Origin of the sequence: Mesorhizobium sp. M2E.F.Ca.ET.209.01.1.1 (genome assembly GCF_004010375.2) — a bacterium.
Classification (GTDB): domain Bacteria; phylum Pseudomonadota; class Alphaproteobacteria; order Rhizobiales; family Rhizobiaceae; genus Mesorhizobium.
The window spans coordinates 1-111,877 of sequence record NZ_SADP02000001.1 but is presented as its reverse complement, the minus strand read 5'-3'; the positions used below and the strand labels follow the sequence as shown (position 1 = coordinate 111,877).

Sequence of the window (111,877 nt, the reverse complement as noted above, 5' to 3'; positions counted from 1 at the left end):
GGCCGACGCCTGGGGTAGGCGCGCGATGTTGCCGGTCGCGGATTTTGCGTCGCCGGGCAGGCGGATTGCGTTCAGTTCATAGGAAGGAACATAACCGCCGCGCGGGATCGCGATGCGAACCGGCTCGGCGACGCCTTCATTGGCGAAGTATTGGTCCAGAAGCTCGCGCAAGCGGCCGGCCTGGACCCTGACCACGGCATCGGTGGAGGCATCGAAATCGCCGTCCTTGCCGAAGACGTCCATGGCGATGGAAACGCCCTTCAGCCTGTCCGCCTCGCCGGCCTGCTCGCGTTCGACGAGATAGCGTAACAGCCTGCGTGCACGCTCGGAGCGTCCGAACGTCTCGCTGGCAAGCAGTCGCTCCAATGTCTCGCGCACTGCGGGGGCGGCAGGCGGGGCATGCTCCAAGTGTCGATCCTTTCGAACTCGGCACAGGTTAGGTCGTGATAATATAGCGCTCGCGCCGGCACACAAGGACGCTTGTGTTATGCTTTCGCGTAAGCCACCGGAAATTCCCCCGCCGGTTAACGAGCGACGGGGAAATTGCGTCTGTTTTGCAACACGGTTAGGGAGCCTGGCTGGTCAGCCGGCCTTCCCACCGATGATGCGGTTGGCGGCCGAAACGACGGCCTCCAGCGAGGCGGCGACGATGTTGGTGTTGATGCCGGCGCCGAACAGCTTGCCGCCCGGATATTCCATCTCGACATAGGAGATGGCCGACGCGTTGGAGCCGCGCTGCAAGGAATGCTCCGAATAGTCGAGCACCGACATGTCGACGCCGACATGGCGCGAGAGCGCATCGACGAAGCCGTCGATCGGGCCGGTGCCCGAGCCGGTGATCGTCAGTTCCTTGCCGTTGTCGGTTATATCCGCCTCCACGATGCGCCGCCCCTTCACCTCGGTGTCGGGGAAGGTGCGGTGGTCGAGGAACTTCAGCCGTGCGCCGGGCTGGTCGACATAGGTTTCGAGGAAGCGTTCATGGATGCGCTTGGCCGGCACCTCCTTGCCTTCCGCATCGGTGATCGCCTGGATCGCCTGGCTGAACTCGATCTGCAGATTGCGCGGCAGATTGAGGCCGTAATCGGCCTGCAGCACATAGGCGATGCCGCCTTTGCCCGACTGCGAGTTGATGCGGATGATCGCCTCATAGGTGCGGCCGACATCGGCCGGGTCGATTGGCAAATAAGGCACTTCCCAGAGCGGCGTGTTGGCCTTCTTCAGCGCCTTCATGCCCTTGTTGATGGCATCCTGATGCGAGCCGGAGAAAGCCGTGTAGACCAGTTCGCCGACATAAGGATGGCGTTCCGGGATCTTCAACTGGTTCGAATATTCATAGACATCCTTCATCCGGTTGATGTCGGAGCAGTCGAGTTCCGGATCGACGCCCTGGGTGAACATGTTGAGCGCCAGCGTCACGATATCGACATTGCCGGTGCGCTCGCCATTGCCAAACAGCGTGCCTTCGACGCGGTCGGCCCCGGCCATCAGGCCGAGCTCGGTGGTGGCGATGCCGGTGCCGCGGTCGTTATGCGGATGCAGCGAGATGATCAGGTTCTCGCGGTTGTCGAGATTGCGGCACATCCACTCGATGCGGTCGGCATAGACGTTGGGTGTCGACATCTCGACCGTCGAGGGCAGGTTGATGATCAGCTTGTTGTCGGCCGTCGGCTTCACGATCTCGGTGACGGCGTTGCAGATCTCCAGCGCGACCTCGAGCTCGGTGCCGGTGAAGCTTTCCGGCGAGTATTCGAAGCGATAGCCGCCGCCGGCCTTGGCCGCCATGTCGGTGATCATCTTGGCGGCGTCGGTGGCGATGCGCTTGATGCCCGCGACATCCTTTTCGAAGACGACGCGGCGCTGCAGCTCGCTGGTCGAATTGTAGAAATGCACGATCGGGCGGCGCGCGCCCTTCAGCGCCTCGAAAGTGCGCGTGATCAGTTCCGGCCGGCACTGCACCAGCACCTGGAGCGACACGTCGGCGGGCACGCCGCCTTCCTCGATGCACCAGCGGGCGAAGTCGAAATCCGTTTGCGAGGCCGAGGGAAAGCCGATCTCGATTTCCTTGAAGCCCATGTCGAGGAGCAGCCCGAACATGCGCGCCTTGCGTTCATGACCCATGGGGTCGATCAGCGCCTGGTTGCCGTCGCGCAGGTCGACCGAACACCAGATCGGCGCCTTGTCGATCACCTTGTTCGGCCAGGTTCGGTCGGTCAGGCCGACGGTGGGGTAAGACTGGTACTTGCGGGCTGCATCCGGCATGTGGCCGGCCGCGCGCGTTCCGGCTTCAGCCTCGCCGGCGCGGATTTCTTCTCGTGCGTTCATCGTCTCTTCTCCGGGCGGCTCGCATGTTCGCCTTGGGCGTATTGATGGCGAGCGTCGCCTCTACCAGAATTTCATTCGCTTGATTATGACTTTGCCAAGGAGCATGCGCCTGAGACGGCGGGTATCGACCGCCGGGCGCTCCTTCAGCGAACCCGGCGATCGCCGATAAGGCCGAGAAGAAGCAGGGTCGAAGCGAGCGCGCGCGCGGTCTCGCCGGCAAAGCCGGGGCGAGAAGAAGCGACGGAGCGAACGCGCGTGGTCATGGCGGTTCTCTTACAGGAGCGGCCCGTCAGAGGCAAGCGGGACGCAGGAACGAATGCGCCTCGCCCGGTCTCTTCGCGGCGCCGACGTCTTCCCCGCGCCTCGTAAATGCGCCAGACTTGGTTTCGAACGCTTGGCTACCGAGCGAAGCTCCGGGGAGGGGTCGCCCATGAATTTCGTGTTCTTCTCGCCACATTTTCCGGCCAACGGAGCCGATTTCTGCGACCGGCTGAAGAAGGCCGGCGCCACCGTGCTCGGCATTGGTGACGCGCCTTACGAGACCCTGAACGGCAAGCTGAAGGCCGCGCTTTCGGAATATTACCGCATCGCCGACATGGAGGATTACGACGCGGTGTTCCGGGCGATGGGCCATTTCATCCACAAATGGGGCCGCATCGACCGCTTTGAATCGCTCAACGAGCATTGGCTGGAGCTCGAGGCGAATATCCGCACCGATTTCAACATCTATGGCACTAAGCTCGACTTCGTGAAGAATTTGAAGCGCAAGAGCCGCATGCGCGCCTTCTTCCGCAAGAGCGGCGTCGAGACCATTCCGCAGCGCAAATGCTCCGACCGCGCTGGCGCCATGACCTTCATCCGGCGTGTCGGCTATCCGGTCGTGGTCAAGCCGGATTCAGGTTCCGGCGCCTCCAACACCTTCAAGATCTCCAATGCCAGGGAACTTGACCAGTTCTTCCGGGACAAGCCGGAGGACGTCACCTTCGTCATGGAGCAGTTCATCGAGGGGCTGGTGGTGACCTTCGACGGGCTGGTCAACCGCGACGGCGAGGTGGTGCTGGCAGCCAGCCACCGCTACGACCAGAGCATCATGGACGCGGTCAATAAGGACCGCCATATGAGCTACACCTGCTTTCCCGAGATCACGCCGGCGGTAGAGGAGGCGGGCCGCAAGATCCTGAAGGCGTTCGACGTGCGCGAACGCTTCTTCCACATCGAGCTGTTCGAAACGAAGGACAATCGCATCATCGCGCTCGAGGTCAACATGCGCCCGCCCGGCGCCTGGATGACCGACGCCATAAACTACACATTCGACATCGACGTCTATGCTGCATGGGCCGACATGGTGGTCAAGGATGCGGCCGACGGCCCTTACAAGGGCAAGTATTTCACCGCCTATGCCAGCCGCAAACGCCACATCGACTATTTGCACAGCCATGCGGACGTGCTAGCCGCCCATGGCGACAAGATCGTCCATCACCAGGCCATCGAAGAGGTCTTCAGCCGCGCCATGGGCAATTACGCCTACCAGATGCGTTCGAAGGATCCGAAGGCGCTGCGCCAGGCGGTCGACTATATCCACGCGGAAAAGGCCTGAGCCGATGGACGTCTCCTATCACAAGGGCCATGCCCGCAATCTCGGTCGCGACATGGAATACAAGCGCTACGGCCATGCCGGGCGCCCGGTGGTGGTGTTCCCGACCTCGCAGGGGCGCTTCTACCAGTTCGAGGATTCGGGCGGGGTCGCGGCGCTTGCCGAGTTCATCGATACCGGCCGCATTCAGCTCTTCACGCTCGACGGCATCGATTCAGAATCCTTCTTCAACAAGCATGCCGATGCGGCGCATCGCATCGCGCGGCACGAGGCCTATTTCCGCTATGTGCGCGAAGAGGCGCTGCCAGAGCTGCAGGCGGTCGCCGCCAAGTCCAATGGCGGCCGTGCCTTGAAGCCATTGTTCAGCGGCTGCTCGATGGGCGGCTACCACTCGTCGAATTTCGTGTTCCGCTTTCCGGAACTGGCAAGCGGCGTCATCTCGCTGTCCGGCGTCTATTCGGCCCGCGACTTTTTCGGCCGGGCGCTGGAAGGCAACATCTATTTCAATTCGCCGCTCGACTATCTGCCTGGCATCGTCGACCAGAAGCTGCTCGGGCGGCTCAGGGCACTCAGGCTGATCTTCTGCTGCGGCCAGGGCGCCTGGGAAGAGCGCATGCTGGTCGAGACGCGCGAGCTGGAACAGGTGCTGCGCGACAAGTCCATTCCCGCCTGGGTCGACTATTGGGGTGGCGACGTCAGCCATGACTGGCCGTGGTGGCACAAGCAACTGGTCTATTTCTTCGGCCGCTGGCTGGATGACGATCTGATGCACAGGCTGGATTGATGACCACGCCCGATCCGATCCGCCGCTTTGTCGAGGCCACCAATGCCGGCGATAGCGAAGCCTTTCTCGACACGTTCACCGAGAAGGCTTTCCTGAGCGACTGGGGCCGCGATTTCCACGGACGCGACGGGCTCGCGCGGTGGAACCAGTCGGACAATATCGGCGCGCAGTCCAATCTTCGCATCGTCCGCATCACGCGGCGCGACGGCGTCTACCATGCCCGCGTTGCGGTGACGGGCAATGGTTTCAACGGCGAGGGCGACATGGCCTTCACGCTGGACGGCGACCGGATCGCAAGCTTGGTCATCAGCTGAAGCATGACGCGTCAAGCAGGGCGTCCGGCGCAGAAGCCGGATGACCTGCCTTGGCTGGTGGCGTCAGCCTTCCTGGCATGCCGGGACAGGAGCGACGTCCTGCTCGGGCGCCGATCCGCGACGCAGGCCGACGAAGACGACGACGGCCGTCAGCACCGTGATGGTCGCCAGCACGACGAGCAGCCGGTCGAAAGCGGTCTCATAGGCCCGGATGAGGACTGTGACGCCAGCCATCGGCAGGTGTTGCGTCGTTCCGCCGAGGTTGCCGGTCACCAGCAGTTGCGCGGCCGATGCCGCATCGGCGGGCGAAGCCAGCCCTTGAGCGCCGAGCTGGGTGGCGGTGAAGCCCGACAGGACCGCCATGACGACCGCCAGGGCCACGCCCTCGCTGGCGACGCGGGTGGTGTTGAAGATGCCGACCGCCATGCCGGCGCGCTCCTTCGGCACGACGCTGACCGCAAGTCCGTCCATCAAACCCCAGGGCAGGGCGATGCCGATGCCGATCAGGACCAGCGGGGCCACCAGTGCGCTGTCCGCCGCGGGCACACGGCTGAGCCAGACAAGGCCGGCCGCGGCGATCAGCAGGCCAACGCCGCAGATCGTGGCCGGGGCAATCCAGCGTGCCGCCTGGCCCGCCAGCAGCGGCAAGATCAGCAGCGGCCCGGAGAGGCATATCATCAATTGCCCCGCCTTGATCTCGCTCATCCCCTCGATGCCGATGAAGCGGATCGGCAAGAGCACGAGCAGGACGACGAAAGCATAAGCGGGGGCCGCGGCCAGGAACTGGACACCGACGAAACGCGGGAAGCGGAACAGTGTCAGATCCAGCATCGGCCGGCCCACGCGCCGCTCGACTATGACGAAGGCGGCAAAGCAGACGGCAGCCACGCCAAGGAGCGCGAGAACGAAGGGATTGGCCCAGCCGCTCTGCGGCGCCTGCAGCACGCCATAAGTCAGCGCGGCAAGCGCGATGGTGAAGGTGCCGGCTCCCGCCCAATCGAGCCCGGTTGCATCCGGGTCGCGCGATTCGGCGACGGTGCCCAGGCCGAGCGCGCCTGCGGCAACGCCAAGCGCCGCCACGAGGAGAAAGATCGCGCGCCAGCCGAATGTATCGATGAGCAGGCCGGAGGCGACAGGGCCGAAGGCGAGCCCGATGCCGAAGCTGGTGCCGAGGAAACTGAAGGCGCGCAGCCGCGATTGCCCGTCGAATTCCTGGGCAAGTCCTGAGGCACCGCCGGCGAAGGCGGCAGCGCCGCCTATGCCTTGCAAGGCACGGAACATGTCGAACCAGACGATGTCCGGCGCCAGCATGCAGCCCAGCGCGGCAAGGATATAGGTGGCGAGGCCGGTGAGGAAGACCCGCTTGCGGCCATGGTTGTCGGCCAGCGCTCCGGCCGCCATCAGGCCGGCGCCGAAGGTCAGCATGAAGGCATTGGTCACCCAGTTGAGCGCGAGCGGACTGCCCTCGAGATCGGCGGCAATGCGGGACAGCGCCACGGCCGGCCCGGTGAAGCTCAACGGCATCGTCATGGCGGCGAGGCAGACCGACAGCAGCACAAGCCATCTGCCGGCGGGGCCGGTTCCGGTCATCAAAGTCATGGATTTTCCTATCCGAGGCGGGGTTGCCGGCGTGCCGCGGACTGGCGGCGCCGATCGCAACCGCAAGATAGGGCAGGGACATTTCCGGCAAAATAGTATCAAATCTCCATTCATACCGGAATGAAGCGCTCGAATGGATTCAAGCGATGGATCGTCTCAACGGCCTTCTTGCCTTTGCACGCACCGCCGAGTTCGGCAGTTTTGTCAGCGCGGGGCGAGCGCTCGGCATCTCCGCTTCCGCCGTCGGCAAGAGCGTCGCCCGGCTCGAGCAGGAACTCGGCGTGCGGCTCCTGCAGCGCAGCACGCGGCGCATCGGCCTGACCGAGGAAGGCAAGCTGTTCAACGAGCGGGTACGCCGCATTCTCGACGACATCGACGATGCCGAGGCGATGCTGTCGCGGACACGCGAGACGCCGCACGGGCGGCTGCGGATCTCCACCCCGATCGTCACCTATCACCTGCTGTTGCCGGTGCTGTCGGAATTCATGGCGCGATACCCGGAAATCGAGCTCGATATCGATTTCAACGATCGCGTCGTGGACGTCATCGAAGAGGGTATCGACGTCGCGGTCCGCAGCGGCGAGCTGCCCGATTCACGACTGGTGTCGAGGCCGGTCGCGCCCTTTCGCATGATCCTGTGCGCGGCCGCTTCCTACCTCGACCGCCATGGCACGCCCGGAACGCCGGCGGACCTTTCGGCGCATTTCGGCATACATTTCCGCTTTCTCAACAGCGGCAGGCTGCTCCATTGGCCGTTCATCACCGGGAGCGCCGCGCCGCAGATACGCTCGATGCTGACCTGCAACAACATGGAGGCATTGAAGGGCGCGACGCTTGCCGGGTTCGGCATCGCCTGCATGCCCGATTTCCTGGTGCGGGAGGCGCTGCACGACGGAAGGCTGCGCACCGTGCTCGACGACCATGTCGACGGCCGCGGCCAGTTTCGCATGCTGGGCCATCCAATCGCCACCTCTCGCCCAAGGTGCGCGTCTTCGTCGATTTCCTGCCCGAGCGGCTTGCTGTCGGGCGATAGATTCCGCCCCGGGCCGCCTGTGATCAATAGGTCGTGCGCCCGCCGGAGAGATCGAACGTCGCGCCGGTGGTGAAGGAGTTCTCGTCCGACAGCATGAAGGCGATCATGGCGGCCGCCTCCTCGACCTCGACGAAACGGCCGCGCGGCACCTTGCCCAGCATGTAGGCGACCTGGGCCTCGGTGAGCTGCTCCAGAATGCGGGTGCGGGCAGGCGAGGGCGTCAGCGCGTTGACGGCTATGTCGTATCCGGCGAGCTCCTTGCCGAGCGATTTGGTCAGCGCCAGCACGCCGGCCTTGGCGGCCGAATAGGCAGCGGCGTTGGGATTGCCCTCCTTGCCGGCCACCGAGGAGATGTTGACGATGCGGCCATAGTTGCGCGCGACCATGCCGGGCACCAGGCGCTTGCAGCAATAGAAGACGCCGTTGAGGTCGATATCGACGATCTGGCGCCAGGCGGCCGGGTCGTAATCCACTACGGTCGCCGCCGGCCCGGCAATGCCGGCATTGTTGACGAGGAGATCGACGGGGCCGAGCGTCCGCTCGGTCTGGGTGGCGGCGCGATCGACGGCCTCGATCTGCGACTGGTCGCAAAGGATGGCCTCGACGCGGCCGAACGAAGCGAGTTCGGCTACGGCCTTGGCCATTGCGGCCTGGTCAATGTCCCAGATGGCCACGCTAGCGCCCGACGACAACAAGCGTCGCGCTACCGCAAGGCCGATGCCTTGCGCGCCGCCGGTCACCACGGCGACGCGGCCGGAAAGATCGACGGCATTCACACGACGGTTCATGGGCATTTTCCTCGCTCCCACCTTGCAATAGCGCGCATCAGGCCCTGACGTTTCGCGCCACCAGCTTGGCTACGCTTGGCCCAATAAGCAGCACGACCAGGAAGCGTGCCGACTGCAAGGCCATGACGAAGGAGATGTCGACGTTGCGTGCCGCGGCGGCGATGATGGCGACACTGTCCATGCCGCCGGGGCTGGTCGCCAGATAGGCGGTCAGCGGATCGATGCCGAGCAGGCGGCTGATGACGAAGGCCATGCCGCCGCAAAAGGCGATCAGCGCGACGATCGAGCCGATGATCTGCGGCAGGGCGCGCGCCGCGTGGCGAAGGATCGGGCGGGTGAAGTTCAGTCCGATCGACCAGCCGACCATGGCGTAGCTGATCGCCAGCAGCCAGGGCGGCAACTGCATCGGCACGCCGAGGCCGAGATGGATCACCGCGCCGAAAATGAAGGTGCCGAGAAAGAACGGCGAGGGCAGCCTGACCAGCTTTCCGGCCAGGGCGCCCACGACCGCAATGCCGATGGTGGCGGCAAAGCCGAAGGCATCGATCGGCGGAAACCAGACGATCCGCGGCACCTTGACGCCGGATGTGTCGACCCACATCCTGGCGACGAGCGCTGCCGTCATCGAGACAAAGATGACGCGCAGATATTGCATGAAGGCGACGAGACGCTGGTCGGCGCCGAAAGCGCCGGCCATCAGCACCATGGCGGTGGCGGCACCCGGCGAGGAGCCCCAGACCGCCGTGGTGCCGGGCAGGATGCGCCAGCGACTGATCAGCCAGCCGAGCAGGCTGGAGGCGGCGACGGTCGCGACCACCACGCCGATGAAGAGCGGCCATTCCCTGTAGAAGGCCGGAAAGATGTCGGCGGAGATCGAATTCGCCACCAGGCAGCCGACGATCGCCTGGGCCGAGCCGAACAGGAGGCGCGGCACGCGCACCGTGGCGCCGTTGGTGCCGGCGAGGATCGCGGCAAGCATAGGGCCGATCAGCAGCGCCGCCGGCAAGGCGGCGAGTTCCAGCGCGCCGGCGAAGAGCAAGGAAAACACAAGCAGCACCAGCCATTGCCGCGGCTGGCGCAATCGCGCCATGCGTTCAATGGGCGCTTGGGTCGGGGCTGGTTGCTCTGGCGAAGAGTCCATGTTTGGCCTTAGCGAACCCCACGGCACCTTGTTGGCAGGGGAGCAGCGCCCTCACTTGTTCATGTCAAACAGCGCATCGATTTCTTCGCCGCCCATACGGTCGAAACCTTCGGGGACGGAAAACTGGCCAGCCATAAAGCCCAGACGGCGCATCTGTGCAGCGGTAGGTCGATCGATAGGCACGACCTTGACCAACGGCCTGCCTGCTTTTGTGATGACGAACGCCTCGCCTTGGGCGGCTTGGTCTACAAGACGTGACAAATTGGCCTTCGCATGCTGGATGCTTACGGTCCGCATTATTTGGTGCTCCAATCAAACGACAGAGCTCTGGTCAGCCGGCCTTTTCCGGCGCGGGCAGGCCGAAGCCGCCGACAGGATGGGTCTCGATCTGGAATTCGAAGCCGGCGATGAAGGGACGCGCCCTGGCGATCGCGGCCTGGACTTCCGGCAATTGCAACGAGGCCTTGTGGCTGGCCTGGTCGGTCCATACTTCGGTGACCCAGATGGCATCGGCGTCGGCCGGATCGGTGGCGATGATGTAGCTCAGGCAGCCGGGGAGCGCGGCGGTGCCTTCGCGCAGCACGTCCATGACCGCATCGCGCTGGCCGCGCGCCGCCCGCATCTTGCCGATCAGTCCGTACATGCGTTGATCTCCCTCCAGGTTGCACGCCGCATCAAGTATGCAATCGCCGGCTCACGGCATCAACTGGCCGCCGTTCACCTCGATCACCTGGCCGATGATGTAACCGCTCAACAGATCGGACGACAGGAACAGGTAGGCGCCGACGCAATCCTCGGCCGTTCCGGCGCGTCCCTGTGGAATGGTCGCGACCATCGCCTTGATCTGCTCGGCGCTCGAATAGCGTTCGTGGAACGGCGTCAGGATCGTGCCCGGCGCGACCGCGTTGACGCGGATGCCGAAGCCGATGAGTTCCTTCGCCATGCCGCGCGTCACATTGGAAACGAAGGCTTTCGACGAACCATAGAGGCCGGCGCCGCCGCCGGCGCCATTGCGCGCGGCGATCGAGGTGGTGTTGATGATGAAGCCGCCCTGGCGCTTCAGCCACGGGATCGCCTTGCGCGAGGCGGTCAGCACGGAGCGGGCGTTGAGGTCCATGACCGCGTCGTAAAGCGCTTCGTCCTGATCGGCATAGGCGACGCGGCCGAGCATGCCGCCGGCATTGTTGACCAGGCCGTCGAGCCGGCCGAAATGGTTTGCGCTCTCTTCGACCACACGCTCGACGTCGGCAGGTATCGAAAAATCGCCCTGAACCAGGAACACCTCGCCGCCATCATCGCGGATGGATTCGGCCACGGCTTCGGCGGGTGCGCGGCTCGCATTGTAATGCAGCGCGATGCGGCACTTCTGCGCCGCGTAGGCACGGGCAAGTGCCGCGCCGATGCCGGTCGAAGCGCCGGTGACCAGCACCGCCTTGCCGGCAAGATCAGGGATGGCAAGTGTCGTCATGTCGGCTAGCCTCCTGGTTGCCATCTTTCGTAGGCCATTGCGGGGCTTGCGTTCAAGTGTTGGCGTTCAAGTGCGGGCGCGTTCAGGGCCTTAGATAGACATAGCCCTGCCGCTGCAGTTCGGCGAGTTTCACGACGCCGCCCTTCTCGGCAAGCTGGAAGCCCGGCAGCAGGTCGGTCAGCGTGATCTCCATGCCGAGCAGGGTGTTGCCACAGGCTTGCGGGACGAGACCCTGCTGGACGAGGCCGGCAAAGCGGCTGGAAATCGCGCCGGAAGCGCTCTTGGATTTGAAGGCGGCCAGAGCCGGACCGTGCACCACAAGCACAATATCGACATTGCCGCCGGTGCCTTCATAGTGGTTCTTGATGTTGCCGAGGACGAAGTTGACCTTGTCCGTGTCGCTGAGATGATAGGCGACTTTCAGCCTTTCCTCATTGGTTGCCGCACTGACCCGACGCAGGCCGAAAAGGCCCGCAGCTCCCGCAAGGCCGGCACGGAAGATGTCACGGCGCAGCATCAAGTCCTCCTTTTGCCTGCACGATTTTGCCTCGCCTGGGCCTCGTGCCTGGACTAGCATATCGAAATCCTGTCGGTGCGAGGAGGGTGGCATGGCGTCAAGGATGGTCGGGATCGCAGCGTTCAGCGCGGCATTGTTGATTTCGGGCGCGGCCCTCGCCGAGGACGCTCTCAAACTCGCCGAATTGAGCCCGAGCGGCGCCGATGTGTGCTTCGGCCGCGTCTACGATGCCGCCCATCTCAAGGCCCACGTGCACCAGAAAGTGGCGCGCATTTTCTTCTATTATGGCCACGACCCGGTCAGCCGGCCGAACGAGGAGCCGGCCACGATGTCCGATGCTGCTTACAACGGCTTTCTCACCACGACTGTGCGCGGCGCCAAGAAGCCGGAATGGGCGGCAGGATGGTGCAACAAGGAGGACCCGGGCGACAAGGCGAGCGGCATCCGTTGCGGCATGGAATGCGACCGCACGCTGGCCATGCTGAAGGTCGACGACAAGGGCCGGCTGATCCTCTCCAACCTACAGCCTGACGTGTATCTCGACGCGGGCGCGGAGGAGGATCTCGGCAAGGCGAAATACAACGAGCAGGCGCTGGGCAGCGAGGATGACAATTTCAAGCTGGATCCGATGCCGGCGGAGACCTGCAAGGCGGAGTTCGCGCGCATCGACCCGATCGATCCGGCGCTGGGCGATCCGCTGCGCGTGCGGCTGAAGCCCGATCAGCCTTTCTGCTTCGGGCGTGACTATGACGATGCGCATCTGAAGTCGCACCCCAAGCAGCTGACGCAATCGATCCGCGTCTTCCGCGGGCCGGTCGAGCTTGCCTCCTTCGCCGCCGGCGGCGATGCCGCGAACTGGCCGGACGGGGCGGATATCGCAGTGTCGGTGACGACGCGGCAGAAAGGCAAAAAGGTCACCCAGACCTATTCCTGCCAGGGCGAGGCAGACCAGTGGCGCTGCTCGGCCAGCTCGAAGATGAGCGATTTCGCCTGCGACATCTCGCAAAAGGAGATTTTCCTCAAGCGCGGCGCCAACGGCACGATGATGCTGGCCAACCCCAACAACGCGGTCGCGGTGGTCGACCTCTGCTCGAAGGCGGCGGGTGGCAAGACTAAGTCCGACGACAAGGTGTATCGGCTGCAGCCAATGCCGCAGTCGGCCTGTGCGCCATAATCAGCGCCTCGTCATTCTATGGCGGAGCAAGGAGCGAAGCGACGCGGCGCAGACCATAGAATCCATGCCGTGACGCTAACGCGTCGAAACGGTGCAGAATTCTACTCCGTTGCACGCCTTGGCAAAGGTAACGGCATGGATTCTAGGGTCTTCGCGACGGAGCTTCGCTCCTGCTTCGCCCTAGAATGACGAAATTGGGAGGCCCGGCTAACTTCCAACGTGGTGACTCGCTTTAAGCGAAAGGCACCGCGGTCGTGCCTTTCGGCAGCTTGGCCTCGTCGTCCGGCTCGACATGGATGGTGACGCGCACCGAGGGGATCTCGGCCTTCAGCGCGTCCTCGATGCGGTCGCAGATGACATGGCTCGCGCCGACCGTCATGTCGGCGTCGACGACGAGGTGGAACTCGATGAAGGTGGCGCGTCCGGCGATGCGCGTCTTCAGGTCATGCACCTCGAGCGCGCCTTTCGAATTGGCCGAGATGATGTCGCGGATCTGCATGTTCTCCTGGCTGTCGACGGCGCGGTCCATCAGGCCGCTCATCGACGAGCCGATGACATGCCAGCCTTGCCACAGGATGTTGAGCGCGACGATCACGGCCAATGCTGGATCGAGGATCTGCCAGCCGGTCAGCACGGCGCCGACAAGGCCGCCGAGCACGCCGACGGACGTCACGACGTCGGTCATGATGTGCTGGCCATCGGCGGTCAGGGCTGGTGATTTCGCGTTCTGCCCGGCGCGGATCAACATCCAGGCCCAGATGGCGTTGATAACTGTCGCGACGCCGTTGACGGCAAGGCCCCGCCAAGGCTGCTCGAGCGGCGTCGGCTGCTGCCAGGATCGCCACACCTCGCTGATGATCAGGAGCGCCGCGACGACGATCAGCACCCCTTCGAGCACGGCCGAGAAGTATTCGGCCTTGTGATGGCCGAAGGGATGGTCCTGGTCGGCGGGCTTGTAACTGATCTGGATCGCCCAGAAAGCGGCGATTGAGGCAATCACGTTGACGATTGATTCCGCCGCGTCCGAATAGAGCGCGACCGAGCCGGTGATGTACCAGGCGACGACCTTGAGGACGAACACGACGCCGGCGACGACGATCGACCAGAACGCAAGGCTGGCGACCTTTTGCCTGGTCGCCGCCTTTGCTTGCGTCATCGTCATTGCCGCATTCATCCCGACGCGCCGCCTTCAGGCGGCCTTTTCCTTGGCCTTGCGCGGCAGATGCGCGACGATGTTCTCGATGATGCGCATGCCGGCATTATGGCCGAGCGTCATGATCGATTCCGGATGGAACTGCACCGCGGCGATCGGCTCCTTGCGGTGCTCGAAGGCCATGATGATGCCGTCCTCGGTCTCAGCCGTGACGACGAACCGGTCGGGCAGGCGCACCGGATCGGCGAAGATCGAATGATAGCGGCCGACGGTCACTTCCTTGGGAAGCCCGGAGAAGATGATGCCGGGCTTGGAGACGCGGATGCGCGACGGCTTGCCATGCATGGGGATGTGCAACTGCCGGAGTTCCCCGCCATAGGCTTCGGCCAGTGCCTGCAGGCCGAGGCAGACGCCGAAGATCGGCAGGTCGCGGGCGCGCGCCCTTTTGATTGTGGCGGCGCAATCGAAATCCTTCGGCGTGCCCGGTCCGGGCGACAGCACGACGAGGTCGGGCTTCAGCCGCTCAAAAACCTCCTCCGGCACTGGTGTGCGCACGGTGGAGACGTTGGCTCCGGTCTGGCGGAAGTAGTTGGCCAGCGTGTGGACGAAAGAGTCCTCATGGTCGACGAGCAGGATGTTGACGCCGTCGCCGACGCGCGCGGTGGCGCGCTCGGCGCCTGCGGCGTTGCCGGTCTTGGCGTCGCGGATGGCGGAGAGCATGGCGGATGCCTTTAGTTCGGTTTCGGCTTCTTCTTCCTCGGGCACGCTGTCGAAAAGCAGCGTGGCGCCAGCACGCACCTCTGCGATGCCGTCCTTGATGCGGATGGTGCGCAGCGTCAGCCCGGTGTTCATGTCGCCGTTGAAATTGACCATGCCGATCGCGCCACCATACCAGGCGCGCGGGCTCTTCTCGTTCTGCTCGATGAAGCGCATGGCCCAAAGCTTCGGCGCGCCGGTAACGGTGACCGCCCAGGCGTGCGAGAGGAAGGCGTCGAAGGCGTCCATGCCTTCGCGCAGCCGGCCCTCGATATGGTCGACGGTGTGGATCAGGCGCGAATACATCTCGATCTGGCGGCGGCCGATGACGCGCACCGAGCCCGGCTCGCAGACGCGCGACTTGTCGTTGCGGTCGACATCCGAGCACATGGTGAGCTCGGACTCGTCCTTCTTGGAATTGAGCAGCTTCAGGATCTGCTCGCTGTCGGAAATGGCGTCGTCGCCGCGCTTGATGGTGCCCGAGATCGGGCAGGTCTCGACGCGGCGGCCGTTGACGCGCACGAACATCTCCGGCGAGGCGCCGATCAGATATTCGTTCTCGCCGAGATTGATGAAGAAGGAATAGGGCGAGGGGTTGATCGACTTCAGCTTGCGCGAGATGTCGGAGGGCTGGGTCTCGCAGCGCTCGTAGAACATCTGTCCAGGCACGACCTCGAACAGGTCGCCGCGCTTGAAGCTCTCCATCGCCCGGCGCACCAGGTTGGCGTATTCGCCCGGCTCGTGGTCGCCGCGAGGCGGGATGCGGTCAGCGGTGCTGAACGGCTCGACATGGGCGTCGCGGGTGAGACCTTCGGTCGAAAAGCCGTCGCCGGAATAGTCGTAGCGGTCGGTCCAGGCCTTGGTCGAATAATGGTCGACCACGAGAATCTCGTCGGGCAGGAACAGCACCAGGTCGCGCTGGCTTTCCTTGCGCTCGAGCTTGTAGTCGACAGGGTCGAACTGGAAGGCGAGGTCGTAGCCGAAGGCGCCGTAGAGGCCGAGATTGGCGTCCTCGGCGGTCTTGAACAAAGCGGTGATGGCGCGCAGCACGGTGAAGACGGACGGGACGCGGCTGCGCTCCTCCTCGGTGAAGACACGGCCCGGTTTTGCCACATCGAGGCGGACGAGCGTCTTCGAAGTCTCGACGATCGTCACTTCGCTCAGCGCGCCAAGCGCCTTGCCGATCACCGGCAGCAAAACCGCGCCGCGCTTGTTCAGCGCTTCGATGCGCATCGCGCGGCCGCGCGCCGAAATCACCAGTGGCGGATCGATGATGGCGGTGTCCCAGCGCGTGTAACGGCCCGGGTACTCATAGTTCGAGGAAAACACCGCGCCGCGGCGTGAATTCAGGCCGTCGACATAGGCGTCGATCGCGCCTTCATAGGGCCTATCGTGCCGTTCGCGAGTGATCGTCACGCCGCCGGCGGTGACGAAGCGCTCGGCCCCGTTGTCCTGAACTTTAGTCGTCATTGCCGTCTCCATCAGCGTTTTGGGCAACGGACCCGGGAATGGCTTTAAAAAACAAATGGCCGCCCGGACATTCCGCTGCGGCCACCCTCTACTTTCACGCGCACACGCACGAACCGGCCGCTGTCAGCAGCCCCACCACCAAATGGTCTTGTTCGAACGCATGTTCATGCCGACTCCCATAGCGGCGAATGGAGGCCGGCGCAACTGGATTTCACGTGGATGGTGAAGGCCGGGCCGTCCTCAGTCCTCGAGCGTGCCCGAGCGCGCGTCGCTGCTCCTGCCGTAGCCGGCGAGCCTCAGGAGATCCTCGCCGGCGCGGATGATGCGGCGCGCGCGGCACGGCGAAGACGCCGAGCATTATTCAGCCGGCTGCGCCTGGAGGATGGCGCGGCGGTCGAGTGACTGCGACAGCACCGCCACCGCGACGGCCAGCAGCGCGAGCGCCGCGCCCACCAGCGGGAGGTTCGCGTAGGACACGCCCCAGGAGATGGCGAGGCCGCCGATCCAGGCGCCGCCGGCATTGCCGACATTGAAGGCGCCTTGGTTCAGCGTGGCCGCAAGGTTCGGGCCTTCGGCAGCCGCCTCGACGACGCGGATCTGCAAAGGCGGCACGACGATGAAGATCAGCATGCCCCACAGGAAGACGATCGTCACAGCGACGCTTGCGATGGCGCCGAGCCCGGTGAAGATCGCGAACAGCAGGGCCATGGCAAGCAGCGTGGCGATCACTGTCGGCATCAGCTTCCAGTCCGCCAGCCTGCCGCCGATGATGTTGCCGATGGTCATGCCGGCGCCGAACAAGAGCAGCACCCAGGTCACGGTCGCCGTCGGCAGTCCGGAGACGTCTGTCAAATATGGTTTGATGTAGGTGAAGACGGCGAACAGGCTGGCGGAGGCGAGCGAGGCGATCAGCATCGCCAGCCACACCTGAAGCTTGCCGAGCACGCGCAATTCGCCGAGCAGGCCGCCGCCGCTGGGCTCGGCGACATCCGACGGCACCAGCCAGGCGATCGCCGCGACCGAGATCAGGCCGATGCCGACCACTGCAAGGAACGTGGCGCGCCAGCCAAAGGCTTCGCCGAGCGCGGTGCCGGCGGGGACACCGAGGATGTTGGAGAGCGTCAGCCCGGCGAACATCAAAGCGATGGCGCTCGCCCGCTTGTTGCGCGGCACCAGGCTTGCGGCAACCACCGAGCCGATGCCGAAGAAGGCGCCGTGGCCGAAAGCGGTGAAGACGCGCGCCGCCATCAACAGCCAGTAGTTCGGAGCGATGGCGCAGAAGAGGTTGCCGATGACGAAGAGAGCAGCGAGGCCGACCAGCACCGGCTTGCGCGGCAGGCGCGCCGTTGCCATGGCCACGATCGGCGCGCCGAAGACGACGCCCAACGCATAGCCGGTGACCAGAAGGCCAGCCGAAGGGATCGAGACACCAAGGTCGGCCGCGACCTCCGGCAGCAGGCCCATGATGACGAATCGGTGGTGCCGATGCAGAAGGAGGCAATGGCAAGCGCTAGGATCGGCAGCGGCATGGAATGTCCAGACTGAATCGGTTCAAAATCGAGACTGACTTTGGATATGCTCAGCGCGCAACCGCCATTGTTGCAACGCAGCAATGCAGAAAGACGAGATCGGCTTTGCGGAGATCTTCTTTCTTGCGCGAATTCAGATGGGAGGCTACGGCGAAGGCGCCAAGCCTTAACCGGTCACACTTTTCCTGGAATGCTCTAAGCCAGCGGCTTCAGCTCCTGGGCGATCGTCGGCAGCAGTTCCGAGACGTTGGGGTGGATGTGCATGGCGCGCGCCAGCGTCGAGATCGGCGCCTTGGCGTACATGAGGTCGAGCACGCAATGGATCGCCTCGTCGCCGCCTGGCCCGAGCACGGTGCAGCCGAGGATCTCGCCGGTGTCAGCATCGGCGAGTATCTTCATGAAGCCTTGCGTTTCGCCCTTTTCGACGGCGCGGCCGACACGCGTCATTGGCCGCTGGCCGACAAGCGCGCGGCGGCCTGATTTCTTCACCGCGGCTTCCGTCATGCCGCAGCGCCCGAGCGGGGGGTCGATATAGAGCGCATAGGCTTCGATGCGGTCGCTGACCTTGCGCGGATCATTGTCGAGCAAGTTGGCGGCGACGATCTCGAAGTCGTTGTAGGAGGTGTGCGTGAAGGCGCCCTTGCCGTTGCAATCGCCCATCGCCCAGATGCCGGGAACATTGGTTCGCAACTGGTCGTCGACGACGATGAAGCCGCGCTGGTCGACCGCGACGCCGGCCTTGTCGAGGCCGAGATCGTCGGTGTTGGGCACCCGGCCGAGCGCCAGCAGCACATGCGAACCGACCGCCGGCGGCTTGCCGGCGGAAAAGGTGACGGCGATCCCGTTGCCTTCCCTCGCGAACGCGATGTCGTCGGCCCCGACATGGACCGCGATGCCTTCATTTTCGAGGATGGACTGGATGGCCGCGGAGGTTTCCTCGTCCTCGCGGCCGGTCAACCTCGGCGCCTTCTCGATCACAGTGACCTCGGAGCCGAAGCGGCGGAACATCTGCGCGAATTCGAGCGAGATATAGCTGCCGCCAACAACGATCAGATGGCTGGGCAGCACATCGAGATCCATCATCGAGGAATTGGTAAGATAGGAAATGTCGTGGACGCCGGGCAGGTCGGGCACGGAGGCGCGGCCGCCGGTGTTGAGGAAGATTTTTGGCGCGGTCAGCAGATCGTCACCGACACGCACCGTGTTGGCGGATTCAAAACGCGCATGGCCGCGATAGAGCGTGCACTTCTCCATGCCGGCGATCCAGGTCTCAAGCCCAGTGCGGGAAGCGCCCGACACCTTGTCCTTGCGCGCCTTGATCGCCTTGTAGTCGACGCCGACGGGACCGGACACCGTCACGCCATAGTCGGCTGCGCGGCGGGCGAGATGGGCGGCATAGGCGCTCGCCACCATCGTCTTGGTCGGGATGCAGCCGGTGTTGACGCAGGTGCCGCCGACGAGCTTGCGCTCGATCAGCGCCACGCTCATGCCGGCGGCATTCAGCCGGCCGGCGAGCGGCGTGCCGGCCTGGCCGGCGCCGATGATGATGGCGTCGAAGGCTCTCGCGCTCATGCGACGGCAGCCACGATCAGCAGACCGCCGATGATCGCAATAGCGTCCTCGATGAAGGCGGCGGGCGGATCCTTGCCGAAGGCCGCGGCCAGCCGGCCGCGCACCTCGGCGCCGCCCAGCGTGCCGATCACCGCGCCGATGGCGCCGGCGATCAGGCCGCCGATGGTGGCTCCGGCCGTGGCGCCGATCACCGCGCCAGTGAAGGCGCCCATGACGACGCGGGCGCCGAATTGCTGCGGCACCTTGCGGCTCGGCGTCGAGGGCAGCTGGTCGGTGACCAGCTCGACGATGGCCAGGATGGTGAAGATGCCGACGGCGATCCAGTGGCCCATGAAGCTCGCCCAGGTGCCGGCGACCGGCAGCCAGCCGAGATAGGAACCCCAGGCGACGGCGGCGGGCGCGGTCATGGCGCGCAGGCCGGCAACGACACCTATCAGCAGTGCAAGCAGGTAAAGCATGATCGACCCCCTCAAAATCGGAACCTCGCGCGGTTCCATGAAGGCAGGCTAGCATAGGCCGAGCCTTTGGCCACGGGCTTTTGAGTCGAAAGAGAGGAAGCATGATGTTGTCCGAAAACCGCTCCACACTTTTCGGCATCATGCTCTCGGGATGGATTGTGCTTTGGCAGCACACTGATCTGGAGGTGTCGCCATGACGGAAAGCGAGCGCGCGAAGATGGCGGCGGGAGAATGGTACACCTGCATCGACGATGAGCTCGAGGCGCTGCGCTTCGCAGCGCGCGATGCGGTGTTCGAGCACAACAGCCTGCCGCCACGGCAGCGCGGCAATATCGCTCCGGCCTTACGGACGCTGCTCGGCGGCGCGGGCGAGGGCGCGCGTATCGAGGCGCCGTTCCACTGCGCCTATGGCTTCAACCTGTTCCTCGGTGAGGGCGTCTTCCTCAATGCCGGCTGCACCATCCTCGACACCGCGCCGGTGCGCATCGGCAAGGGCACGCTGCTTGGCCCCAATGTGCAGATCTACTGCGCCGAGCATCATCGCGAAGCCACTGGACGGCTGGCCGGGCTGGAGATCGCAAAACCGGTGACGATCGGCGACAACGCCTGGATCGGCGGCGCCGCCATCATCCTCGGCGGCGTCAGCATAGGCGAGGGCGCCACCGTCGGCGCCGGCGCCGTGGTGACGCGCAACGTCTCGGCCAATGCGACCGTCGTCGGCAACCCGGCGCGGGTGGTCACGCCGCGCTGAGCGCGCCCGCGGTCTTGGAAAACTCCCGCCGATATTGCATCGGCGAGGTCTTCAGCCGCGCGGCAAAATGCTGGCGCAGCGAGGTGGCGCTACCGAAACCGGCTTCGAAGGCCACCATATCCATCGACTTGTCCGTCTGCTCCAGCAGCCTTTGCGCCAGGGCGACGCGCTGGTCAGCAAGCCAGTCGCCGAAACTGGTGCCGGTGGTTTTCTGGAAACGGCGCGTGAAGGTGCGGCGGGTAAGGCCGGCCGCGCCGGCGACGCTGTCGAGACTGTGCGCCTCGCCGAGCGTCGCGCGCACGTCATCGAGGGCCTTGGCGAACCGGTCGGCGTTCGGTGTCGGCGCAAGCGGCCGCTCGATGAACTGCGCCTGCCCGCCCTGCCGGTGCGGCGAGAGCACGACATGGCGGGCAAGCCGAAGGGCGGCCTCCGCGCCATAGCGCGCGCGCACGATGTGCAGGCAGCAGTCGAGCCCCGCAGCGACGCCGGCCGAGGTGATGATGTCGCCTTCGTCGACATAGAGCACGTCCGCGTTGATCGCGATGTCTGGATGAAGCGCCTGGAGCTGATCGGTATAAGCCCAGTGGGTCGTTGCCTTGCGCCCAGCCAGCAATCCGGCGCCGGCAATGGCGAAGGTGCCGAGGCACAAGCCCACGATCAGCGCGCCGCGTCGATGCGCGCCTTGCAGTGCCTCCTTGAACGGCGCGGCCAGAGGGGCATCGAGGTCCTTCCAGCTCGGGATGATGACGATATCGGCCTCGTCGAGCGCCGAAAGATCATGCGGCACGACGATGCTCAGCCCCGCATCGGTACGAATGGGTCCCTCCTCCATCGCGCAGACGCGGAAGTTGAAGCGTGGCAGTCCAAGCTTGGTTCGATCGGCGCCGAACACAAGGCAGGGCACGGAGAGATGAAACGGGCTGATGCCGTCGAAAGCGACAGCGGCGATGATCGGGTTCTTCATGGCTGACATCGTTGCGTTGGTTGGCGAATGTCCCAATTCTTTCGAATGATGTCAATCGGGCCACTTCCTGCGTGCGGATGTTCGGCCTAGCTTTGCGCCATCAACCCGGTCGAAAGGAAAATCGCCATGTCGGCACCAGCCACCCAGCCGCACCGCGCGCTTGTCGTCGTCGATGTCCAGAACGACTACAATGGCGGCAATCTAGCCATCCAGCATCCGCCCTTCGCCGAGACCGTCGTCAATGTGGCGCGCGCCATGGATGCCGCCGCAGCGGCCGGCATCAAGGTCGTCGTCATCAAGCAGATGGCGCCCGAGACCTCGCCGATCTTCGCCAAGGGCAGCCATGGCGGCGAGCTGCATCCCGAGATCGCCCGACGCGCCCGCGACCATTATGTCGAAAAGACGCTGCCATCGGCCTTCACCAGCACGGATATCGAGGGCTGGCTGCGCGCCAACGCCATCGATACGATCGCGGTCGTCGGCTACATGACCCACAATTGCGATCTGTCGACCATCATCCACGCGGTGCATATGGGTTTCGCCGTCGAGTTCCTCTCGGATGCCAGCGGCTCGGTGCCTTACGCCAACAGCGCCGGCTATGCCTCTGCCGAAGACATCCACCGGGTGGTGAGCGTGGTTCTGCAGTCGCGCTTCGCCGCGGTGCTGAAGACCGCCGAATGGATCGACTGCCTGAAGACCGGGAAGCTGCCCGAACGCGACACGATCTACGCATCGAACCAGCAGGCCTTGCAGCGGAACGCCGCCTAGTCCGGCAAGCAAAAAGGGCGCCGCAACAAAGCGACGCCCTCGATTCATTTCCGGTGTGAAGGCTGCTTAGAACAGGCCCTCGATCTGCCCCTGCTCGTTGAGGAAGATCTTTTCCGAGGACGGCGCCTTGGGCAGGCCGGGCATGGTCATGACCTCGCCGCAGATGATGACGACAAAGCCGGCGCCGGCCGAGAGCCTGACCTCGCGCACCGGCACGGTGTGGCCAGTCGGCGCGCCGCGCAGGTTCGGGTCGGTCGAGAAGGAGTACTGGGTCTTGGCCATGCAGACCGGCAGGTTGCCGTAGCCGGCCTGTTCCCAGGCATGCAGCTGGTCGCGGATCGACTTGTCGGCGATCGCCTCGTCGCCGCGGTAGATGCGCTTGACGATGGTGTTGACCTTCTCGAACAGCGGCATCTCGTCCGGATAGAGCGGCGAGAACTGCGAGGCGCCGGATTCGGCGATCTCGACGACCTTTTTCGCAAGGTCCTCGATGCCGGCAGAGCCCTGCGCCCAGTGCTTGCACAGGATCGCCTCGGCGCCCTGCGCCTTGACGAAGTCCTTCATGGCCTGGATCTCGGCCTCGGTGTCGGTGGTGAAGTGGTTGATCGCCACCACCGCCGGCACGCCGAACTGCTTCACGTTCTCGATGTGGCGGCCGAGGTTGAGGCAGCCCTTCTTGACCGCCTCGATGTTTTCCTTGCCGAGATCTTCCTTCTTGATGCCGCCGTTCATCTTCATCGCGCGCACGGTGGCGACGATGACGGCCGCCGACGGCTTCAAGCCGGCCTTGCGGCACTTGATGTCGAAGAATTTCTCAGCGCCGAGATCGGCGCCGAAGCCGGCTTCGGTGACGACATAGTTGGCGAGCTTGAGCGCCGTCGTGGTGGCGACGACCGAGTTGCAGCCATGCGCGATGTTGGCGAACGGGCCGCCATGGACGAAGGCCGGGTTGTTCTCCAGCGTCTGCACCAGGTTGGGCTGCATGGCGTCCTTGAGCAGAACCGCCATCGCGCCGTCGGCCTTGAGGTCGCGGGCATAGACCGGCGACTTGTCGCGGCGGTAGGCGACGATGATGTCGCCGAGGCGCTTTTCCAGGTCCTTGAGGTCGGTGGCGAGGCACAGGATCGCCATCACTTCCGAGGCGACGGTGATGTCGAAGCCGGCTTCACGCGGGTAACCGTTGGCGACGCCGCCCAGCGAACAGATGATCTCGCGCAGTGCGCGGTCGTTCATGTCCATGACGCGGCGCCAGGCGACGCGGCGGGTGTCGATGCCGAGCTCGTTGCCCCAGTAGATGTGGTTGTCGATCAGCGCCGACAGCAAATTATGGGCGGTGGTGATGGCGTGGAAGTCGCCGGTGAAGTGGAGGTTCATGTCCTCCATCGGCACCACCTGGGCAAGGCCGCCGCCGGCGGCACCGCCCTTGACGCCGAAATTCGGGCCGAGCGAGGCCTCGCGGATGCAGATGATCGCCTTCTTGCCGATGCGGTTCAGGCCGTCGCCGAGGCCGACCGTGGTGGTCGTCTTGCCTTCGCCGGCAGGCGTCGGGTTGATGGCGGTGACCAGGATCAGCTTGCCGTCCTTGTTGCCCTTCACCGACTTGATGAACTCGGCCGAGACCTTCGCCTTGTCGTGACCATAGGGCAGCAGATGCTCGGTCGGGATGCCGATCCTGGCGCCGATCTCCTGGATCGGTTTCTTCTTGGCGGCGCGCGCGATCTCGATGTCGGACTTCACTTCGGCCATGACGGCTTTCCTCTGGAGTAGGCGGTGGAGGGGAGGGGTTCGATCATTCGTGCATGGTCGAGACGCCACCCGGACGCAAGGACATGTTCTAACCCTGTCGCTGGCGCGGCGTCAACTTCCATGCAACTATGTTTCCTGTTAAGAAAGAGTGTTCCTGCCGCCGGGCCTCTTGAAGGCAGTCGTTTCGGGTCCGGTCGTTGCGCCGTATAGAAGCCAGAGCGGGGGCCGTTTCGCCGTCTTAAAACAGCCGCCTAATGCGCGAAAAGCGACAGGGGTGAAGGCGCAAATCCGCCATCGCCCCTGACCACTGAGAGCCGGGCTACAGCAATTCCAGGAAAAGTGTGTAACGGTTTTCCGTCCGGAATTGCGCAAGAACAAACAAATAGAGCGGTTCTCCGTTTCCGTGAAACGGAGAACCGCTCTATTGGGTCAGGACGTTGCTGATCTCGACCATGTTGGAGCGCACGCGCAGGATGTAGAAGCCCATCGTCGTCAAATGTGTCGGCAACAGCCAGCCATCCTCGCGGCCGTTGGCGATGATGAAGGGCTGGATGCGCAGCGCCGAGACGAACTGCGAATCCATCGTATCCCACAAGCTCTGCAGGTGCTTTTCCTTGAGCACGTCCTCGAAGTCGGCCTGTGCGCCCTTCATGAGGCCGTAATAGGCATAGAGCTGGCCATAGGCGAACCAGAAGCGGTCGTCGGCGCGGGTATCGAACCAGCCATTGTTGTGGTTTTCGGCGCGCTCCTTGAGGATCGCCGAGGTCGAGCCGATGTCGCTAGCGATGCGGTCGATATACTGCTTGAGATTGTCGGCGCGCGCGTCGAACGTCGCCTGGCAGGTGGCGAGACGCGCATTGAAGGAACGCAGCTTGCGCACCGCGTCGCGATAGTAGCTCGGTGTCGGCGTCTTGGGGCCGAAGGGGTTCAGGCCGAAATACCAGGTGTACTCGTCGAACTGCAGATTGCCGCGTGCGTCCTGGAGGTCGGCATCGATCTGAGAGGTCGTGCGCACGCGGCCGAGATTGTCGGCAAGCTCGGTCGCGGTGCGCCGCACTGCCTGATTGATGCCGCGCTGGAAGGAGGCCTTGTTGTCCATCCACGGCGTGTTGTCCCAGTCGATGCCGAACAGGCCGAGCTTGTAGAGGATCATCGACGAGATCCAGGCATTCTGGTTGACGTTGAAGTCGGTCAGATCGGCCGCGACCTGGGCGATCGCCGAGTTGCCGCAGGTCTTGGCCGTGTCGGTACCGGCGCCGGCGGAAACCTGCTCGCCGGCGGAAACGTTGCGCTTCTCGAACGTGTAAGTGTCGGGATAGTTCGGGTTGAAATTGTTCCACCACTGCGTGGCGTAGAAGAAATTGGCGTAAAGGCCGATCAACACCACAAGGGCAAGGCCGACCACGGCCTTCAGGATCCAGCCGCGCTGTCCGTACCAACGACCGACCCACATGAATGGCCAAAGGATAATGCCAATAACGAAGCCGATACCGCGGCCGATCCACTGGAAGATCCGGGTGAAGAAGTTCACGATCGGGTCGAGCATGGCTGTGGCACCCCCTTAGAGCATTTCACCGTTTCAAGGGAAACGGCGATCTGCCCTAACCCTTTGTTTTGGCGCAAATTCCGGACGGACAACCGCCCAGACTTTTCTAGTCAGTCAAGCCGTAAAGGCGTGCGCGGAACGCCGCCTTGTCCTTCAAATATGTGGTTTTCAGAACGTCCACAACATGGCTTCGCCAGGCGTCGCTCAAGCCGTCATAGTCCTTGTAGAAGCCCGGCTTGTTGAAGACGTAACGCGAAACGAAGTCCTGCGGCACGAAATCCGAGATCAGCTGGTTGGTCAGCCAGGCATCGGGGTGATCGGGTTTGGCGCGCACGACCAGGAATCGCTGGCGCGGCGGCACGTCCTCGATCTTGAGATGGCCGAATTGGGCGATCTCGCGCTTGGCGGCGTTGAGGAAGGGAAAGTTCCCGTCCTGGGCGATCAGATCGGCATGGCCGTGGATCCAGGTCTGCAGCCAGACCTTGTCGACATCGGTCAGGTTGCGGTTGGGCTCGGCATCGCGGATCAGCGCGCGCACGATCATCTCGGCGCGGTGCTCGAGATAGCCGGAGGCCTCGATCCACGAGGCGCGCGGCAGGTCGACGCGGCCGGTGGCGGCAAGGAAGTGGAACACCTTGTCGGCGTCGTTGATCGACAGGTAGCTGACCTGCCAGGGGCGCGAGCGGCGGAAGCCGGGAGCGGCCGGATCGCAGATCACCGTCGTCATATCGGGATCGACGAAGACGTAGAGGCCGCCGAAATGGCTGGTCCAGTAGGCATTGTGGCGGAAGATCACCTGGTCGGGAACCAACGCGTTCTCACGGATGTCGCCGCAGACCTTGGCGAGATCGACCATGCGCTGGAGCATGGCGCTGTCGCGCCAGGCGTCCGGCTCCTGCTTCAGCCGGTCGACCAGCTTGCCGAGCTCGGCCGCCTTGCCCAGCACGTCCTCGGCCGACAGCACCTTGAACTCGACCTGGTTGATCGACAGCAGATCCTCGATGTCGTTGACCTTGGGAACCGAGTCCTCGATCTCGCCGTAGATCACGTCCTTGATGGTCAGCGCGTCGATGGCGCGCTGGTTCTTCGACATGAACTCGAACATCAGCTGCGAGGTGTTGGAGAAGGCGGTGTGCACCACCGGCAGGTCGATCTGTGACGGCGTCAGGATGATGAAGCGGCGGTTGACCTCGTTGGGATCTAGATAGTCGAAGTCGCCGCACTCCTCGGCGATCTCGGGCGAGAAGCCGGTACGGTCGATCTGGAAGCTCTTCAGCTTGGTCGGCTCGAGGCCGAAAGCGACAAGCGCCTTGTTGTAGCGCTGGATGAGATGCAGCTCGTCCACAGTGAGCAGACGGCCGTATATCAGCTCATTGTCGCGCAGGAGGTCGGGTTTTTTGGCGGGTCGGGTCATCTATGCCTTCTCCGCGTTCACGGGGAGAAGGTGCCCGAAGGGCGGATGAGGGGCGGCGCCGGCGCTCATCGCTCTTGCTCCGACTTGTCGGCCGGGAGAAATTTCGCATCAACGCCAATCATCTTGCGATCCAGCCGACCATCCAACGCCGCAACAATCGTATCAGCACGCTCGGAAGCCCTGTCAGAACATCTGCATGCCAGACCCTCAACACCGACCAACCGTTCCCGTTCATCGTCTCGTCCCTGTATCGATCCCGGAATCGGCCTGCGTGCTGACTGCCATCGACCTCCACGACCAGATTGGCTTCGCGACAAGCGAAATCCGCAAAATAGGGACCGATCGGTAACTGGCGTACAAACTTGTGGCCATTCAATCGCCGTCCGCGCAGTTCATGCCAAAGCCTTTCCTCGGCATCGTTCTCAGTCTTCCGTAGCTCACGGGCTCTTGCTACTTTCTGCTTATTTCTGCCACGCATGGCGCCGCCCCTCATCCGCCCTTCGGGCACCTTCTCCCCGTGAACGGGGAGAAGGAAAAGATCACCACGCCCCCTTCTTCTTCAACTCCTCCATCTCGCGCGCCGCGCGCTCGCGTAGCCTTGCGTCACGCAGCAGCTTTTCCACCGCGGCGTCGTCGGACTTGTCGGAATAGCGGAACTCGGAATCGGCGTAGCGGTTGATCTCCTGCATGACCATGTCCATCGAAAATGGTCCGCGCAGTTCTTCGATCATCGCCTTCTTGTCGTCGTAGCTCTTGTGCATGAAGGCTTCCGGCTTCTCGAACCAGTCGTCCGGCAGCTCGATATCCATGGCGCGCATCTTGATCGCGTCGGTGACGTTCTTGATGGCGCGGCCGGTGAAGCGCGGTTCGGCGTCCTTGATCATGTGCAGGTAGGTGCCGATATCGGCCATGGTCTTGGGCGCGCCATTCTCCTTCATGTAACGCTCGTAGACCTTCATCAGCCCGTCTTCCTGCGGCTTCTCGTGCTCTTCGTAAGCCTCGGCCACCGCGCGCTGGATCTCCTGCGCGGCATAGAGCTCATGCTCGCCCAGCGGGATCTTGTGGTTCTTGCCGGCGAGCAGCACGAAGATGTCGATATAGTCGTCGCGGGTCTGCGGGCCGTCGACCAGCCAGCGGGCGCCGGCGCGCTGGCGCAACGCGTCGTCGACGTTTTCGGGGTAGTTGGAGAACATGCCGAAGGAGCAGTTGCCGCGCACGACCGTCGAGGCGCCGGCGAAGGCGTCCATCAGCACGCCTGTGATTTCCTGCTGGCCGGCCGACGCGCGGTCGTCTGAGCGGCGCGCGGCCACCTGGTCGATGTCGTCGATGGTGCCGAAGCCGATGACGCGCGGATTGAGCACGTTGTTGATGAACTGGCGACAGTTCTGACCTGACTTGCCCTGGTAGGACGAGATCTGGTCGACGCCGAAATTCTCATAGGCGAACGGATAGTCGGCCACCTGGCAATAGCCGTTGACGAGGCCGGCGATCATCTGGATCAGTGTCGTCTTGCCGGTGCCCGGCGCGCCGTCGCCGATGAAGGTGAAGAGGAAACCGCCGAGCTCGACGAAGGGGTTCAACTCACGCTCGAAGTCGTAAGCCATCAGCATCTTGGCCAGCCTGACCGACTGGAATTTGGCGATGTGGTTGCCGACGACCTCTTCCGGTTTCTTGAAGGTCATCACCAGCGGCTTGGAACGCTTGCCGGGCGCGACGTCGAAACCGTCGAGGGTGAAGTCGTCGACATCGATGCGGATATGCGCGTTCTCGAATGGGCCGATGCCGTCGAAGCGGCCTTTGCGCGCGAGCAGCCCGTCGATGGCGACACGGGCGAAAGCGCGCGCCCGTGTCGTCAGGTCGGCGTCATCCTTCGAGCCGGCAATCGCCTTGTCGAGGCCAGCGACGATCGACTTCACCGCGTCCTGCGGCGTGTCGAACAGGAAGTCGGGCTCGGGGATGTCGTTCGGCGCCTCGCCATCGCTGTCGATCAACTGGAACAGGTAGGAGGCGAAGCTGAAGGCGGAAACGTAGGCCGAGGCCGACAACAACTTCTTGAAGGTCGACGCTTCGTCGCCTTCGAGCGGGGCGCGAGCGTTCCTGGCCTGCAGGCTCTCAAGGTCGGAGCCTTCGGCGAAGACGTCCGATATGGAGAGCGCGATCGCCAGGCCGCGCCGGGCGCGGTAGAGCAGTGTGTGCTGCGGGATCGTCATCAACTGGTCGTCGGGGTGGATCGCGGCGACCGTCTTCGACAGCTCGACCTCGCGCGTGCGGCGCACCGAACCGACCGAAACGGTCGAGACGAAGCGGCGGTTGGTGCCTGCAAGCGCGGTGCCGGACTCGCGCGCCGGATCCTCCAGCACGACGATGCGGGTGATGAAGCTCTGCGCGATGGCGCGGTGCTTTTCGATTGCGGCTTCCGAGATCGTGGTCAGGCCGGTGTCCATGAAGGATGCTCCGCGGTTTGACGATCATACATCGCTGATGACCTGTCCGTTGGACAGGATGTGGACCTTGTAGCCGGAAAAGATCTTCTGCGCCTCGCCCGCGGCGTAGAGCGCCTGGTAGGCCTCATGCGGGATCAGCGCGTGGTTCTCGTAGCTCGACACGCCCTGGCGCGCGGCTTCGAGATCGTCGGTGTTGATGAAGAATTCCTGCGTCGTCTTCTCGCTGGAGAACAGCCCCTTGCGGCCGGGCTTCTCGCTCTTGGAAAAGACCTCCTGGATGGTCCAGGTGAGCAGCCAGGCATTCTCCGGCTTGCGCACCTTGGAGAGCACCTCGGCCACGGTCGAATTGTTGTCGGTGATGCCGGCCGAGTAGAAGGGCCCAAGCACGACGCGCCGCAACTGCTTGGGATGCAGCGGCTCGAAATCCTTGTCGAGATTGACCGCGATCGTTGCCGGCGAGAGCGTGTAGGCGGAATTCTTCTCGGTGAAGTCGTCGAAGCGGTGCGCAAGCTCGGGATTGAGCAGGCCGTCGACGGGAAGGGGAATGTCGACACGCTCGTTCAGCTTGCCGGTGCTGTCGTCGACCAGCTGGCGAACCATGCTTTCCGAGGAATCCTCGACCGTCACCATGTAGATCAGCGGCAGGTTGGCGCTGCCGTCGAATGTGGCCCAGTGGACGAGATAATAGGGCCGCATGGTCTTCGGGTTGACCGAAACCTTGGCCGTCTGGGCCAGCGTGAACGGACCGAAGGTCGCCTCGCTCTTGACGTCCTCCAGATAGAGCCGCTCGGCCATCGACTTCTGCAGCGCTTCGGGAAATTCCTTGTGGCGCAGGATGAAGTCGGCCATCTCCTCGCGCAGCTCGCCGGCCTGCGGGATGTTGGCCAGGCGAGCATCGGCCTGCTGGCGGTCGTTTTCCAGTTCGAGCAGGTTCTGGAAGACGGGATAGCCGCTGTCGGCGCGCGATATACGGAAGGTATTCATGAAGCCGAGCCGATTGCGCCAGCAGGCAAAGGATTTGTCCAGTCGCGCGATATATTCCGCGACGATCTTGGCGACGATGCCGTGCCGGTAAAGCGGCGAGCAGTCGTCGCGCATGAACACTTCCAGTCCGCCCAGCGCCGCCGTGATGGCGGAGAAATAGCGTGCCGCCGCGTCGTTCTCAGGTGTCATGGGGCTGCCGTGGAGATGAGATCAGCGGCACCGCCCAAGCAGCTATTCGTGGGATGCCCCACGAATAGCTGCTTGGGTTCCTTTGTTTTTCGCAGGTTCTGACCGCAAAACCGTGGAACACTTTTGCGGAACCTGCTTAGGACTGCACGTAGTTGGCGGAATTGTGCTTCTTCATCACCTCGTCGAAGCGGCGCGCGAAAGCGTCGTCGGCAAGCTTCTTGCGCCGCTGGATGTCGGCTGAAGCCACCATGTTCTTCTCATGCATTTCAAGCAGGTCGCCGATATGCTTCTGCGAGGCGGCGCCGATGCCGGCCATGGTCTCTTCCGCCGTGTTGTCGACCTGGCTACCCAGCGTGTTGATCTTGTGGGCGACGTCCTGCTGGGCGGCGGTCTTAAGCGAATCTTCCAGCGCCTTGTAGAGAACGATGCGCTGCTCGGTGTCGATGGTCAGCTTGTTGATCAGCGTCGACTGCGCGGCGATCTGGTTGTTGAGCGAATCGACGAAGGTCTGGAACATCGAGGTGTAGCGCTCCAGCGTCTGGCTTTCGGCGAGCAGCTCCTGCTCCTTGGCCTGCTTTTCGTTGTACTCGGTCGCCATCTTGGAGCGCTCGCCCTCGAGCTCGGTGCGCTCCTTCTGGGTCGTGGACGCGGCGATCTTATTCTCGATGTCGAGCAGCAGCGGGTTCAATTCCTCGATGCGCTTCTGCACCGCTTCCAGATTGGTCATGGTCACCTTGCGGCGCTCGATCACCTGCGACAGGCTGGTCTCGGAAGTCTTGTAGCGCTGGTCGAGGACCTGTTTCTGCGCCTTCAGGATGCCGACGATGGTATCCGACTTCGCCAAAAGCTCCTGCAGGTTGCCGGCCAAAGACATGTTGCGGACGCGGTCGGTGCGCATGCGCTGCTTGCGCTGCGCCGAAAAGACGCCGACGAAGTTTTCCCAGCCGGTGTAGTTCTTCATGCTCTCGAATTCGGCGCCGAAGACGTTGGTGGCGTCCTCGAGGCCGATGATCAGGTCGGCGATGTTGCCTTCCATGACCTTCTGCTGCTTGAGCACGTCCTCGATGCGGGCGTTCTCGATGTCGAAATTGGCGTCGCCGATCTTCTTGTCGGCCTGGGCAAGCGTGTCGAGCACCGTGCCGGACTGCTCGATCTTGGTGCGCATGTCCTGCACGACCTGCTTGGTCTTGGCAATTTCGGCATCGAAATTCTGCAATGTCGCCATTGGGGCCTCCCGCTTCGGCATCCGTTTCCATGTCGTGGCGGCGAATATATGTGGGGCTTCAAGGGATTGAAAGAAGGAAGACAAGGAGAGACGTCAAAACAAAAGACCCGGTCAGGTCCTTGAAAGACCAGGCAAGCATGCGTAAGGCGCCCAGTAACGCGCGCCGGGTTTAAACAGCTTTAGCTGATATGCCTTAAGCTCTTGTTTTTGCGAACAGCCAAGGTGATGAAACAGCGCCGGCAAATCTGTTGCGGCGGGCGATGACGAAATCAATGGTTCAGCGGCCAGCCTTTCGCGCGACGGTTGGGGGATGCCGGTTTCTTCCGCGCCGATCAGGGCTTCGGATCTGCCTTGAGATAGGCAATCACATTGGCGATGTCGTCATCGCTGGTCAGGCCGGTGAAGGCCATCCTGTTGCCGGGAACCTTCTGCCTGGGCGCCTTGAGATATTCGGTGAGATTGGCTTCGTCCCAGACGAGGCCCGCGGCGCCGGCATCCTTCATGGCTTGCGAATAATGGCCGGCAAAGCTCTCCGCCGAGCCGGCCTTGCGGCCGACGACACCCAGCAGATGCGGACCGACCTTGTCGCGATCCGTCTCCGCCTCGTGGCAGGCGATGCAACGATTGAAGACCTTCTTGCCCAGCGCTGCATCGCCGCCGGCATGCGCGGCAAGGCCGCTGGCAAGCAGGAAAAGCGTGGCGGACGAAATGGCTCGAAGCATGGCGGATTCTCCCGACGGCTCTTGGCTGAGGTCTGAAATAGCTGGCAGGCCTTAACAAAGGCCGCATAAAGCCTGGCAATTGCAAGCGGCTGGCAGCCGGCCACCCGATAACCGGGAACCATCAGGCTCAGCTGTTGGTGAAGCCAATGAAATCGTCGGGGGCAGCCCTGCCCATCTCCTCCTCCCAATGGCGGCGGCAGAGCGAGACATAGACGTCCTTGCCGATAGCGACCTGCTGGCCCTGCTTGGCCACCTTGCCGTCGGAGCCGAGCCTGACCACCATCGTGGCCTTGCGGCCGCAGCGGCAGATGGTACGCACCTCGCGCAGGTCGTCGGCGATGGCGAGCAGCGCGCGCGAGCCGGAAAACAGCTTGCCCTGGAAATCGGTGCGCAGACCGTAGCACATGACCGGGATGTTCAGCCGATCGGCGATGCGCGCGAGCTGCCAGACCTGCTCCTCCTCGAGGAACTGAGCCTCGTCGACGAACACGCAATGCACGGTCGTATGTTCGTGATGCTCGGCGACCCTGGCGAAAAGGTCGTCGCCGTCGCGGAACATCTCGGCCTCGGATTCGAGACCGATGCGCGACGAGATCAGCCCGCTGTCGCCCTTGCGATAGTGGCCGGCGACGAATAGCATCGTCGACATGCCGCGTTCGCGATAATTGTAGGACGCCTGCAAGAGCATCGTCGTCTTGCCGGCGTTCATCGTCGCGTAGTTGAAGTAGAGCTTGGCCATGCCATCCTTCTAAGCTCACATGTCGGCGCTCGGGGAGGGGGGCCGAGGCTCCGTCCACCAAAAACCTCCCTGCAGTCTAAAATCCGATGTCGTTCAAAAACCCGTCATGTCGTTTACTGGCCAGTGCGCGCCGTTCATCGCGACGTTGAACCGCTTGAAACAACTTCAAAATGGTGTTTGGCTGACGAAACAAGGCGGGCGCAAGAACCGTGACTTCGCATCGCCAAAGAAATTGCAATGGGAGAAAGTTCATGTCGCGTATGAAATCTATCGTCGCAGGCGTCGGCCTTGCGGCGCTTCTGACCACGACGGCCGCTTATGCCGGCGATCCGGCGAGCTGCAAGGCGGTTCGCCTGTCCGATGTCGGCTGGACCGACATCCAGGCCACGACGGGGCTGGCCTCGGTGCTGCTCACCGCCCTCGGCTACGAGCCGCAGACGATCCAGCTTTCGGTGCCGGTGACCATGGCTTCGCTGAAGAACAAGGACCTCGACGTCTTCCTCGGCAACTGGATGCCGTCGATGACCAACGACATCAAGGACTACACCGCCGACGGCTCGGTCGAGACGATCAGCACCAACCTGACCGGCGCCGGCTACGGCATCGTCGTGCCGACCTATGTCGCGGATGCCGGCGTCAAGACGCTGACCGATCTCGGCAAGTTCAAGGACAAGTTCAGCGGCAAGATCTACGGCATCGAGGCCGGCAATGACGGCAACCGCATCATCCTCGACATGATCAAGAACCCGAAGGACAATCTCGAGGGCTTCGAACTGGTCGAGTCGTCGGAAGCCGGCATGCTGACGCAGGCCGAGCAGTCGATGAAGAACAATGAGTGGATCGCCTTCCTCGGCTGGACGCCGCATCCGGTGATGGGCGCCATGAAGATCACCTATCTCGACGGCATGGGCGACAGCGGCTTCGGCGCCGCCACCGTCTACACCAACGTGCGCAAGGGCTACACCACCGAATGCCCGAACGCCGGCAAGTTCATCGCCAACCTGAAGTTCAATCTCGACATGGAAGGCGAGATGATGGACGCGATCCTGAAGGGCGGCGATGCCCAGACGGTGGCGAAAGACTGGCTGAAGAAGCATCCCGACGCCGTTGCGCCGTGGATTGCCGGCGTCACCACCTTTGATGGCGGCGACGCGGCTGCCGCCGTCAAGACCGCGCTCGGGAGCTGAGCCGGCTTTGGGTTCGGAATGATCATCCGGAAGAGGGCAGCCAGTAGAAAAGGCTGCCCTTTTTCTTAAAGCGCGTTGCGCTTTAAGTCTCTGTTTTTACGCATGTCATTTTCCCAAACCCGCCGCATACTTTTGGGTACATGCGTTATCTTATGAGAAGGTGACCGTACGGCAAGTGCGGCGCAGCCGAGAGGGGAAAGATGGATCCGATTTCGAAATTCCTGACCGACTACAAAATCCCCATCGGGCCGTGGGGCAAGGCGTTCTTCGGCTTCCTGACCGACAATTTCGACACGATCTTCCGGGCGTTTTCAAACGGGCTGAATTTCATCCTCGACGGGGCGGTGAATCTCCTGCTGATGGTGCCGCCGGTGCTTCTGGCGCTGGTCATCGCGATCGTCGCCTGGCTGCTGCAGCGGTCGCGGCCGCTCGCCATCGGTGTCTTCCTCGGTCTGATCTTCATCATCAACCAGAACCTGTGGAAGCAGACGGTGCAGACGCTGGTGCTGGTTGTCGCTGCCGCGGCCATGGCGATGGCGATCGGCGTGCCGCTCGGCATCTGGGCCGCGCACAAGCCGAAGGTCTACCGCTTCATGCTGCCGGTGCTCGACCTGATGCAGACGCTGCCGACCTTCGTCTACCTGATCCCGGTGCTCACCCTGTTCGGGCTCGGCAACGCGCCCGGTCTCATCGTCACGATCATCTTCGTCATCCCGACGGCAGTCAGGCTCACCCATCTCGGCGTGGTCTCGGTCCCCAAGGCGATCATCGAAGCGGGCGAAGCGTTCGGCGCCACCAAGCGCCAGCTTCTGTGGAAGGTGGAGCTGCCATCGGCGCTGCCGACCATCATGGCGGGCCTGACGCAGTCGATCATGCTGTCGCTGTCGATGGTGGTGTTCGCCGCCCTGATCGGCGCCGGCGGCCTCGGCACGGAAATCAACCGCGCGCTCGGCTCGCGCCGCATCGATCTCGGGCTTGAGGCGGGCCTCGCGATCGTCGTTTTAGCCATCGTGCTCGACCGCATGACCCGCATCGGCGTTGGAGGCAAGAAATGACCGTCGCGGTTGATTTCAAGAACGTAGACATCGTCTTCGGCGCCGATCAGGCCGGTTCGCTGGCGCTGATCGACCAGGGCGCCACCCGGGCCGAGATTCTGGAAAAGACCGGCAATGTGCTGGGTTGCGCCGGCGCCAGCCTCACCGTGCATGAAGGCGAGATCTCGGTGCTGATGGGCCTGTCCGGCTCCGGCAAGTCGACGCTGCTTCGGGCCGTCAACCGGCTGAACGTCGTGTCGCGCGGCCAGGTGCTGGTCAGGGACGGCGACCGCACCGTCGATGTCGTCACCTGCGACGAGGCGACCTTGCGGCGGCTGCGGCAGAAGCAGGTGGCCATGGTGTTCCAGCAGTTCGGGCTGCTGCCCTGGCGCACCGTCGAGGAAAATGTCGGCTTCGGCCTCGAGCTTGCCGGCGTGCCGGAAGCCGAGCGCAAGGCGCGGGTGCAGAAGCAACTGCAGCTCGTCCATCTCGATCAGTGGTCGAAGAAATACGCGCATGAGCTTTCGGGCGGCATGCAGCAGCGCGTCGGCCTAGCGCGCGCCTTCGCCACCGAGGCGCCGATCCTCTTGATGGACGAGCCGTTCTCGGCGCTCGACCCGCTGATCCGCACCAAGCTGCAGGACGAATTGCTACAGCTCCAGGCCGAGCTCAAGAAGACCATCATCTTTGTCAGCCACGACCTCGAGGAGGCGTTGAAGATCGGCAGCCACATCACGATCATGGAAGGCGGCCGCATCGTGCAGACCGGCGCGCCGGAAGACATCGTTCTCAGACCCGCCAATGATTATGTCCGCGACTTCATCGCCAATGTGAATCCGCTGTCGGTGCTGACGGCGTGGAACGTGATGCGCGACCGCCGCGACCTGGAGCAGGGCGAGAATGGCTGGGTGTGGCTCGACCGGCGCAAGACAACGCGCTTCAAGATCGACGAGCATGGCCTGGTGGCTGCGGCCGAACGCGACGGCAAACCGGCGGTGTGGGTGTCCTGTGCCGATGTCGAGCGCCAGCCGGAGGAGGGGGCCCAGGTGTTCTGGGCCAATCCCGGCACACCGCTGAAAACGGTGATGCTCGCCATGCACCGCTCGCAGACGGCGCCGGTGGCGCTGTTCGACGAAGGCTCGCGTTTTGTCGGCGCGATCGGCATCCGGGATGTGCTCAGCGCCGTGTTGAGGCGATAGGCTTCTTTTCGCGGGCACGCCGGATCTCCGGTCCGCGCGCTGCCCGCGGCTTGTCTTTCGCTTCCTTCGGGCGCAGAATCCAGCTGTTGCGTGGCCATGTGCCAGAGGGGTGATGCCGACGTCGCGCGCAGGGGTTCCAGGCGCGATAGCGCTGTCGATTGTCGCCGGCGTCTCGCTTGGAAGCGGCGCGGCGTTCGCCCAAGATTTTGTCATCGGCAATGGCGTCATCGCCGGCCAGCAGACGATGAATGATGCCGGCGACACCGGCATCGTGCAGGCAAACGGAGCGATCGAAACATTCGGCGCCGGCGTCGATGCCGTGCGGATGTTCAATTCGGGTCAGCGGCTGACCAACTACGGACTGATCGCAACATTGGGCGGCGGCGCCGCCAATGTGCATTCGCAAGGGCCCGACGCGACCATCCTCAACAATGGAGCGATCCTGGCGATAGGCGATGGCTCAATCGGCGTCCTGTCGGAGGGCGGCAATGCGCGTATCGTGAACAGCGGCTCGATAGAAACGCTTGGCATCGCCACATACGGCATCATCAGCGATGCCCCGGGCGGGCATGTGGACAACCGCGGCTTTATCGGCGTTTCCGGCACGGCTGCCGCAGGCATAATCGGCGATGGGCCGGACCTGACGGTGGACAACAGCGGATCCATCGAGGCCTATGGGACCGCTGCCGGCGGGATTCTCTGGCAGAGCGATGGGCTGCGACTCGACAATTCCGGGTCGATCGTTGTGTCGGGCCTGGCTTCAGTCGGCATCGGCGCCAGCGGCAATGACATCGCGATCGCCAACAGCGGCACGGTCGATGTCTTCGGGACAGCTTCGACGGGTATCACTACGCTGTTCGGCAACGCCACGATCACCAATTCCGGTTCGGTGATCGTAGAGGGTCTGGGCGGCGTTGGCATTGCGGCCCAGGGCGGCAACTCCGTCATCACCAATTCCGGCCGCGTCTTCAGCGACCAGAGCGTGGCGATCTATTTCGGCGCGCCCGGCGCGGTGCTGAATCTTCTGGGCGGGACGGCCATCCAGGGGCCGATCGTCTTTTCCGGCGGCGGCAACATGGTCACCTTCGGCCCGGGGTTGAATGCCGTCATGAGTTTTTCGGGGAGCGGCCTGCCGCAAACTATCCTCACAGACGGCAGGCCGTTCGTGACGAGCGGCGACAGCGTGGCGGTGGTCGACATCAGCGGGTTTGCGAGCATCGCGCCGCTGCTCGAGGACCTTGTCGACGGCATAGCCGGCGCAGTCGAGGCGCGCATGCCCGCTCCAAGCGACGATTTGCCTGCGCCGCATAAAGGTCCAGACGCCTGGATCGCGACATTCGGCGGGCTACGCTCCGACGGGAGCTCCGGCGCATCGGCCGGGTTCAGCGAGGCGCTGGGCGGCGTGGTCGCCGGCGCTGAAAGGCGCTCGGGCGACGGCTTCCTCGGTGGCTTGTTCCTCGGCGGCGCCGCCGCATCGACCGAGGTCGACGATGACGCGCAGGAGATCGTCCATCGCGGCGCGTTTGCGGGTGGCTATCTCGGCTACGACGCAGGTGCGCATTTCGCCGAGGCGGCATTCGTCGCCGGCGTGCTGCAGGAGCGCAGCCGCCGCCATGTCGCGAACAATCTTGTGCTCGGCGGCATCGAGACGGCGCGGGCCGATTTCAACGGCGTCTTCCTCAGCCCGTCGGTCACGCTCGGCGTGCGGCTGCCGGTGACGGCCGGTACACTGATACCCAGCGTGCGGCTGCGTTACGCCGGGCTGTTCTTCGACGACTACGCCGAGACCGGCTCGGACGGCGATCTTGCGGTCTCGCGGCGTGACGTCAACGTCTTCGAGGCGCGTGGTCAGCTCGCGCTGGCTTTGACACCTGTCAGCACGCCAACGCAGGCTTGGCAAACCACGCTTCGCGCCGGGGCCGACGCGATCGCGCGAAACAGCGATGACGTTTCGGCAACGTTGCTCGGCCAGGACATCTCTTTTCCCGCGAGCGGCAGAAATTTTGTCTTGCGCGGCTTTGCCGGCGCGGACGTCGCGGCGGAGGTGGGCGCGGGCCTGACGCTCAATGCCGGCTTCGAGGCCGGTTACGGGACCGACAACGCCTTCACTGTCCGAGGCCTGGCTCGCCTCAGCAAGGCTTTTTAGGGTTCTGATCGACCAGCCCGTACCGCATTCGAGCGCTGATATCCCGCAGCTGCGGGGAAGGCCGTCTACCGGCATATATATTTTTCGAGATCCATTCTGATTCCAGGAGCATATGCAGTAGAATATTGCTACGGCCGCGAGGGCGATGCCCGGCGGTGAAAATGCAGCGGGGTACGCGACGATGATCTTCCGCCAGCTCTTCGATTCCGTCTCGGGCACCTACTCCTATCTGCTCGCCAGCCGGCGCGGCGGCGAGGCGCTGATCATCGATCCGGTGCTGGAGAAGGTGGATCGCTATCTGCAACTGGTCAATGAGCTGGATTTGAGGCTGGTCAAGGCGGTGGACACGCATCTCCACGCCGACCATATCACCGGCCTCGGCGCGCTGCGCGACAGGACGCATTGCGTGACCGTGATGGGCGAGCAGACCAAGGCCGACGTGGTGTCGATGCGGCTTGCCGACGGCGACAAGCTCGGTATCGAAGGGCTGGCGCTCGACGTCATCTACACGCCCGGCCACACCGACGATTCCTATAGCTTCGTCCTGCCCGACCGGGTCTTCACCGGCGATACGCTGCTCATCCGCGGCACCGGCCGCACCGATTTCCAGAACGGCGATCCGCGCCAGCAATATGAATCGATCTTCGGCCGCCTGCTCAAGCTCCCCGACGAGACGCTGATCTTCCCGGCGCATGACTACAAGGGCGAGACCGTATCGACGATCGGCGAGGAAAAGGCTTTCAATCCGCGCCTGCAGGTGAAGTCGGTCGACGAATATGTGAACATCATGAACAATCTCAATCTGTCCAACCCGAAGATGATGGATGTTGCCGTGCCCGCCAACATGCGCGTCGGATTGCATCAGGACGACATCGCTAGCCGCGGCTGGGCGGTCAGCGCCGAGCAGGCGCTGGCGCTGGTCGGGCGGCCCGACGTGGCGCTGATCGACCTGCGCGAGCAATCCGAACGCGAGCGCCATGGCGTCATTCCCGGCGCGATCCATCTGCCCTATGCGCGGCTGCAGGAGAACATCATGGCCGGCGGCATGCTGCATGAGCTGGCCAAATCGACAGCCAAGCAGTTGCTGTTCTACTGCGCCTTCGGCGAGCGTTCGGCGATGGCGGTGCAAGCAGCGCAGGACGTCGGGATTTCCAGCGCCCGCCACATCCAGGGCGGCATCGACGCCTGGCGGAAGGCCAGCGGCCCGCTCGTGCATTAGCAGTGGCCTAATTCAGCCCGATCAGCTTGGCGCCGTTGCGAAACAGAGCTTCCCCGTCCCGGTCGAAGCGGAAGGTGGCGATGAAATCGTCGGCGCGATAGTTCGGCAAGGTGCTGCGGATCGTGGCGGCGAAGGTCCTCGCCTCGTCCTGCCGGCCAGCCAGCGCCAGGCAATGCGCGGCGATCGCCAGGATGATGACATGGGCGTTTGGCCTCGCGGCCGCCTTCAGCGCCCATTCGGCCGCCGCTTCGAATTCGCCGAGCCGCGCGTGGGCCATGGCGCGTGCGCCCATCATGCCGAACAGCAGCGGATCGAAGGGACTGAGGTGACGCGAATGGTCGGATGAGCCGATCGCCGATTGCGGGTCGCCCGACTGAGAATGGACGAAGGACAGCGCGTAGTGACCAAGCGCGAAATTGGGGCTGAGGTCGACGGCGCTCGCCAGTTCCAGCAGCGCGCCGTCCTGTTCGCCGCGCAGCCACAGCGCTCGGCCCATTGCCCAGTGGGCGGCGGGGTTGCGATCGTCCACCAGCAGGCTCTGGCCGGCGCTTTCGAAGGCAAGCGCTGTCTCGCGATCGCGGTCGCCCCAGCGTTGGAACGCGTTCTGCCAGTGGGTGAAGGACATGCCGGCATAGGCGCGCGCGAAAGTGGGATCGAGCTTCAGCGCCTCGCCGAAGAAATGCTGCGCCAGCTCGTTTTCCTGGCGGGTGAAGCGATACATGTGCCAGAGGCCGCGATGGTAGGCCTCCCAGGCGTTGAGCGAATTGGGCGCCTTCAGCAATGCGCGGTTGCGCTCCACCGTCGCGATCTCCGCGGCGATGGAGGAAACGATGCTGTTGCCGATATCCTCGATGACGATGAAGATGTCGTCGGGCTTGTGCTCGAACGTCTCGGCCCAAACGATCCTTGCCGTGCGCACCTCGACAAGCTCGACCGACACGACGAAACGGCCCGGCAGGCTCCGCGCCGAGCCTGTCGCGACATAATCGACATTCAGCCTGCGCCCGGCGTCTTCCGGCGCGACGTTCTTTTCGGCGAGCGCGAAGACCGAGCCGCGGGCGATGACGAAGAAATCGCGAAGCTTGGCAAGCCGCGTGATGATGTCATGCGTGAGGCCGTCGGCAAGCCCGCCACGGAAGCCGCCGGTGCCGGCGCTCTCCGCAAAAGGCATCACGGCGAGCGAAGCTCGGCGTGTCGCCGCGGATTCGGGCTCGATCGCGGCGACTGGCGATACCGGGAACGGGGAAGCAGGCTCGGATCTGGTGCCTGGCGTTGCCCTGGCGTTGCGGGCTCTTATCTCCTGCCAGGCCTCGCGCAACGGCGTGAAATCCAGATCTTCCGAACGAAACAGCTCCGCTGCTGTCGCAATGTGCTCCTCGCCGGCGCCGAATTGCCCGCGGTGGGCCAGATTTTCCAGCAGCGCCACATGCGCGCGCCCGTCGAACGGCGCGAGCTCCAACCATTTGTCGATACAGGCGCCGGCCTCATCGGCTCCGGGCGGGAGAAGGCCGATGATGTGCTCCAGGACCGCGACATGGCATGCGCTGAAACGGCGGCGCTGCGCCGTCAGCCAGCTGCCGAAATGCGGGCTGCGATCGACCTCCAGCCCGTCGAGAAAGTCGCCGGCGAACAATTCCGCAAGCGTCCGCAGGCGGTCGAGGCCAAGCGTCTCGATCCCTTCCGCTATCGCGGCAGCAGCCTCGATCGCATCGACGCTCGTATCGCCGAGGCGAAGCGCCACAGTGTCGCCTTCGGTTTCGATGCGGTGCAGGCCCGGTTCGTCGAGCGCGGCACGCAGCTTGCTCAGGCACCAGCGCAGCTCGCCGCGCGGGTCGTTGGGGACGTCCCATAGAAGCTCGCAGAGCCGGCTGCGGCTGACGGGGTGGGGGGCCAGCGCCAGATAGGCGAGCAGCGCGCGTAATTTGCGGGATGAGGGCAGCGCGACCGGAACGTCGTCGCGGATAATCGCGAGCGGTCCGAGCAACCGGATCGACAGGCCGGCGGCATCGCCTTTCAGGGCCGGCCGAACGGATTCCACGTCCGTTTCCACGCTCGCTCCCACGCTGACGAGTTGGTCCATGTTCTATCACCAAACACGACAGGGCGCATCCGGCGGCGAATTTTCGAGTCGGATGCGGCCTTTGCCGATTTGCCGGCAAGTCACATGCAAATAACGCGGCAAGGTGTCGAAACCGCGCCGCCCAAGCCGCCGGTTTGTAACCGGCATGTGAGATTTCGAGGAGAAAGCCCATGCTGCATCAATTGAAAATCAGGACCACGGCCGGCCGCGGCCGGCTGTTCGACAGCATTCTCGACACGGTCGGCGACACGCCGGTCATCCGCATCAACAATCTCGGTCCGGGTCATGCGACGATCTATGTCAAGGCCGAGTTCTTCAACCCGGCGGCCTCGGTGAAGGACCGGCTGGCGCTCAACATCATCGAGGAAGGCGAGCGCAGCGGTAAGCTCAAGCCCGGCCAGACCGTGGTCGAGGCGACCAGCGGCAACACCGGTATCGGTCTTGCCATGGTCTGCGCGCAGAAGGGCTACCCGCTGGTGGTGACGATGGCCGACAGCTTCTCCATCGAGCGCCGCAAGCTGATGCGCATGCTGGGCGCCAAGGTGGTGCTGACGCCGCGCGCCCAGAAGGGCTTTGGCATGTACAAGAAGGCGGTCGAGCTTGCCGAGGCCAATGGCTGGTTCCTGGCGCGCCAGTTCGAGACCGAGGCCAACGCCGCCATCCACGAGGCGACCACGGGCCGCGAGATCATCAATGACTTCGCCGGTTCGAGGCTCGACGTCCTTGTCACCGGCTACGGTACCGGCGGCACGGTGACCGGCGTCGGCCGGGTCCTGCGCCGCGAGCGGCCGGAGGTGAAGATCGTGCTTGCCGAGCCGGCGAACGCGCAGCTGATCGGCAGCGGCAAGGCCCAGGAGCGCGGCGCCGGTGGGGCTCCGGCCGCCAGCCATCCGGCTTTCGAGCCACACCCAATCCAGGGCTGGACGCCGGACTTCATCCCCAATGTCCTGCAGGAGGCGATCGACCAGCGCTACTATGACGAGGTGGTGCCGATCCCCGGTCCCGAAGGCATCAAATGGGCGAAGGCGCTGGCGCAGCAGGAAGGCATCTTCACCGGCATTTCCGGCGGCGCCACTTTCGCCGTGGCGCGCCAGATCGCCGGCAAGGCCCCGGCCGGCTCGGTGATTCTGTGCATGCTGCCCGACACCGGCGAACGCTACATGTCGACGCCGCTCTTCGACGGCATCGAGGCCGATATGGACGCCGAGGAAACCGCGCTCTCGCGATCGACGCCGAGCTGCCAGTTCGACGCCTGAAGATGGATTTCGCGACGCCGCCGTTCGAACGGCGGCGTCGCCGTTTGCATATCACCTACATGTCGGCGGGAGATAAGAATGGACAGCTTTCAGGAGACGGCGGTCGCGGACGAGACGCTCGATCCACCGGACTGGGCCGGTATGGGGACTCTGTCGCACCGGATCCTCGACGACGCCATCGCCTATCTCAAGGAAGTGCGTGAGCGTCCGGTCTGGCGCGAGATGCCGGACGAGGTGCGCGCGTTCTTTGATGCGCCGATACCGCGCTCACCGGCGCCGGTGAGCGCGGTCTATGACGATGTCGCCCGCAACGTCATGGCCTATCCGATGGGCAACATCCATCCGCGCTTCTGGGCCTGGTATATGGGATCCAGCAACTTCACCGGCGCGCTCGGCGATTTCCTGGCGGCGATCCAGGGCTCCAATCTCGGCGGCGGCAACCATGCTGCCGGGCTGATGGACAGCCAGGTGGTCAACTGGCTGAAGGAGATGGTGGGCTTTCCGGCCTCGGCGAGCGGGACGCTGGTCAGCGGCGGCTCGATGGCGAACATCATCGGGCTGACGGTGGCGCGCAACGTCAAAGCGGGCGTCGACGTGCGCGAGCGTGGCGTCGGCGCAATGCCCAAGCCGCTGCGCTATTACGCTTCGGACCAGGTCCATTCCTGCCACCGCAAGGGCATGGAGGCGCTTGGTCTCGGCAACCGGGCGCTGCGGCGGATACCAACCGATGCGGGCCTTCGCGTCGATATCGCGGCGCTGAAGGCGGCAATCGCCGAAGATAGAGAGGCGGGCTTCAAGCCGGCCTGCGTGATCGGCACCGCCGGCACCGTCAACACAGGCGCGATCGATGATCTTCAGGCGCTGGCGGAAGTCGCGGCCGGGGAAGAGCTTTGGTTCCATGTAGACGGCTGCATCGGGGCGCTGATCGCTGTTGCGCCCGAGAACCGGTCGCTCGTTGCCGGCATCGAACAGGCGGATTCGATCGCGCTCGATCCGCACAAATTGTTGCATGCGCCGTTCGAGGCCGGCTGCGCGCTGGTGCGGGACGCATCCCAGCACCGCAACACTTTTGCCGTCACACCGGAATATCTGGAATCGGCGCCGCGCGGCCTCGCGTCGGGAGAATGGCTGTTCGATTACGGCCTCCAGACCTCACGCGGCTTCCGCGCGCTCAAAATCTGGATGGCGCTGAAGCAGCACGGCGTCGAGAAGTTCGGCCGGCTGATCGACCAGAACATCGCCCAGGCCCGTTACCTCACCCGGCTGATCGAGGCGGAGCCGGCGCTCGAGCTGATGGCGCCGACCACCGTCAACATCGTCAGCTTCCGCCATCGGCTGGACGCCGCGTCGCAGGAAAGCCTCAAGGCGTTCAACACCGAGATCATGCTGAGACTGCAGGAAGAGGGCATCGCTGCTCTGTCCGACACCACCGTGCACGGCCGGCACTGCCTGAGGGTGGCGATCGCCAATCACCGCACGCGCCGCGACGATCTCGACCTGCTGGTGCGCGAGATGCTTCGTGTTGGAAGAGAAATCGAAGCGACCATGTCACAGGCCTAGAAAGCACACGGCCACGGCTTGTCATTCGGGCAGGCCGGCCAACCGCAGGGCCTCGAAATATTTGACGAAATAGGCCGGCCTGATATGCCCCGCCACGTGTGTGAGGTTGGCAAGCGTCAGTTCGGGGTCGAGCGCCAGCGAGCGCGCGATATGCTTGCTCGCGGCATCCAGCCTGCCGGCCATGGCATTGCTGGCGGCCGCGACTCGCAGGCCGGTGAGATAATATGGCTGCGTGCGCGATGCCGCCTCCGCGAGTGGCCACGCGACGTCGTAGCGGCCGGCCACGAAATGGGCGAAGGCGGTGCAGGTCTGCATGAAGAAGGTCAGCGGATCGAGCGGGCTCAGCCGTCTTGCCCGCGACAGGTGCTCGATAGCGATGTCAGGATCGTCGTAGCAGGACTTGAGGTAGCCGCTCGCGCTCCAGGCGGTAGCGCAGTTCGGGTTGAGCACGAGCGCACGGTCGGCCAGTGCCGAGGCGGCCTCGTAGTCGCCGACAACATAGCCCAACGCCAGGCCGCCGAAGGCCAGCGCTACTGCGTCGTCCTGGCCGGAGATCGCGACGTTGCCGACCAGCCGGGAAACCTCGGCGGTCTCCTTCTGCCGATCAGTCATCCAGCGATTCGCCATCCGCCAGAAATAGCACCAGGCGGCAGCGCCCTCCGCTGCGGCAAAATCGGGGTCGAGCTCGACGGCCTTGTAAAATTGCGGCAGCGCTTCCTCCAGCCCCTCCCTCGTCCAGCGGTAAAGGCTCGCCATGCCCCGCAGATAGTGGTCGTAGGCGTCGAGGCTTTCGGTGGGCTTGCGCTTGGCGCGCGCCATCTCGGCCTGTTCGAGCCTCGGCGAAATCGCGCCGACAACGCTGGAGGCGACGAGGTCTTGCAGTTCAAACACCTCCGAGACGTCGCCTTCGAACCGGTCTGCCCACAGAGTCACCCCGGCCGCTGCCTCGACGAGCTGCCCTGCTACGCGCAGCCGGCTTCCGGCCCTGCGGACGCTACCCTCCAGGACGTAGCGTACCCCGAGTTCGCGTGCCACGCGCGTGACCTCGACCGCCTGGCCCTTGTAAGCGAAGGCGGAATTCCGCGCGATCACGAACAGCCAGTTCACATGCGACAGCGCCGTCGTGATCTCCTCGACTACGCCGTCGGTGAAATATTCCTGCTCGGCGTCGCCGCTCATGTTCTGGAACGGCAGGACAGCGATCGACGGTTTTTCCGGCACAGAGACGGCAGGACGTGCCGCCTTGGCTTCGAGGAGAGACAGTTCGGCCTGAGGCGGCCCGCGATCGGCTGCGGGCTCCCCCAGCTCCGCGGTCGCCTCGATCCGTTCGACCAGCGCCCGCGTCGCCTCTTCGGGTTCGACGTCGAGCTCGCGCTTTAGCGCTTCCTTGCAGGCCAGGAACTGCCGGAAGGCATCGTTGGTCTTGCCGCGGCGGCGGAAGATGCGAATGAGGGCGCGATGAGCCTGCTCGGCACATGGATCGAGCGCCACTAATCTTTCGGCCAATGCTTTGCAGACCTCTTCCTCGCGCGGACCCAGCTCCGGCAAGAGGCTTAGCCGCTCGACCAGATCCAGCGCCTTACGAGTATAGTTCGAGCGAAGCGGCGCGAGCCAGTCGTCAATCTCGCCGGGGGACGACTGCCCGTCGAGGAGTTCGCTCCGGTAGAGGTCAGCCGCTGCCGCTAGGCTCGCGCCGTCATCGGCCTGGCACCCCCGGTCGAAAATCCAGATGTCAGCCTCGTCGGCAGGTGCGGCCAGCCAGATTGTATCGGCATTGCCTTCGATGCGGATGGCCTCGTCACCCGTGGAGGGAAACAGCCGTCTGATGTCGACAAGAGCCTGACGCAAGCTGTTTCGCGCCTGCTGCTCGCCACTGCCCGCCCACAGCATCGCGGCTGCCCTGTCGCGGCGAAGGCCCTTGGGGCCGGCCAGAACGAGGGCGGCAAAAAGCAGCGACGTCTTGCGCGTCGCGAAGTGCAGAGGTTGCCCGCCTGCGGAGACAACCTCGATGCCGCCAAGCAACCGGATATGCACCCCAGCCCCCGTGAAACAGCCTTGGGCAGAATATCACGTCCTGCAGCCGACTTAACGCCGATTTAGCGCGGTTTTTGCCGCGCTTTCACGCCTGGATGAACATTGGCCAAGCGCGTCGATGGGACATTGCCTTCGTCGAACGAAGGAGAATGGCAATGGCGTATATCAGCATCAGAGCCTTCCAGCCCACTACCCGCTTTGCCGGCACGCTTGCCACCAACATCGCGATGGTCTTCGCTGGGCTCCAGCATCGATATCAGGATGCAAGGCAGCGCCGGGCTTTGGCCGGCCTGTCGATTTCAGAACTGAAGGATTTCGGCTACCCGGTCGATGAGGCTCCTGCCGATGTCGCGGCTCGCCACCGCATCATCAGGCACCGCGCGCGCCAGTGAACCGCTCGCGAGTGGGCGGCGGCGGGAAAAGATCTCAACCAGCCGCCAGCGTTGCGCCGGGCAGATAGAGCATGATCGGCCGGATCTCGTAGACGGCGGATGGGTTGACGCGCTTGAGATCGCGCGCGGCGGCGATCGCTTCGTCCTGGTTCGCGCAGTCGAGGACATAGAGGCCGAGCAGTTGCTCCTTGGTTTCGGCGAAGGGACCGTCGATCACCATGCCGTCGCCCGGGCCGCGCAGCGTCACGGCCTTAGCCGTCGCGCCGAGCCTGGCAGCCGGGCCGAGCTTGCCCGCTCGGGTCAGCCTGTCGTTGACCTCGAGCAGGTCCTTCATCAGCGCCGCATCCTCGTCGGGCGTCCAGGACTGGACAGTGTCTTCGACGTGATAGGCAAGGATAGCGTAGAACATGATGCGGTTCCTCATCGCCGGGAGGGGCGGCACTATCACAAGGAAGAGCCGGCCGATCCAGTGGGGAATTGGGACCAGCAAGCCGCCTGCTGACTCAAGCTGCCACGGGCAGCCGCAGTTCGGTCAGCAAGCCGCCGCCCGGATGGTTGGAAAGATCGACCTCCCCACCGGCGCCGCGGGCGATGTTGCGGGCGATGGTGAGGCCGAGGCCGAGGCCGCCGGTTGTGCGGTTGCGCGATTCCTCCAGCCGCACGAAGGAGCCGAACACCGCGTCCAGCTTCGCTTGCGGGATGCCGGGGCCTTCGTCTCGGATCGAGAGCGTGATCGTGTCGCCTGTTCGCCGCACGCCGAGATGCGCTTTCTTGCCGTAGATCACCGCGTTCTGGATGAGATTGGTGATGCAGCGGCGCAGCGCCACCGGCCGCGCGATGCAGATCAGGCCGCGCGAAGGTGTGGCATCCTCGTCGAAGGATGCGTCCTCGAAAGCGTCCGCGACCGATTCCACCAGCGACCAGAAATCGATCCGCTCGGCCTTTTCCTCGGTCACCTCGAATTTGGCGAAGTCGATGACGGAACTGGCGATGCTTTCGATGTCGGCGAGGTCGTGCGCAAGCGCATCTCGCGCGGGCGACCTGCGCAACAGTTCGAGGCGGAGCCGCATGCGGGTCAGCGGCGTGCGCAGGTCATGCGCCAGCGCCGCCGCAAGGTGCTCGCGGTCCTCGACATAATCGCGCAGCCGCATCTGCATGGCGTTGATCGCCTTTGCCGCGGCGCGGATCTCGCGACTGCCGCTCTCTGAGATCGGCGGGCTTTTCAGGTCGTTGCCGATCCGCGTCACCGCGGTTTCCATTATCCGATAAGGCGCGGTCAGCCGGCGCAGCGACCAGATCGACATGATCACGATCAAACCGGCGATCAGCGAATAGAGCGGCAGGCTGTCGAGGCTCAGAATCGGCCCGGCCGGCGTGATCGGTTCCGTGAAATTCAACCACTGCCCGTCGGAAAAGCGCAACGATGCCGTCAGCTTGTCGCTCTGCGCGAAATCCGCGGCCAGGACCAGAAGGTCGCGCTCGACCTGGCCGACATCCTTGTTCACCGCCTGACCGTCCGGGACGTCGGCCTCCTGGGTGGCCGGATCGCGCCGCACGCGCGCGTCGGTGATGCCGAATTTCGACAGGCGCCCGACCAGGATGTCCTCCAACTCGGCCAGTTGATCATCGCCGGCGATCGAGGAGGTGACGGCGGGCGTGTCCGAAACCGTCAGCGCATAGGTCGAGTTGAACAGGCCCGACGCGGTCGCCTTGCGCTCTTCGGGCGTGGCGTCATGCATCAGTTGCACGAGCGAATAGGCGCGGTCGTTCAACCGGTAGAGATCGACGACACTGTTGGCCGCAGCGCGGTCACGCGCCACGATGTAAAGCGTCGCCACCTGGCTGAGCATGAGGCCGGCGATGACGATGAGCAGCACCCAGGCAGGCAGGGTCTGCGGCAGGAAGCGTCTCATTCGGACGTTGTCTCGGGCAGGAACTGATAGCCGCCGCTGCGCACCGTCAGGATCAGTTTCGGCGTTTTCGGATCGTCTTCCATCTTGCGGCGCAGGCGGCTCACCAGAATGTCGACGCTGCGGTCGAAGCTGTAGCCGGTGTCGCCGCCGGAAAGCTCGATCAGCTGTTCGCGGGTAAGCACGCGCTGCGCGCTCTTGACGAAGGTCTGCAGCAGGTTGAACTCGGCCATGGTCAGCTCCACGCGGACGTCGTCGGGCGCCGTCAGGCGCCGCCGCGCGCAGTCCATCGTCCAGCCGGCAAAGTGATAGATCTGCTTGGCGGCCGGGCGCCGCGGCTCGGCGCTGCCGTTGCGTCTGAGCACGGCGCGGATGCGGGCCAGGAGCTCGCGCGGATCGAAGGGCTTGGGCACATAGTCGTCGGCGCCCATTTCGAGACCCACAACACGGTCGGTCGTCTCGGTGACCGCGGTCAGCATGATGATCGGCGTGGTGTAGTTGGCACGGATCTCGCGGCAAAGCTCAAGTCCACTCTTTCCGGGCAGCATCACGTCGAGAACGATCAGGTCTACCGGCGTGCGGCGCAGCACCGCCTCCATCTCGGTGCCGTCGCCGGCCGCCGTGGTGTGCAGCCCGCGCTTCTGGAAGAACTCCTGCAGCAAGTCGCGTATGCCCTTGTCGTCGTCGACGATCAGTATGTGTGCGTCCGATTTCACTCGAAACCTATGATTCTGTTAGCCCGGCGTCCCTTCGGCGATCTCTCACACGATAGAATTCGGGCCACATCTTGGCCAGAGGTCGCGATCGGCGCCCCGGCTGGTTCCCCAGAAACAATCCAGAAACAAAATTCTACAGTCGAGAAAAACTGGTGAAAAATTTCAAGGTCATAACCGGTGCCGTGGCGGTCAGGTCATCGGCTGCGACGCAAGTTTCCGGAGTAACGGACGAGACCAATGCAGAGGTTCTGGATCAGCGTGATGGGTGCTTTGCTCAGCATATCGCTCATCACCGCCGCGGCCGGCGCCTCAACCGCAAAGGTCGCGCCACCGCTCACCCGGACCGAGCGCTGCACCAATCTGAGCCGTCAGGTTGACGAAGCCCTCGAAACCCATGCCGCGGCAACGCAGGTCACCGCGGCGAAAGCACTGCAAAGAAAGGGAAACCGGTTCTGCGCCAACAAGAAGCAGGCACAGGGTATCCGGATGCTCGCAAACGCTTTGAAGCTGCTTGGAGTGACACCGATCGATCCCGCTCAGTGACGCTCACCTAGACCGCAAGAAAAAGGAAAATGAAGCCATGAAGAAGTCCATCCTCTCCGCCCTCGGCCTCGGTGTTGCTCTCGCTTTCGCGATGCCGGCTCTCGGCAATGCCGCCGCCACGACGACCGCTGCCCCGGCTGCCAGCACCACGACCACGGCCGCTCCGGCCGCCATGGCTCCGGCGAAGGCTGCTCCGAAGAAGGTTGCCGCCAAGAAGACCTGCAAAGTGACCAAGACGCACAAGTGCCCGGTCAAGAAGGCCAAGAAGGCTCCGGCGAAGAAGTCGTAATCCAGGCTTTCAGTCCTGATCTTTCAAGACCGCTCCGGCCGGTTTTGGCTGGAGCGGTCTTCCGGCGGGCGAAGTGTGACATCGGCAGCTTCCGCCGCGCCCGTTCCGATCCTTAACCTGATTGCAATGCCGGTGCTGTAGGACAATCCGCATGAAGAAGCGGTTTTCGTCCCGGATGCGTTCGCTGACACTCGGCGGCCTGATCGTCACCGCGGCCGTGCGATCGTTGATCATCTTTACCGCAAGCCCCGTGCCGGATCCCGCCAGCGGCAGGACCGAGCCCGAGCTGTTCGCTCCGCTGATCTCCTCAAGCTTCGACTACATCACGCCGACGCAGTCCTGGGTCCTGATCGTGCTGACCGGCATAACCCTGGTCGGCTTCGCCGCCTGGATGATCACGGCATTCATGGAGCGCGGTTCCCGCACGGATGATGGCGGCTCGGGCAGGTCCGGCACAACAATGCGCCGGCAGGGCCGTTGAACCGCAACCAACGCTCTCCCACATAAGGCCGAGCGCTCGCCCCGCCACCACGGCGGCAAATGGGTTAAAGCTCTGCGCAATTGCGGACGGAAAACCGCGAGCACTCTTCCTGGAATTGCTTTGGTTCCCAACTGGCGGATGCCGATGCCTGAAACAGTCCTCAAACCGCCCACCAAGACACAGCCGAAAACAGAGCGGCCGAAGCTCTACAAGGTTATCCTGATCAATGACGATTTCACGCCGCGTGAGTTCGTGGTGACCGTGCTCAAGGGCGAATTCAAGCTCAGCGAGGACCAGGCGCATCGTGTGATGATCACGGCGCATACGCGCGGCGTCTGCGTGGTTGCTGTGTTCACCAAGGATGTCGCCGAAACCAAGGCGACGCGGGCTACCGACGCCGGCAAGGCCAAGGGCTATCCGCTGCTGTTCACCGTCGAGCCGGAAGAGTAGGGGCGGGCGCTTTTCCTTCTCCCCCTGGGGGAGAAGGTGTCGCCGAAGGCGACGGATGAGGGTGTTCCAGCTTGGCGCCAAGCTTACCCCTCACCCGGATTGCCAGCCGATTTGTGAAGGAAAAATCGAGGCAATCCGACCTCTCCCACAGGGGGAGAGGTAAGGACACTCACCGCCCCTCGCGATACCACATCGAGCCGATTGCGAGCAGCAAGAGGCCGAGGCCGAGGAAGCCGCCGAACAGGGGCACGCGCGACACGGCCTTGAGCGTGCTGTCGTCGGTGGTGCGCAGGCCGATCCAGTCGTCACCCGAGGCCGCCGCCGAGGAGCGGACCGGCACGATCGAGGGCAGCGTCACGCCGCCGGCGAGATTGCCGAGCGTGGATGACGGGGCCAGCCGCCGCACGCTGCCGCCGGTCGCTTCGGCCGGTGCCTTCAGCCGATCCTCGGTCGAGATCACGTCGGAGAACTCCGGCGCGTTGATCGGGCCAACATGGGCAAGCGCGGTCAAGTCGCCATTGCCGATCTGGTAAAGGCCGATCTCGCTGGTCCGCAGGCTGCCGGTGAAGATGCCGGGCTCGGCTTTATCGAGCTTCACCGTCACCGTCTTGCCGGACGGCGTGATCACCTGCGCGGGACCCGGATCGTCGCTCATCGTCTGGCGGCGGATCTCCAGCACCATGCCGCGGCCGTCGGCGGTCAGCCGTTCTTCTTCCAGTTCCGGTTCCTTCATCAGCCAATGGGCGATGCGCCGATAGAGCTGGACATGCGGGCCGCCGCCTTCGAAACCGCGCGCCCACAGCCATCCCTGGTCCGACAAGAGCATGCCGACGCGGCCTTCGCCCTTGCGGTCTAGCAGGAGCAGGGGCCGGTCGTCGGCGCCTTTCATCACCACTTCGCCTTCCGGATTCTTGACGCCGATGGTACGGAACCAGCGGCTCCAATGCGGCGGCTCGCTTGCCGAGCCGTCGACCCCACGCGTCACCGGATGGCGCTGGCCGAGATCGGTCAGGCGCGGATAAAAGGCCTTGTCCACCACCTCGCCGGTCGGCATGGCCGGCAGCGCGGCGTTGAGCGGCGTGCGGGCGATGGAGTTCTCGCCGGCATATTCGGGACCCGCGGCAATCAGCAGCGCGCCGCCCTTTTCGACATATTCCGAGATGTAGTCGTAATAGAGGATCGGCAGCACGTCGCGGTGCTGGTAGCGGTCGAAGATGATCAGGTCGAAATCCTTGATCTTCTCGACGAACAGCTCGCGCGTCGGGAAAGCGATCAGCGACAATTCATTGATCGGCGTGCCGTCCTGCTTTTCCGGCGGGCGCAGAATGGTGAAGTGGACGAGATCGACCGACGCATCCGACTTCAAAAGGTTGCGCCAGGTGCGCTCGCCGGCATGCGGCTCGCCGGAGACCAAGAGCACGCGCAGGTTCTCGCGGATGCCGTCGACCAGGGCGATCGCCCGGTTGTTGGCGTCCGTCAGCTCGCCCGGCTCACGGTCGATGCCGAGCTGGACGATGTTGCGGCCGGCATTGGGAATGGTGACCGAGAGCTTCATCGGTTGGCCGACGGCCGCGTGCTCGACCGAGACCTGCTCGCCATTGACCGAGACCCGTACATCCACCGGGCCGCCGTTGCCTTCCGTCGAAATGACGCGGTAGGTCATGTCGAGCGGCTTGCCGACAAGAGTGAAGCGCGGCACGTTCTCGAAACGGATGCGGCGGTCCTTCTCATGCTCGCTGCCGGTGATCAGCGCATGCAGCGGCGCGTTGAATTCCGGCGCTCCGTCGGGTGCGTCATGCACCTCGCCGTCGGTGATCATGATGGCGCCGCCGATGCGCGACGGCGGCACGTCGCGGAAGGTGCCCTCCAACGCGCTGAACAGCTTGGTTTCGGTGCGTTCGTCGGCGGCTTCCGACTTGCCGGCCTCGACGACGCGGACATCGAATTGCTTGAAGCGGCCGAGACGCTCCTGCATCCCGGCCAGCGCCTCGTCGGTCTGCCTGGTGCGGTCGCCGATATCCTGGCTCTGGCTGCGGTCGACGATGAGCGCAACGACGCTCTTCAGCGCCTCGCGCTCCTCGGCGAGGAACACCGGGTTGAGCAGTGCAGCGGCAAGGGCGAGCAGCGCGATGAAGCGCAGCGCCGAGCCGCGCTGGCGGAACCACAGGCCGACCAGCGCCAGCAAAAGCAACGGCACGAAGAGCAGGCCGAAGAGCGGCCAGGAGACGAGCGGTTCGAAGGAGATCGACCAGTTCATGAGCTACTGCCCCAGCCGTTCGAGCAGCACGGGCACGTGCACCTGATCGGATTTGTAGTTGCCGGTCAGCATGTACATCATGATGTTGACGCCGGCGCGCAGCGCGTAGACGCGCTGCATCGGGTCCGGCGGCACGGTCGGCAGCATCGGATCGCCGTTCTCGTCGACCGCCCAGGCGCCGGCGAAATCATTGGCGGTGATCATGATCGGCGAGACACCGTCGCCGGTGCGCACGGGTCGGTTCTCGGTGTTGCTGGCGTCGAGCGAGGCCTCGACCCAGAGCGGGCTGCCGCTGAAGCGGCCGGGGAACTCCGGAAGGATGAAGAAGGATTTGGTCAGCACGTGGTCCGACGGCACCGGTTCCAGCGGCGGCACATTGAGGTTGGCGAGGATGTCGCGCAGCCGCTCGGTCGCCGGGCTCGCCGAGCCGGCGCCGATGCCGTTGGAGAACTGGTCGCGCGTGTCGAAGAGGACCGTGCCGCCCTGCTGCATATAGGCGTCGATGCGGGCGATCGCCGCCTGGCTGGGCATCGGCGCCGAGGGGTCGATCGGCCAATAGATCAGCGGAAAGAAGGACAGCTCGTCCTTGGCGATGTCGACGCCGGCCGGCGGGCCGGGCTCGAGCGCGGTCTTCTCGATCAGGAAACGGGTCAGGCCTTCAAGGCCGGCACGGCTGATCGAATCGACGCCGGGCTCGCCGGTGATGACATAGGCGATGCGGGTTTTCGAAATGTCGTCGATCGCCTGGGCGTCGCCTGGCTTCGAATCGTCGGCGCGGGCGAAATCGGCTTGGCCGAAGAGGCCGCCCAGCACGACCAGAACAGCGGCTGTGGTCGCCACGGCCGCGCGGCGCGGCCGGCGCGCCAATAGGCCGCCCATCCAGAACACGGCCAAGGTGTCGAGCGCCATCAACAGGAGCGCGACGGCGACCAGCGGGCCCTTGAGGTTCTCCGACTCGTCGAAGGCATAGGGGATGGCGCTCACCGGCAGCGAAACCTGTGGGCGCACCAGCGGCGCAAAGGTGCTCGACGCATCGAGAAGATTATGCGCGAAGACGCCCGTCTCGGAGCCGTAAAGGCCGGGCGGGTTCTCCAGCGTCACCGGCAGCGGGCCGGCGCCGGGCACCAGCGGCCGGGCATCGGGCGAGGGCGGTGTGAGCATGCCGTCGGCGCCGATCATGCGGTAGGGTGCCAGCGACGCGGCGGTGGCTTCGGCATTGGCAATCGCCGCGCCCTGGTTGCGCGACAGTTGCACGACGCGCCGCAGCATCTCGACAAAGGTGCCGGAGATCGGCAGGTTCGACCAGGTCGCCTCGGGCGTGACATGGAAGAGCACCAGCGTGCCCTTGTCCTTTTTCATGCCCGTCACCAACGGCGTGCCGTCGGCAAGCGTGGCCCAGGTGCGCTCGACGATGTCGGGCGTCGGCTCGGCCAGGACCTGCCGGCTGACCGTCACCTCGGAGGGCGGGGAAAGGTCGGCGAAGGGACCGTTCTTCGGGAATTCGGTGACCGCCTGCGGCGTCGTCCAGGACAGCGCGCCGCCTAGCGCGCGCTCGCCGCTGCGCAACCGTACAGGCAAAAGGTCGTCGTCATTGCCGGCCGCGGCAAGACGCGGGCCGGCAAACCGCACCAGGGTGCCGCCCTTGTCGACCCAGTCGACCAGCCGCTGCTTGACCTGCTCCGGGATGGTGCCGACATCGGCCATGATGATCATCGCCGGCTTCTGGTCGAGAAGCTGCGGAATGGCGTCGGCGAGGTCGGCGCTCGACGGCTCGACCAGATCGGCAAAAGGCTGGAGGGCGCGGCGGATATAGTAGAGCGGCGACAGAAGCGGCTGCGCCTGGTCGGCCTCGGCTTGCGACAGCAGGCCGACGCGGCGGCGTTTGGAGCTCTCGTCCAGGACGCGCACGGCACCGGCCTGGTGCTCGCCGTCGAGCGCTATCGAGGCGAAGTCGTTGCGCAGCTCGAAGGGGACCGCCATCGTCGCCGTGGCGGTGGCTTCGCCCGGTGCGAAGGTCAGCGTCGCATCGGCAATGCGGCGGCCCTTGTCGTCGAAGGCGCCGGCGCTGACCTGCGCCGGCGCCGGATCGCCCGGCGCGCGGATGGCGGTCAAGGCGAAGCCGTCGACCTGGTTGTCGGTGCCAATCAGGCCGGTCAGTGAGAGCCGGTCGGACGTGGCCCAGACCAGCCGCTTCGCGTTCTTTTCGAGCAGCGTCTTGAACGCGGCGTTGTCGCCTTTGGCGGCAAGGCCATCGGCCAGCACGGCAACGCTGGCACCGGGCAGGCGCTCCAGCGCGGCGGCGACACGGGCGTAGACGGCCGGACGGTCAGTCGGAACCGGCCGCGGGTTGGCGGCGCGCAGATGGTCGAGCGCGGCCGAGGCATCGAAGGGGCCGATCTCGGCATTGGGCTTCTCGGCGGTGAAGGCGATGACGATCGGCACGCCGTTCGATCCGGCGTCGGCGATCAGCCGCTCGGCGGTGGCGACGCGCTTGCCCCAGTCGGCGGCGCTTGCCCAGCTGTTGTCGATGACAAGCGCCAGGGCGGAACCTTCCGCCGGCAGCCTTTCGCGCGGATTGAAGACCGGCTCGGCCAGCGCCATCACGACAAGCGCCGCCATGAGCAGCCGCAGCAGCGTCAGCCACCACGGGCTTTGCTGCGGGGTTTCCTCGCGTCTTAGGACCCGGGCCAGGATTTTCAACGGCGGGAAAACTTCCGTCTGCGGCTTGGGCGGGGTGAGCCTGAGCAGCCACCAGATCACAGGCAGCGCCAAGAGGCCCCACAGAACCATCGGCGCCCCGAAGGAAAGCGGCAGCCAGCTCATGCGACCGCCTTTCCGGCTCGATTGGCAATCGACGCCGCATGACCGCCTTCCACGGTCAGCGCCATGTGGATGCGCACCAGCGCTTCGGAGGCGAGGCGGTCGGTGTGGTTGACGGTGTAGCTCCAGCCGAGACGCTTGCACCAGGCTGCCAGCTCCTCGCGGCGAGCCCGGTAAAGCAGGCGATATTCCTCGGCCAGCATCTCAGCGCGGCCGGCGGTCAGCTTGTCGCCGGTCTCCGGATCGGTGAACTCGGTGCGGCCGGCATAGGGGAAGGTTTCCTCGGCCGGGTCGGCGACCTCGATCAGATGCGCGCGCACGCCGTGGCGGGCGAGCACGTCGAGCCACGCCATGGTTTCATCGACCGGGTCGAGGAAATCGCTGACGAGCACGATGTCGCAGAAGCGGCGGATCGCCGACAGGTCGGGTTTGGCCGGCAGCGCGGCGGCGTGGCTCAGCTGGGCGGCAATACGCTCGGCGCCGTTGCGGGCGGTGAACGGGTCGGTAAGGCCGGGCCAGGCGATGCGCTCGCCGCTGCGCGACAAAAGCTCGGCCAAGGCGAGCGCCAGCACCAGCGCGCGCGATTCCTTGGAAACGCCGGCGCCGCCGGATTTGTAGAGCATGGACGGCGAGGGATCGGCCCAGAGCCAGACCGTGTGCGCGGCTTCCCATTCGCGGTCGCGCACATAGGTATGGTCGTCCCTGGCTGAGCGGCGCCAGTCGATGCGCGAGGAATCGCCTTCGACATAGGGCCGGAACTGCCAGAAGTTCTCGCCAATGCCGCGCTTGCGACGGCCGTGCCAGCCGGCGATCACCGTGTTGACGATACGGCGCGCCTCGACCAGCAGGTCCGGCACCAGTGAAGCCCGCAACCGGCCGCGGGCGAGCGCGTCGCGCGTCGCAACCGGTGCCTGGACCTCGCCTATTCGACCCATCAGATGCCTTTTGCCAGCTTCGCCACCACATCGCGCACCGAAGTGCCTTCGGCGCGGGCGGCGAAAGTCAGCGCCATGCGATGCTGCAGCACCGGTTCGGCCAGCGCGCGAACGTCGTCGACCGAAGGCGCCAATCTTCCATCATATAGGGCGCGGGCGCGGGCGCACAGGGTCAGCGCCTGGCTGGCGCGCGGGCCTGGCCCCCAAGCGACATGCTTGTCGGTCTCGGCATTGCCCTGGCCGGGCCGGGCCGAACGCACCAGCTTGAGGATCGCCTCGACGACGCTTTCCGGCACCGGCATGCGGCGGATCAGCGTCTGGATTTCCTTCAGTCTCGCCGGCTGCAGCACCTTGTCGGCCTTGGCTTCGTCGATGCCGGTCGTTTCGAGCAGGATGCGGCGCTCCGCATCGATCTCCGGATAAAGGATGTCGACCTGCATCAGGAAGCGGTCGAGCTGGGCCTCGGGCAACGGATAGGTGCCTTCCTGCTCCAGCGGGTTCTGCGTCGCCAGCACATGGAAAGGCGAGGGCAGGTCGTGGCGGACGCCGGCGATGGTGACGTGATATTCCTGCATCGCCTGCAACAGGGCGGACTGCGTGCGCGGCGAGGCGCGGTTGATCTCGTCGGCCATCAGCAGTTGCGTGAAGATCGGCCCGGAAATGAAGCGGAAGGACCGCTTGCCGAACTCGTCCTGCTCCATTACCTCGGAGCCGAGGATGTCTGACGGCATCAGGTCGGGGGTGAACTGGACGCGGCGCGAATCGAGGCCGAGCACAATGCCCAGCGTCTCGACCAGCTTGGTCTTGGCAAGCCCAGGCACGCCGACCAGCAGCGCATGGCCGCCGGCAAGCAGCGCCACCAGCGTGCGCTCGACGACAGCCTCCTGGCCAAAAATCACCCGGCCGACCGCGTCGCGGACCCTGGAGATGTCGGCCAGCGCCTTTTCGGCCTCCTCGATCATCGCTTTCTCGCTGATCGGGCTTTCCTTGATCATCACGCTCATGCCGTTCGATCCTTGTGGTTGGAGATACCGGCCTGCATTCTCAATGTCGCAGAATGCCGCGATTCGGCTTCGCCTGGCGCCTGCATTCGAACTTAAATCACAGACTTGGGCGGACAAGGCTGACAATCGGGACAACAGTGACTATTTCGTGACCATGGCCGAACGCAGCGAACATCGTCAACAAAGCCCGAGCACACAGAGCTTGACGAGCGCTACCGAGCCGCGCGGACTTGAGGCGCTGGTTTCGCGTGCCGCCCGCGCGGGCAAGGGGCCGGCGCCGGTCGAGCGCTGGAATCCGGATTTCTGCGGCGACCTCGACATGGAGATCAAGGCGGACGGCACCTGGTTCTATCTCGGCACGCCGATTGGCCGCATGCCGCTGGTGCAGCTCTTTTCCAGCGTGCTGCGCAAGGATTTGGACGGAAAGACCTATCTTGTGACCCCGGTCGAGCGGGTCGGAATCCGCGTCGTTGACGCGCCCTTCATCGCCGTCGAAATGAATGTGTCCGGGAGCGGCGACGAACAAGTCATCACCTTCCGCACCAATGTCGGCGATGTGGTGGCCGCCGGGCCCGGCCATCCGCTGCGTTTCGTCGACGAGGACGAAACCGGCGGGCTGAAACCCTATGTGCTGGTGCGCGGACGGCTGGAGGCGCTGGTGGCGCGGGCGGTGATGTATGAGCTGGTCGGGCATGGCGAGGAGATCGATATCGACGGCAAGACGATGTTCGCCGTCCGCTCGGGCGGCGAGATCTATCCGATCATGCCGGCCGAGAAGCTGAAACGGCAGAGCGCGTGATGGACCAGGTGACGCGGGCGCCGTTTTCCATCGCGGATTTCCGGGCGCGGGCCGCAGCGCAGGCCGCGATCACCCCTGGCGAGGATTTCGGCGATCATCGCTTCAATCCCGATCACCCCAGGCTCCAACACGTCAAGCCCCTGCGGGACGCGGCCGTGCTCATCCCGGTCGTCGACCGCGCCGAGGGCGCCATGGTGCTGCTCACCAAGCGCGCCGAGAAGCTGCGCAGCCATTCCGGCCAGGTGGCGTTTCCAGGCGGCACCATCGATCCGACCGACCCCGGCTCCGAGGCGACCGCGCTGCGCGAGACCTTCGAGGAGATCGGTCTCGATCGCGACCATATCGAGATCATCGGCCGCATGCCGGATTATGTGTCAGGCAGCGGTTACCGCATCGTGCCGGTGCTTGCCGTGGTGCGGCCGGGCTTTTCGCTGACGCTCAATACCGACGAGGTCGACGCTGCCTTCGAGGTTCCCCTGAGTTTCCTGATGGACCCGGCCAACCACACGCGCGACAGCCGCATGTGGAACGATCTCGAATGGTTCTTTTACGATATGCCCTATGGCGACCAGCGCATCTGGGGCGTCACCGCCGGCATCATCCGCACGCTGTATGAAAGGCTTTATGCGTGAGCGTCGAGGTGTCTCTCTCCGGCAGCGCCGATTGGCTGGCCGACAAGCATATGCAGAAGCTGCTTGCGGCGTTGAAGCAGGGCGGCGAGGAAGCGCGTGTCGCCGGCGGCGCGGTGCGCAATGCGCTGCTTGGCCAACCCGTGGCCGACATCGACATCGCCGCGACGACACTGCCCGAAGAGACCATCCGGCGCGCGGAGGCGGCCGGCTTCAAGACGGCGCCGACCGGGATCGAACACGGCACCATCACCGTGATTGCGGGCGGCAAGCCCTATGAAGTCACCACGCTGCGCGCTGATGTCGAGACCGACGGCCGCCGGGCGAAAGTGAGTTTCGGGCGCGACTGGAAGCTTGATGCCGAGCGGCGCGACTTCACCATCAACGCGCTCTATGCCGAAGCCGACGGCACGGTCGTCGACCTTGTCGGCGGCATTGCCGATATCGAGGCGCGGCGGCTGCGTTTCATCGGCGACGCGGAGGCACGCATCCGCGAGGACTATCTGCGCATCCTGCGCTTTTTCCGCTTCTTCGCCTGGTATGGCGACGGCCGGCCCGATGCCGAAGGCTTGAAGGCCTGCGCCAGGCTGAAGGAGGGGCTTGCCCAGCTTTCGGCCGAACGCGTCTGGTCCGAGCTGAAGAAGCTGCTGTCCGCTCCGGATCCTTCGCGCGCCCTGCTCTGGATGCGCCAGGCCGGCGTGCTGTCGGCCGTGCTCCCGGAGAGCGAGAAATGGGGCATCGACGCCATCCACGGCCTGGCCAGGACCGGAAAGGATCTCGGCTGGACCGCCGATCCGATGCTGCGGCTCGAGGCAATCGTCCCGCCCGATGCCGCGCGCATGAAGACGCTTGGCGAACGGCTGCGGCTTTCGAATGACGAGGCCGCTCGCCTGCGGCATTGGGCGCTGACCATCGCTCCGGACGCGAAGATGACCGAGACCGAGCTGGCCAAGAAACTCTACTACGGCGACCGCGACGGCTATCTCGATCGCATCCGGCTGGCGCTTGCCGCCGCGCGGACGCGTGCCGTCGAGGACAATCAGGCGATGATGGAGGCCGGCGGTCTTTCACGCCTGCTCAACTTCGCGCTGAAGTGGGCAAAGCCGGTGTTTCCGATCAAAGGCGCCGACCTGACGGACCTTGGCGCGTCACCGGGGCCGAAGCTTGGCGCCACGTTGAAGAACCTCGAGAAGGAGTGGGTCGGGTCGGGCTTCACCCTGGAACGCGGCGCGCTGATGCAGCGCGCCGCGCAAGCCCTGGAAATTTAGTCCAGCGGCAGTGGACGTCGGCTGTCAATGGATCGCCACGGGAGCCAGCGCCCGCGAGAGACTTGCCTCGCCCTTGCCGTAGATGGACGGGTCGTAGTTCGCCAGCGTATCGGTGCGGGCCGTGTTGAGAAGGTCATTGGTGATCTGAACCGGCGTCGCCTTGGTGAACTTGCTGCCAATGATCGCGGCGTAACCCGAGATGATCGGCGCGGCGAACGAGGTGCCGTAGAGGCCGGTCTTGTCGCCTTCGACGCCGACCACCAGGAAGTGGCTCTGCACTGCCGGGTTGGAGCCGGCGTAATTGGAATACCAGGCGAGCTCAGCCTTGTTGGCCGTTGTGCCGTTCGTCGACAGCGCGCCGACGAAGATCGCAGTCGATTTGCCGATCAGGGCAAGGTCGAGATAGTCCTGCTGGCCGCCTGTGACCCCACCCACGGCGACCGCGTCGTTGCCGGCCGCCTTCGAGACGACGGCCGTTCCCCTGGTCGCATAGTTTATGATCGAGGCCTCTTCCGGGGCCCACCAGATCTGATTCACGCTGTAGCCCGCGGTGGTGTACATGCCGTAGCTGAGATTGAGCACGTTACGGCCGCCGGCCAGCGAGACGGCCGAGCCCGTCGAGAAATCCTTGGAGCGGATGGTCGCCGCGGGAGCGATCATGCTCGCCTCCTCGCGCGTCCATTCTCCGTGCCGCTGCGTCTGCACGCCAATGCCGAAATTGCCGGAAAAGCGATCTGAACTGCTGAAGTCGTCGACCATGGTGATGGTGACGCCTCTGCCCTTGTAGCCGGCTGCCCAAGCGGCGCCGACGTCGGGGCTCATCCAGTTCTGCACGGCCTGCGTCGTGCCCGCGACCGGGATCTTGGCGCTCACGCATATGGACTGAACGCCGTGGCACAGCACAGCCGTCTCGTCCGCGTCGGGCACTTCCTGCGCCGATGCCATGGACGCCGGCAGCAGGACCAGAGCCGCGGCAATGCCGAATTTCCAGAAATTACCAGACACGATCTTACTCCCGGTCAAACAAGAAGGCGGATGAATTTACGAAATTCGGGCGCCGGAACACTTTCCATCGAAGGCCTCCCGGCGATCAGAACGTAACGCGGTAGTTGAGCCACAGATGCAGCCTCTCGGGTGTAGCGTTGACCAGATGCGTCAGCGTCTCCTCGGGCGACGCCTCGCCCGCTGCCAGCCGGCAATTGACGCTGTAGCTGCCCAGGTCGCCGTAGTCGGCCACGCAGGGCTTTTCGGTGAGGGCGCCGCCGATGGTCGAGGTGACCGACAGGGACAGGGTGCTGTTCGGATTCGGATGGGTCTGGGTGAGAAAACCGAATTTTAGGCTGGGCGCGATGCTGTATTTCTCGGCTTGTTCCCCGGTCCCGAACCCCCAGAGAAAGCCCGTATCGGGCGTGATCTGAGTGAGGAAGTCGACATGCATGTCGACCCAGCTCGCGTGATACCAATGGCTGAAGGAGACCCAGCTTCCGCCCTGCAATTCATAGCCGCCATTGCCGAGGCCCCTGGCCTTGTCGCTGAGCGGAGAGCCCTGATGGATATCGACGAGCGAGGTCGTCCATTCCTGGGCCATTGCCGTGGACGCAAAGGAAAGAGCGCACAGAAGGAGCGCCGCCGCGCAGAGACCTGCTCCGATGTTGGACCGCTCGCGCATGCGCGAAGCACCTCGCCCCACCACTCCGGCCAGCGCCTTGATGGCGAAGGGCTCCTCGGGCAGCCGCCTCTGGCCGGATCACATGCGGCAGAGTCGCACGCGGACCGTTACCGGGAAGTTATCCAAGCTGCTACGAATATAAGAATTTGCTTGAATTATGCGGAAAAATGCCTCCGCCGGCGATCCAAAGAACCGCCCGCGGAGAGGGCATGCCGGAACCAACGTTTGGCTGTTGCCCGTCGGCTTGCGCGGTCCGAATTCGGCGATGTAGCCACTTAGGCGGCGTCGCGGACCTTCTGGATGCGCGAGCGGATCGCCTCGATCATCGTCTCGCGGATGATGGTCTCGCCATGCGTTTCACGCATATGCTCGACAGCGCGGCGCATGACCTCCGCTTCTTCCTCAGCGCGCGTATGCCAGTCACAGCCGGGAACCAGCGATCCACATTGAAATTCCTTCATGGGGATTTTCCTTTCCTCGCGACGGGGCCGCTCAGCCAGAGCGCTCCAGCCGTTTGTCTTTGTGCAATCCCGCCCAAAGCCGATGCGCGTTTTCGCAGGATTGCCCGGATGGATATCAATAACACATGCCGCCGCTTTCGGTTGCACGAAGAAGTGGCCGGGGGCGGTCGGCGCGGTAAAAGCATGAAACGAAGGGCGAAGCACTGGTGCTCCGCCCTTCGCGCCGCCTGAGCCTGCTATGCCTCGGCGGGCGGTTTTCCTGGAATTGCTCCAGCCGCTACTTCATGATCTTGACGGCTTCGGCGATTTTTTTCTTGCCGCTCATGTCCCAAGACACGCGAACCTTCTCACCGGCCTGAATGCCGGGATCCTTGAAGGCCTTGGACAGGGTGAAGGTCGATCCGTTGTCCAGAACAAGGCTCATGGCCGTCCCGTCAAAGCTCTTCACGGTTCCCGTAGTGTGCTTGACCGCCGCGAACGCGGCGCCACCGGAGGCGAGAAAAGCGACGGTTGCCGCCGTCACGATAAGCTTGCGCATGGCATGCTCTCCTGGAATGAAGGCGCCTGTTGGATCAGGCACCCCTCTTTGCTCAGGGCCGTCAAGTCGCGTCGAGTCACGGCTGCGGGAAGCGATGATCGCCACCTCTGCCGCCGGCGCTTCCCGACCCGGCGACCTTGAATAATCCAATTTTTTCAAATGGATATTAGACGAAAAAGATATTGCCCCTGCCACATTGGCCGCCAAGATTCGGCGAATGGGACGGCAATGCGGCCATGGCCGCGCTCACCCGATTGTTACGGCCATTTTACCTCGGGCGGCAGGCTGGACAGGATCGAGGCGACATTGCCGCCGGTCTTCAGGCCGAAGATGGTGCCGCGATCGTGAAGCAAGTTGAATTCGACGTAGCGGCCGCGCCGGATCAGCTGTTCGTCGCGCTCGCCATCGGTCCAGTTCTGGTTGAAGTTGCCACGAACCAGATGGGCATAGACGACCAGGAAGGAGCGGCCGACATCCTGGACGAAGTTGAGATCGGCATTCCAGCCGCCCTTGTCCTCGCCCGAATGCAGCCAGTCGAAGAAGATGCCGCCGATGCCGCGCGGCTCGTTGCGATGCGGCAGGAAGAAATATTCGTCGCACCATGCCTTGAATTTGGGATAGTCGGCGACCGCAGCGTTCTTCTCGCAGGCGAACTGCATGGCGCGATGGAAGGCGATCGTGTCGGGGTCGTCCTGGGTGCGGCGGCGGTCGAGCACCGGCGTCAGATCGGCGCCGCCGCCAAACCATTGGCGCGTGGTGACGACCATGCGCGTGTTCATGTGCACGGCAGGCACGTTGGGGTTCCAGGGATGCGCGATCAGCGAGATGCCGCTCGCCCAGAAGCGCGGATCCTCCTCGGCGCCGGGAATCTGCTTCCTGAATTCCGGCGAGAATTCGCCATGGACGGTCGAGGTGTGCACGCCGACCTTCTCGAAGACGCGGCCGCGCATCATCGACATGGTGCCGCCGCCACCCTTGCCTTCGTCGCGCTCCCAGGGCGTCTTTTCGAAACGGCCAGGCGACCATGAGGACTGCGGTCCCTGAAGCTCCTGCTCGATCTGCTCAAAGGTGGCGCAGACACGTTCGCGCAGCGCTTCGAACCAGAGGCGGGCCTTCATCTTCTTCTGCTCGATATCACCCGGCAGGCCAACCGGAAGGTCAGGTCTTTCCAATTCAGTCTCCAGTTACAGGCCGCTTGCCTGACAAATGACTCGTCTTTTAACGGCGCGATCCCTAATCTCTTAAAGGCAAGGGTCAAGTCCTGTCTGACCAAGGTGCAAAGGAGTTCCTTCATGCGCACCCCGGCAAGACCGCCGCTGGATGGCTTGAAGAAGAGGCTGGAGCGCTCGCGGGCAGAGCGCGCGAACCTGCCGCGCGACGGTTTCCTGCGCGAGACCTTCGTGCTGCCGCGCCCCGCGGCCCGGCTCAAGGCGAAGGAATGGTTCGAACGCTTCCCGAAGCAGGCCTACTGGACCGAGATCGAAAGCTGGTTCGAACGTCCAGGCGATGTGATCGAATTCACCATGCGGCGACTGCCGGCGGCGGATTGAGCATCAGCCTACCACCAACCGCCTCGCGCCTGTTCCTTCCCGCGCCAGCCGGTCTTCCTTGTTCCTCAGCGGGCATTTGTCGATCGACATGCAGCCGCAGCCGATGCAATCGGTCAGGCCATCGCGCAATTTCTTCATCTGGGCGATCTTGTGGTCGAGCGCGTCGCGCCAGGCTGTCGACAGCAGGTTCCAGTCCTCGCGCGTCGGCGTGCGTTCTTCGGGCAGGGACTGGAACGCCCGGGCGATGTCGGCAAGCGAGATGCCGACCTCCTGAGCGACGCGGATGATCGCCACGCGCCGCAGCACATCGCGGCTGTAGCGCCGCTGGTTGCCGGACGTACGGTGGCTGCGGATCAGCCCGCGCGCCTCGTAGAAATGCAGCGCCGATACCGCGACGCCGCTGCGCATGGCGACCTGGCCGACCGTCAATTCCCGCACCGGAGCCATTTTCGAATTCCCGCTTGACCTCAAGTTAAGTTGAGCTTGTAGCGAAGGGAGGACGATATGGCAAACGCAGGAGAAGGCGATGTGCGCCTGGGTGAAACTGACGGCGGAAGGGACTGCCGTTCGGGATAGCGAGGAAGCCCGACGCGTCCTAGCCGAGCTGGCGGAGCGCTTCGCCTGCGACCATGGCGACCGACAGCGCGACATTGATGCTGCGCGCGCCCGGCCGCATCGGAATGGTCAGTCGCGCGTCCGCCGCCTGATGGACTTCTTCCGTCACGCCGGCGGATTCGCGGCCGAACAGAAGATTGTCGCCGGCGGCGAAAGCAAAGCCGGTATAGGCGGCCGTGGCCTTGGTGGTGAGCAGCACCAGACGGCGCGCATGCGCGTTTCGCCATTCCTCGAAGGCGTGCCAGTCGGCATGGCGGGTGAGCGCCGCCATTTCGAGATAGTCCATGCCGGCCCGTTTCAGCGCGCGGTCGGAGAGCGGAAATCCGGCAGGCTCGATGATATCGACGGCGATGTCGAGGCAGGCGGCGAAGCGCAGGATTGTCCCGGTGTTGCCGGCGATATCCGGCTGGTAGAGCGCGATGCGGAGACGATCGTTCATTTTCGCATCCTGCTAATAAGTGGCAGATCGGCCACAGGCATCTCCCGCTTTCGGCGATTTCTGGCCTGGCGGGTGGCCATTTTCTGCGAAGTCGCGTATACGACCATCATCGTCAACCCGAACCGAATGGAGGGGAACACATGATGACCATGCACATCCAGCGCCTCTCCTGGGCTCTCGTATGCCCAATGGCGGTTTCGGTACGACGATTCTTCTGACACTTTAAGTCTTCATCGCACCGATTCCCGCCGAACCCAGTTTTCGGCCTTCGAAGGAATCTTGCGATGTTTTTCAAACTGACAAAGGGGCGCCGCGCCCCAGCTGAACGTGCCGGGGCCGACGCTTGCCGTCCGGTCGAGGCGGATTCGATCCGCGCCTTCGGTCGAATGCCGGGGATCGAGGCCGTGTCACCCTTTTTAACGCATTTGCATATGGAGGACGGACCAATGTTCGATCCCTACAAGATACCGGGGTCAAGAAGCCTGCATGAGCGCAAGGCGGCGACCTGGGCGCTGCTGATCGGCGAGACCTATTCGTCGGCGGTGCATGCCGAGGAGCGGCGCAGGCCGCATCGCGGCATGCTGCCGGACGTCGACTTCTCGCGCGCGGTGCCCGACCACAGCCGGCCGACGCTGGTGCGCCGGATCATCCGTCTGTTCCGGCCGGGCGATCGGAACCGGGCAGGCTCCGGCTTTTCGTCGGGAAGCCCGGGGCCGTCAGGATCGTCGAACGAGCCTGTCGGCGAAATGCCGGCGAAACCCTATATTGCGAGCAGCAAGGCCGGCGATGCGGATGATTCCGTATCGCCGGCGCGCAATGCCGCGCGGCCGCAAAGCCTAGCCCATCAATCCCGCGCCGCATGAGCGCGCATAGCATCGTGAGTGCCTGGAATGTTCCGCTGGTTTGAACAGAGGCTCGATCCGTTTCCCGCCGCGGAGCCGGTCGAGCCGCCGAAGACGCTGGTCGCGTTTTGCGTGCATTATACGCGCGGCGCCTGGCCCTACATCCTCCTCGATGCGGTGCTGGTGACGGCGATCTCCATCGCCGAAGTGTGGATGTTCGGCTTCATGGGTCGCATCGTCGACTGGCTGTCGGGGCAGAACCGCGAAACCTTCCTGCAGACCGAGAGCTGGAAGCTCGCCGGCATGGCTTTCGTCGTGCTGTTCGCGCTGCCGGGCACGGTCTGGCTGCATTCGCTGCTCAACCAGCAGACGCTGATGGGCAATTATCCCATGCGCATCCGCTGGCAGGTGCATCGCTACCTGCTCAAGCAGTCGATGGCCTTCTACCAGGACGAGTTCGCCGGCCGTATCGCCACCAAGCTGATGCAGACGGCGCTCGCCGTGCGTGAATGCGTGATCAAGCTGATCGACGTCTTGAACTACGTCATCGTCTATTTCCTCGGCATGCTGTTCATCGTCGGCTCGGCCGACTGGCGGCTGGCTGCACCGCTCGCCGTCTGGCTGGTCGGCTATATCGGTCTCCTGCGCTTTTTCATCCCGAGACTGGGCAAGGTCGGCGAGGCGCAGGCCAATGCGCGCTCGACCATGACGGGCCGCGTCGTCGACAGCTACACCAACATCCAGACGGTGAAGCTGTTCAGCCACGCGCGCCGCGAGGCGACCTTCGCCAGGGAAGGCATGGCGAGCTTCCTCGACACTGTCTACCGCTCGATGCGTCTGGTGACGGTGCTCTACGGCCTGCTCTACATCCTGAACTCGCTGCTTTTGTTCTCGGTGACGGCAATCTCGCTGTGGCTGTGGCTCGGCCAGGCGGTCACGATCGGCGCGGTCGCCGTGGTCATCGGCCTGGTGCTCCGGATGTGGGGCATGTCGCAGTGGATCATGTGGGAGATGTCCGGGCTGTTCGAGAATATCGGCACGGTGCAGGACGGCATCCAGTCGATCTCGCTGCCGCGCCTGGTCGAAGACAGGCCGGGCGCCAAGGACATCGCCGTCAGCCAGGGCGAGATCCGCTTCGAGGACATCCGCTTCCACTACGGCAAGCAGAAGGGCGTCATCGAGAACCTGTCGCTCACCGTGAAGCCCGGCGAGAAGGTCGGCATCGTCGGTCGCTCAGGCGCCGGCAAGTCGACGCTGGTCAATCTTTTGCTGCGCTTCTACGACCTGGAAAGCGGCAGGATTCTCGTCGACGGCCAGGAGATCGCGGCGGTGACGCAGGATTCGCTGCGCGCCCAGATCGGCATGGTGACGCAGGATACCTCGCTGCTGCACCGCTCGGTGAAGGAGAACATCCTCTACGGCCGGCCGGACGCGACCGACGAGATGCTGATCGAGGCGGCGCGGCGGGCGGAGGCGCTCGATTTCATCGGCGGGCTTTCGGACCATAACGGCCGCAAGGGCTTCGACGCCCATGTCGGCGACCGCGGCGTCAAACTGTCCGGCGGCCAGCGGCAGCGCATCGCGATCGCCCGCGTGATGCTCAAGGACGCGCCCATCCTGATCCTCGACGAGGCGACCTCGGCGCTCGATTCGGAAGCCGAGGCCGCCATCCAGGAAAACCTTTACAAGCTGATGCAGGGCAAGACCGTCATCGCCATCGCGCACCGGCTGTCGACGATCGCGGCGATGGACAGGCTCGTCGTCATGGACAAGGGCCGCATCATCGAGGAAGGCTCGCATGAGGAGCTCGTCGCCAAGGGCGGGCTCTATGCCCAGCTCTGGCAGCGCCAGTCCGGCGGTTTCCTGCTCGATGACGGGCCGGCCGAGTCCGACGCCAAGGCGACGGAGATGGCAGCGGAGTAACGCGATCGCGATTGGCATCAAGGTTACGGCGATTGCCGGGAATCGATCCCGGGCGTAACCACGACCTGCTCAGAGGCCCGCCGGCGACCAGATCGGACGCCGGCGGGTTTGTGGCCTCCACGAGACAAAAATGTTCGACCGCATCTTCACCTGGTTCGAAAGCCGTTATTCACCGGTGGCGCTGGCCGACGACAGGCAGCCGCCGATGGGGCTTTGGCGGTTCTACTGGTATTTCATAAGGCAGTTTCGCGCCGCCTATCGGCTGCGCATGATCATCGTTGCCGTAGCGGCAATAATCGACGCGATGCTGCCGATCTTCGTCGGCATGATCGTCGGCCTGCTCGCCACCACCAGGCCCGGCGATTTCTTCGCCGCGCATGGGCCGCTGCTCGCGCTGATGGCCTTCGTCGTGCTTTTGCGTCCGCTGTCGATGGTCGTCGACGGACTCATCCGCAATCATGCCATCGCGCCGAACCTCATCGACCTCATCCGCTGGCAGAGCCATTGGCATGTCGTGCGCCAGGACTGGTCGTTCTTCCAGAACGACTTTGCCGGCCGCATCGGAACCAAGGTCATGCAGAGCGGCGATTCGGTGGAGATGAGCGTCAATCTCACCGTCGATGCCGTCTGGTATGCGCTGGTCTTCGTCGCGGTCGCCATCGTGGTGCTGGCTAGGCTCGACCCGCTTCTGCTGGCGGTCGTGGCGGTGTGGCTGGTGTTCTATTGCCTGATCTTCTGGTCCGCGATGCCCAGGATCACGCAACGCTCGTCCCAATTGTCGGAGCGGTGGTCGCAGGTGAGCGGCCGTATGGTCGACAGCTACACCAACATCCTGACGCTCAAGACATTCTCGACCGGCGAGCATGAAGACAAATATGTCTCGCAGGCGGTGGTCGAGCACGCCGACACATTCTACCAGCTGATGCGCGTTTTCACGCTGATGTGGTCGGCCTTGTTCGTCCTCAACGCGGCGCTGCTTATCGCCGTGAGCTGGCTGGCGCTCGCCGGCTGGAACGCCGGGACGATGACCACCGCCGCCGTGGCGACCGCGATACCGTTCGCGCTGCAGATCGCCAACATCTCCGGCAGGATCCTCGATGTCGGCGCCAATGTCTTCCGGCAGATCGGCGTCGCCAGCAACTCGATGACGACGATCGCGCGGCCGATCGTCATGCAGGACCAGCCTGACGCGCCGGCCCTCGTCGTGACCGCCGGTGGCATCGAGTTCGACCGGGTGAACTTCAACTATTGGCGCAAGGACGGCAAAGGCGGCGTGATCGACAATCTGTCGCTGAAGATCGCGCCGGGCGAGCGGGTCGGCCTGATCGGCCGTTCGGGGGCCGGCAAATCGACGCTGGTCAATCTCGTGCTGCGGCTGTTCGACGTGCAGGACGGCAAGGTGCTGATCGACGGGCAGGACATCCGCAATGTCTCGCAGGAGAGCGTTCGCGCGGCGATCGGCTTCGTCAACCAGGACACCTCGCTCTTGCATCGATCCGTTCGCGAGAACCTCAAATACGGGCGCCAGTCGGCCAGCGACGAGGCGATGGTCAGGGCCGCGCAAGCCGCCCAGATCGACGAGGTGATCGCGGGGCTGACCGATCCGCATGGGCAGAGCGGCTATGAGGCGCTTGTCGGCGAGCGCGGCGTGAAGCTGTCCGGCGGCCAGCGGCAACGCATCGCCATTGCCCGCGTTATGCTGAAGGACGCGCCGATCCTCATTCTCGACGAGGCGACGTCCGCGCTTGATTCGGAAGTGGAGGCGGCAATCCAGGAGAACCTCTACAAGCTGATGCAGGGCAAGACCGTCATCGCCATCGCCCACCGGCTGTCGACCATCGCGGCGATGGACCGGCTCGTTGTCATGGACAAGGGCCGCATCATCGAGGAAGGCTCGCATGAGGCGCTGATCGCCAAGGGCGGGCTCTACGCACAGCTCTGGCGGCGCCAGTCGGGTGGCTTCCTGCTGGAGGAAAAGCCGGTCGCCGACGATCTGCCGACGAAAGGTGAAGCTGCCGAATGATGCAGGCCATCTATCGCTGGTTCGAGCACTGGGTCTACCCGTTCCGCGAGCCCGCCAATCTGCGGCCGCCCGCCGGCGTCGGCGGCTTCCTCTGGCACTATGTCGGACAGGCGAAGCTCGCCTTCTTCGCCATGCTGATTATCGGCGGCATCGCGCCTCTGGTCGAGGCAGGGCTGTTCTATTTCGTCGGCAGGCTGGTCGATATCCTCGATCAGTTGCCAGGCGAGCGCAGCTGGCACGTGCTTTGGACGACGGCCGGGCCCGAGCTCTTGTTCATGGGCGCGGTGGTGCTCGTCATCCGCACCGCCGTCGTCGGCCTGTCGGCGCTGGTCGACGAGCAGACGATCACGCCCGGCTTCTACAATCTGGTGCGCTGGCAGGCGCACCGGCATGTCTCGCGCCAGTCCTACGCCTTCTTCCAGAACGATTTCGCCGGCCGCATCGCGACAAAAGTCTGGCAGGCGGGGCAGGCGACTGGCGACCTGATGGAGAGCTTCATCGAGGTCATCTGGTTCATGATCATCTATACCGTGACGACGCTGGCGCTGGTCGCCGGCCTGGACCTCAGGCTGGCGGTTCTGGTGGTGGTCTGGATCGCCGTGTTCGGCTGGCTGGCCAAACTCTATCTGCCGCAGATCCGCAAGCATGCCGAGGCGACAGCCGAGGCCGGGTCGATGATCACCGGCCGGATCGTCGATTCCTACTCCAACATGCAGACGCTGAAGCTGTTCTCGGTGGATGGCGACGACCGCTACATCAGGAACGGTTTCGACATCTATCTCGACGCGCTGCGGCCGTTCACACGCCGTCTGACCGGCGTGCGCATGGCGCTGACGACGCTGTCGGGCGTCATGATCACCGTGATCGCCGGCTTCGCCATCTATCTGTGGGTGGAGGGTTCGATCACGGTCGGCGCTGTCGCCTTCACGCTTTCTCTCGTCCTCAGGCTCAACATGCTGCTCGGGCGGGTGATGATGCAGCTCAACGGCATTCTGAGAAACCTCGGTGTGCTGGAGAATTCCAAGGCGATGATCTCGCAGCCGCTCGGCCTCACCGACGCGCCGGATGCCAAGGAACTGGTGGTTGCCGGCGGCCGCATCGACGTCAAGAACGTGACCTTCCACTACGGCAAGGGCGGGGGTGTGCTCGACGGCATCGATCTCGTTGTTCGCCCGGGCGAGAAGGTGGGGTTGGTTGGCCCGTCCGGCGCCGGCAAGACGACGTTGGCCAATCTGACCCTGCGCCTCTACGACCTCGAAGGCGGCCGGATCCTGATCGACGGCCAGGACATCGCCGGGGTCACGCAGAACTCGCTGCGCGGCAATATCGGCGTCGTCAGCCAGGACACGGCGCTGTTCCACCGCTCGCTGCGCGACAACATCAAGCTCGGAATGCCGGACGCCACCGACGCGCAGGTGATCGCCGCGGCGAAAAAGGCCGAGGCGCATGACTTCATCCTGGGGCTGCGCGACACCAGAGGCCGCGCCGGCTACGAGGCCTATGTCGGCGAGCGCGGCGTGAAACTCTCCGGCGGGCAGCGGCAGCGCGTGGCGATCGCACGCGTCTTCCTCAAGGATGCGCCGATCCTCATCCTCGACGAGGCGACCTCGGCGCTCGATTCGGATATCGAGGCGGCGATCCAGGAGAATCTGACCCGGCTGATGGAGAACAAGACCGTGATCGCCATCGCGCACCGGCTCTCCACCATCGCAGCACTTGACCGGCTGGTGGTGCTCGATGGCGGGCGCATCGTCGAACAGGGCACGCATGACGAGCTGGTGGCGCTCGACGGGCTCTATGGGCGGCTCTGGAAACGGCAGTCCGGCGGCTTCCTGTTCAACGAGGAAAGCGCGCTGGCAGAGACGCGGCCGGCGGAGTAGAACGGCGTCATGTCGGTACGCATGCCTACCAATTTCGGACGCTCAGGCGCGCAGGAAAGCGCGCTCGACCTGCTCGGCCACGAAATCCTCGCCGAGAAGGCCGCTGCGCTCGGCCGCGCCGGACAGCGTGTGGAGGAAACCCTTGCCAGATTGCGCGAGGGTGGCGAAGGCGAGCATCACAACCGGCTGCTGAAGGAAGCGGCGGCCGCCGTGCACGCCTATTTCATCCAGCGCGAGCTTTGCGGTCTGCGCAAGCACGATGCGGTTATCAGGGAATACGACATTCCGAGAGCCGTGCTGGTCAGGCTCGGGGCCAGCTAGGAATCCGGCAAGCTACTCCAGCCATTCCGTGATGAAGTGGCCGTTCTCGTGGATGTCGGTGCTCTCGAGCGGACCGGGGCCGAGATTGGTGAATTTGTGCGGCGTGCCGGGCGGCACGATCAGGATCTGGCCGGCGGTGGCCTTGATCTCCTGGTCGCCGATGGTGAACAGGCCGGTGCCGGAGCGGATGACGAAGATCTCCGCATAGGGGTGCTTGTGCAGGCGCGGGCCGCCGCCGATCGTCGACTGATAGTTGAAGATCAGGCAGGAATTGGCGCCGAACTGTCCGCATTGCAGCTCGCCTTTCCAGCGGTCGGGGGCTTCGGCCCAGCTGTCGCGTTCAATGACATGCGCCATGGCGGCAGAATAGACCGGGCCAAGAGCCGATGTCGAGGCGAACGCGGACCCGATTTCGCCCGTGATTCCGCGGTGTTTCGCCCTGCCAAGCAGCCCAGCGAGGACACGCCGGCGACCGCCGCGGCGCAACCCCGCGACAATCTGCCCTTGTGCCCTCACCCCGCTGGACAAAAACGGGCCGCACGCATAAACCGAAAATCCAAATGCCGGAGGAATTCGCTAGCCTGTTCGCCATGCGCTGTCGGGCAGGTGCGATTGAGCGGGGACAAGGCTCGGCCTCCGGTTAGGAAGAGGCGAAAGGATCAGGCACCCGTGAGCGCAACCGACATCCACGATCCCAACCGTCGCGATTTTCTCTACGTAGCCACCGGCATGGCCGCCGTTGTCGGCGCCGGAGCCGTCGCGTGGCCGTTCATCGACCAGATGCGCCCCGACGCCTCGACGCTGGCGCTGGCCTCGGTCGAGGTTGACGTCTCCTCCCTGCAGCCCGGCTCTTCGCTGATCGTCAAGTGGCGCGGCAAGCCGGTGGTGGTGCGCAACCGCACCGAAAAGGAAATGAAGGACGGCGAAGCCGTCAATCTCGCCGATCTCAAGGACCCGATCGCGCGCAACGCCAACCTGCCGTCCGATGCGCCGGCGACCGACGCCAACCGTACCACGCCCGGCAAGGAAGCCTGGATGGTGATGGTGCAGGTCTGCACCCATCTCGGCTGCATCCCGCTCGGTCAGGAAGGCGATTTCGGCGGCTGGTTCTGCCCGTGCCATGGCTCGCAATACGACACCGCCGGCCGCATCCGCAAAGGCCCGGCGCCGGAGAACATGGCGATCCCGGTATTCAAGTTCATTTCCGATACCAAGATCCTTATCGGTTGAGGCAGGGGACATTATCGATGAGCGAGGGACACTCGACCTATACGCCCAAGACCGGTATCGAGCGCTGGTTCGACGCGCGCATGCCGCTGCCGCGGCTGATCTATGACAGCTTCGTCGCCTATCCGGTGCCGCGCAACCTCAACTACATGTGGACGTTCGGCGGCATCCTGTCGATCATGCTGGTCTCGCAGATCCTGACCGGCATCGTGCTGGCGATGCACTACACGTCCGACACCAATCTCGCCTTCGATTCGGTCGAGAAGATCATGCGCGACGTGAATTCGGGATGGCTCCTGCGCTATCTCCATTCCAACGGCGCCTCGTTCTTCTTCGTCGCCGTCTATATCCACATCTTCCGCGGCCTGTTCTACGGCTCCTACAAGGCACCGCGCGAGCTCTTGTGGATCCTCGGCTGCATCATCTATCTGCTGATGATGGCGACCGGCTTCATGGGCTATGTGCTGCCCTGGGGTCAGATGAGCTTCTGGGGCGCCACCGTCATCACCGGCTTCTTCAGCGCCATCCCGCTGGTCGGCAACTGGATCCAGCAGCTGCTGCTCGGCGGCTTCGCGGTCGACGATCCGACGCTGAACCGCTTCTTCGCGCTGCATTACCTGTTGCCGTTCATGATCGCCGGCGTGGTGGTGCTGCATATCTGGGCGCTGCATGTCGTGGGCCAGTCGAATCCGACCGGCATCGAGGTCAAGTCGAAGACCGACACCGTCGCCTTCACGCCCTACGCGACCATCAAGGACGCGTTCGGCATGATCGTGTTCCTGTTCTTCTTCGCCTATTTCGTCTTCTACCTGCCGAACTATCTCGGCCATCCGGACAACTACACGGTCGCCAACCCGCTGAAGACGCCGGCCCATATCGTTCCGGAATGGTACTTCCTGCCGTTCTACGCGATCCTGCGCGCCATCACCTTCAACATCGGCCCGATCAACTCCAAGCTCGGCGGCGTGCTGTGCATGTTCGGCGCCATCGCCATGCTGTTCCTGGTGCCGTGGCTCGACACCTCCAAGGTGCGCTCGGCGGTCTACCGTCCGTGGTACAAGCTGTTCTTCTGGCTGTTCGTCGCCGACGCCATCCTGCTCGGATGGCTGGGCTCGCAGCCGGCGGAAGGCGCTTACGTGTTCATGGCGCAGATGGCGACGCTGTTCTACTTCGCCTTCTTCCTGGTCGTCATGCCGGTGCTTGGCCTGATCGAGACGCCGCGCAGGCTGCCGAACTCGATCACCGAGGCGGTGCTGGAAAAGAACAAGGGCGGCAGCGGACATCCGGCAGGCGCGACCGCCGCGCCGGAAACCAAAGGCTGAGGATCTGAGGGGATTTTGGGTATGAAGAAGATTCTCACCTCGCTGGCGCTGCTCGGCCTGGTGGTGGCGGGCACCGCTGCCATCGCCGCCGAAGAGGAACACAACCCGGCCGCGCCGACGCATTTCCCGATCAACGAGCCGAAGGAAATGAGCTGGAGCTTCGCCGGCCCGTTCGGCACCTACGACAAGGCGCAGCTGCAGCGCGGCCTCAAGGTCTACAAGGAAGTCTGCTCGGCCTGCCACTCGATGAACCTGGTGGCCTTCCGCACGCTGGAGGGGCTTGGCTATTCGGAAGCGCAGATCAAGACGCTGGCCGCCGGATACACCATCCATGACGGCCCGAACGACGCCGGCGACATGTTCGATCGTCCCGGCAAGCCGTCGGATCACTTCCCGGCGCCGTTCCCGAACGAGCAGGCCGCGGCTTCCGCCAATGGCGGCGCCGCCCCGCCGGACATGTCGCTGCTCGCCAAGGCGCGCGGCGTCGAGCGCGGCTTCCCGCGCTTCATCTTCGATATCTTCACCCAGTATGCGCAGGGCGGCCCGGATTACATCCACTCGCTGCTTACCGGCTACGACCAGACGCCGCCGGCCGGCATGGTCATCCCGGAAGGCACGCATTACAATCCGTACTTCCTGTCCGGCGTGTCGCTGAAGATGCCGAAGCCGCTCTCGGACGGCCAGGTCACCTATGACGACGGCTCGCCGCAGACCGTCGACCAGTATGCTCGCGATGTCGCGGCCTTCCTGATGTTTGCCGCCGAGCCACATCTCGAGGACCGCAAGAAGACCGGCTTCCGCGTCATGGTCTTCCTGCTGCTCTTCGGCGCGCTGGTCTACATGACCAAGCGCAGGGTGTGGGCCGACGTCGCGCACTGAGGCGCGACCAAATCGTAAAGCTTCAAAGGGCGCCCCTCAGGCGCCCTTTTGTATTTCGGGACCACGATGACGGCCCTGTCACATGGCCGTCATCGCGCGCGGCGATCCTGCCTTGCCCTCATCAAAGGATCGCACCCATGAAAAGATACGCATCCCTCGCGGCCGGTTTCCTGCTGCTCATCACCGGATACACTGCCCATGCCGACGAAGCTCAGCCTTTCGTCACCAACAAGGATATCGACCTGACGATGATCCTGCCGCCGCCGCCGGCGAACGACTCCGCCGAGACGAAGGCTGAGCTTGGCGAAGTGCTGACGCTGCAGGTGACGCGTACGCCCGAGATGGAAAAGCGCGCCATCGCCGATGCCGAGGAGAATGTCTGGCGCTTCGCAGATGTCATGGGGCCGAAGTTCAACAAGGAAACGCTGCCGAAGGTCAGCGCCTTCTTCGATCGCGTGGTGGCCACGGAAGGCGCCGTCGTCGATCCGGCCAAGGATGTCTGGAAGCGTCCGCGCCCGCATCAGCTCAGCGATCTGGTCAAGCCGGTTGTAAAGCTGTCGAACTCCGGTTCCTGGCCGTCGGGCCATGCCACGGTCGGCACCATGATGGGCATTATCCTCGCCGACATGGTGCCGGAAAAGCGCGCCGAGATCATGGCCCGCGCGGCCGAATATGCGCATAACCGCGTGGTCGGCGGCATCCACTATCCGTCCGACATCGAGATGGGCAAGATTTCCGGCAGCGTGATTGCCGCGGTCCTGCTCAGCCGTCCCGATTTCAAGGCCGAGTTCGAAGTGGCGCGCTCCGAGCTGCGTTCGGACCTCGGCATGTAGTTGCAAGGTAAGCGCCTGTTTTTCGAAGGGCGCCTTCGAAGGCGCCCTTTTCGTTATAGCCGAGGCCGGTCGGCATCGATGCTTTGCCGGATGTGCTTGTCTCTGGCGCGACATCGCGGTAGCCCTTGTCGATCGCGTCGGGCAGCAATGGCCGACGCCGCCAATCCGACAGCCGGACACGCGGAAAGCCTCAATGAAATCCTCCCTCGAAGACACGCTGCTTGCGGCCATCCGCACCATTCCGGATTACCCCAAGCCCGGCATCCTGTTTCGCGACATCACTACGCTGCTTGGCGATGCGCGCGCCTTCCGCCGCGCCATCGACGAGCTGGTGCATCCCTATGCCGGGCTGAAGATCGACAAGATCGCCGGCATCGAGGCGCGCGGCTTCATCCTCGGCGGCGCCGTAGCGCACCAGCTCTCGGCCGGCTTCGTGCCGATCCGCAAGAAGGGCAAGCTGCCCTACGAAACGGTGCGGGTGGCATACAGCCTCGAATACGGCCTGGACGAGATGGAGATGCATAAGGACGGCGTCTCGCCCGGCGAGAAGGTGATCGTGGTCGACGACCTGATCGCCACCGGCGGCACCGCGGAAGCAGCGGTCAGGCTGCTCAGGCAGATCGGCGCCGACATCGTCGCCGCCTGCTTCGTCATCGACCTGCCGGACCTCGGCGGTCGCAAGAAGCTGGAAGCGCTCGGCGTGCCGGTCAGGACGCTGATCGGGTATGAGGGGCATTAGTGAATAGTGAATAGTGAATAGTGAATAGTGAATAGTGAATAGTGAAGGTAGGTTGTTCGAGCGCGAATCTATGCGGATCACTACTCACTAATCACCATTCACCATTCACTACTCCACCTTCACCAGCACGGCGCTGTCGAATTCGATGACCTTGTCGCCGGTCGAATCGAACCCTTCCGAGCGCAGCGTGAGCAGGTTCCAGCCGGGACGTCCGGTAAGCGGCCGGTGCGCCTGCGCGGTGCGCGTGAAGGTCACCGTCTCGCCGGCATAGACCGGCTTCAGCCATTTGAGGTTGCGGAAGCCGGGCGAAGGGCCAAATTCGGGCTGCGGGCCAGGGCCGGTCCAGCGCACGCCCTCGGTCTCCATGCGCTTTTCGAGGTTGTATTTCATCCAGGTGGCGGCGGTGTGCCAGCCGGAAGCGCAAAGCCCGCCGAGCACGCTCTTCCTTGCCGCCTCCTCATCGACATGGAAGATTTGCGGGTCGTATTTCCTGGCAAACGCCTTGATCTCGTCGGCCTCGAATTTATGCGAGCCCAGCGTGACGGTTTCGCCGATCAGGAAGTATTCGTCGAGTGTCATGATTGGCCTTGAGCGGCATCACGCGCGAGGAACATACCGGTGTTCTCCAGTTCGAAGACGCATTCGCCGCGCTGGTTGAAGAGCTCGCTGCGCATGGTGATCAAGCCGAGCTGAGGCCTCGATTTGGACTGGCGCTTGGAAAGTATGGTGGCCTTCCCGGTCAGCCGGTCGCCTGCCAGAACCGGCTTCTTCCATTTCACATGCTCGATACCGGGTGAGCCTTGAGAGGTCGAATCGAGCAGGAAGGCGTCGCACAGCATGCGCATGAACATCGCGCAGGTGTGCCAGCCCGAAGCCGAAAGCCCGCCGAGGATGCTCGCCTTGCCGGCTTCCTCGTCGAGATGCATCGGCTGCGGGTCGAACTCCGAGGCGAATTCGATGATCTCGGCCGCGCTTACGTCCTTGCTGCCGAGGTCGAGCGAGGCGCCCTCCGCGAAATCCTCATAGGCCCAGGTCTTTCCGGTCATGCTGGCAATCCGGTTGACGAATGCGTGATCCCCAAATCGGGCATTCCCGGATGAAGGTCCAAGGCAATTTGGTCAAGTGATTTCTGGTAAGCCAGCCGTCGCCGGCCGACGCTTTCAGAGCCAGCCGCGGCGGCGGAAATACCAGAAGGGCAGGATGGCCGAGACCACCATCAGGCCGATGGCGAAGGGGTAGCCGAACTCCCATTTGAGCTCGGGGATGATGTCGAAATTCATGCCGTAGATCGAGGCGACCAGCGTCGGCGGCAGGAAGATGACGGCCGCAACCGAGAAGATCTTGATGATGGCGTTCTGTTCGATCGAGATCATGCCGAGCGTGGCATCGAGCAGGAAGGAGATCTTCTGCGACAGGAAGGTGGCATGGTCGGCGAGCGAGAGCACGTCGCGCGACAGCGTCTTGATGCGGGCCCGCACATCCTTGCTCATCTTGGTCTGGTCCGCGACGTGGGCGAGGAAGCCGGCGAGGCGCTGCAACGAGATCAGGCTGTCGCGAACGGAAGACGCGAGGTCCTCCTTGCGGCCGATGCCTTTCAGCAATTCCTGGAAATCGCGGTTGCGTTTAGAGGCCTTGGTCGAGCGCGCCTCGAAGATGTCGCGCGAGATCGCTTCGACGTCGCGGCCGGCGCGCTCGAGGATGTCGGCCAGTCGGTCTACGATCGCTTCCAGCAAGCCGATCAGGATGGTGTCGCCGCTGGTGCAGCCGGTCGCCACCTTTTCGGCGCGCAGCGGGAAGGTCTTGAAGGCCTTGGGTTCGTGGTAGCGGATGGTGATCAGCCGGTTGCCGGCAAGCGCGAAGGTCACCGGCGACATCAGCGGATCGTCGGCCTCGGTCTGCGCCGGCAGCACGGCGGTCATGAAGTAGCCGCCGTCCTCGATGTAGAGGCGGCTCGAAATCTCGATCTCCTCCATCTCCTCGCGGGTCGGGATCGCTATGCCCAGCCAGCTCTCGATGCGCGCCTCTTCCTCCTTGGTCGGGTTGAAGAGGTCGGCCCAGACGACCCTGTCGCCATCCGCCGCAAGATCCTCGGTGAGGCGCAGGCGGTCATTGTCCACGACGAAGGTTTTTATCATCGCCGGGTCTCCCTGGAGATCAGGTGTTGAACTTGAACAGCATGATGTCGCCGTCCTGGACGACATATTCCTTGCCTTCGTCGCGGGCCTTACCGGCTTCCTTGGCGGCCACTTCGCCTCCCAGCGTGACGAAGTCGTTGTAGGAGATGGTCTGGGCACGGATGAAGCCGCGCTCGAAGTCGGTGTGGATGACGCCGGCCGCCTGCGGCGCCTTATCGCCCTTGTGGATCGTCCAGGCGCGCGTCTCCTTCGGCCCGACGGTGAAGTAGGTGATCAGATGCAAGAGTTCGTAGCCGGCGCGGATCACCTTGTTGAGGCCCGGCTCGTCGAGGCCGATCGAGGCAAGGAACTCCATTTCCTCCTCGTCGGAAAGCTGGGCGACTTCCGCCTCGATCGCCGCCGAGATCACCACCGTGCCGGCGCCCTGCGCGGCCGCCATCTTCTCCACCGCCCTGGTGTGCTCGTTGCCTGTGGCGGCGTCCGCCTCGGCGACGTTGCAGACATAGAGAACGGGATGCGAGGTGAGCAGGTTCAGCCCCTGCAGGATGCGCAGGTCCTCCGGCGCGATGCCGTTCAACAGGAAGCGCGTCGGCTTGCCGGCCTGCAGCAATTCGAGCGACGCCTCCATCATCGGCAGGACGGCCATGGCTTCCTTGTCCTTGCCTGCGGCGCGCTTGCGGACCTGGGCGATACGGCGTTCAAGGCTTTCGAGGTCCGCGAGCATCAGCTCGGTCTCGACGGTTTCGGCGTCGGCCACCGGATCGATGCGGCCCTCGACATGAGTGATATCGTCGTCCTCGAAGCAGCGCAGCACATGCACGATCGCGTCGACCTCGCGAATGTTGGCAAGGAACTGGTTGCCCAGCCCTTCGCCCTTGGAGGCACCGCGCACCAGGCCGGCGATGTCGACGAAGGAGATGCGGGTCGGGATGATCTCCTTCGACTTGCCGATCGCCGCGATCTTCTGCAGGCGCGGATCCGGCACCGCCACCTCGCCAGTGTTCGGCTCGATGGTGCAGAAGGGATAGTTGGCGGCCTGCGCGGCGGCCGTCCTGGTCAGCGCGTTGAACAGCGTCGACTTGCCGACGTTGGGCAAGCCAACGATGCCACATTTGAAACCCATGTTCGTCCAGTCCTGTCGGAATTCAATTTTGGTGAGGGCTATGGGCGATAGGGGTGACGAACGTCAAGCCCCGAGCATCGTTCCTTCGACGCTCACTCCTTGCCGAACAGCTTCTTCAGCATCGCGGCCATCGGGCCGCTTTCGGGGATTTTTGCCGCCGGCTGCTGCGGCCGCGCCTGGCGGACGTGGCTTTGCTGCTTCGGCGGTTTGGGCGGCGGGCGGTCGTCATCGCCGGTCGGCACGAGTTTTTCACGCAAGGCGAGCGTGACGCGGTTCATGAAGGAGCTGTCGTCGCCCTTGGCGAGCAGCGCGGCGTTGTCGGCGATCGCGTCCAGCAGGACATCCAGCCATTCGCGGTCCGCCTTGGCGAAATCGCCGAGCACATGGCCGTGCACCATCTCCTTGACGCCGGGATGGCCGACGCCGATGCGCACCCGGCGATAGGCGTTGCCGACATGCTGGTCGAGCGAGCGGATGCCGTTATGACCGCCGGAACCGCCGCCCACTTTGACCCGGAGCTTGCCGGCGGCAAGGTCGATCTCGTCGTAGAAGACAGTGAGCGCGGCTGGCTCGAGCTTGTAGAAGCGCAGCGCCTCGCCGACCGACTGTCCGGACAGGTTCATGAAGGTTTGCGGCTTGATCAGCAGCACCTTCTCGCCGCCGAGCGTGCCTTCTGAGATCAGGCCCTGGAATTTTCGCGACCAGGGCGAAAAGGAATGGCGGCGGGCTATCGCGTCCGCCGCCATGAAGCCGACATTGTGCCGGTTGTTTTCGTATTTCGCGCCCGGATTGCCGAGGCCTGCAAAGACAAGCATCGCCGCCTCCGGGTGCAGAAATGATTATTTCTCTTCGGCCGCGGGGGCCGCAGGTTCGGCCGCAGCCACCTCGGTGGTGGCTTCTGCCTCCGGCTTCATCGCCGACGAGCCGGCAATGGTCGCGATGGTGAAGTCGCGATCGGAGATGACCGGCTTGACACCGGCCGGCAGCTTGACCGCCGAGATGTGGATCGAGTCGCCGATGTCGGTGCCGGCGAGATCGACGGTGATGAATTCCGGGATCGCGTTGGCCGGGCAGTGGAACTCGACTTCGTGGCGAACGATGTTGAGCACGCCGCCGCGCTTGATGCCGGGCGACTTGTCCTCATTGATGAAGTGGACGGGCACGTCGACATTGACCTCGGTGTCCTTGCCGATGCGCAGGAAGTCGACATGGACAGGGAAATCCTTGACCGGGTCGAGCTGGAAATCCTTCGGCAGGACCTGGATCTTCTTGCCGTCGACATCGATCGTGGCGACCGTGGTGAGGAACCCGCCGCCATGGATCTTGTAGAAGAGGTCCTTGTAGTTCAGCGCAATCGCCAGGGGAGGCTGCTTGTCGCCGTAGATGACTGCAGGCACTTTACCGTCGCGGCGAACTGCACGGGCGGACCCCTTACCGACCTGTTCGCGCGCTTCGGCCTTGAGCTCGTAAGTATCGTGGCTCATGGCATTTCCTTTCGCGTGTTATGGAGCGCTTGCGGCAGGCACGAGGCCAACCGTAAACGTCGAAAGCCGTCGCGGCCTTGCACGATCTGTCCGATGCGTTTGGCGATCCAAATGCGTCTGGGGATCATGCGAGGCCTGGCCGGCCTTCCTCCGCGTTGCCTCCAAGGGTGTCTACGCGGGTGGCGGCTCTATAGCGGAAGGCGGACGACGGTGCAAGCGGTTGGACTGGAAGGCTTCCAGGTGGTTTCCACCGCCGAAAGCATAATGCGAAGATCCCATTCGTGACAAATGTAGGATCGGGCGGCTTTCGGTCGTCCTGCGGCATGCAACCAACGCCTGTGGGGACCAAAATGAAACTTCTGTTCAGCCGCAATCCCAATCCTCGCCTCGCTGTCGCGACCGCGCGCTATCTCAAGGCGGAGACCGCCTTTGAATTCGCATCGCCGATGGCGCCGGGGCAGGCCGAGCGCTACCGCGCGCTCAACCCCAATCTGACCTTGCCGATATTGGTCGGCGCGGGATGGAGCCTGTGGGAGACGGACGCCATCGCCTGCCGGCTTTCGCGCGAGGTGCGTTCGGATTTCTGGCGTGGTGGGGACGATGAGCCGGACATGATCCGCTGGATCAGCTGGGGCAAGGAACGCTTCGCCTTCGCCTGCGACATGGTGCATTTCGAGCGCGGTACCAAGCAGCGCTATGGGCTGGGTCCCATTGATCAGGCGCTGGTGGAGGAGGGGCTGAGGCAGTTCCACAAGGCCGCGGCGGTCCTCGAGCCTGAGCTTTCGTCGCGCGATTGGCTGGTCGGCAATTCCATCTCCTATGCCGATTTCCGCATGGCGACATTCCTGCCTTTCAATGATGCCGCTCGGTTGCCGCTCGACGACTATCCGTCGATCCGCCGTTGGTACGGCCGGCTGGAAGCGATCGACGCCTGGCGCGACCCGTTCCAGGGGCTCGAGGCGCCGCCGCTGCCGCTGGTTAAGGCGGAGGCGTAACCCGCATGGCTTTGCGCAATTCCGGACGGAAACGGCTAGGCTTTTTCCAGGAATTGCCTAGGCGGCGTCGACCGCCTGGCCGCCGCTCAGCGCATCGCGCAACTTCTGGATTTGCCGGTTCAGGGCATCGAGTTCGGCCAGCCTCATGCCTGAGCGCTCGATCAGCGTCTCGTTCAGGCAATTGCACCGGACGAGCAGGGCTCGTCCGCTAGGGGTCAGGTCGACCTGCACCTGGCGCTCGTCGGTCTGGCTGCGCTGGCGGGTGACGAGGCCGGCCTGTTCCATTCGCTTCACCAGCGGCGTGATGGTGCTGGATTCCAGGGCGAGCCGATGCGCGATGCTGCCCACCGACATGCCGTCCGCCTCACCCAGTGCGTTGAGCACGAGATATTGCGGATAGGTGATGCCCATTTCGTCCAGCATCGGTTTGTAGGTACGATTGATTGTCATGCTGGTCGCGTAAAGCGTGAAACAGAGCTGGTTGTCCAAGGGAAGAGGCACGGCACGATCCTTTTGCCGACTGAGCACCGATTATGTACCACGGAAAATGTTATCGTGATACATATTTCTATGGACAAGCCAGCTTGATGGCGGTACGCATATCGTTATCGTGATATTATTTATTGCGAAAATTACAAAGGAGATGGAGATGACTGAAGCTTCGCAGACCAAGATCGGCAGTGGCACGATCACCACCAAGGACGGCACGCAGATCTTCTACAAGGACTGGGGCACCGGTCAGCCGATCGTCTTCCACCATGGCTGGCCGCTGAGCAGCGACGACTGGGATGCCCAGATGCTGTTCTTCCTGTCGAAGGGCTACCGTGTCATAGCGCATGACCGCCGCGGCCACGGCCGTTCGACCCAGACTGACATCGGCAACGAGATGGACACCTATGCCGCCGACGTGGCAGCGCTCGTCGCGCATCTCGATCTTAAGAACGCAATTCATGTCGGCCATTCGACGGGTGGCGGCGAAGTGGCGCGCTACGTCGCGCAGTATGGCGGCGGCGGTCGCGTCGCCAAGGCCGTGCTAATCGGCGCCGTGCCCCCGATCATGCTCAAGACCGACGCCAATCCGGGCGGCCTGCCGCTCGAGGTGTTCGATGGCTTCCGTTCCGCCCAGGCCGCCAACCGCGCCCAGTTCTTCCGCGACGTTCCGGCTGGTCCGTTCTACGGCTTCAACCGTCCGGGCGCGGTGGTCTCGCAAGGCGTTGTCGACAATTGGTGGCGCCAGGGCATGATGGGCGGCACCAAGGCGCACTACGATTGCATCAAGGCCTTCTCGGAAACCGACTTCACCGAGGATTTGAAGAAGATCGACGTGCCGGTGCTGGTCATGCATGGCGACGACGATCAGATCGTCCCGATCGCGGACTCCGCCCTGCTTTCGATCAAGCTGCTCAAGAAGGGCGAGCTCAAGGTCTACAAGGGCTTCCCGCACGGCATGGCGACGACCCATGCGGATGTCATCAACGCGGATCTGCTGGCCTTCTTCAAGGCCTGAGTTCCGCGTTCGGAAAGCAGACAAGCACCCGCCGTTCGGCGGGTGCTTGTGTTTTTTGGGCTCTTCTTGCCGTAGCCGGCAGTCAGGCTTTCCTTGCTTCCTTCATATTGGGCAGGAACACCGTCAGCAGGCCGAGGAAGGGAAGGTACGAGCAGACCTGGAAGACAAAATCGATGCCCTTCATGTCGGCGATCACGCCGAGCACGGCGGCGGCGATCCCGCCCATGCCGAAGGCGAAGCCGAAGAAGATGCCGGCGATCGTGCCGACCCGGCCCGGCACCAGCTCCTGCGCGAACACCACAATGTTGGAGAAGGCCGACGACAGGATCAGGCCGATCATCACGGTGAGCACCATCGTCCATTCCAGATTGGCGTAGGGCAGCGCCAGTGTGAAGGGCAGGACGCCGACGATCGAGAACCAGATCATCGCCTTCTGGCCGTAACGGTCGCCGAACGGGCCGCCAAGCAGGATGCCCAGCGCCGATGCGCCGAGGAACAGGAAGAGCATGACCTGGCTCGTCTGCACCGAGACGCCGAACTTATGGATGGAGTAGAAGGTGTAGTAGCTGGAGAGCGAGGCGATGTAGGCGTTCTTGGTCAGCACCAGCAGCGTCAGCACGGCGAGCGCGCCCATCACTTTTTTGCGCGGAAAGGGCGACACATGGGCAACCTGCTTGCGGGTGGCCTGCGCAGCGCGCATGCGGCTGTACCAACCGCCGACCTGCCACAGCACGAAGATGCCGATCAGCGAGCCGATGGCGAACCAGGATATGCTGGCCTGGCCGAAGGGCACGACGATGAAGGCGGCAAGCAGCGGGCCCATGGCCTGGCCGAAATTGCCGCCGACCTGGAACAGCGACTGCGCCAGGCCGAAGCGGCCGCCCGAGGCGAAGCGGGCGATGCGCGAGGATTCCGGATGGAAGATCGCCGAGCCGATACCGATCAGCGAGGCGCCGACCAGAAGCAGCACATAGTGGCCGGCATAAGCCAGCACGATCAGGCCGACCAGCGACGAGGCCATGCCCCAAGGCAAGGAATAGGGCATGGGCCGCTTGTCGGTGATCATGCCGATCACCGGCTGCAGCAGCGAGGCCGTGACCTGGAAAGTGAAGGTCAGAAGGCCGATCTGCCAGAAATCGAGACCGTAATTCTCTTTGAGGAGCGGGTAGATCGCCGGCAGCAGTGACTGCATGATGTCGTTGATGGCGTGGCAGAAGCTCACCGAAAGGATGACGGCAAAGACCGTCGCTTGCGCCGAGGTGCTGCTTGCCGTCGCCGGCGCGGCGACGGAGTTGGCGGTCGTATCAGTCAAGGCAAATGCTCCGTAGTCTTTTTGGCGGCGAACCGCAGGCAGTCTCATGGGACGGGACGCTGCCTTATAATCGGCTTGAATGACGACTTCTTTCGTGGTTTGGTCCAATAGTTTCGCAAGTGGGCCACATCCGATGCCGCATGGCCGGGAAATCTTCAGAGGCGACGCCGCCGAACTGGGCCGGCTGCATGAAAGCCGCTGGCAGTGGCTGGAGGAGGCGGTTGGACCGGCGGTGGCGCTGCCGACCGAATATCCGGACGGCTATCATGTGCCGCAGCACCGCCACAGCCGCAGCCAGCTGCTGCACGCGCTGGTCGGTGTGGTTCTGGTGACGACGAAACACGGCCGCTGGATGGTGCCGCCCGATCACGCGATGTGGATACCGGCCGGCACCGAGCATTCGGTGGAGATGCTGGGCGATGTCTCGATGCGCTCGGTCTATGTGATGCCGAACGCCATTGCCGGGCTGCCGGAGGGATTGCGCGTCGTCGGCATCACGGAGCTGATGCACAGCCTGATCGTTGAATCGGAGAAACTGCCGCAGGGCGGCGAGCTCGAAGGGCGCGCCGCGCTCGTCATGGGACTGCTGCTGCACGAGATCCCGAACCTGCCGGAACGGCCGCTCGGCCTGCCTTTCCCATCCGACGCGAAGCTCGCGGCGCTCTGCCGGCGTTTCGTGGCGGTTCCTTCGCCGCATGCGACGATCGACGAATGGGCGGATGCCGCTGGCATGAGCCGCCGGTCCTTCACCCGTGCGTTCCATCGCCAGACCGGGCTGTCGCTGTCGACCTGGCGCCAGCAGGCCTGCCTGTTCGCCGCTCTGCCCAGGCTTGCCGATGGCGAGCCGATCACCAGGGTGGCGCTCGATCTCGGCTATGACAGCGTGCCGGCCTTCACCACCATGTTCAAGCGCATGCTCGGCGCTTCGCCGCGCGGCTATATGCGCGGCGCGCGCGATGCCGGTGAAAACCCGCGGCGCGCAGGCGGTCCGCTCGCCGCGTGAAACCGCGCCGCGGCATCGGGCCGATGCGTTGCCGATTTGGACTCCATCCGGACTTCTGATTGCAAATTGCAATCAGCTATGATCCCTTTGCGGGAGCGCGAAATCGGAGGAACCCTATGGCGACGATCGTCTATGCCATGCTGACATCGCTGGATGGCTATGTCGCCGGGCCGAGCGGAGACATCGACCTGCCGGTCCCCGAAGAGGAATTGCACCGGCATTTCAACGAGGAGATGAGGCGGACTTCGATCGTGCTTTGCGGACGCCGGATGTATGAGACCATGCGCTTCTGGGACAGCCCCGAACGGGAGATTGGCGCTGAAGACGTCGAGCGGGATTTTGCGCGCGCCTGGCGTGAAACGCCGAAGATCGTGTTTTCGACCACGCTCCGAGAAGTCGGGCCGAATGCCCGTCTGGTTAGAAGTGACGCGGAGGCGGTGGCAAAGTCGCTCAAGGGGGAAGCAACTGGCGAGATTTCCGTCTCCGGGGCCGAGTTGGCCGCCCATCTTGCGCGCGCGGGGCTGATCGACGAGTACCGGCTCTATGTGCATCCGGTCGTGCTGGGCGGCGGCAAGCCTTACTTCCAGTCCGGCCTGTCGCTGGCGCTGACGCCACTCGGCACGGAGCGTTTTACGCAAGGCGTTACGCTGCTGCGCTATGCACCAGCGCAGACCGACAATTAGTCGAACAGGCTCGAGACCGACTCTTCCGTTGCCGTGCGCGAGATCGCCTCGCCCATCAGATCGGCGATCGAAATGACCCGGATATTCGGTGCGTCGAGCACGGCCTGGCTCGGCTGGATGGAATCGGTGATCACCAATTCCTGCAGCTTCGAGCCGGCGATGCGGGCGACGGCGCCGCCCGACAGCACGCCATGGGTGATGTAGGCGGTGACGGAGGTCGCGCCGTTGGCAAGCAGCGCGTCGGCCGCGTTGCACAGCGTGCCGCCGGAATCGACGATGTCGTCGATCAGCAGGCAATCCTTGCCGGCGACCGCGCCGATGATGTTCATGACTTCCGATTCACCGGGGCGCTCGCGGCGCTTGTCGACGATGGCCAACTGCGCGTCGAAACGCTTGGCCAGCGCGCGCGCCCGCACCACGCCGCCGATGTCGGGCGACACGACGACGACATTGCCGAGCTGCTTGTACTTGGCCTTCACGTCGCGGGCCATCACCGGCACCGAGAACAGATTGTCGGTCGGGATGTCGAAGAAACCCTGGATCTGGCCGGCATGCAGGTCGAGCGTCAGCACGCGGTCGGCGCCGGCGCGGGTGATCATGTTGGCGACCAGCTTGGCCGAGATCGGCGTGCGGCCGGAGGCGCGGCGATCCTGCCTTGCATAGCCGAAATAGGGGATGACCGCCGTGATGCGCCGCGCCGAGGAGCGCATGAAAGCGTCCATCATGATGAGCAATTCCATCAGATGGTCGTTGGTCGGATAAGAGGTCGACTGCAGGATGAAGACATCCTCGCCGCGCACGTTTTCCTGGATCTCGACGAAGATTTCCTGGTCGGCGAAGCGCCTGACGCTGGCTTTCCCCAGTGGGACGTTGAGATAGCGAGCGACCGCTTCGGCCAGCACCCGGTTGGAATTGCCCGCGAAAAGCTTCATGCACCGTTCCTGGTGAAGGATGGAGAGGCCCAAGAGACTCTCAATGAGCCTTTTATGCGGGCTTTTAGCGGCCCGCGCCGGTATTGCAAGCCTCGTTGTGGGGAATCCTTCCGGCGACCGCAACAAACACGGAAAACATCGCAAGCCGGCAACAGTTTGGCCGGCAACAGTTCGGCCGGCATGGTCCGGTCAACCGGCGCCGCCGCTGCCGAGCCACGCGGCGAACTGGTCGATCGTCTGGTCGGCGATGGCCTGCATGGTCGCGGGCGCCACCGTCGGCCAGCCCTCGCCGCCGCCGACCGCGGGCGCCTTCTGCTGGCCATTGATGCGATGCAGGCGGTTCCCCGAGGGGTCGTAGATGTCCCAGACATAGATGACGGTGGTGTCCTTGCCCTCGGACATCGTCGAGAAATAGCCTTTCAGCACGTGCGTCGCCGTCTGGTCGGTGCTGCCGACAAGCGTCAGGCCGCGTTGCTTGGCGCGGGTCTGCAGTTCCGCCGTCAACGGTGCCGCCGCTTCCACCGATGCGCCGACGATCGGCGCCACCTGCAGGCGCGTCTTCGCGAGAGCCGCGGTCTGGGCCGGTGTCCTGGGTGTCGCGGACGAGGCTGCGGCGGAAGGGGCGGGAGTAGGGGCAGGCGCGGTCGCGGTCGGGGTTGTGGCCGTCGTCGATGTGCCCTGCGGGGCGGCCGAGGACTGGGCCGAACTCGCCGGCGGGGTGATGGCCGAAGGTTCCAGCACGTCCTTGGCGTTGGTGCAGGCGCCGAGCGCCAGCGCCGCAAGCAATGACACGGTCGTCATCCGCGATCGTCTCATTTGCTTGAAAACTCCCTACTGGCGAATGCCCCCGCGTGAACCAACCATTATGGATTCACTGCACGATCAAGTCGAGATCATGGCGCGACAGCGGCCTCGGCGCCGATTCCGTGGTGAGGTAGGTGCGACCGAGCGTCATCGCTGTCTCGGTCTCGGAGTCCATGATGATCATATGCGCGAACAGCGTCATATTGGGCGCGATCGGTTCCGGGTTGCCTTGGTAGAACATCGGCATGTCCATCCAGGACGGCGTGAAACGGGCGCCGACCGAGTAGCCGCAGGCGTTCAGCCGGTGCTTGGTCAGATTGTGCGCCTCGAGCGTGCGGGCATGCGCGTCGAAGACGTCACCGAAGGTGTTGCCCGGGGTCATCGCCTTTTCGACAGCGAGCAGCGCGGCCCGGGAAGCGTCGAACAGTTCCTGATGGCGCTTCGACACCTTGCCCGTCAAAATGGTGCGCATCATGGGGGCATGATAGTGGTGGAACACACCGGCCCATTCGAGCGTCAGCTGGTCGTTCTTGGTGAGCTTGCGGCGGCCGGCCTTGTAGCGGCAGAGCAAGGCATCGGCGCCGGAGCCGATGATATACTCGTTGGCGGGATAGTCGCCGCCGCCGGCAAAGACCGCGCCCTGCATGGCGGCGAGGATGAGCCCTTCGTCGCCGCCTTGCTTGATCAGCGGCAGCGCCGCGTCCAGCGCGTCGTCGGAAAGATTGGCGGCCTTTTCCGCCTTGGCGATCTCGGCCGGACTCTTGAACAGGCGCAGCCGGCCGACGATGCCGGAGGCATCGGCGATCTGGCCGAAGGTCTGCAACTGCTCGTCGAGGCGGCGGCCGTTATAGGCGGTCAGGCCGTGGGTGTCGTATTCGACGCCGATGCGGGCGCCGAGCAGATCGAGGTCGTTGAGCAGGTTGCGCAGGTCGATCGCCGGATTGGCGCCCTGGCGATCGGTCCACAATAGGATGTTTTCTATGGTCGAGGTCTGGCGCGCTTGCCTCAAATCGGCCGAACGGGTGAGCAGCACCATCGAGCCGTCGGCTTTCACCACCAGGCACTGGAAGAAGCAGAAGCCGAACGTGTCGTAGCCGGTCAGCCAGTACATGCTCTCCTGCGCGAACAAGAGCACGGCGTCGAGCTTCTTTTCGGCCATCTCGATCAGCAGCCGGTCACGCCGCGCGTCGAATTCCGAACGTTCGAAATGCAGCGCCATTACTCTTTCTCCAGTACGATTGCCGAAACCTGGCGCCCGTAATCCGCTTCCTTGCGGTGGGTGGTGCGCCGGTAGGAATAGAAAAGATCTTCTTCCGCGTAAGTGCAGCGGCCAAGGCCTTCGGCGGTCACGCCCGCCTTGCGCAGCCGGTCGACCGTATATTGGTTGAGGTCGAACATCGAGTGCCCGGCTGTCTTCGACGGCCTGAAATAGCGGGCATTGCCGGCGTCGGCCTCGACGAAGCGTGCGACGAATTCAGGTCCGACCTCGTAATTGTCGGGGCCGATCGAGGGGCCAAGCACGGCGACGATGCGGTCGCGGCGGGCGCCGAGGCCTTCCATCGCCAAGACGGTGTTTTCGAGCACGCCGGTGAAGGCGCCCTTCCAGCCGGCATGGGCAGCGCCGATGACGCGCGCCTCGGCATCGGCGAACAACACCGGCCCACAATCGGCGGTCGATGCGCCGATGGCGATGCCCGGACGGTCGGTGACGATGGCGTCGGCTTTCGGGCGAGGACCGGCGAAGGGTTCCCTGGCGACAACGACATCGGGTGAGTGGACCTGGTGCGCGGTCAACAGGTGATCGGCCGGCACGCCCATCCAGGCGGCAACGCGCCGCCTGTTCTCGGCGACCAGCGTTTGATCGTCGCTGGAGCCTGTGCCGATGTTGAGCCCCCGATAGATGCCGTCGGAGACGCCGCCGATGCGGGTGAAATAGCCGTGGCGTATGCCTTGCGCCTTTTCAAGCAGCGGCGAGCGAACTGGATCGGGTCTGGTCTGATTCAGCATGGTTGGGTTTGTCGTCCGTGCAAGGCGGGTTCGTCAAGGCGAAGTTCGGGCGACAAGCAGGACCAGGGGCACGACCGGGAGGTGGGACCGCCCGCCAATCTCAGGGGGCTCGCGCCACCGGCATGATCTTCATCACCTTGAACAGCTCGCCCATCGCGTCGGGGCCGGCCAGGCGTTCGACCGCGTCCGAGATGGCCTGACGTGTTTCGGCATCGGCATGAGCGCCCAGTGTGCCGGCACGTTCGAGCAGGCCCATGCCGAGCAGGAATTCGCCCTGGGTCGACAGTTGCACATCGAGACCGTGAGCACGCGCGATATCGGCAAGAGCGGCGAAATCGACATGGGCGGTGAGGTCGGCTTCGCCTGGATTGGCCAAAACGTCCTCGCGCTGGTGCCGGCGCAGCGCCTGGAAAGTGTCGCCGATCCCCGGCTCCAGATGGCCGTAGTCGATGAAGAGGCCGGCGCCGCCCCGGCCGGCTATGCGTTCAGCGATCCGCGTCATCAGCGCCGACCGGGCAGGCGCCACCTCGACGATGGCACCTTGCGGCGGATCGGCGGCGCCTGGTGGCAGCAGCGCCGGGTCGACGGACCCCGCGCCCGCGAAGAAGTGCAATTCGTCGGCGCCGTCGAGGCCGACCACGCGCTCGCGCCAGCCCGCGCCGACATATACGAATTGCCGGATCGGCACCGCGTCGAACAATTCGTTGCCGACGATGAAGAGCGGCTGCCGCGGCAGCGTGTCGATGGTCTGGTGCCAGGCAAATACCGCGTTTTGACCGGCAAGCGTCTGTTTCTGGATCTCAGCCAGGCGCGGGCTGGTCTCGATCATGGCAAAGGAGGCGCCGGCCACCAGCTCCGGATCGAGGCGCGACCAAGTGCGCAGCATGTCCTTCATCAGTGTGCCGCGGCCCGGTCCGATCTCGGCAAAGGTCGAGGGCAGGGGCCGGCCGGCGCCCTGCCAGGCCTGGTAGAGCCAGACGGCAACGAGCTCGCCGAACATCTGGCTGATCTCGGGCGCGGTGATGAAGTCGCCGGCGGCGCCGAAGGGCTCGCGCGTCGTGTAATAACCCTCGTCGGGATCGAACAGGCAGAGCGCCATATATTCGCTGACCGGGATCGGCCCCGTCGCGCCGATCAGGCCTGTGATGCGCTCCTTCAGCCGGGTCATGCCGCCCGCGGCTGTGGCGTCGGCTTTGCCGTGACCATGGCCCAGATGCCGGCGAGAACCATCGGGGTAGACAGGATCATGCCCATGGTCAGCCAGTTGGTGCCGAGGAGATAGCCGATCTGCTGGTCGGGCTCGCGGAAGAATTCGACGAAGATACGCGATAGGCCGTAGCCGCAGATGAAGGCCCCGCCGACGAAGCGCGGTGTCTTCAGCTTCAGCCGCGAATGGGTGAGGAAGCGCAGCACCAGGAACAGCACCAGGCCTTCGAGCAGCGCCTCGTAGAGCTGGCTGGGATGGCGGGTGAACGGGCCGCCATTGGGGAACTCGATCGCCCAAGGTACGTCCGAGGGCCGGCCCCAAAGCTCGGAATTGATGAAGTTGGCGACACGCACGAGGCCGAGCCCGACAGGCACGCCCGCCGACACCACATCGAACAGTGTCCAGGTGGGAATGCTGCGCTTGAGCGAGAACAGCGTCATGGCGAGGATAACGCCGAGCAGGCCGCCATGGAACGACATGCCGCCCTGCCAAACCGCGAAAATGTCGAGCGGATGCGCGATATAGCGCGGCAGATCATAAAACAGCACGTAACCGGTGCGTCCACCGAGCACCACGCCGATCGCCGCCCAGACAATGAAGTCGTCGAGGTCCTCGGGCTTCATCGGCAGGTGGCCGTCCGGCCAGAGGCGGGTGTTGGTGACCAGCCGCTTCGCATACCACCAGGCAAAGAGGATGCCGACAATGTAGCCGACGCCGTACCAGTGCACCGCCAGCGGCCCGATGTTGACGATGACCGGGTCGATGTTGGGGAAGGGCAGGGAGGCCAGCGGCAAAAGGAAATATTCGCTCAACAGGGTCTCCAGGGCGCGGTCACGTTCGGGCGCGGACCATGCGGCAGGGTTTTGGCGGGGTCAAGGCAACGCAAATGTCGCAGCCGAGCGGTTATATGCTCAGGATTCGGGAAACAGAATTCGCTCGTAGTCCATCGCCCCATGGAAGAATATGCAAAATCTCGACTGCGTTCGAACCAACGCGGAAAAATATCAGATAGCTGCCGTAAACCCTGCGCCGAATGCCGAAAGATTGATGGCCTTGAACCAGTGGGTAGCGTCCCGGCATAGTGCGCAGCTCTACACAAGTACCGCGCAATTCCTGGACAAAGGTCGTGCTCGCATAGGGCTGTCGGTAGCGATGTGGTCAGCAATGGCTTCGAGGTCGGTTACGGCCCGTTTGGCAAAGACTAGCCGTTTCACCCGTTCTTCTCGGCCATCGCTTTGTGCTTAGCTTCCAGGCGATCAAATACCTCTTCAGCGGGCTCCGTGCGCCCTGCATCGGCATCGGCAATGCCTTGGGCAAGCGCAGCGTCAAGTGCGGCGAGCCGTTTCTCCCGCTCCTCGACGAGGCGAACGCCTTCGCGCAAAACCTCGCTCTTCGAATTGTAGCGGCCGTCGCTGACGAGTCGGTTCACGACATCCTCCAAGCGATGACCCAGATCTGCGCTGATGGCCATGATGTTGCTCCCTTGCGGTTTTCAACCGGTATAATAATAGTTATTGGTCGTACAATCCAGACTGACGATTGCTCGCGTGAGACATGCTTGCATTCCGCGCCGCGCGCCACTACGTCAAAACAGTAAAGCGAGGATCTGCTATGGCGACCGGACCGAACCGCATTCTCGACGAATTCGCAAAGATCATGACCGACGCCGCGGGTGCCGCGCAGGGCGTTCGGCGCGAAGTGGAGACGGCGTTCCGGGCGCAGGCCGAACGCATGCTGAATTCCATGGATGTGGTGCAGCGCGAAGAGTTCGAGGCGGTGCGCGAGATGGCGGTCAAGGCGCGGGAAGACAACATCCAGCTGGCGACGCGCGTCGAGGCGCTCGAGGCCAAGCTCGCCGAACTCACCGGACAGGCCGCACCTGCGGGTGCTGCAAAGCCCCGCGCAAAAAAATAATCGTTAAACTTTTCCACATAGCGCGATCCGAAAAATCGCTTTGCCGTGAATCGCTTACCGGCATTGCATGAATCTTTGTGACAGCCACCTTTCCACATGCGGATGACGCAGTGCGAAAAATTGGGCTGTTCACGCGACTCCCGATCAATAGACTGAATTTGTTGCATGATTCGAAGCAGGGTCATGCGCCGGGCGGTGGGGTCCGGTTGGGTCTTTGCGTTGGAAAGTCCTGACCGTCCGAGTTCTAGACAAGATTGTTCGTCGTGTGTGCCCCGCGGAGCGTGTGGCGCTCCCCTGAACACAGGAAGCATTCATGGAACTCCTCGAACTCGAATTCTCCCGCGAAATCCACCCGGTGGACGTCATCGAGCAGGTGGCCCACAACAATGACTGGTCCTTCGAGCGCGCCGGCGACGACGAGATTTCGATTTCGGTGGCCGGCAGCTGGACCGACTATCACGTCTCCTTTTCCTGGATGGAGGATTTCGAGGCGCTGCATCTGGCCTGTGCTTTCGACATCAAGGTGCCGGAGACGCGGGCGCTGGAAGTGATGCGGCTGTTGTCGCTGATCAACGAGCAGATGCTGTTCGGGCATTTCGATCTGTGGGAGCAGGAAGGCGCGATCATGTTCCGGCAGTCGCTGCTGCTTGCCGGCGGGGTCGAGCCATCGAGCCAGCAGGTCGAGGTGCTTCTGTCCTCGGCGCTAGAGGCCTGCGAATGCTATTTCCAGGCCTTCCAGTTCGTCGTCTGGTCGGGTACATCGGCCAAGGACGCGCTGTCCAGCGTGCTCTTCGAGACCCACGGAAACGCCTGAACCAAGCCAATATTGCCGATGAGTTCCAGCAGCGAGCGCAAGCCCGAGATCAGCTTTGCCGATTTCGATCGTGTCGACATCCGTGCCGGCACGATCGTCGAGGCCGAGCCGTTTCCGGAAGCGCGCAAGCCGGCGATCAAGCTGAAGATCGATTTCGGCCCGGCCATCGGAATTAAAAAGTCGTCGGCGCAAATCACCAAATATTACGCGCCGGAGACGCTGGTCGGCCGCCAGGTCTTCGCGGTGGTCAATTTCCCGCCGCGTCAGATCGGTCCGTTCATGTCCGAGGTGCTGACGCTTGGCTTTCCGGATGACGAGGGCGCCGTGGTGCTCGGCGCCATAGAGCGGAGGGTGCCGGACGGCGGGCGCCTATTCTAGGATGCGTCGATATTCAGGTGAGGCCGGCTTGCGAATGGCGGTCTCCTGCGCTTCCGGTGCTCACGTACTTCAAGTACGCTCCGCGCCGGTTCTCGGAGCCCACCATTCTCAGCTCGGCCTGACCTGAATATCGACGCATCCTAACCGCCACGTTGTATCAAGCTGCCAGTTTACGGGTACTGCCCAGCGCTTCGTCGACCACGTCGAGGAACATTTCGGCGCAGGCCTTCCAGCTGTAGCGCATGGCGCGCTGACGCGCTTCGGCGCGATCGACGTGAAGCGCCTTCATCGCCGCCTCGCCCAAATTGTTCGATACGGCTCCGCCGACACCGTCGCCGACAATGTCGACCGGTCCGGTCACCGGAAAGGCGGCGACTGGAGTCCCGCTTGCCAGGGCCTCGATTATGACGTTGCCGAAAGTGTCGGTACGGCTCGGGAAGACGAAGACGTCGGCCGACGCGTAGATCTCGGCCAGCTCGTCGTTCGGGCGGTGGCCGAGGAAATGCGCGTCGGGATAGCGCGCCTTGAGCTTCGCCAGTTCCGGCCCTTCGCCGACGATCACCTTGCTGCCGGGCAGGTCGAGGTCGAGGAAGGCGGTCAGGTTCTTCTCGATCGCGACGCGGCCGACACACAGGAAGACCGGGCGGGGAAATCCGGTTTCCTTGCGCTTGTCGGGTCGGAAGTGGTCGGTGTCGACGCCGCGCGTCCAGGGCCTCAGCTTGTTGAAGCCGCGCGCCGCGAGATCGTCCGCCAGCGATTGCGTGGCGACAAGCGTGCCCTGTCCGGAATTATGGAAGTCGCGCAGCCAGTTATAGGCCCAGCGCTCCGGCACCGGCAGGCGGGCGCTGAGATATTCGGGAAAGCGCGTGTGGTAGCTGGTGGTGAAGGGGCGACTGGCCTTGCGGCAATAGCGGCGCGCCATGATGCCCAGCGGACCCTCGGTGACGATGTGGATGTGGTCGGCCTTGCGCGTTTCGATGAGGCTCGCCACACGACCTGGCGTGGTCAGCGCCAGCCGGATGTCGGGATAGGTCGGCATCGGCAAGGTGCGAAAGAGGTTCGGCGTCAGGAAGTCGAGCTCGACGTCGAAGGACTTCAGCGCCTCGGTGAGGCGTTCCAGCGTGTGCACCACGCCGTTGACCTGCGGCCGCCATGCGTCGGTGACCATCACGATGCGCATGGCGATCCCGATAGGCATGGCGATCCTTTGCGATAGGTGCTGAGCGCGCTGGCTCGGTGCCGGAACGGCAGCCAGGCGGCAGCTCGCGCCTCGCTCCAGCGCACCCGGGCAGGGGCGGGATCGAAGCGGGGCGGCAGGGCCGAATCAACAAGGGTCGCGCGCTTCATGCGCGCTCTTCACCATGATTTCATGACGGGCGGATGAAGCCTGTCTTGGCTCTGCTCACGCAGGTACCGTGATCACGGCGCGCAGGCCGCCGAGGGGGCTGTCCTCGAGGCTGATGTCGCCGCCATGGCTGCGGGCGATGTCGCGGGCAATCGACAGGCCAAGTCCGGTGCCGCTGGCGTCCAGGTTGCGCGCCTCGTCGAGCCGCAGGAAAGGCTTGAACACCTCTTCGCGCTTGTCGGGCGCGATGCCGGGTCCGTTGTCGTCGATGGTGACGGTGAGCGAGCCGCGACCGTGATTGGCATGGACCTCTACGGTCTTGGCATAGCGGAAGGCATTGCCGATGACGTTCGAAAGCAAACGGGCAAAGGCGTTCGGGCGCACATGCACGGCCGGATCGCCGGTCAGTGTCGTCGTGAGCTTGCAACCGCGCAATTGCGCTTCCTCGCCAAGCTTCTGGAAATAGGCCTTGAGGTCGAAACGGCCAGTGTCTTCTGCGGCCTCGCCACGGGCAAAGGAGAGATAGCCTTCCAGCATCGACTGCATGTCGTCGATGTCCTGGTTCAGCGCGGCCTTGGTTTCCGACTTGCCGCCGGCCAGCGCCAGCTGCAGCTTGAAGCGGGTGAGGATGGTCCTGAGGTCGTGGCTGACGCCGGTCAGCATGGCGGTGCGCTGCTCGATCTGCCGCTCGATACGCTCACGCATCTGGATGAAGGCGAAGCCCGCGCGGCGAACCTCATCGGCGCCGCGCGGGCGGAAATCGCGCGGCATCGGCCGGCCCTTGCCGAAACTCTCGGCAGCCTCGGCGAGCGTCAGGATCGGCCTGATCTGATTGCGCAGGAAGGGAATGGCGATCATCAGCAGAACCAGCGAGGTGCCGACCATCCAGATCAGGAAGATGTGGGTGTTCGAGGCATAAGCCTGGCTGCGCCGCACGAAGACACGCAGCACCTTGCCTTCGAGTTGGACGCGGACCTCGACGACGTTCGAGTTGCCGACCGTGTCGATCCAGAACGGACGGTTGATCTGTCTCGTGATCTCCGACGACAGCGCCTCGTCGAGGATCGAGAAGAACGGCTTCGGGCCGGGCGGCGGCAACGGATCTGGCGGCAGCAGATCCACTTTCAACTGCATGCGGTCCTGGGCGATACGAATGATGTTGGCGTAGTCGGCGTCGTGCGGATAGGTCTCCATCATGTCGATGACGGCCGCAATGTCCGAGATCGTCGCCTGCGACAGGCGCTGGGTGACCGTCTGCCAGTGGCGTTCCATGAAAACGAAGGCGATCACCGACTGCAGCAGGATCATCGGCGCGATGACGATGATCAGCGAGCGGGCGTAGAGCCGCTTCGGCATGTAGAGCGCGATCAGGCGCCAGAACCGGTTCCAGGCGCGCGGCATCGCCCTCAGCGTCCGCAGCGCGAGATCGCGCAGGCCGCTCCCTTTCGGCTGTTCCAGTTGCGTGGTCGCCATTCGCCCTTCCGCTCGTCGATGGCCTGTTCAGCAAAGGGCCTTCGACGGTAATTTATTCGACGCTGAGCCGATACCCAATACCGCGCACCGTCTGCAGCCACACCGGATTGGACGGATCGCGCTCGATCTTGCGGCGCAGCCGGTTGATCTGCACGTCGATGGTGCGCTCGCCGACATCCGATTCATCGCCCACCAATTCATGGCGCGGTATGGTCTCGCCCGCTCGCGCGGCGAAGATCGCGAGGATCTCCTGCTCGCGGTCGGTCAGCTTAAGCGCCTCGCCGCCGCGCTTCAATTCGCGCTTGGCGATCTGGAACGTATAAGGTCCGAACACCAGCTGTTCCACCTTCGGCGTCGCGGCCGGGCCGCCACGGCGCAGGATGTTGTTGATGCGCAGGATCAGCTCGCGCGGATCGAACGGCTTCGGCAGGTAATCATCGGCGCCGGCTTCCAGCCCGGTAATGCGGCTGTCGGTCTCGGACAGCGCCGTCAGCATCAGGATCGGCACGTTCTTCTCGGCCCGCAGCGCCTTGGTGAGGTCGACGCCGGTTTCCCCCGGCATCATGACGTCGAGCACCAAAAGGTCGAAGTCGAGGCCGGCGAGCTTGCGCCTGGCTTCGCCGGAATTGCCGGCGACGGTGACGCGAAAGCCGTTCTCGGACAGATACTGCTTGAGCAGGTTGCGGATACGCGTGTCGTCATCGACAACCAGAAGATGCGGCGCGTCATCGTCGGGCGCGGCCGGATGATCAACCTTCTCAATGGTCTCCATGGTTCTTCCCCGATGTTTGCGCAGGCACAATGTCGATCTGCGCTCTTAGTTCCGGATTGACCATCGCTTCCAGGAAACGTTCGATAGTGGCGCGCTCGGCGGCTCCGGAATCCTCCAATGCCGCACGGATGCGGCGCGACTGTGGCCGCGCCAGCGCCAAGGCCAGCGCGCGGCCCTTGGCGGTCGGGTAGAGCTCGCGCTGCCGGCGGTCGCGCGGACCCTGCACCTGGACGATATGATCGGTGTCGATGAGCTGCTTCAAGACCCGCGCAAGGCTCTGCTTGGTGATCTTCAGCACATCGAGCAGTTCGGCGACGGTGAGGCCCGGCCTGCGGTTGACGAAGTGCAGCACACGGTGATGGGCGCGGCCGAAGCCATAATCGGCAAGGATCTGATCCGGGTCGGAGGTGAAATCGCGATAGGCGAAGAAGAACAGTTCGATGATGGCGAAGTCGATGCCGTCCTCATCGGCGATCGCCGTCCTGATCGGTTTTCCGGCTGCGGGGCTCGTCATCATTTCTCCATGCGAGGCGGGAATTATGTCAGTACTATTGACGTAATTTCCGAGCAATGATAATTTTTGACAAGCTTTTCGGCGGATTGCGAACGAAAAGGCAAGAGGAAGCCGTTTTTCCGGAACTTCCTGAGTTTGCCACGAATTGAATATCCGCCTACGCTTTCAAGCACCGGCCAGCGTTTCGGATCCTGTGACGGGGCCGGCATGAAGGCTATAAAACACAACGATTTGCGGGCGCCCGCCCGCGGGAGGTTTCCATGGCATCCGTTCCCTTCGATCAACTGGAAGGCTTCATCTGGATGAACGGCGAGTTCGTCAAATGGGCCGACGCCAAGGTCCATGTGCTGACCCATGGCTTGCACTATGCCAGCGCAGTCTTCGAGGGCGAGCGCGCCTATGGCGGCCAGATCTTCAAGCTGACCGAGCACAATGAGCGCCTGCATGAATCGGCGCGCCTGCTCGGTTTCAAGATTCCCTATACGGTCGCCGAGATCGACGAGGCCTGCCGCACGCTTTTGAAGAAGCAGGGTTTCCAGGATGCCTATGTGCGCCCGATCGCCTGGCGCGGCAGCGAGCAGATGGGTGTCTCGGCGCAGAACAACCGCATCAATTGCGCCATCGCCATCTGGCAATGGCCGAGCTATTTCGACCCCGCGCAGAAGCTCAAGGGCATCCGCCTCGATGTCGCCGAATGGCGCCGGCCGGATCCGCGCACCGCGCCTTCCAAGTCCAAGGCCGCCGGCCTCTACATGATCTGCACGCTGTCCAAGCATGCGGCCGAGGCCAAGGGCTATGCCGACGCCATGATGCTCGACTGGCGCGGCCAGGTGGCGGAAGCCACCGGCGCCAACATCTTCTTCGTCAAGGACGGCAAGATCCATACGCCGACGCCCGACTGCTTCCTCGACGGCATCACCCGCCGCACGGTGATCGGCCTGGCGAAGGACCGTGGTTTCGAAGTGATCGAGCGCGCCATCATGCCGGAAGAGCTCGAAGGTTTCGAGCAATGCTTCCTGACCGGTACCGCGGCCGAGGTGACACCGGTTTCGGAGATCGGTCCATACCGATTCGAGGTCGGCGAGATCGCCAAGACTTTGATGAACGACTATTCTGCTGCAGTGCAACCAAAGCACGCGATCGCCGCAGAATAGCGATAGTCACAGCTTTTTTGTGCAAGAGGGGCGGTTTTCGGGCCGCCCTTTTTATTTAAGCTTTCATGCATTTGACTTTCGAACGGTTCGGCGTCTCATGATGGTGTCGGCCCTTGGAGGCAGGCGGCTATGGAGGGACTAGTTACATGGACAGCAACACGATTATTCAGATCGTTGTACAGGTAATTGCCGGCGTTATCGGCGGCCAGGCGGTTGGCGCGGCGCTGAAGCAGGCGGCGATGGGCCAGCTTACCAAAATCCTCAGCGGCGCGATCGGCGGCGTCGGCGGTGCGGCCATCCTTGGTAGCCTGTTGGGCGGCGGTGGTGTCGACGCGGCGGCCGCGGCGGGCGGGATCGGCAGCGCCCTCGACCTGAAGAACCTTCTCGGCGGCGTCGGCGGCGGCGCCATCCTGACCGGCATCATCGGCGCGGTCATGAACGCGATGAAGAAATAAGGCCTCCTTCAAGTTTTCAAATGGGCGGCTTCGGCCGCCCATTTTCGTTTCCAGGATATTTGCGCTGGCCGGCAGTGGACGGCGTATGCCCGCCTGTCTACATCAGGGCCACAACAGGAGCGGTTCAGACTTTTCCTGGAATTGCTCGAGAAAGGAAAGCCATGGGTCAGCTCAATGCCGGCATCGTGCCGGTCACGCCGTTCCAGCAGAACTGCACCGTATTGTTCGACATGGACGACAAGAACGGCGTTGTCGTCGATCCCGGCGGCGATATTGACCAGGTGCTCAAGGCGCTGAAGGACAATGCCATCAAGGCCGGCGCGATCTGGATCACGCATGGCCATATCGACCATGCCGGCGGCGCGATGGAACTGAAGGAGGCGCTCGGCATCGACATTATCGGCCCGCACGAAGCCGACAAGCCACTGCTTGCCAACCTCGAGAACCAGGCCAAGCGTTTCGGCCTGACCGATCCGGTGCGCAATTGCGTGCCGGACCGCTTCCTCACCGAAGGCGAGACGGTGTCCTTCGGCAATCACGTGTTCGAAGTGCTGCATTGCCCAGGGCACGCGCCGGGCCATGTCGTCTACTACAACCGCGCGGCCAAATTCGCGCATGTCGGCGACGTGCTGTTCCGCGGCTCGATCGGACGCACCGATCTGCCCGGCGGCGACCACGCCGCGCTGATCGCCTCGATCAAGGACAAGCTTCTGCCGCTTGGCGACGATATCGGTTTCATCTGCGGCCACGGGCCGGGCAGCCGCTTTGGCGACGAGCGGCGGAGCAATCCGTTCTTGACCTAGGTTATGCTGATATTCAGGTGATGCCGGCCTGCGAGCGGCAGTTTCCTGCGCTTCCGGTACCCAAAAGTACGCTCCGCTCCGGTTCTCGGAACCTACCGCTCTCGACTCGGCCTGACCTGAATCTCAGCACAACCTGCCCAGTGGCGAGTGGCCGGGCCAGAAACAAAAAGCGCCGCTCGAGGCGGCGCTTTGCTTAGGGCAGGGAACCCTAAATATTAATTGGCGACGCAGAAATGCTGGTCGCCGTCGCTGCCCGTGAAGGTGCCGGTCCGCGAATTGAAGGTGCGATAGCGGTCCGAGCAATATTCGTACCAGGCCCTGGTCCACGGCTCGGCATAGCGGTCGGCATAGACGACGCGCGGCTGCACGTAGTAGCGGCGCACCGGCCGGGCGACATAATAGTCGTCACCATAGGCCGGTTCGTAATAGCGCGGCCCGGGGTTGCTGAGCGCGCTGCCGATCAGGGCGCCGGCCGCGAGGCCGACAACGCCGGCAGCGAGGGCGTCGCCGCCATGATTGCGATGATGGTGCCAGCGCCAGTCATCGGCATTAGCCGCCGAGAAGGTGGCCAAGGTGGTCGCGGCAATGCCAACGCTCAGGATGGCGGTCTTGAGAAAACGGTTCATCTTCGGTCTCCTTCGCGCCGGCCCGCGCATTTTTCAGGGGATGCGAACCGGCTTTAGCAAAGGTTAATAGAAGACCGTGGCTGAACGGAGGCTGAACGGAAATCGGCGTAATCGATTTTTTCGAGGCCGGTTATTTTTCGAAAGTCCGGGCACAACCCGTTTCCGGGCGGGAGCGGTCCCGCCTGAAAAGCCTCCGTCGGATCCGTCGTGAGCCGGCTTAGCCGATCGACAGATTGACGGCCTTCGGACCCTTGCCGCGCTTGTCCGGCTCGGTGTCGAATGTCACTTTCTGCCCATCCTCAAGACCGGGAAGGCCCGACGCCTGCACAGCCGAAATGTGGACGAAGACATCCTTCGCGCCATCGTCGGGCGTGATGAAGCCGAAGCCCTTGGCATGGTTGAAGAATTTGACGGTGCCGGTCTGCGGCATGGGAAACTCCTTTGATCCCATCAAGTCAAGTCTCGGGCCGGCAAATTGCCCGAGAGGAAATTTGTCCTTTATTTTAGCGCTATCGGCAAGAGAAAGTTTTCGCCTGCCGATCCAAGGATTTGCGCGCAAAAAAGGCGCGACCGTTCGGTCGCGCCTTCGCAATTTCGAGCCTGTCCAAAAGCCCGTTTATGATCCTGCCGCATCATTGCATCCGCAAGGACAGGCGGTTGCGCGCCGATCAGGCGGCGCGCAGGTTGACCGCCTTCGGGCCTTTGCCCATGCGGTCCGGCTCGACGTCGAAGGTGACCTTCTGGCCGTCGACCAGCGTGCGCAGGCCAGATGCCTCGATCGCGGAAATATGGACGAACACGTCCTTGGCGCCGCCATCCGGCGTGATGAAGCCGAAGCCTTTGGTGGCGTTGAAGAACTTTACGGTACCGGTCTGGGCCATTGGGGAAACTCCTTCACCCGTGTCAGTCTTGTGGTTTGCCCGCTGCCTCGCGCCTTGGGCAAATCCCGGTGGTTGCTTCGGCGGTCATGCATTCGCGCATGGTCAAACCCCCCGCCGAAAAACGGGGCTGTCAGAGATTCACACTTATCGGGGAAAGGTCGTCCAAAACGTTCCGCTCTCCGGGTCGCAAATGCCCGAACGGGGAAATTTATTACACGGAAACGTGATGGTTGCAAGACGACGGTCGTGGGCGGCCCGCGGCGCGTCCAACGCTGGGTCTCGATAGACCCCGTGCCGGCACGGGTCATCGGCCAGAGACGAGCCAAGCATGGGCCAGGGTGAGGCTGTCGGCCGAGGGCCTGACGGCACCACAAACGGTGGTTGCGTTCGCCGCGGGGAGTGCGAGGATATCGCGAGGTGGCGTGGGGCGCCGGACGGAGGAGGACACATGCGCTTGCTGGGAATCTCTTGGCAGGGCCCGGTCATTTTCATTCTCGCGGCGCTGCTCGCGGCCTGTACCGTGGTGGTCGACGATGGGCCGCGCCCGCGCCCGCCCAGGCCGCATCCGCAGCTCTGCACCATGCAGTATCAGCCGGTCTGCGCCCGGCGCGGCGGCGATCGCCAGACCTTCGCCAATGCTTGCCTGGCTGAAAGGGAAGGCTACCGCATCGTGCGTGACGGTCCCTGCCGCGACGGCGGTGGTGGAGGTGGCGAGCAGACATTCTGCACACGCGAATACGCTCCGGTCTGCGCCAGGCGCAATGGGCAAGAGCGCACCTTTCCGAATGCATGCGAGGCCCGCGCGGCGGACTACCGCGTCGTCGGCGACGGGCCGTGCTGAGAAGCAACGCGGTGTCCGCCTCAACAGGCGGGTATAGACACCGCAACGCGCGTGGTGTTGCTTAGCCTTGAATCTCTCGCCCGCATGGCTTAGGTCCGGCGGACCAACGAACACAGCAGGTTTCCCATTAACAGAGATCAAAGAAGAGCGGCGAATGCGGGCGGCAAGCCGGGAACGGCCAGCCCGCTCGATCCCTATGTGCAGCGGGCGCTGCAGCTGCACCAGGCCGGGCGCCGTCAGGAAGCCGAGGCGCTCTATCGGCAGGTCCTGGGGCAGCAGCCGAACCATGCCGCCGCCTTGCACTTCCTCGGACTGCTGCTGCACCAGACCGGCCGCAGCGAGGAGGGGCTCGATCTCATCGAACAGTCGGTGACGCTGCAGCCCGGGAACGCCGACTTCCTCAACAATATGGGCACGGTCATGCGCGACCTCGGTCGGGTCGCCGCCGCAGTCGATTTCTTTCGCGGCGCGGTGGATATCAAGCCGGACCAGCTGGCGGCGCGCGACAATCTCGGTTCGTCGCTGAAGCAGCTCGGCCAGTTCGACGCCGCCGAGGAGATCTATCGCGGCACGATCGGCCGCAACCCGTTCCATGTCCGTGCCCGCATCGGGCTTGCGGAAACGCTGCAGGAGGCCGGGCGGCTGGATGAGGCGATCGCCCTGTTTCGCGAGTCCTTGTCGATCCGTCCGAAGGACGCCGAGCTGCTTTACGGGCTCAGCGTGGCCATGATGGAGAAGGGCAAGCTCGGCGAAGCCGCCGATCTTGCCCGACAGGCGGTGGCGGTTGTTCCCGGTATGGCCAAAGCCTGGCTGCTTTTGACCCAGGTCAAGCGTCAGACCGAACGCGACAAGGAGCTTTCCGGCATGGAAGCCGAGCATGCCAAGGCACCGCAGGGCAGCCTGGCGCGCATGCAGCTTTCCTTCGGTCTCGGCAAGGTCCATGACGACCTCAAGGACTATGGCCGCGCTTTCGACTATTTCGCCGAGGGCAATGCCATCCGCCGCCAGGGTATCGACTACGATCCGGTCCGCACGCGCGACGAGTTCGAGGCAATGAAGGCCGCCTTCGACAAGGCCTTCTTCGAGAAGCACCGGACGAGCGATGTTTCCGACGATACGCCGATCTTCGTTGTCGGCATGCCGCGCTCCGGCACCACGCTGGTCGAGCAGATCATCGCCAGTCATCCGCAAGTCTATGGCGCCGGCGAGTTGAGCATCCTGAAGACGGCCGTTGGCAAGCAGTTTCCGATGAGCATGCCGGGCGGCTTTCCCGCCGGGATCGCCGATATGCCCGACAAGGCCTTCGCCGAAGCCGGTCAAGCCTATCTCGACATGCTGCATACCCGCTATCCGGGCTACCGCCATGTCACCGACAAGATGCCGGGCAACTTCATGCTGGTCGGCTTCCTGCACATGATGCTGCCGAAGGCCAAGATCGTCCATTGCGCCCGCGACGCGGCCGCCACCTGCCTGTCGATCTTCAAGGTGCATTTCCGCGGCGACAGCCACCGCTATGGCTACGATCTCGGCGAGCTCGCCGATTTTCATAACCTCTACACCGACATCATGGCGCATTGGCACAAGGTGCTGCCGGGCGTCGTGCACGACGTGCGCTACGAGGATTTCGTCGCCGACCAGGAAGGGCAAACGCGGGCGCTGATGGCGTATCTCGGCCTGCCCTGGGACGACAAGGTTCTGTCGTTCCACGAGACGGACCGGCCGGTGCGTACCGCTTCCGCCGCGCAGGTGCGCCAGCCGATGTATCAGGGCTCGGTCGATCTGTGGAAGCGCTATGGAGACCGGCTGAAGCCGCTGCTGGACAAGCTGGGCTGATATTGAGGTGAGGCCGGCCTGCGAACGGCGGTTCCCTGCGCTTCACCGTTTGATCGCGCTTCTCGCCTTCGTCATCCACGGGCGGAGCGGGAGCGAAGCGGGCGCGTAGACCCGAGGATCCATGCCGTGACCTCGAGCGAGGGGTAAGGCGGTGCAGAACAGAGATCGTTCTGCACCGCGGTGACACTCATAGGTAACGGAATGGATCCTCGGGTCTGCGCCGCGTCGCTTCGCTCCTTGCTTCGCCCGTGGATGACGACCTGACGGGCGTCTCGGCCAAGCGCAAAGGGCTTGCGACCAACCAGACTGGCGCTCCGTCAGTTCCTCAAAGCTCGATAAATGGCTGGAAGCCGCCGAAGATCATGCGCTTGCCGTCGAACGGCATGGCGGACCAGTCCATCTTGAGGCGCTCATCGGCCATCACCTTGGCCATGACCGCGTCGCGGCTTTGTCTGGATTCGTAGACCACCCAGGCGAAGATGACGATCTCGTCGTCCTTGGCCTGAACGGCGCGCGGGAACGAGGTCAGCTCGCCATAGGGCACGTCGTCGCCGATGCATTCGACATAGGAGAGCGCGCCGTGCTCCATCCATATCGGGCCCGCGGTGTTGGCCAGCTTCTTGTAGTCCTCGAGATTTGCCTTTGGCACGGCAATCACGAAACCATCGACATAGGACATGACGAAACTCCTTGGTTGGGCGTGACCTTCTTTTCTCCCGTTGCGGGAGAAGGTGGATCGGCGCGCAGCGCCGAGACCGATGAGGGGTGCTCCAGCCTGGCGCCAAGCTACCCCACACCCGGATTGCCAGCCGATTTGCGAAGGGCAAATCGGGGCAATCCGACCTCTCTCACAGAGGGAGAGGCAGACGGTTCACTTCACCGGCGCGTTCATCGCCCAGGCGACGCCGAAGGGGTCCTTCACCTGGCCCCAGCGGTCGCCCCAGAACATCACCTGCAGCGGGGTGACGACTTCGCAACCGGCATCGACCGCGCGCTTCCACCAGGCATCGATGTCGTCGCTGCCGAGATGGAGCTGCAGCGTATAGCCTTGCGCCGCCTGGTGCGGATGGCCGTGTTCCGGATAGGCATCGCCCAGCATCAGCGTCGAGCCGTTGACGTAGAGATGGATGTGCATGGTGCGGCCCTTGTCGTCCGGCGGATAGGCGAACACTTCCTCCGCGCCAAAAGCCTTCTTGTAGAATTCGGCGGCCTTGATGGCGCCGTCGACCTGCAGGTAGGGGGTCAATCCGCCAAGAACCTTGGCGCGGGGCGGGGTCTGATCGTTCATATTCGTGTTCCTCTTCACGGAGTTTGACCTGGCTTGCGGCCCAAGGACGGACGAAGCGGCGGCGATCCTACATGCCTCCAGAAATTCTTTTTAAGCGCCTTGCGTTGCAGCCGCGCGGCCGCAAGACAATCGCATTGAAAGCATCATTTTATATGACCTTCGCGGAGAAGGTGGTGGCGCGGCGGCTTTCGCGCGTTTCGAAAATCTCCGGAAAGCCGATGTCCTTGCGCAGCTCTGCGGGCAGCGAAAGCAGGATGCGCTCGCTGCGGTGACGGGCACGCGCCTGGGCATACCGGTTGGCGAGGCGGCCGATGGACGACAGTACCGACATGATGGTTCTCCCTGGTTGATGCCGGCATCATCGTGTCGGCATCCCAAGGACGAGGCGGCAACAGGCGATCCGACAGATCGCCCAAAACTTTTTCAGAACACCGACGCCGCCAGCGCGGTGTCGTAATATTCCACCATCTCGATGATCTCGCCGTCGCGGACGGTCCAGAAATTGGCGGTGCGCATGATGAGCTCCTCGCCGGTGGTGCGACGCGTCATGTGGATTTCGACCTGTGCTGCGACCTTGTCGCCGCCGTCGATGATCTCGACCGGGACGAAGTGGCGGTATTCGAAGTCATCGTCGAGCGCCAGCAGCCTGGAGAGGAATTCCTGCTTGCCATGCGCGGTGCCGGCATGACGCGATTGCCGGGGATCGGCAATCCAGCGGAACACGACGTCCTCGGCGCACTGCGACAAGGCGCCCTCGATGTCGCGGTCCGCATAGGCTTTGTAGAGATTGCTGACGATTTCCACTGCACGCATGGCCCGTTCCCTCCATGGCTGAGCAATCCAAGATGCTCCTTTTTTAGCTGATGGAAAAGTATTGCCGGGCCGGCGGTGACGGCCCGGCGGGTGTATCGTCTCTCAGTTCGGCGTTTCGGCGACGGAGCGGAAGAACGCCTCCGGGTCATCGACTTCAGTCAGCCGCCGCTTCTCGATCAGCCAGAAGCGGTTGCCGATCGTGCGGATGAAGGAGCGGTCGTGCGAGGCGAGCAGGCAGCTAGCCTGATGCTTCAGCAGTTCCTCCTCCAGCGCTTCCTGGCCGTCGATGTCGAGATGGTTGGTCGGCTCGTCGAGCAGATAGAAATTGGGATGGATGAGCCTCAGCACCAGCATCATCAGCCTCGACTTCTGTCCGCCGGACAGAGTGCCGATCTTCCGCTCCTGCATTTCGATGGCAACGCCGGCGCCGGCGAGCAGCGAACGCGCCCGCTGCTCGCCGACCTCGAACCGCCGCGAGATCATCGCCAGCGGCGTGTCGCTGCCATCGATGCCCGACAGCGCCTGATCGCTGTAGCCGAGCACGGTCGACGGCGTCACCTTGATGTTCGCGATCGAGCCCGGTTCGGCGATGGCGTTGCGGATCATGGCGATGAAGCGCGTCTTGCCGACGCCGTTGCGGCCGAGCAGCACGATGCGATCGTCCTGGCAGATATGGCGCTTGCCGGTCTTGAACAGCAGCGCGCCGTCGGGCGTTTCGACCGCCGCGTCCTCCAGCGTGATCAGCACCTTGGCGTGGGTGCCGCGGTTCGCCAGCCTGATTGCGCCGGCCGAACGCTCGCGATGCGCGGCCACCGCTGCGTCCTCGAGTTTCTCGGCCCGCTCCTTCAACTGCCTGGTTTTCACCGTCAAAAGGTCGCTGCCTGAATTGATGCCGATGTTGTTCAGCTTGGCGGCCTGCTTGCGCAGCTGCTGAGCAATCTTCATGTCGCGCTCGAACTTGCGCGCCGTTGCGGCGTCGAGCTCGTCGAGCGCCTGCCTGGCACGCGAATAGGACAGAGCGAACACCGGTGAGTCCTCCGGACGCAGGAACAGCGTGCGGTTGGTGGTGGCGTCAAGGAAAGCGCGGTCGTGGCTGGCGACGATCACAGGCACGTCGCGCGGCAGCGCGTTGAGCCAGTCCTCCAACTGGCTGATCCTGGCGAGGTCGAGATGATTGGTCGGCTCGTCGAGCAGAAGCACGTCCGGATCGGTGACCCAGACGCGGGCAATCAACGCCAGCCGCTGCCAGCCGCCGCTCAGCGCGCGCATCGGCCGGCCGCGCATGTCTTCCCGCACGTCGAGCGAATCCAGCACCACGTCGACCCGCCAAAGCTCGCTGTCGCGCTGCTCGGCCGGCAAGGCATCGGCGACGACGTCATGAAAGCTGCGATCGAGCAGCGCCTCGGGAACGGATTGCTCGACATGGCCGACGCGCAGGCCGCGCGAGCGGGTGATGTCGCCGGCTGTGGGTTCGAATTCGCCGGCCAGGCATTTGAGCAATGTGGACTTGCCACGGCCATTGGCCGCGACGATGCCGAGCCGGTCGCTCGCGCCGATGGTGAGATCGAGATTGGAGAAGAGCGGCGCACCCATGGTGACGCCGAGGGATTTGAGGCTGATCAAGGCCATGTCGATTTCTCTGGTCTTGCCGGAAAGTCCGGCTGATGCACTTTGACGGTGCGCTGGCCGATCAACCGATCAGCTTAACGGCACCACGAAGGGCAGACCAAAAATCGAAACGGGAAAACCCGGACCGTCCGGTCAGCCCTGCAAGCAAGCTCGCAGGGCGCAAATCGGGCCACGCTGACGATGGTGATCGATAAACACGCAGCCCTCCTTTCCAGATGTTCGAGTTGGGAGATTGGGTACACCGGGGGAAGGGCGGATTGCAAGAGGGCGGTGAAGTGCTTCCCTTCTCCCCTTGCGGGAGAAGGTGTCGCCGAAGGCGACGGATGAGGGGTGCTCCAGCTTGGCGTCGCCGGAGGAGACGGCAAGTTTGCTAGCCTCTCACTCCGCTGGAACACCCCTTGTGTGTTTGGAATCGTGCATGTTGAGGGTGCCACGGACCAGGTGTTTGCCTGATCCGTGGCGGCGATCGAGAGCCCGTCACCCCTCAGGTAGCCTAAACCGTGGATGAGCTGGGGCCCG

The 111,877-nt window shown here is 63.9% G+C and carries 111 protein-coding genes and 3 pseudogenes (1 of these 114 cut by a window edge); 45 read left to right on the top strand and 69 right to left on the bottom strand.

Features of this window, described 5'->3' with window-relative positions; all coding sequences use genetic code 11:
- On the bottom strand, positions 1-408 hold the beginning of the coding sequence (locus tag EN852_RS00575; protein ID WP_127864444.1) for a hypothetical protein. The gene continues 1,383 nt to the left of window position 1, outside the view; the window shows 408 of its 1,791 coding nt (coding positions 1-408); the start codon lies at positions 406-408; the stop codon falls past the left edge of the window.
- A 174-nt stretch (positions 409-582) separates the two neighbouring features.
- Positions 583-2,322: a 2-isopropylmalate synthase gene (gene leuA, locus EN852_RS00570; RefSeq protein ID WP_127874504.1), complete on the bottom strand. Its 1,740-nt coding sequence runs from the start codon at positions 2,320-2,322 to the stop codon at positions 583-585.
- Positions 2,323-2,752: 430 nt separating this feature from the next.
- Between leuA and EN852_RS00560 the strand changes: the two genes are divergently transcribed.
- From EN852_RS00560 to EN852_RS00550, 3 genes are read left to right on the top strand one after another with little or no spacing between them, the layout of a single operon-like run.
- Entirely contained in the window at positions 2,753-3,919 is a 1,167-nt protein-coding gene (locus EN852_RS00560) for an ATP-grasp domain-containing protein (RefSeq protein WP_127874503.1), read from the top strand.
- Positions 3,920-3,923: 4 nt separating this feature from the next.
- Positions 3,924-4,700, top strand: coding sequence for an alpha/beta hydrolase-fold protein (locus EN852_RS00555; protein WP_127874502.1), 777 nt, complete (start codon positions 3,924-3,926; stop codon positions 4,698-4,700).
- Positions 4,700-5,014 carry a nuclear transport factor 2 family protein gene (locus tag EN852_RS00550; RefSeq protein WP_127864448.1) on the top strand — a complete coding sequence of 105 codons (315 nt, stop codon included), beginning with the start codon at positions 4,700-4,702 and terminating at the stop codon, positions 5,012-5,014. The genes EN852_RS00555 and EN852_RS00550 overlap by 1 nt, the downstream gene beginning before the upstream one ends.
- 63 nt (positions 5,015-5,077) lie before the next feature.
- Here the strand turns inward: EN852_RS00550 and EN852_RS00545 are convergent, their stop codons facing one another.
- Positions 5,078-6,613, bottom strand: coding sequence for an MFS transporter (locus EN852_RS00545; protein ID WP_127874501.1), 1,536 nt, complete (start codon positions 6,611-6,613; stop codon positions 5,078-5,080).
- Positions 6,614-6,759: 146 nt separating this feature from the next.
- Between EN852_RS00545 and EN852_RS00540 the strand changes: the two are divergent.
- Positions 6,760-7,646: pseudogene (locus EN852_RS00540) on the top strand (LysR family transcriptional regulator).
- Between the two features lie 23 nt (positions 7,647-7,669).
- Here the strand turns inward: EN852_RS00540 and EN852_RS00535 are convergent.
- The 6 genes from EN852_RS00535 to EN852_RS00510 all read right to left on the bottom strand — a co-directional run bounded on the left by EN852_RS00535 (position 7,670) and on the right by EN852_RS00510 (position 11,560).
- Positions 7,670-8,422: an SDR family NAD(P)-dependent oxidoreductase gene (locus EN852_RS00535; protein ID WP_127874919.1), complete on the bottom strand. Its 753-nt coding sequence runs from the start codon at positions 8,420-8,422 to the stop codon at positions 7,670-7,672.
- A 49-nt stretch (positions 8,423-8,471) separates the two neighbouring features.
- Positions 8,472-9,575: an AbrB family transcriptional regulator gene (locus EN852_RS00530; RefSeq protein ID WP_127874500.1), complete on the bottom strand. Its 1,104-nt coding sequence runs from the start codon at positions 9,573-9,575 to the stop codon at positions 8,472-8,474.
- Positions 9,576-9,626: 51 nt separating this feature from the next.
- Positions 9,627-9,872, bottom strand: coding sequence for a type II toxin-antitoxin system prevent-host-death family antitoxin (locus EN852_RS00525; protein WP_127874499.1), 246 nt, complete (start codon positions 9,870-9,872; stop codon positions 9,627-9,629).
- 34 nt (positions 9,873-9,906) lie between these two features.
- Positions 9,907-10,218 (bottom strand): putative quinol monooxygenase, encoded by a 312-nt coding sequence (locus EN852_RS00520; protein ID WP_127874498.1) that lies wholly within the window; start codon positions 10,216-10,218, stop codon positions 9,907-9,909.
- 51 nt (positions 10,219-10,269) lie between these two features.
- Positions 10,270-11,043, bottom strand: a complete 774-nt coding sequence (locus EN852_RS00515; RefSeq protein WP_127874497.1) for an SDR family oxidoreductase — start codon at positions 11,041-11,043, stop codon at positions 10,270-10,272.
- An 82-nt stretch (positions 11,044-11,125) separates the two neighbouring features.
- Positions 11,126-11,560 carry a DsrE family protein gene (locus tag EN852_RS00510; RefSeq protein ID WP_127874496.1) on the bottom strand — a complete coding sequence of 145 codons (435 nt, stop codon included), beginning with the start codon at positions 11,558-11,560 and terminating at the stop codon, positions 11,126-11,128.
- Positions 11,561-11,651: 91 nt separating this feature from the next.
- Here EN852_RS00510 and EN852_RS00505 point away from each other — a divergent pair, with 91 nt between their 5' ends.
- Positions 11,652-12,734 carry a hypothetical protein gene (locus tag EN852_RS00505; RefSeq protein ID WP_127874495.1) on the top strand — a complete coding sequence of 361 codons (1,083 nt, stop codon included), beginning with the start codon at positions 11,652-11,654 and terminating at the stop codon, positions 12,732-12,734.
- Positions 12,735-12,966: 232 nt separating this feature from the next.
- Here EN852_RS00505 and EN852_RS00500 read toward each other — a convergent pair whose 3' ends face one another.
- The 5 genes and pseudogenes from EN852_RS00500 to EN852_RS00480 all read right to left on the bottom strand — a co-directional run bounded on the left by EN852_RS00500 (position 12,967) and on the right by EN852_RS00480 (position 19,672).
- Positions 12,967-13,890 carry a cation diffusion facilitator family transporter gene (locus EN852_RS00500; RefSeq protein WP_246694129.1) on the bottom strand — a complete coding sequence of 308 codons (924 nt, stop codon included), beginning with the start codon at positions 13,888-13,890 and terminating at the stop codon, positions 12,967-12,969.
- A gap of 33 nt (positions 13,891-13,923) precedes the next feature.
- Complete coding sequence (locus EN852_RS00495; protein WP_127874493.1) at positions 13,924-16,113, bottom strand: anthranilate synthase; 2,190 nt, start codon at positions 16,111-16,113, stop codon at positions 13,924-13,926.
- A 357-nt stretch (positions 16,114-16,470) separates the two neighbouring features.
- Positions 16,471-17,642 (bottom strand): annotated as a pseudogene (locus EN852_RS00490) (MFS transporter).
- A gap of 195 nt (positions 17,643-17,837) precedes the next feature.
- On the bottom strand, positions 17,838-19,214 hold the full coding sequence (locus EN852_RS00485) for an FAD-containing oxidoreductase (protein ID WP_127874492.1): 1,377 nt from the start codon (positions 19,212-19,214) through the stop codon (positions 17,838-17,840).
- Positions 19,211-19,672, bottom strand: coding sequence for a DUF4126 domain-containing protein (locus EN852_RS00480; RefSeq protein WP_127874491.1), 462 nt, complete (start codon positions 19,670-19,672; stop codon positions 19,211-19,213). Before EN852_RS00480 ends, EN852_RS00485 begins: the two co-directional genes overlap by 4 nt.
- 193 nt (positions 19,673-19,865) lie before the next feature.
- Here EN852_RS00480 and EN852_RS00475 point away from each other — a divergent pair, with 193 nt between their 5' ends.
- Complete coding sequence (locus EN852_RS00475; RefSeq protein WP_127874490.1) at positions 19,866-20,423, top strand: sugar O-acetyltransferase; 558 nt, start codon at positions 19,866-19,868, stop codon at positions 20,421-20,423.
- Here EN852_RS00475 and EN852_RS00470 read toward each other — a convergent pair.
- On the bottom strand, positions 20,410-21,387 hold the full coding sequence (locus EN852_RS00470; RefSeq protein ID WP_127874489.1) for a helix-turn-helix domain-containing protein: 978 nt from the start codon (positions 21,385-21,387) through the stop codon (positions 20,410-20,412). The genes EN852_RS00475 and EN852_RS00470 overlap by 14 nt on opposite strands.
- Positions 21,388-21,513: 126 nt before the next feature.
- Here EN852_RS00470 and EN852_RS00465 point away from each other — a divergent pair, with 126 nt between their 5' ends.
- On the top strand, positions 21,514-22,155 hold the full coding sequence (locus tag EN852_RS00465; protein ID WP_127874488.1) for a cysteine hydrolase family protein: 642 nt from the start codon (positions 21,514-21,516) through the stop codon (positions 22,153-22,155).
- A gap of 66 nt (positions 22,156-22,221) precedes the next feature.
- On the opposite strand, the gene EN852_RS00460 is transcribed toward EN852_RS00465, so the two are convergent.
- The 9 genes and pseudogenes from EN852_RS00460 to EN852_RS00420 all read right to left on the bottom strand — a co-directional run bounded on the left by EN852_RS00460 (position 22,222) and on the right by EN852_RS00420 (position 33,164).
- Complete coding sequence (locus tag EN852_RS00460; protein ID WP_127874487.1) at positions 22,222-23,901, bottom strand: formate--tetrahydrofolate ligase; 1,680 nt, start codon at positions 23,899-23,901, stop codon at positions 22,222-22,224.
- Between the two features lie 421 nt (positions 23,902-24,322).
- On the bottom strand, positions 24,323-25,447 hold the full coding sequence (locus EN852_RS00455; protein ID WP_127874486.1) for a DUF2333 family protein: 1,125 nt from the start codon (positions 25,445-25,447) through the stop codon (positions 24,323-24,325).
- Positions 25,448-25,553: 106 nt separating this feature from the next.
- Entirely contained in the window at positions 25,554-26,861 is a 1,308-nt protein-coding gene (locus EN852_RS00450) for a DUF6638 family protein (protein WP_127874485.1), read from the bottom strand.
- 65 nt (positions 26,862-26,926) lie between these two features.
- Positions 26,927-27,339, bottom strand: a pseudogene (locus EN852_RS00445) (DUF559 domain-containing protein).
- Positions 27,340-27,400: 61 nt separating this feature from the next.
- A complete protein-coding gene (locus EN852_RS00440) occupies positions 27,401-29,305 on the bottom strand; it encodes an ATP-binding protein (protein ID WP_127874484.1) in 1,905 nt (634 codons plus the stop codon).
- Positions 29,306-29,329: 24 nt separating this feature from the next.
- Positions 29,330-30,478, bottom strand: coding sequence for a hypothetical protein (locus tag EN852_RS00435; protein WP_127874483.1), 1,149 nt, complete (start codon positions 30,476-30,478; stop codon positions 29,330-29,332).
- A 136-nt stretch (positions 30,479-30,614) separates the two neighbouring features.
- Positions 30,615-31,703 carry a hypothetical protein gene (locus EN852_RS00430; RefSeq protein WP_127225865.1) on the bottom strand — a complete coding sequence of 363 codons (1,089 nt, stop codon included), beginning with the start codon at positions 31,701-31,703 and terminating at the stop codon, positions 30,615-30,617.
- A gap of 332 nt (positions 31,704-32,035) precedes the next feature.
- Positions 32,036-32,425: a cytochrome c family protein gene (locus tag EN852_RS00425; protein ID WP_127874482.1), complete on the bottom strand. Its 390-nt coding sequence runs from the start codon at positions 32,423-32,425 to the stop codon at positions 32,036-32,038.
- A gap of 127 nt (positions 32,426-32,552) precedes the next feature.
- Positions 32,553-33,164 (bottom strand): thymidine kinase, encoded by a 612-nt coding sequence (locus EN852_RS00420; protein ID WP_127874481.1) that lies wholly within the window; start codon positions 33,162-33,164, stop codon positions 32,553-32,555.
- A 251-nt stretch (positions 33,165-33,415) separates the two neighbouring features.
- Between EN852_RS00420 and EN852_RS00415 the strand changes: the two genes are divergently transcribed.
- From EN852_RS00415 to EN852_RS00395, 5 genes are all read left to right on the top strand, one after another.
- A complete protein-coding gene (locus tag EN852_RS00415; protein ID WP_127864474.1) occupies positions 33,416-34,351 on the top strand; it encodes a choline ABC transporter substrate-binding protein in 936 nt (311 codons plus the stop codon).
- A 200-nt stretch (positions 34,352-34,551) separates the two neighbouring features.
- Complete coding sequence (gene choW / locus EN852_RS00410) at positions 34,552-35,406, top strand: choline ABC transporter permease subunit (RefSeq protein WP_127864475.1); 855 nt, start codon at positions 34,552-34,554, stop codon at positions 35,404-35,406.
- Positions 35,403-36,584 carry a choline ABC transporter ATP-binding protein gene (gene choV, locus EN852_RS00405; RefSeq protein ID WP_127874480.1) on the top strand — a complete coding sequence of 394 codons (1,182 nt, stop codon included), beginning with the start codon at positions 35,403-35,405 and terminating at the stop codon, positions 36,582-36,584. The genes choW and choV overlap by 4 nt, the downstream gene beginning before the upstream one ends.
- Positions 36,585-36,696: 112 nt before the next feature.
- Positions 36,697-38,730 (top strand): autotransporter outer membrane beta-barrel domain-containing protein, encoded by a 2,034-nt coding sequence (locus EN852_RS00400; protein ID WP_127874479.1) that lies wholly within the window; start codon positions 36,697-36,699, stop codon positions 38,728-38,730.
- 181 nt (positions 38,731-38,911) lie between these two features.
- On the top strand, positions 38,912-39,949 hold the full coding sequence (locus tag EN852_RS00395; protein ID WP_127874918.1) for an MBL fold metallo-hydrolase: 1,038 nt from the start codon (positions 38,912-38,914) through the stop codon (positions 39,947-39,949).
- Between the two features lie 7 nt (positions 39,950-39,956).
- On the opposite strand, the gene EN852_RS00390 is transcribed toward EN852_RS00395, so the two are convergent.
- Positions 39,957-42,029 carry a transcriptional regulator gene (locus EN852_RS00390; RefSeq protein ID WP_246694128.1) on the bottom strand — a complete coding sequence of 691 codons (2,073 nt, stop codon included), beginning with the start codon at positions 42,027-42,029 and terminating at the stop codon, positions 39,957-39,959.
- Positions 42,030-42,199: 170 nt separating this feature from the next.
- On the opposite strand from EN852_RS00390, the gene EN852_RS00385 reads away from it, so the two are divergent.
- Both EN852_RS00385 and EN852_RS00380 read left to right on the top strand, forming a co-directional pair.
- On the top strand, positions 42,200-43,285 hold the full coding sequence (locus tag EN852_RS00385) for a pyridoxal-phosphate dependent enzyme (RefSeq protein ID WP_127874478.1): 1,086 nt from the start codon (positions 42,200-42,202) through the stop codon (positions 43,283-43,285).
- Between the two features lie 78 nt (positions 43,286-43,363).
- The gene (locus tag EN852_RS00380) at positions 43,364-44,845 is read left to right on the top strand and encodes an aspartate aminotransferase family protein (RefSeq protein ID WP_127874477.1); all 1,482 of its coding nucleotides are present in this window, start codon (positions 43,364-43,366) and stop codon (positions 44,843-44,845) included.
- 21 nt (positions 44,846-44,866) lie between these two features.
- On the opposite strand, the gene EN852_RS00375 is transcribed toward EN852_RS00380, so the two are convergent.
- A complete protein-coding gene (locus tag EN852_RS00375; protein WP_127874476.1) occupies positions 44,867-46,879 on the bottom strand; it encodes a BTAD domain-containing putative transcriptional regulator in 2,013 nt (670 codons plus the stop codon).
- Positions 46,880-47,034: 155 nt separating this feature from the next.
- Here EN852_RS00375 and EN852_RS00370 point away from each other — a divergent pair, with 155 nt between their 5' ends.
- A complete protein-coding gene (locus EN852_RS00370; RefSeq protein WP_127874475.1) occupies positions 47,035-47,271 on the top strand; it encodes a hypothetical protein in 237 nt (78 codons plus the stop codon).
- Positions 47,272-47,305: 34 nt separating this feature from the next.
- Here the strand turns inward: EN852_RS00370 and EN852_RS00365 are convergent, their stop codons facing one another.
- From EN852_RS00365 to EN852_RS00355, 3 genes are all read right to left on the bottom strand, one after another.
- Positions 47,306-47,680: a YciI family protein gene (locus tag EN852_RS00365; RefSeq protein WP_127864483.1), complete on the bottom strand. Its 375-nt coding sequence runs from the start codon at positions 47,678-47,680 to the stop codon at positions 47,306-47,308.
- 94 nt (positions 47,681-47,774) lie between these two features.
- On the bottom strand, positions 47,775-49,184 hold the full coding sequence (locus tag EN852_RS00360) for an ATP-binding protein (protein WP_127874474.1): 1,410 nt from the start codon (positions 49,182-49,184) through the stop codon (positions 47,775-47,777).
- A complete protein-coding gene (locus EN852_RS00355) occupies positions 49,181-49,897 on the bottom strand; it encodes a response regulator transcription factor (RefSeq protein WP_127874473.1) in 717 nt (238 codons plus the stop codon). The genes EN852_RS00360 and EN852_RS00355 overlap by 4 nt, the downstream gene beginning before the upstream one ends.
- A gap of 237 nt (positions 49,898-50,134) precedes the next feature.
- Between EN852_RS00355 and EN852_RS00350 the strand changes: the two genes are divergently transcribed.
- The 4 genes from EN852_RS00350 (at position 50,135) to clpS (ending at position 51,660) form a co-directional block, all read left to right on the top strand.
- Positions 50,135-50,440: a hypothetical protein gene (locus tag EN852_RS00350; protein ID WP_127864486.1), complete on the top strand. Its 306-nt coding sequence runs from the start codon at positions 50,135-50,137 to the stop codon at positions 50,438-50,440.
- Between the two features lie 37 nt (positions 50,441-50,477).
- The gene (locus tag EN852_RS00345) at positions 50,478-50,729 is read left to right on the top strand and encodes a hypothetical protein (protein WP_127874472.1); all 252 of its coding nucleotides are present in this window, start codon (positions 50,478-50,480) and stop codon (positions 50,727-50,729) included.
- 151 nt (positions 50,730-50,880) lie between these two features.
- The gene (locus EN852_RS00340) at positions 50,881-51,210 is read left to right on the top strand and encodes a hypothetical protein (protein ID WP_127874471.1); all 330 of its coding nucleotides are present in this window, start codon (positions 50,881-50,883) and stop codon (positions 51,208-51,210) included.
- Positions 51,211-51,354: 144 nt separating this feature from the next.
- A complete protein-coding gene (gene clpS / locus EN852_RS00335; protein ID WP_127874470.1) occupies positions 51,355-51,660 on the top strand; it encodes an ATP-dependent Clp protease adapter ClpS in 306 nt (101 codons plus the stop codon).
- A gap of 169 nt (positions 51,661-51,829) precedes the next feature.
- On the opposite strand, the gene EN852_RS00330 is transcribed toward clpS, so the two are convergent.
- From EN852_RS00330 to EN852_RS00315, 4 genes are read right to left on the bottom strand one after another with little or no spacing between them, the layout of a single operon-like run.
- Positions 51,830-53,917 (bottom strand): hypothetical protein, encoded by a 2,088-nt coding sequence (locus tag EN852_RS00330; protein ID WP_127874469.1) that lies wholly within the window; start codon positions 53,915-53,917, stop codon positions 51,830-51,832.
- Positions 53,918-53,920: 3 nt separating this feature from the next.
- The gene (locus tag EN852_RS00325; protein WP_127874468.1) at positions 53,921-56,740 is read right to left on the bottom strand and encodes a DUF4159 domain-containing protein; all 2,820 of its coding nucleotides are present in this window, start codon (positions 56,738-56,740) and stop codon (positions 53,921-53,923) included.
- Positions 56,737-57,672: a DUF58 domain-containing protein gene (locus EN852_RS00320; protein ID WP_127874467.1), complete on the bottom strand. Its 936-nt coding sequence runs from the start codon at positions 57,670-57,672 to the stop codon at positions 56,737-56,739. The genes EN852_RS00325 and EN852_RS00320 overlap by 4 nt, the downstream gene beginning before the upstream one ends.
- A complete protein-coding gene (locus tag EN852_RS00315; protein WP_095817269.1) occupies positions 57,672-58,676 on the bottom strand; it encodes a MoxR family ATPase in 1,005 nt (334 codons plus the stop codon). Before EN852_RS00315 ends, EN852_RS00320 begins: the two co-directional genes overlap by 1 nt.
- Before the next feature lie 154 nt (positions 58,677-58,830).
- Between EN852_RS00315 and EN852_RS00310 the strand changes: the two genes are divergently transcribed.
- The 3 genes from EN852_RS00310 to EN852_RS00300 are packed head-to-tail and all read left to right on the top strand — an operon-like array spanning position 58,831 to position 61,372.
- The gene (locus EN852_RS00310) at positions 58,831-59,475 is read left to right on the top strand and encodes a DUF1285 domain-containing protein (protein ID WP_127874916.1); all 645 of its coding nucleotides are present in this window, start codon (positions 58,831-58,833) and stop codon (positions 59,473-59,475) included.
- Positions 59,475-60,107, top strand: coding sequence for a CoA pyrophosphatase (locus EN852_RS00305; protein WP_127874466.1), 633 nt, complete (start codon positions 59,475-59,477; stop codon positions 60,105-60,107). The genes EN852_RS00310 and EN852_RS00305 overlap by 1 nt, the downstream gene beginning before the upstream one ends.
- Positions 60,104-61,372 (top strand): CCA tRNA nucleotidyltransferase, encoded by a 1,269-nt coding sequence (locus EN852_RS00300; RefSeq protein WP_246694127.1) that lies wholly within the window; start codon positions 60,104-60,106, stop codon positions 61,370-61,372. Before EN852_RS00305 ends, EN852_RS00300 begins: the two co-directional genes overlap by 4 nt.
- A 24-nt stretch (positions 61,373-61,396) precedes the next feature.
- Here the strand turns inward: EN852_RS00300 and EN852_RS00295 are convergent, their stop codons facing one another.
- The 5 genes from EN852_RS00295 to hemF form a co-directional block, all read right to left on the bottom strand.
- Positions 61,397-62,377: a S8 family serine peptidase gene (locus EN852_RS00295; protein ID WP_127874465.1), complete on the bottom strand. Its 981-nt coding sequence runs from the start codon at positions 62,375-62,377 to the stop codon at positions 61,397-61,399.
- A gap of 85 nt (positions 62,378-62,462) precedes the next feature.
- On the bottom strand, positions 62,463-63,041 hold the full coding sequence (locus EN852_RS00290; RefSeq protein ID WP_127874464.1) for a hypothetical protein: 579 nt from the start codon (positions 63,039-63,041) through the stop codon (positions 62,463-62,465).
- A 275-nt stretch (positions 63,042-63,316) separates the two neighbouring features.
- Complete coding sequence (locus EN852_RS00285) at positions 63,317-63,502, bottom strand: DUF1059 domain-containing protein (protein ID WP_040989704.1); 186 nt, start codon at positions 63,500-63,502, stop codon at positions 63,317-63,319.
- Positions 63,503-63,779: 277 nt separating this feature from the next.
- The gene (locus EN852_RS00280; protein WP_127864841.1) at positions 63,780-64,040 is read right to left on the bottom strand and encodes a DUF1344 domain-containing protein; all 261 of its coding nucleotides are present in this window, start codon (positions 64,038-64,040) and stop codon (positions 63,780-63,782) included.
- A 257-nt stretch (positions 64,041-64,297) separates the two neighbouring features.
- Positions 64,298-65,212 (bottom strand): oxygen-dependent coproporphyrinogen oxidase, encoded by a 915-nt coding sequence (gene hemF, locus EN852_RS00275; protein ID WP_127874463.1) that lies wholly within the window; start codon positions 65,210-65,212, stop codon positions 64,298-64,300.
- Positions 65,213-65,332: 120 nt separating this feature from the next.
- Between hemF and EN852_RS00270 the strand changes: the two genes are divergently transcribed.
- Positions 65,333-65,590, top strand: a complete 258-nt coding sequence (locus EN852_RS00270) for a hypothetical protein (RefSeq protein WP_042639873.1) — start codon at positions 65,333-65,335, stop codon at positions 65,588-65,590.
- 3 nt (positions 65,591-65,593) lie between these two features.
- Here the strand turns inward: EN852_RS00270 and soxR are convergent, their stop codons facing one another.
- Both soxR and EN852_RS00260 read right to left on the bottom strand, forming a co-directional pair.
- Positions 65,594-66,037 (bottom strand): redox-sensitive transcriptional activator SoxR, encoded by a 444-nt coding sequence (gene soxR, locus EN852_RS00265; RefSeq protein WP_127874462.1) that lies wholly within the window; start codon positions 66,035-66,037, stop codon positions 65,594-65,596.
- A 148-nt stretch (positions 66,038-66,185) separates the two neighbouring features.
- The gene (locus EN852_RS00260) at positions 66,186-66,644 is read right to left on the bottom strand and encodes a tRNA (cytidine(34)-2'-O)-methyltransferase (protein ID WP_127874461.1); all 459 of its coding nucleotides are present in this window, start codon (positions 66,642-66,644) and stop codon (positions 66,186-66,188) included.
- 446 nt (positions 66,645-67,090) lie between these two features.
- On the opposite strand from EN852_RS00260, the gene EN852_RS00255 reads away from it, so the two are divergent.
- From EN852_RS00255 to EN852_RS00235, 5 genes are all read left to right on the top strand, one after another.
- A complete protein-coding gene (locus EN852_RS00255) occupies positions 67,091-67,507 on the top strand; it encodes a hypothetical protein (RefSeq protein ID WP_246694126.1) in 417 nt (138 codons plus the stop codon).
- A 27-nt stretch (positions 67,508-67,534) separates the two neighbouring features.
- On the top strand, positions 67,535-69,409 hold the full coding sequence (locus EN852_RS00250; protein ID WP_127874459.1) for an ABC transporter ATP-binding protein: 1,875 nt from the start codon (positions 67,535-67,537) through the stop codon (positions 69,407-69,409).
- 130 nt (positions 69,410-69,539) lie between these two features.
- A complete protein-coding gene (locus EN852_RS00245) occupies positions 69,540-71,432 on the top strand; it encodes an ABC transporter ATP-binding protein (RefSeq protein WP_127874458.1) in 1,893 nt (630 codons plus the stop codon).
- Complete coding sequence (locus tag EN852_RS00240; protein ID WP_127874457.1) at positions 71,429-73,312, top strand: ABC transporter ATP-binding protein; 1,884 nt, start codon at positions 71,429-71,431, stop codon at positions 73,310-73,312. Before EN852_RS00245 ends, EN852_RS00240 begins: the two co-directional genes overlap by 4 nt.
- 9 nt (positions 73,313-73,321) lie before the next feature.
- On the top strand, positions 73,322-73,633 hold the full coding sequence (locus EN852_RS00235) for a DUF6665 family protein (RefSeq protein ID WP_127874456.1): 312 nt from the start codon (positions 73,322-73,324) through the stop codon (positions 73,631-73,633).
- A 12-nt stretch (positions 73,634-73,645) separates the two neighbouring features.
- Here the strand turns inward: EN852_RS00235 and EN852_RS00230 are convergent, their stop codons facing one another.
- Complete coding sequence (locus EN852_RS00230) at positions 73,646-73,990, bottom strand: cupin domain-containing protein (protein ID WP_127864505.1); 345 nt, start codon at positions 73,988-73,990, stop codon at positions 73,646-73,648.
- A 312-nt stretch (positions 73,991-74,302) separates the two neighbouring features.
- On the opposite strand from EN852_RS00230, the gene petA reads away from it, so the two are divergent.
- From petA to EN852_RS00205, 5 genes are all read left to right on the top strand, one after another.
- Positions 74,303-74,863 (top strand): ubiquinol-cytochrome c reductase iron-sulfur subunit, encoded by a 561-nt coding sequence (gene petA / locus EN852_RS00225; RefSeq protein WP_042647595.1) that lies wholly within the window; start codon positions 74,303-74,305, stop codon positions 74,861-74,863.
- 17 nt (positions 74,864-74,880) lie between these two features.
- The gene (locus tag EN852_RS00220) at positions 74,881-76,182 is read left to right on the top strand and encodes a cytochrome b N-terminal domain-containing protein (RefSeq protein ID WP_127874455.1); all 1,302 of its coding nucleotides are present in this window, start codon (positions 74,881-74,883) and stop codon (positions 76,180-76,182) included.
- Between the two features lie 21 nt (positions 76,183-76,203).
- Positions 76,204-77,061, top strand: a complete 858-nt coding sequence (locus EN852_RS00215) for a cytochrome c1 (protein ID WP_127874454.1) — start codon at positions 76,204-76,206, stop codon at positions 77,059-77,061.
- Positions 77,062-77,198: 137 nt separating this feature from the next.
- Entirely contained in the window at positions 77,199-77,894 is a 696-nt protein-coding gene (locus EN852_RS00210) for a phosphatase PAP2 family protein (RefSeq protein ID WP_127874453.1), read from the top strand.
- Positions 77,895-78,087: 193 nt separating this feature from the next.
- Positions 78,088-78,633, top strand: coding sequence for an adenine phosphoribosyltransferase (locus EN852_RS00205; protein ID WP_112127111.1), 546 nt, complete (start codon positions 78,088-78,090; stop codon positions 78,631-78,633).
- Positions 78,634-78,741: 108 nt separating this feature from the next.
- On the opposite strand, the gene EN852_RS00200 is transcribed toward EN852_RS00205, so the two are convergent.
- From EN852_RS00200 to EN852_RS00175, 6 genes are all read right to left on the bottom strand, one after another.
- Positions 78,742-79,212 carry a MaoC family dehydratase gene (locus tag EN852_RS00200; protein ID WP_127864509.1) on the bottom strand — a complete coding sequence of 157 codons (471 nt, stop codon included), beginning with the start codon at positions 79,210-79,212 and terminating at the stop codon, positions 78,742-78,744.
- Positions 79,209-79,679 (bottom strand): MaoC family dehydratase, encoded by a 471-nt coding sequence (locus tag EN852_RS00195; protein WP_127864510.1) that lies wholly within the window; start codon positions 79,677-79,679, stop codon positions 79,209-79,211. The genes EN852_RS00200 and EN852_RS00195 overlap by 4 nt, the downstream gene beginning before the upstream one ends.
- A gap of 114 nt (positions 79,680-79,793) precedes the next feature.
- On the bottom strand, positions 79,794-80,768 hold the full coding sequence (gene corA / locus EN852_RS00190) for a magnesium/cobalt transporter CorA (RefSeq protein WP_127874452.1): 975 nt from the start codon (positions 80,766-80,768) through the stop codon (positions 79,794-79,796).
- A gap of 19 nt (positions 80,769-80,787) precedes the next feature.
- On the bottom strand, positions 80,788-81,891 hold the full coding sequence (gene ychF / locus EN852_RS00185; protein WP_127874451.1) for a redox-regulated ATPase YchF: 1,104 nt from the start codon (positions 81,889-81,891) through the stop codon (positions 80,788-80,790).
- Between the two features lie 92 nt (positions 81,892-81,983).
- Positions 81,984-82,706 (bottom strand): aminoacyl-tRNA hydrolase, encoded by a 723-nt coding sequence (gene pth, locus EN852_RS00180; RefSeq protein WP_127874450.1) that lies wholly within the window; start codon positions 82,704-82,706, stop codon positions 81,984-81,986.
- 24 nt (positions 82,707-82,730) lie between these two features.
- A complete protein-coding gene (locus tag EN852_RS00175) occupies positions 82,731-83,375 on the bottom strand; it encodes a 50S ribosomal protein L25/general stress protein Ctc (RefSeq protein WP_127864514.1) in 645 nt (214 codons plus the stop codon).
- A gap of 350 nt (positions 83,376-83,725) precedes the next feature.
- On the opposite strand from EN852_RS00175, the gene EN852_RS00170 reads away from it, so the two are divergent.
- Complete coding sequence (locus tag EN852_RS00170; protein ID WP_127874449.1) at positions 83,726-84,370, top strand: glutathione S-transferase family protein; 645 nt, start codon at positions 83,726-83,728, stop codon at positions 84,368-84,370.
- Between the two features lie 57 nt (positions 84,371-84,427).
- Here the strand turns inward: EN852_RS00170 and EN852_RS00165 are convergent, their stop codons facing one another.
- Entirely contained in the window at positions 84,428-84,871 is a 444-nt protein-coding gene (locus tag EN852_RS00165; protein WP_127874448.1) for a MarR family transcriptional regulator, read from the bottom strand.
- Between the two features lie 148 nt (positions 84,872-85,019).
- Here EN852_RS00165 and EN852_RS00160 point away from each other — a divergent pair, with 148 nt between their 5' ends.
- Complete coding sequence (locus EN852_RS00160; protein ID WP_127225913.1) at positions 85,020-85,877, top strand: alpha/beta hydrolase; 858 nt, start codon at positions 85,020-85,022, stop codon at positions 85,875-85,877.
- Between the two features lie 82 nt (positions 85,878-85,959).
- On the opposite strand, the gene EN852_RS00155 is transcribed toward EN852_RS00160, so the two are convergent.
- The gene (locus EN852_RS00155; RefSeq protein ID WP_189545644.1) at positions 85,960-87,189 is read right to left on the bottom strand and encodes an MFS transporter; all 1,230 of its coding nucleotides are present in this window, start codon (positions 87,187-87,189) and stop codon (positions 85,960-85,962) included.
- A 133-nt stretch (positions 87,190-87,322) separates the two neighbouring features.
- Between EN852_RS00155 and EN852_RS00150 the strand changes: the two genes are divergently transcribed.
- Positions 87,323-88,192 (top strand): helix-turn-helix transcriptional regulator, encoded by an 870-nt coding sequence (locus EN852_RS00150; protein WP_127864519.1) that lies wholly within the window; start codon positions 87,323-87,325, stop codon positions 88,190-88,192.
- A gap of 116 nt (positions 88,193-88,308) precedes the next feature.
- A complete protein-coding gene (locus EN852_RS00145; RefSeq protein ID WP_127874446.1) occupies positions 88,309-88,875 on the top strand; it encodes a dihydrofolate reductase family protein in 567 nt (188 codons plus the stop codon).
- Here the strand turns inward: EN852_RS00145 and EN852_RS00140 are convergent.
- The 8 genes from EN852_RS00140 to EN852_RS00105 all read right to left on the bottom strand — a co-directional run bounded on the left by EN852_RS00140 (position 88,872) and on the right by EN852_RS00105 (position 95,296).
- Positions 88,872-89,807 carry a ribose-phosphate pyrophosphokinase gene (locus EN852_RS00140; protein ID WP_095817296.1) on the bottom strand — a complete coding sequence of 312 codons (936 nt, stop codon included), beginning with the start codon at positions 89,805-89,807 and terminating at the stop codon, positions 88,872-88,874. The genes EN852_RS00145 and EN852_RS00140 overlap by 4 nt on opposite strands.
- Before the next feature lie 189 nt (positions 89,808-89,996).
- On the bottom strand, positions 89,997-90,623 hold the full coding sequence (locus EN852_RS00135) for a hypothetical protein (RefSeq protein ID WP_127874445.1): 627 nt from the start codon (positions 90,621-90,623) through the stop codon (positions 89,997-89,999).
- Positions 90,624-90,678: 55 nt separating this feature from the next.
- Entirely contained in the window at positions 90,679-91,830 is a 1,152-nt protein-coding gene (locus EN852_RS00130; protein WP_127874444.1) for a Xaa-Pro peptidase family protein, read from the bottom strand.
- Positions 91,830-92,618 carry a peptidoglycan editing factor PgeF gene (gene pgeF, locus EN852_RS00125; RefSeq protein WP_127874443.1) on the bottom strand — a complete coding sequence of 263 codons (789 nt, stop codon included), beginning with the start codon at positions 92,616-92,618 and terminating at the stop codon, positions 91,830-91,832. Before pgeF ends, EN852_RS00130 begins: the two co-directional genes overlap by 1 nt.
- 100 nt (positions 92,619-92,718) lie before the next feature.
- The gene (locus EN852_RS00120) at positions 92,719-93,786 is read right to left on the bottom strand and encodes a class I SAM-dependent methyltransferase (RefSeq protein ID WP_127874442.1); all 1,068 of its coding nucleotides are present in this window, start codon (positions 93,784-93,786) and stop codon (positions 92,719-92,721) included.
- The gene (gene lgt, locus EN852_RS00115; RefSeq protein WP_127874441.1) at positions 93,783-94,637 is read right to left on the bottom strand and encodes a prolipoprotein diacylglyceryl transferase; all 855 of its coding nucleotides are present in this window, start codon (positions 94,635-94,637) and stop codon (positions 93,783-93,785) included. Before lgt ends, EN852_RS00120 begins: the two co-directional genes overlap by 4 nt.
- Before the next feature lie 91 nt (positions 94,638-94,728).
- On the bottom strand, positions 94,729-94,935 hold the full coding sequence (locus tag EN852_RS00110; protein ID WP_348643418.1) for a type II toxin-antitoxin system RelE/ParE family toxin: 207 nt from the start codon (positions 94,933-94,935) through the stop codon (positions 94,729-94,731).
- A gap of 100 nt (positions 94,936-95,035) precedes the next feature.
- The gene (locus EN852_RS00105; RefSeq protein WP_127874440.1) at positions 95,036-95,296 is read right to left on the bottom strand and encodes a type II toxin-antitoxin system ParD family antitoxin; all 261 of its coding nucleotides are present in this window, start codon (positions 95,294-95,296) and stop codon (positions 95,036-95,038) included.
- Between the two features lie 140 nt (positions 95,297-95,436).
- On the opposite strand from EN852_RS00105, the gene EN852_RS00100 reads away from it, so the two are divergent.
- From EN852_RS00100 to EN852_RS00090, 3 genes are all read left to right on the top strand, one after another.
- On the top strand, positions 95,437-95,739 hold the full coding sequence (locus EN852_RS00100; RefSeq protein ID WP_112126796.1) for an accessory factor UbiK family protein: 303 nt from the start codon (positions 95,437-95,439) through the stop codon (positions 95,737-95,739).
- Between the two features lie 313 nt (positions 95,740-96,052).
- Positions 96,053-96,553 (top strand): YbjN domain-containing protein, encoded by a 501-nt coding sequence (locus tag EN852_RS00095; RefSeq protein WP_040989643.1) that lies wholly within the window; start codon positions 96,053-96,055, stop codon positions 96,551-96,553.
- An 18-nt stretch (positions 96,554-96,571) separates the two neighbouring features.
- A complete protein-coding gene (locus EN852_RS00090) occupies positions 96,572-96,931 on the top strand; it encodes a tRNA-binding protein (protein ID WP_127864528.1) in 360 nt (119 codons plus the stop codon).
- 157 nt (positions 96,932-97,088) lie between these two features.
- Here EN852_RS00090 and EN852_RS00085 read toward each other — a convergent pair whose 3' ends face one another.
- From EN852_RS00085 to EN852_RS00070, 4 genes are all read right to left on the bottom strand, one after another.
- Positions 97,089-98,111 (bottom strand): glycosyltransferase family 1 protein, encoded by a 1,023-nt coding sequence (locus tag EN852_RS00085; protein WP_127874914.1) that lies wholly within the window; start codon positions 98,109-98,111, stop codon positions 97,089-97,091.
- A 222-nt stretch (positions 98,112-98,333) separates the two neighbouring features.
- Positions 98,334-99,749, bottom strand: a complete 1,416-nt coding sequence (locus EN852_RS00080) for an ATP-binding protein (protein WP_127874439.1) — start codon at positions 99,747-99,749, stop codon at positions 98,334-98,336.
- A 52-nt stretch (positions 99,750-99,801) separates the two neighbouring features.
- Positions 99,802-100,521, bottom strand: a complete 720-nt coding sequence (locus tag EN852_RS00075) for a response regulator transcription factor (RefSeq protein ID WP_040989639.1) — start codon at positions 100,519-100,521, stop codon at positions 99,802-99,804.
- Complete coding sequence (locus tag EN852_RS00070) at positions 100,508-101,035, bottom strand: MarR family transcriptional regulator (RefSeq protein WP_189545642.1); 528 nt, start codon at positions 101,033-101,035, stop codon at positions 100,508-100,510. Before EN852_RS00070 ends, EN852_RS00075 begins: the two co-directional genes overlap by 14 nt.
- A 260-nt stretch (positions 101,036-101,295) precedes the next feature.
- On the opposite strand from EN852_RS00070, the gene EN852_RS00065 reads away from it, so the two are divergent.
- From EN852_RS00065 to EN852_RS00055, 3 genes are all read left to right on the top strand, one after another.
- Positions 101,296-102,189 (top strand): branched-chain amino acid aminotransferase, encoded by an 894-nt coding sequence (locus EN852_RS00065; protein ID WP_127874437.1) that lies wholly within the window; start codon positions 101,296-101,298, stop codon positions 102,187-102,189.
- A gap of 146 nt (positions 102,190-102,335) precedes the next feature.
- A complete protein-coding gene (locus EN852_RS00060) occupies positions 102,336-102,644 on the top strand; it encodes a hypothetical protein (protein WP_095817307.1) in 309 nt (102 codons plus the stop codon).
- 161 nt (positions 102,645-102,805) lie between these two features.
- Positions 102,806-103,447 (top strand): MBL fold metallo-hydrolase, encoded by a 642-nt coding sequence (locus tag EN852_RS00055; protein ID WP_127864532.1) that lies wholly within the window; start codon positions 102,806-102,808, stop codon positions 103,445-103,447.
- 215 nt (positions 103,448-103,662) lie between these two features.
- Here the strand turns inward: EN852_RS00055 and EN852_RS00050 are convergent, their stop codons facing one another.
- From EN852_RS00050 to EN852_RS00040, 3 genes are all read right to left on the bottom strand, one after another.
- Complete coding sequence (locus EN852_RS00050) at positions 103,663-104,073, bottom strand: BA14K family protein (protein ID WP_127874436.1); 411 nt, start codon at positions 104,071-104,073, stop codon at positions 103,663-103,665.
- A gap of 217 nt (positions 104,074-104,290) precedes the next feature.
- Entirely contained in the window at positions 104,291-104,503 is a 213-nt protein-coding gene (locus tag EN852_RS00045) for a cold-shock protein (RefSeq protein WP_006202521.1), read from the bottom strand.
- A gap of 238 nt (positions 104,504-104,741) precedes the next feature.
- A complete protein-coding gene (locus tag EN852_RS00040) occupies positions 104,742-104,954 on the bottom strand; it encodes a cold-shock protein (protein WP_006202520.1) in 213 nt (70 codons plus the stop codon).
- A 448-nt stretch (positions 104,955-105,402) separates the two neighbouring features.
- On the opposite strand from EN852_RS00040, the gene EN852_RS00035 reads away from it, so the two are divergent.
- Together EN852_RS00035 and EN852_RS00030 are read left to right on the top strand one after the other, a co-directional pair.
- Entirely contained in the window at positions 105,403-105,795 is a 393-nt protein-coding gene (locus EN852_RS00035; protein ID WP_127874435.1) for a Kazal-type serine protease inhibitor domain-containing protein, read from the top strand.
- Positions 105,796-105,993: 198 nt separating this feature from the next.
- Complete coding sequence (locus tag EN852_RS00030) at positions 105,994-107,628, top strand: tetratricopeptide repeat-containing sulfotransferase family protein (RefSeq protein ID WP_127874434.1); 1,635 nt, start codon at positions 105,994-105,996, stop codon at positions 107,626-107,628.
- Positions 107,629-107,953: 325 nt separating this feature from the next.
- On the opposite strand, the gene EN852_RS00025 is transcribed toward EN852_RS00030, so the two are convergent.
- The 5 genes from EN852_RS00025 to EN852_RS00005 form a co-directional block, all read right to left on the bottom strand.
- Positions 107,954-108,307, bottom strand: a complete 354-nt coding sequence (locus EN852_RS00025) for a DUF1428 family protein (RefSeq protein ID WP_127874433.1) — start codon at positions 108,305-108,307, stop codon at positions 107,954-107,956.
- 192 nt (positions 108,308-108,499) lie between these two features.
- Complete coding sequence (locus tag EN852_RS00020; RefSeq protein ID WP_127864537.1) at positions 108,500-108,916, bottom strand: glyoxalase/bleomycin resistance/extradiol dioxygenase family protein; 417 nt, start codon at positions 108,914-108,916, stop codon at positions 108,500-108,502.
- 148 nt (positions 108,917-109,064) lie between these two features.
- Complete coding sequence (locus EN852_RS00015; RefSeq protein ID WP_127874432.1) at positions 109,065-109,247, bottom strand: hypothetical protein; 183 nt, start codon at positions 109,245-109,247, stop codon at positions 109,065-109,067.
- Positions 109,248-109,339: 92 nt separating this feature from the next.
- Positions 109,340-109,729 carry a nuclear transport factor 2 family protein gene (locus tag EN852_RS00010; RefSeq protein WP_127874431.1) on the bottom strand — a complete coding sequence of 130 codons (390 nt, stop codon included), beginning with the start codon at positions 109,727-109,729 and terminating at the stop codon, positions 109,340-109,342.
- Between the two features lie 102 nt (positions 109,730-109,831).
- Positions 109,832-111,358 carry an ABC-F family ATP-binding cassette domain-containing protein gene (locus EN852_RS00005; protein ID WP_127874430.1) on the bottom strand — a complete coding sequence of 509 codons (1,527 nt, stop codon included), beginning with the start codon at positions 111,356-111,358 and terminating at the stop codon, positions 109,832-109,834.
- Positions 111,359-111,877: the final 519 nt, after the last annotated feature.

Coding starts and splice junctions, on each gene's coding strand:
- leuA (WP_127874504.1), bottom strand. CDS start 2,322: ATGAACGCACGAGAAGAAATCCGCGCCGGCGAGGCTGAAGCCGGAACG.
- EN852_RS00560 (WP_127874503.1), top strand. CDS start 2,753: ATGAATTTCGTGTTCTTCTCGCCACATTTTCCGGCCAACGGAGCCGAT.
- EN852_RS00555 (WP_127874502.1), top strand. CDS start 3,924: ATGGACGTCTCCTATCACAAGGGCCATGCCCGCAATCTCGGTCGCGAC.
- EN852_RS00550 (WP_127864448.1), top strand. CDS start 4,700: ATGACCACGCCCGATCCGATCCGCCGCTTTGTCGAGGCCACCAATGCC.
- EN852_RS00545 (WP_127874501.1), bottom strand. CDS start 6,613: ATGACTTTGATGACCGGAACCGGCCCCGCCGGCAGATGGCTTGTGCTG.
- EN852_RS00530 (WP_127874500.1), bottom strand. CDS start 9,575: ATGGACTCTTCGCCAGAGCAACCAGCCCCGACCCAAGCGCCCATTGAA.
- EN852_RS00525 (WP_127874499.1), bottom strand. CDS start 9,872: ATGCGGACCGTAAGCATCCAGCATGCGAAGGCCAATTTGTCACGTCTT.
- EN852_RS00520 (WP_127874498.1), bottom strand. CDS start 10,218: ATGTACGGACTGATCGGCAAGATGCGGGCGGCGCGCGGCCAGCGCGAT.
- EN852_RS00515 (WP_127874497.1), bottom strand. CDS start 11,043: ATGACGACACTTGCCATCCCTGATCTTGCCGGCAAGGCGGTGCTGGTC.
- EN852_RS00510 (WP_127874496.1), bottom strand. CDS start 11,560: ATGCTGCGCCGTGACATCTTCCGTGCCGGCCTTGCGGGAGCTGCGGGC.
- EN852_RS00505 (WP_127874495.1), top strand. CDS start 11,652: ATGGCGTCAAGGATGGTCGGGATCGCAGCGTTCAGCGCGGCATTGTTG.
- EN852_RS00500 (WP_246694129.1), bottom strand. CDS start 13,890: ATGACGCAAGCAAAGGCGGCGACCAGGCAAAAGGTCGCCAGCCTTGCG.
- EN852_RS00495 (WP_127874493.1), bottom strand. CDS start 16,113: ATGACGACTAAAGTTCAGGACAACGGGGCCGAGCGCTTCGTCACCGCC.
- EN852_RS00485 (WP_127874492.1), bottom strand. CDS start 19,214: ATGAGCGCGAGAGCCTTCGACGCCATCATCATCGGCGCCGGCCAGGCC.
- EN852_RS00480 (WP_127874491.1), bottom strand. CDS start 19,672: ATGCTTTACCTGCTTGCACTGCTGATAGGTGTCGTTGCCGGCCTGCGC.
- EN852_RS00475 (WP_127874490.1), top strand. CDS start 19,866: ATGACGGAAAGCGAGCGCGCGAAGATGGCGGCGGGAGAATGGTACACC.
- EN852_RS00470 (WP_127874489.1), bottom strand. CDS start 21,387: ATGAAGAACCCGATCATCGCCGCTGTCGCTTTCGACGGCATCAGCCCG.
- EN852_RS00465 (WP_127874488.1), top strand. CDS start 21,514: ATGTCGGCACCAGCCACCCAGCCGCACCGCGCGCTTGTCGTCGTCGAT.
- EN852_RS00460 (WP_127874487.1), bottom strand. CDS start 23,901: ATGGCCGAAGTGAAGTCCGACATCGAGATCGCGCGCGCCGCCAAGAAG.
- EN852_RS00455 (WP_127874486.1), bottom strand. CDS start 25,447: ATGCTCGACCCGATCGTGAACTTCTTCACCCGGATCTTCCAGTGGATC.
- EN852_RS00450 (WP_127874485.1), bottom strand. CDS start 26,861: ATGACCCGACCCGCCAAAAAACCCGACCTCCTGCGCGACAATGAGCTG.
- EN852_RS00440 (WP_127874484.1), bottom strand. CDS start 29,305: ATGGACACCGGCCTGACCACGATCTCGGAAGCCGCAATCGAAAAGCAC.
- EN852_RS00435 (WP_127874483.1), bottom strand. CDS start 30,478: ATGACACCTGAGAACGACGCGGCGGCACGCTATTTCTCCGCCATCACG.
- EN852_RS00430 (WP_127225865.1), bottom strand. CDS start 31,703: ATGGCGACATTGCAGAATTTCGATGCCGAAATTGCCAAGACCAAGCAG.
- EN852_RS00425 (WP_127874482.1), bottom strand. CDS start 32,425: ATGCTTCGAGCCATTTCGTCCGCCACGCTTTTCCTGCTTGCCAGCGGC.
- EN852_RS00420 (WP_127874481.1), bottom strand. CDS start 33,164: ATGGCCAAGCTCTACTTCAACTACGCGACGATGAACGCCGGCAAGACG.
- EN852_RS00415 (WP_127864474.1), top strand. CDS start 33,416: ATGTCGCGTATGAAATCTATCGTCGCAGGCGTCGGCCTTGCGGCGCTT.
- choW (WP_127864475.1), top strand. CDS start 34,552: ATGGATCCGATTTCGAAATTCCTGACCGACTACAAAATCCCCATCGGG.
- choV (WP_127874480.1), top strand. CDS start 35,403: ATGACCGTCGCGGTTGATTTCAAGAACGTAGACATCGTCTTCGGCGCC.
- EN852_RS00400 (WP_127874479.1), top strand. CDS start 36,697: ATGCCGACGTCGCGCGCAGGGGTTCCAGGCGCGATAGCGCTGTCGATT.
- EN852_RS00395 (WP_127874918.1), top strand. CDS start 38,912: ATGATCTTCCGCCAGCTCTTCGATTCCGTCTCGGGCACCTACTCCTAT.
- EN852_RS00390 (WP_246694128.1), bottom strand. CDS start 42,029: ATGGACCAACTCGTCAGCGTGGGAGCGAGCGTGGAAACGGACGTGGAA.
- EN852_RS00385 (WP_127874478.1), top strand. CDS start 42,200: ATGCTGCATCAATTGAAAATCAGGACCACGGCCGGCCGCGGCCGGCTG.
- EN852_RS00380 (WP_127874477.1), top strand. CDS start 43,364: ATGGACAGCTTTCAGGAGACGGCGGTCGCGGACGAGACGCTCGATCCA.
- EN852_RS00370 (WP_127874475.1), top strand. CDS start 47,035: ATGGCGTATATCAGCATCAGAGCCTTCCAGCCCACTACCCGCTTTGCC.
- EN852_RS00365 (WP_127864483.1), bottom strand. CDS start 47,680: ATGTTCTACGCTATCCTTGCCTATCACGTCGAAGACACTGTCCAGTCC.
- EN852_RS00360 (WP_127874474.1), bottom strand. CDS start 49,184: ATGAGACGCTTCCTGCCGCAGACCCTGCCTGCCTGGGTGCTGCTCATC.
- EN852_RS00350 (WP_127864486.1), top strand. CDS start 50,135: ATGCAGAGGTTCTGGATCAGCGTGATGGGTGCTTTGCTCAGCATATCG.
- EN852_RS00345 (WP_127874472.1), top strand. CDS start 50,478: ATGAAGAAGTCCATCCTCTCCGCCCTCGGCCTCGGTGTTGCTCTCGCT.
- EN852_RS00340 (WP_127874471.1), top strand. CDS start 50,881: ATGAAGAAGCGGTTTTCGTCCCGGATGCGTTCGCTGACACTCGGCGGC.
- clpS (WP_127874470.1), top strand. CDS start 51,355: ATGCCTGAAACAGTCCTCAAACCGCCCACCAAGACACAGCCGAAAACA.
- EN852_RS00330 (WP_127874469.1), bottom strand. CDS start 53,917: ATGAACTGGTCGATCTCCTTCGAACCGCTCGTCTCCTGGCCGCTCTTC.
- EN852_RS00325 (WP_127874468.1), bottom strand. CDS start 56,740: ATGAGCTGGCTGCCGCTTTCCTTCGGGGCGCCGATGGTTCTGTGGGGC.
- EN852_RS00320 (WP_127874467.1), bottom strand. CDS start 57,672: ATGGGTCGAATAGGCGAGGTCCAGGCACCGGTTGCGACGCGCGACGCG.
- EN852_RS00315 (WP_095817269.1), bottom strand. CDS start 58,676: ATGAGCGTGATGATCAAGGAAAGCCCGATCAGCGAGAAAGCGATGATC.
- EN852_RS00310 (WP_127874916.1), top strand. CDS start 58,831: ATGGCCGAACGCAGCGAACATCGTCAACAAAGCCCGAGCACACAGAGC.
- EN852_RS00305 (WP_127874466.1), top strand. CDS start 59,475: ATGGACCAGGTGACGCGGGCGCCGTTTTCCATCGCGGATTTCCGGGCG.
- EN852_RS00290 (WP_127874464.1), bottom strand. CDS start 63,041: ATGCGCGAGCGGTCCAACATCGGAGCAGGTCTCTGCGCGGCGGCGCTC.
- EN852_RS00285 (WP_040989704.1), bottom strand. CDS start 63,502: ATGAAGGAATTTCAATGTGGATCGCTGGTTCCCGGCTGTGACTGGCAT.
- EN852_RS00280 (WP_127864841.1), bottom strand. CDS start 64,040: ATGCGCAAGCTTATCGTGACGGCGGCAACCGTCGCTTTTCTCGCCTCC.
- EN852_RS00270 (WP_042639873.1), top strand. CDS start 65,333: ATGCGCACCCCGGCAAGACCGCCGCTGGATGGCTTGAAGAAGAGGCTG.
- soxR (WP_127874462.1), bottom strand. CDS start 66,037: ATGGCTCCGGTGCGGGAATTGACGGTCGGCCAGGTCGCCATGCGCAGC.
- EN852_RS00260 (WP_127874461.1), bottom strand. CDS start 66,644: ATGAACGATCGTCTCCGCATCGCGCTCTACCAGCCGGATATCGCCGGC.
- EN852_RS00255 (WP_246694126.1), top strand. CDS start 67,091: ATGTTCGATCCCTACAAGATACCGGGGTCAAGAAGCCTGCATGAGCGC.
- EN852_RS00250 (WP_127874459.1), top strand. CDS start 67,535: ATGTTCCGCTGGTTTGAACAGAGGCTCGATCCGTTTCCCGCCGCGGAG.
- EN852_RS00245 (WP_127874458.1), top strand. CDS start 69,540: ATGTTCGACCGCATCTTCACCTGGTTCGAAAGCCGTTATTCACCGGTG.
- EN852_RS00240 (WP_127874457.1), top strand. CDS start 71,429: ATGATGCAGGCCATCTATCGCTGGTTCGAGCACTGGGTCTACCCGTTC.
- EN852_RS00235 (WP_127874456.1), top strand. CDS start 73,322: ATGTCGGTACGCATGCCTACCAATTTCGGACGCTCAGGCGCGCAGGAA.
- EN852_RS00230 (WP_127864505.1), bottom strand. CDS start 73,990: ATGGCGCATGTCATTGAACGCGACAGCTGGGCCGAAGCCCCCGACCGC.
- EN852_RS00220 (WP_127874455.1), top strand. CDS start 74,881: ATGAGCGAGGGACACTCGACCTATACGCCCAAGACCGGTATCGAGCGC.
- EN852_RS00215 (WP_127874454.1), top strand. CDS start 76,204: ATGAAGAAGATTCTCACCTCGCTGGCGCTGCTCGGCCTGGTGGTGGCG.
- EN852_RS00210 (WP_127874453.1), top strand. CDS start 77,199: ATGAAAAGATACGCATCCCTCGCGGCCGGTTTCCTGCTGCTCATCACC.
- EN852_RS00205 (WP_112127111.1), top strand. CDS start 78,088: ATGAAATCCTCCCTCGAAGACACGCTGCTTGCGGCCATCCGCACCATT.
- EN852_RS00200 (WP_127864509.1), bottom strand. CDS start 79,212: ATGACACTCGACGAATACTTCCTGATCGGCGAAACCGTCACGCTGGGC.
- EN852_RS00195 (WP_127864510.1), bottom strand. CDS start 79,679: ATGACCGGAAAGACCTGGGCCTATGAGGATTTCGCGGAGGGCGCCTCG.
- corA (WP_127874452.1), bottom strand. CDS start 80,768: ATGATAAAAACCTTCGTCGTGGACAATGACCGCCTGCGCCTCACCGAG.
- ychF (WP_127874451.1), bottom strand. CDS start 81,891: ATGGGTTTCAAATGTGGCATCGTTGGCTTGCCCAACGTCGGCAAGTCG.
- pth (WP_127874450.1), bottom strand. CDS start 82,706: ATGCTTGTCTTTGCAGGCCTCGGCAATCCGGGCGCGAAATACGAAAAC.
- EN852_RS00175 (WP_127864514.1), bottom strand. CDS start 83,375: ATGAGCCACGATACTTACGAGCTCAAGGCCGAAGCGCGCGAACAGGTC.
- EN852_RS00170 (WP_127874449.1), top strand. CDS start 83,726: ATGAAACTTCTGTTCAGCCGCAATCCCAATCCTCGCCTCGCTGTCGCG.
- EN852_RS00160 (WP_127225913.1), top strand. CDS start 85,020: ATGACTGAAGCTTCGCAGACCAAGATCGGCAGTGGCACGATCACCACC.
- EN852_RS00150 (WP_127864519.1), top strand. CDS start 87,323: ATGCCGCATGGCCGGGAAATCTTCAGAGGCGACGCCGCCGAACTGGGC.
- EN852_RS00145 (WP_127874446.1), top strand. CDS start 88,309: ATGGCGACGATCGTCTATGCCATGCTGACATCGCTGGATGGCTATGTC.
- EN852_RS00140 (WP_095817296.1), bottom strand. CDS start 89,807: ATGAAGCTTTTCGCGGGCAATTCCAACCGGGTGCTGGCCGAAGCGGTC.
- EN852_RS00135 (WP_127874445.1), bottom strand. CDS start 90,623: ATGAGACGATCGCGGATGACGACCGTGTCATTGCTTGCGGCGCTGGCG.
- EN852_RS00130 (WP_127874444.1), bottom strand. CDS start 91,830: ATGGCGCTGCATTTCGAACGTTCGGAATTCGACGCGCGGCGTGACCGG.
- pgeF (WP_127874443.1), bottom strand. CDS start 92,618: ATGCTGAATCAGACCAGACCCGATCCAGTTCGCTCGCCGCTGCTTGAA.
- EN852_RS00120 (WP_127874442.1), bottom strand. CDS start 93,786: ATGACCCGGCTGAAGGAGCGCATCACAGGCCTGATCGGCGCGACGGGG.
- EN852_RS00105 (WP_127874440.1), bottom strand. CDS start 95,296: ATGGCCATCAGCGCAGATCTGGGTCATCGCTTGGAGGATGTCGTGAAC.
- EN852_RS00100 (WP_112126796.1), top strand. CDS start 95,437: ATGGCGACCGGACCGAACCGCATTCTCGACGAATTCGCAAAGATCATG.
- EN852_RS00095 (WP_040989643.1), top strand. CDS start 96,053: ATGGAACTCCTCGAACTCGAATTCTCCCGCGAAATCCACCCGGTGGAC.
- EN852_RS00090 (WP_127864528.1), top strand. CDS start 96,572: ATGAGTTCCAGCAGCGAGCGCAAGCCCGAGATCAGCTTTGCCGATTTC.
- EN852_RS00085 (WP_127874914.1), bottom strand. CDS start 98,111: ATGCGCATCGTGATGGTCACCGACGCATGGCGGCCGCAGGTCAACGGC.
- EN852_RS00080 (WP_127874439.1), bottom strand. CDS start 99,749: ATGGCGACCACGCAACTGGAACAGCCGAAAGGGAGCGGCCTGCGCGAT.
- EN852_RS00075 (WP_040989639.1), bottom strand. CDS start 100,521: ATGGAGACCATTGAGAAGGTTGATCATCCGGCCGCGCCCGACGATGAC.
- EN852_RS00070 (WP_189545642.1), bottom strand. CDS start 101,035: ATGACGAGCCCCGCAGCCGGAAAACCGATCAGGACGGCGATCGCCGAT.
- EN852_RS00065 (WP_127874437.1), top strand. CDS start 101,296: ATGGCATCCGTTCCCTTCGATCAACTGGAAGGCTTCATCTGGATGAAC.
- EN852_RS00060 (WP_095817307.1), top strand. CDS start 102,336: ATGGACAGCAACACGATTATTCAGATCGTTGTACAGGTAATTGCCGGC.
- EN852_RS00055 (WP_127864532.1), top strand. CDS start 102,806: ATGGGTCAGCTCAATGCCGGCATCGTGCCGGTCACGCCGTTCCAGCAG.
- EN852_RS00050 (WP_127874436.1), bottom strand. CDS start 104,073: ATGAACCGTTTTCTCAAGACCGCCATCCTGAGCGTTGGCATTGCCGCG.
- EN852_RS00045 (WP_006202521.1), bottom strand. CDS start 104,503: ATGCCGCAGACCGGCACCGTCAAATTCTTCAACCATGCCAAGGGCTTC.
- EN852_RS00040 (WP_006202520.1), bottom strand. CDS start 104,954: ATGGCCCAGACCGGTACCGTAAAGTTCTTCAACGCCACCAAAGGCTTC.
- EN852_RS00035 (WP_127874435.1), top strand. CDS start 105,403: ATGCGCTTGCTGGGAATCTCTTGGCAGGGCCCGGTCATTTTCATTCTC.
- EN852_RS00025 (WP_127874433.1), bottom strand. CDS start 108,307: ATGTCCTATGTCGATGGTTTCGTGATTGCCGTGCCAAAGGCAAATCTC.
- EN852_RS00020 (WP_127864537.1), bottom strand. CDS start 108,916: ATGAACGATCAGACCCCGCCCCGCGCCAAGGTTCTTGGCGGATTGACC.
- EN852_RS00015 (WP_127874432.1), bottom strand. CDS start 109,247: ATGTCGGTACTGTCGTCCATCGGCCGCCTCGCCAACCGGTATGCCCAG.
- EN852_RS00010 (WP_127874431.1), bottom strand. CDS start 109,729: ATGCGTGCAGTGGAAATCGTCAGCAATCTCTACAAAGCCTATGCGGAC.
- EN852_RS00005 (WP_127874430.1), bottom strand. CDS start 111,358: ATGGCCTTGATCAGCCTCAAATCCCTCGGCGTCACCATGGGTGCGCCG.